Here is a 114,803-nt window from a genome sequence, read left to right as displayed (position 1 = left end):
TTGCCGCCGCCGTAGGAGGAGCCGGCGTCGCCCTGGACCGAGACGTCGGTGCGCGGCGCGTCGTCGTTCGCGTCGCCGGTCTGGCGGGCGCGGGCCCGGGTCCAGAAGGTGGCGACCAGGATCAGCGCGATGGCGACCGCGAGCAGACCCCACGCCTCGGCGCGGCGGTAGTTCAGCGAGTCGATGCGGTCCTCGAGGAGCGTGTCCATCTCCTTGAGCACGACGCCGGAGAGCGCGTTGAGCGCGGTCTGCAGGGTGCTCTGGGCGGTCACCATGGCGGAGACGTTCGGCGCGCCGCCGAAGTTGGCGCCACGGTTGGCGTCCTCGATACCGCGCTTGAACGAGTTCAGGTTGGAGACCAGGTTGCCGGCGAGCGTCGGGCTCTCGGTGTCCTCGACCGCGGCCTGCAGGTTGTCGGTGAGGTCGTCACCGGCGTCCTGGACGGTCAGGACCTCGTAGCCGAAGCTGACGTTCAGCGCGGCCCGCTGCTTGGCCTTGGCGGCGGCGACCATGTTGGCCGTGTCGCCCATCCGGCTCACCGCGGTGACGGCCTCCGGCATGTTGACGGCGGCGGCCTCCTGGAGGAACCACATGTCGCTGTTCTCGTCGCGGTTCAGCGTGGAGGTCTCGCGCACCGTGTCGTAGAGCGCCAGCGTCAGGTCGGAGACCTCGACGTGGGCCTCGTAGATGGTGGCCGAGTCGCCGGTGACCGCGGGCAGCTTGGCGATCTTGTCCTTCAGGCTGGCCCAGCGCTCCGAGGTGTCGAGGTCCTCACCGAGGCGCTCGTCGACACCCTGCACGCGGGCCACGGCCGCGGTGAGCGAGGCCGGCTCCGCGGCGACGCCCTGCAGTGCCGAGGACTGGGACTCTGCCAGCGCGCTGACCAGCGGCGAGAGCGCCTGCAGGTACTCGACGCCGTTCCGTTCGAGCTGCAGCCGGTCCCGGTGCTCGGTGTTGTCGTCCAGAACACGCAGGAACAGGGCTGCGGCAGGCAGCAGGACGAGGACCGTCAGCACCACCGCGAGGGCGGAGCGTAAACGGGCTCGCCGGCTGTTCACCGAGACTGACATTGCTTTAGTCCTCCGCCATGCACACGCGATGGGCCATCTTTTGACTACGGAAAGTAGTCATGCGGGCGCACCGATCTGGGTCAATCTATCCGAGAAAACCTCGTAAAACCCCTTTCCAAGGGTCAGAGTTGTCTCGGCTGATCGGGGGATACGCGACGCTGCCGGCTCGGCTGTACGGGGGCGTCCTGCTCGGCCGTTGCGCCGCGCGAATCGTATCCGCACCCCGGGTGGCACGTGAATATGAGTTCTACTTCGGATTTGTTACGTCTTCCCGGACTGTCATTCACGGAAAGTGTCGGTGCAATGGCTTTCGGCTAACATTTAACCGAGCGTGATCGAGCCTTCACGAAAAGAAGGGTCTCTCCGTCCCGATTTCGGTGCGGAGAGACCCTAATGACTTAAATCCTTGCCAGTGCTTTTCGCAGTGGATCGAGGCCGAGCGACCCCAGATTCAGGGCGTCCCGGTGGAAGGCCTTGAGGTCGAAATCACTGCCTTTGCGGAGCTTTGCTTCGTCACGTGCCTGTAACCAGATCCGCTCGCCGACCTTGTACGACGGCGCCTGCCCGGGCCAGCCCAGGTACCGCTTCCACTCGAAGCGCAGCACCTCCTCGGGCATCCGGGTGTGCGCCCGCAGGAACTCCCAGCCCAGCTCCGGCGTCCACCGCTCACCGGGGTGGAAGCCGAACGGGTTGTCGCGGGGGATCTCCAGTTCCAGGTGCATGCCGATGTCCACGATCACCCGGGCCGCGCGCAGGGCCTGGCCGTCGAGCATGCCGAGCCGGTCGCCCGGGTCGGTCAGGTAACCGAGGTCGTCCATGAGACGTTCGGCGTACAGGGCCCAGCCCTCGCCGTGGCCGGAGCACCAGCAGAGCAGCCGCTGCCAGCGGTTCAGCGAGTCGGCCCGGAGCAGGGTCTGGCTCACCTGGAGATGGTGACCCGGGACGCCCTCGTGGTAGACGGTGGTGACCTCGCGCCAGGTGGAGAAGGTGCCCTGGGTCTCCGGCACGGCCCACCACATCCGGCCGGGACGGGAGAAGTCCTCGCTCGGGCCGGTGTAGTAGATGCCGCCGTCGCTGGTCGGGGTGAGGCAGCACTCCAGCTTCTGGGCGGGCGGCTCGATGTCGAAGTGCGTGCCGTTCAGCTCGCTGATGGCGCGGTCGGAGAGAGCCTGCATCCAGTCCCGGAACTCCTCCTTGCTGCCGATGTTGCGGGCCGGGTCGGCGTCCAGGATCGCGACCGCCTCGTCGACCGTGGCGGGCCGCCCGGCGATCGCCGCGGACACCGTACGCATCTCCTGCTCCAGGCGGTGCAGCTCCTCGAATCCCCAGAGGTACGTCTCCTCGTGGTCCACCCGGGCGCCCAGGAAGTACTGCGAGGCCAGCTCGTAGCGCTCCGGCCCGGCCGCCTCCTTCGCCCGTCCGCGCGGCGCCATCTCGTCCCGGAGGAAGAGGCCGAAGTCGGCGGTGGCCCGGGTCGCCGCCTCGGCGCCCCGGCGCAGCTCGGTCGCGAGCGCCCCGGACGCCTGCAGCCGGCGGGTCAGGCCGTGGAAGAAGTCGTCCCGGTCCGGGTCGGTCCAGGCCTCGCACTGCTCGGCGACCGCGAGGTACTGCGCGCGGGCGCTGACCTGGCCGGCGCCGGCGCCCTCCAGCAGGGTGCGGCGGTACTGGTCGAGGGCCCTCGGCATGGCCTGGAGCCGGGTGGCGATGTTCGACAGCGCCTCCTCGCCCTCGGTCGGCATCATGTCGAAGACCATGCGCAGCCCGTGCAGGCCGCTGGTGATGACGCTGACCTCGGTGGTGGCGAAGCCGGCGTCGTACCGCGCGACCTCCAGCCCGAGGCGTTCCATCATGGCGTCCTTCGCGACCTGCTCCGACTCGTGCTCGGGCTCGATCACGTCGAGGTCGTTGATGGTGCGGCGGGTCAGCTCGGCCTGTGCGGCGAAGCCCTCCGGCGAGAGGTCGTCGGTCTTGTCGTCGTACCCGGAGATGCCGACCGCGGTCGCCCCGGTGGGGTTGAGCGCGGCCCACTCGTCGACGTAGCGGTTGGCGAGTTCGTCAATTCGTCCCACCTCGCCGACCCTACGGGACCGAGGCGTGCCCACGGGTCCACTCGAGCAGGCGATCGGCCGGCCAGGTGTTGACCACCCGCTCGGCCGGCACGTCGCAGAGCGCGGCCCGCTCGCAGCCGAAGCCGAGCCAGTCCAGCTGGCCGGGGGCGTGCGCGTCGGTGTCGATGCTGAACAGGCAGCCGGCCTCGACCGCGACGGTGAGCATCCGCTTCGGCGGGTCGAGCCGGTCCGGCCGTGAGTTGATCTCGATGGCCTTGCCGTGCTCGACCGCGGCGGCCAGCACCTTCTCCAGGTCGAACGTGCTCGGCGGCCGGGTACGGGCGGTCCGGTGCGCGGCGTCGCCCTCGCCTTTTGCCGACACCTTGCGGCCGGTCATGTGCCCGAGGATGTCGAGGTGCGGGTTGGCCAGCGCGGTCACCATCCGCCGGGTCATCCGGGGCGACTCGTCGCGCAGCTTGCTATGCACCGAGCCGACCACCACGTCGAGCCGGGCCAGCAGCTCGTCCTCCTGGTCCAGCGAGCCATCCTCGAGGATGTCCACCTCGATGCCGGTGAGGATGCGGAAGCCCTCGGGCAGCGCCGCGTTGAGCTTCGCCACGTGGTCGAGCTGGCGGCGCAGCCGGGCCGGGGTCAGGCCGCGGGCCACGGTGAGCCGCGGCGAGTGGTCGGTGAGCACGAAGTACTCGTGGCCGAGGTCGGCCGCGGCCAGCGCCATCTCCTCGATCGGCGAGCCGCCGTCGGACCAGTCCGAGTGCACGTGGCAGTCGCCGCGCAGCGCGGACCGCAGCGCCGTGGCGGCGCCCGGGACGTCGGTCCCCTCGGTGCTCTCCATCCGGCGCAGATAGACCGGCTCCTCGCCGGCCAGCGACTCGGCGATGCAGCGGGCGGTCACCTCGCCGATCCCGGTCAGCTTCGCCAGGGTGCCGGCCGCGGCGCGCTCGGCCAGCTCGTCCGGCGGGGTCTTCGCGACGGTCGCGGCCGCGGACCGGAACGCCTTCACCCGGTACGTCGCCTCGTTCGCCCTCTCCAGCAGGAACGCGATGCGCCGCAGATCGGCGGCCGGATTCCGGGATGCCATCAGGCCAGACTAGGGCCTGGGCACCTATTCTCATCGGAATGCGGACGATCGATTGGGTGGACGGGGCCGTCGAGATCATCGATCAGACGGCCCTCCCCGGTGAGCTGCGCGTTCTCCGGCTGCACACGGTGGGCGAGCTGATCGCGGCGATCCAGTCGCTGGCGGTCCGGGGCGCTCCGGCGCTCGGGGTGGCGGGCGCCTTCGGGGTGGCGCTGGCAGCCCGGGTCCACCATGACGATCCCACGGCGCTCGAGGTCGCCGTACGCAAGATCGAGACCGCACGCCCGACGGCGGTGAACCTGGCCCGCGGTGCCGGGCGCACCGCCCGGCTGCTGCCCCTCGGCCCGGAGGCGGTGCTCGCCGAGGCCTGCGCGATCCGGGACGAGGAAATGGCGGCCTCGCAGGCGATGGCGGCGCTCGGCGCCGACCTGGTCGTCGAGCTCTGCGGGGAGCGGCCCCGGCTGCTCACCCACTGCAACACCGGCGGGCTTGCGGCGGTCACCGTCGGCACCGCGCTCGGCGTGGTCGGCGAGCTGCACCGCCGCGACCGGCTGGCCGGGGTGATCGCCAGCGAGACCCGCCCGCTCCTCCAGGGCGCCCGGCTCACCTCCTGGGAGCTGGCGCAGTGGGGCATCGAGCACCGGGTCGCGGTGGACTCGGCCGGCCCGTTCCTGATGGCCCGCGGCGAGGTCGACGCGGTGATCCTGGGCGCCGACCGGATCTGCGCGAACGGCGACGTGATCAACAAGATCGGCAGCTACGCGCACGCGCTCGGCGCCCGCCGGGCCGGCATCCCGTTCCTCGTGGTGGCGCCGGAGTCGACGGTCGACCTGGACACGCCGGGCGGCGACCAGGTGGAGATCGAGGACCGGGGCGCGGCCGAGGTCACCGCGTTCGGCGACGCGGTGAACCCGGCCTTCGACGTGACCCCGCACGACCTGGTCACCGCGATCGTCACCGACCGCCGGGTGATCCGGATCGACCGGGGCGACAAGCTTTAGGCCTTCCTCCAGGGCTTCAGCCAGGCGGTCTCCGGCCAGCCCTCGGCCGCGGCCATCAGCGGGTACGCCGTCCCGCCGTCCACGCTCTCCCGGATGATGTCGGCGTGCCCGGCGTGCCGCGCGGTCTCCTGGATCAGGTGCAGCAGGACCCAGCGCAGCGTCCAGTTGTCGACGTCCTTCGGGTTCCACGGCACCGACTTGTCGACCGGGACCTCATGGTCGAGGTTCGCGAGGTCCTTCACGGTCTTCTCGGTGGCGGCCGCGACGGCGTCGTAGCGGGCCAGGACGTCGTCGATGGTCTCCCCCTCGGCCAGGGCGAAGTCCGCCTCGTAGGCGCCGTAGTCGACCGGCCTCCTCTCGCCGCGGACCGTGGCCATCCAGGACTCCTCGGTCGAGGCGCAGTGCTTGATCAGGCCGCCGACGGTGAGCGGGCTCGCGCTCGCGGCGGACCGGAGCTGCTCGTCGGTGAGACCGTAGGCGGTCAGCCTGATGACGTAGCGCATCTGGGCGAGGTAGGCGAGCAGGCCCTCCTGCTCGTCGGCGATGGGTCCGACCTGACCGGGCATGGCGACTCCTTCTTGTTCGGCGTCACCCACGCTAGGGGTCGTTGCGGTCACTTTCCGGCCGCAATCCGACGACTTCGGTGTCGCCTACCGACATCACCCAGCCGCCGGACCGTCCCAGCGCCAGCAGGGACTCCCGATCCGCCGCCATTGTGAAGCCCGTGCCGGGCGTCGCAGGCCAGGACCGTCGTGCCCGCGCGCCGGGTTCGAGGTGGGGAGCCAGCGTGTCGAGCGATTCCGACATTTCGCCTAATCTGGCGATAAGTCGTTTCAGTTCGCGTCGCACCATCTCGTGGTTGCCGCCGCACATCGCCGCCGTCAGCTCCGGCCTGGTCGCGGCCACCCTGGTGCCGTCCCGGAAGGACCCGGCGCCGAGCGCTCCGGCCAGCGGATCGGTCAGGATCTGCTCGGCGAGCACGGCCGCGAACAGGTGCGGCACATGACTGATCTTCGCGACCGCGGCGTCGTGCTCGTCCGCGCCGGCGGGCACCACCCGGGCGCCGAGACCGGTGAAGAGCCGGGCCAGAACCAGCCAGTCGGCCAGGGAGGTGCCGTCCTCGAGGCAGAGCACCCACGCGCACCCGTCGAAGAGATCCTTCTCGGCCGCCGCGAATCCCGAGGTCTCCCGGCCGGCCATCGGGTGCCCGCCCACGAAGCGCCGCACGCCGTGCGCCGCCATCAGGTCCCTGACGGGACCCTTCACCGAGGTCACGTCGGTCACCAGGCAGTCGGTTGCGGCAAGCTGGGCGATCACTTGCGGCAGGACCGTCATGGGTACGGCGGAAACGACCAGCTCGGCGCCGGAGATCGCCTCGGCCACCGAGTCACCGGCCAGGAAGCCCGCGTCCCGGGCCGCCGCACGGGTGGCCGGGTCGGCGTCGAAACCGGTCACCTCGTGTCCGGCGGCGTCGAGCGCGCGCAGCAGGGAGCCGCCGATCAGCCCCAGTCCGACGATCGCGATTCTCACGTTCCTACGGCCTCATGCCTTGCAGTCGTTCTTCTTCTCCCAGGCCTCGACCGTCGCGACCGGGCTCTTCTGGCCACCCTTGCGCCACGACTTCAGGAACGTCGCCGGCCAGATCACGCCGCGCCGCACCTTCCAGTCGCCGGTCTTCGCGCACGGCGGCGAGATGCCGTAGTGCACGTGGCAGACGTCGTTGGCGTTGCCGGTCTTCCCGGTCCTCCCGAGCAGCCGGCCCGCCTCGACCCGGACGCCGGCCTCGATGCCGGACTGCACCTTGCTGAGGTGCGAGCCGTAGTACCGCACGCCGTCGTCGCCGAGCAGCGACACCGACAGCCCGCCGTTCTTCGGCCCGTCCGGCTTCCCCTTCACGTACTCGTCCTCGAGACTGATCTCCAGGATGACGCCGCTGGTCGTGGCGACGAACCGCTCGCCGCAGTCGACGAAGAGGTCGGTCGCCGGATATTTCGAGTGGGTCGTGTGGAAGTCGACGTTCGAGGCGTCCACCGGGAAGACGTACTTCACCTCGGTCTTCTCGGCCGGCGTGGGCGCCGCGCTCGTCGCTCCGCCGGTCGTCTCGCCGGTCGTCTCGGTCGTCGTCCCGGTCGTGGGCGCCGGCGCCGCGGAAGCCCCGGTCGTCGCGGCCGCCGAGGGCGCGCCGAACTGCGGCGTCGCGTTCGGCTCGACGAAGTGCGGCGTCGTCGCGGGAGACCCCGCGCCGGCTGCGCCGCCGCATCCGGCCAGCAGGGCCAGGAGGGTCAGACCCGAGAGGGTACGGAGGAAGCGCACCGAGCCATCCTGACAGAAGCCGGCGAGGGTCGCCCGCCGACGCGTACGGCCGGCGCGGGTATCGCTGGCTAGGCTGGGGGCGACGGACCGCGGAGAGGAGACACCGTGACGGCTGACCGGCAGGGCACCTGGGCCGCGTCCCCGCCGCCCGGATACCTCCCTCCGCCGGAGCGGCCGCCGCTCGCGTCCCGCCCGGTCTACCGCGAACCGCACCCGATCAGGTCCGGCGCGGTGCTCAGTGGCCTGGCCGCCGCGACGGTCTGGCTGATCCTGTTCGGCAGCCTCGGCGACGGTCTCGCGTCGTACGCGTGGTGGACGATCGCGGCGACGGTGAGCGCCTGGCTCGTGTCGCTGCTGCTCGCCGTGCTCGGCGACCGGGGCGTGGCGGTCGGCGTGGCGGTGGCGAGCGGCCTCGGGCTGTCGATCGCGATGACCTTCGTGGCGCTGCGGTGGATCTCCACGTACGACTGGCCGCTGTGGTGATCCACGCGGTCTGATTCGTCCCGGTTCCGACGCTCGGGACGACCACCTTTCGTGCCCGATTCGTCGCGCTCGGAAGCCGCTCTGCCGAAGTGCCGATCGACCCTTGACGAACGTCGGAACGGCGGTCACTCTCGGCTTCATGGCCCCCTCGCCAGAACGGCTCGACCCCGAGCGCTGCCGCCGCCGCCAGGAGCTGCTCGCGGCCCTCGCGCAGGCGAAAACGGTCCGCGAGTCGGACCCGTCACAACGCATGCGCGGCGTGCGGCTGCGTGAGCTGATCGCCACGCGCCGTCGTCCCGCGAACTGACTTCGTCATACCGCAAGGCGTGGCGCGATGCGCCCGCCGAGCTACCCGCTACCGTCAGGCGCTGAGGATAAGAACCGCGTTGGGGGAATCGTGTCGATTTTCGCTGCCGCCGTCGGCCGGACGAAGAGCGGGTGGACGGCGTCGGAGCTGGACCTTACGGGCCTGGCCGACATCGACGAGGTGGTGGACGCGCTGCGCGATGCGGAGCCGGACGCCGACCTCGCTGTGTTGTTCGTCGAGAGCGACGACGAGTACCTCGCGATCCTGCGCCTGGACGAGGGCGAGGACCTGAGGGTCTTCAGTTCCGACTCGGCCTTCGCCGAGGAGTCCAGGATCGGATCGGTGCTGCTCGGTGAGGTGGAGGCGCCCGCGGTCGGGCTGGACGACCTGGCCGCCCGCGACGACGACGACGAGGACCGTCCGGCCGCCACGCCGGACGCCGACCCGATCGGCGACGCGGAGCTGCTGGGCGACCTGGGTGTGAGCGCGAAACGGCTGCTCGCGCTCTGCGGGATGGACGGGATGCTGCCGTCCGACGTGACCGCCGAGATCTGTCAGAAGATCGGGTGCGGTGACGAGATGGAGGAGCTGCGCGAGGCGTGAACCGCCGCGAACAGCACGAGGAGTGGATGCGGCGGGCTCTCGCCGTCGCATCCGCCTCACCCGACGACGTCCCGGTCGGCGCGCTGCTGCTCGGGCCGGACGGCGCCGAGCTCGCGGCGGCCGGCAACGAGCGCGAGCTCACCGGCGACCCGACCGCGCACGCCGAGATCCTGGTCCTGCGGAAGGCCGCCGCGGCGCTCGGCGAGTGGCGGCTGGAGGGCTGCACCCTGGTGGTGACGCTGGAGCCGTGCACGATGTGCGCGGGGGCGCTGGTCCTCGCGCGGGTCGCCACCGTGGTCTTCGGCGCCTGGGAACCGAAGACCGGAGCGGCCGGCTCACTCTGGGACGTGATCCGGGATCGCCGCCTCAACCATCGTCCCGAGGTCTACTCGGGGGTTCTGGAAGAGGAGTGCGCCGAAGCGCTGCGCGACTTCTTCAGGGATTAGACCGCAAAACGCCGCCTCCTCACCGGTTACAAGGCGTTTTGCCCGCGGAGCGAAGCGGAGCCAGCAGGTTCAGCTGATCGCGGTGTCCAGGCCGATCTTGACCATGTTGCTGAAGCCCTGCTCGCGCTGGGCGGAGTCCATCGCCTCGCCGCGCTTGATGTGGTCGCTGACCGTGAGGATGGTCAGGGCCTTGGCGCCGTAGCGGGCCGCGATCGTGTAGATGGCGGCCGACTCCATCTCGACCGCGAGCACGCCGTACTCGGCGAGGCGGTCGTAGAGCTCGGGGCGGTCGTTGTAGAAGGTGTCGCCGGCCAGGATCTGACCAACCCGGATCGGGATGCCCGCCGCCTCGGCCTTCTCCACGGCGGTGCGCAGCAGCCCGAAGTCCGCCACCGGCGCGTAGTCGACGACGCCTTCGAAGCGGTAGCGGTTCATGTTCGAGTCGGTCGAGGAGCCGATCGCGGCGATCACGTCACCGAGGTTCAGGTCCATCGCGAGCGCGCCGCAGGAGCCGATCCGGATCACGGACTTCACGCCGTACTCATTGATCAGCTCGTGGGTGTAGATCGAGGCCGACGGCATGCCCATGCCGGAGCCCTGTACCGACACCCGCTCGCCCTTGTAGGTGCCCGTGAAGCCGAGCATCCCGCGGACCTGGGTGTAGCAGACCGCGTCCTCGAGGAACGTCTCGGCGATCCACTTGGCCCGCATCGGGTCACCGGGGAGCAGCACCCGCTCGGCGATGTCTCCCGGCTTGCCGCCGATGTGCACGCTCATGAGTTCTCTCCGCTTCGCTTGTCCATGACACCGATCTTGCCAGTTCAGGGCGGTGCCGCAGGGTTATGGGTGACCCGGCTACGAGTGCTCTCACGCGTCCCGTAAAGTACTTCCCGGTGGTGTGTCCGAGTGGCCTAAGGAGCACGCCTCGAAAGCGTGTGAGGGTTTACGCCCTCCGCGGGTTCAAATCCCGCCGCCACCGCCACGGGGAAGCCCGGCTCGACAGAGCCGGGCTTCCTGTCTTTATGGGCCGGATCCTGCTACGCTCCGTGGCCTTCGCCGGGATCGCCCATCCATGCGAGTGGTGGCTCGTCCGTTCGGTCGTTCTCGATGATCAGCGCTGTTTCGTGTTACGGCGGGATTTCACCGCACGTCAGGGCCATGATTACTCCGTGTAGTGAATCTTGGACGACCCTCAGATGTCCGGAGTAGCGCAAGTCACGCAGCCCAAATACACCGGATCAGACAATGCGGTTCCGACCGGGCGGCGTCCAACTTTCAGAGGATCGCCCTACGCAGATCCGTCGATGCCTGTCGTAGATTTGACACGTGAGAGTTGAGAATCACTGGTGGAATGGCGATCTCCGTCTCCAGCGCCGCGACGTCTTCATCCGTACGGACGGCGAGGTGTGGGAGGTGGAGGCGCAACTGGGCGGCCCTGAGGGCAAGTCCAAGGTGCAGCAGTGTCCCGGCCGGGCGTCAGCGATGATCCTGGCCGACGCGTGGCGTGGTCCGCGCTGGCAGTGGCGCGAGCTCTAAGGAGCGCCAGGAGCCTGGGCTGTGCCGCCATCGCTCGACTGTCTACGGCTCAGCCTTTCGCAACGGGCCGGACCCTGTGGGGTCCGGCCCGTTCGTGTTGTCACCGGTGGGTAGTCAGACGCACGTCCTGTCCGATCTGTCGGGAACATGTGGATCTAGCGTGGGTGCCATGCGGGCCATTGTCATTGAGCACCGATCCGACGTCGTGGTACTCCAGCTGTGCGGCGAACTGGACGCCGACACGGCGGGGCAGCTGTACGCCGTGCTCGCCGGCCTGCTGGAGCGCCCGGTGCCGAGGATCGTCGTCGACCTCACCCAGCTGAAGTTCTGCGACTCGGTGGGCCTGAGCGCGTTCGTCACCAGCAAGCAGGTGATCGCGGCGCGGGGCGGGTGGCTGAGCTTCGCCGGCGCCGACCAGTTCCTCGCTCAGTTGTTGGAGACGGTCGGCTTGGGCCGATATTTCGCGATTTTTCCTGAGGTTGAGGACGCGATAGCGGCCGCCCGGCTGTAGGGCGGTACGGTCCCGTACAGACGGCGAGGGCCGGCTCCGATCGGGAGCCGGCCCTCGCCTGCACTGTTTTCAGCCCGAACGATACGAGACGTCGCGACGTGGCCACGCAGCGGGGCCTTCGTGTGAACCGGACGCGAACCAGGCGCGAACCAGAAAGGCCGGACCCGATGGGTCCGGCCTTCGCTGTGGCGGAGGATACGAGATTCGAACTCGTGAGGGTGTTAACCCAACACGCTTTCCAAGCGTGCGCCCTAGGCCTCTAGGCGAATCCTCCGTGCGCCAGGATACAGAGGTTTCCGGACACGTCGCGGGAGGGGGTGCCGCCGCTTCCCGGCGAGCGACCGGTAGGGTGTGAGCCAGCCCCTCGTGCGGCGTGTATCTCGTGAACCTCCCCAGGGCCGGAAGGCAGCAAGGATAAGCGGGCTCTGACGGGTGCACGGGGGGTCCTTTCATTCCCTGGGGCACGTTGTTTTGTTCTTGTCAGACCCTCGACGGACAATGGCGCGGTCGTCAGGAGGTGGCAGGAGTGGCGCTCGCCCTCTATCGGAAATACCGTCCGCGGACGTTCGCGGAGGTCATCGGCCAGGAGCACGTCACCGAGCCGTTGTCGCAGGCGTTGCGGAGCGGCCGGCTCAACCACGCATACCTCTTCTCCGGTCCGCGTGGCTGCGGCAAGACGTCGAGCGCCCGCATCCTGGCCCGCTCGCTCAACTGCGAGCAGGGGCCGACCCCCGATCCGTGCGGCGTCTGCGCCTCCTGCAAGTCGCTCGCCAACGACGGCGCCGGCTCGATCGACGTCATCGAGATCGACGCGGCCAGCCACGGTGGTGTCGACGACGCCCGTGAGCTGCGCGAGAAGGCGTTCTTCGCGCCCGCCAACAGCCGCTACAAGATCTATGTGATCGACGAGGCCCACATGGTCTCGTCGGCCGGCTTCAACGCGCTGCTCAAGCTCGTCGAGGAGCCGCCCGACTTCGTGAAGTTCATCTTCGCGACCACTGAGCCCGACAAGGTCCTCGGCACGATCCGCTCGCGGACCCACCACTACCCGTTCCGGCTCATCCCTCCGGCGACGCTGCGGCCGTACCTCCAGCAGCTCTGCGACGCCGAGGGCGTGAAGATCGACCCGGCGGTGTTCCCGCTGGTCGTCCGCGCCGGCGGCGGCAGCGCCCGAGACACCCTGTCGATTCTCGACCAGCTGATCGCCGGCGCCGGCCCCGACGGCGTCTCCTACTCGCGGGCCGTCGCCCTGCTCGGCGTCACCGACGTCGCCCTGATCGACGAGATGTGCGAGGCGATCGCCTCCGCCGACGGCGCCGCGGCCTACTCGACGATCGACCGGGTCGCCGAGGCCGGCCACGACCCCCGGCGCTTCGCCTCCGACCTGCTCGAGCGCTTCCGCGACCTGATCGTCCTCCAGCAGGTGCCCGACGCCGTCTCCAAGGGCCTGATCGACGGCCCGGCCGACCAGCTCGACGCGATGGCCGCCCAGGTGACAAGGCTCGGCCCGGCGACCCTCTCCCGCTGCGCCGACATCGTGCACAACGGCCTGGTCGAGATGCGCGGCACGACCGCTCCGCGGCTTCTCCTTGAGCTGATCGCCGCCCGGATGCTGCTGCCCGGCGCCGACGACTCCTCGAACGCCCTGCTCCAGCGCTTGGAACGGCTCGAGCGAGGCGGTTTCGCCGCCGGTCCTGCGCAGCTCACTCCACAGCCTCTCGCCCCGGTCGCTCCGCACCGTCCCTCCCCGGTCGAGGAGGACGGCGACGCCACCCGTGGGCTGGGCGCGCCTCAGGCTCCGGCCGGCGGGATGCCGTCGGGTCCGGTGGTCGCCGGTTCCGCCGACGCGGCTCCGGGCGGCGGTGGCAAGGCGGCGGCCATGGAGGCTGCTCGCGCGGCGGCGCGCCGGGCTGCCGCGGGACCGCCCGGCCGTGCGGCTGTTCCGGTTTCTCCGGCGGCGCCGGCTGCTGCTCCGGTTTCTCCGGGGGTGCCGGCTGCTGCTCCGGCTGCTCCGGCTGCTCCGGCGGCGCCGGCCGCTGCTCCGGCTGCTCCGGCAGCGCCGGCCGTTGCTCCGGTCTCGGCTGCTCCTGACGCTGCTTCGCCGGTGTCGGGCGTTCCCGCGTCTGCCGAGTCCGTCTCCACGGCTCCGGCTCCGGGCGGGGGAGCGCCTGATTGGAACGCGGTGGCCGATGGCGGCTATGACGAGGAACCGCCCTGGGACGACGAGCCCGAGACCGAGGTCGCGGCCGCTGCGGAGCCGGCGCCGGATCCCGCGGTGGTCGCTGCCGAGCGGCTGGAGAGGGTCCGAGGGGTCTGGCTCGACCTCGGGCGTGCCGACGAGACGGTCGGAAAGATGCAGAAGGCGGGCATCGTTCTCGGGGCGGTCGACGGCGACACGGTGGTGTTCGGGGCGCCGAGGCCCAACTATGCGGAACGGTTCATGACCTTCCGCGAACTGATCTCGGGGGCGTTCACCGAGGCGCTCGGCGGGGAGTGGCAGGTCCGCTGCGAGGTGGGCGACCTGGCTCCGGCTCACGGCGGGTCCGCCGGTGGCCGTGACCAGCAGGCCGCGCACCGCGCTCAGGCGAACGCTCCGGTCCGCGCCAACCAGGCGGCCCCGGCTTCGGCGGCGCCCGAGCGGAACACCGGACGCACCGAGTCCCGCCCCTCCCGTCCGTCCCGGGCCCCGGCCGGCGATGCCGACGACGACAGCCACGCAGCGGGCCGACCCGCACCGCCGAGCGAGGCCGCGCCGGCTTTCTCGCCTTCGAGTAGCCCCGCGGCCGCCGGCCAGGGCCGCGGCGATCAGGGTGAGCCCGCTTCGACCCGGCCGGAACCGGCTCGGCCCGAACCGACCCGGGCTCCGCAGGCCGCCTCGGACAGCGATTGGCCCGAGCCCGCCCGTCCTGGTGGTGGCTCGGGGGCGCGATCGGCTGCGCCCGCTGCCTCGGCGGAGGACGACTGGCCCGAGCCTGCCAAGCCGGGCGGTGGACTGAGTGCTGGGCAGGCGTCCGGCGAGCGTCCGGTGACGGCGGGCCAGCCTGCCGAAGACTCGACCACCCAGGTCACGCAGGCTTCGGTGGCGAGTCCTGTCCCCCCGCCTCCGGTGTCTGTGCCGCCGGCTCCTTCGGCTGCGATGGCCCCTGCGGCTCCCGTTGCCCCGGCTCCCGTTGCCCCGGCTCCCGTGCCAGCTGCACCCGCTGCCGCGCCGGTGTCGACGGCACACGCCTCGGCGCCGGCACCCTCGTCTGCCGGCAAGGCTGCTCCTGCGCGGTCGGCTGCGATGGAGGCTGCTCGGGCTGCGGCACGTGGTGGTGTGCCGGGCGCTGGTGGTGGGATCGCTGCTGCGCGGGCTGCGGCGGCCAATGCGCGTAATGCGGCGCCTGCGGTGGGGCCCGGCGCGCCTGGTGGCGGTGGTGCCGGTGGTGCGGCTGCCGGCGGCGCTGGCGGTGGTGGCTTCGGCGGGCCAGGGGGCGGTGGGTCCGGTGGTGGCTTCGGCGGGGCGGCTGGTGCCCGTGCCGGAGGCGGTGGCGGGGCTGGTGGCCGGGCTGCGAGCGGGGCTGGTGGCCGGACTGCCGGCGGGGCTGCCTGGTCGGATGGGACGCCTACTGAGGAGGCGCCCTATGACCCCGAATATGACGGTCCGCCTTCGGGTGGGGCTGTCATCGAAGGGTTCGATCCCGGGGACGAGCCGCTCGACGACGTGCTCGATGAGAAGACGGCCCGGCAGAGTGGTGAGGAGCTCGCCATGCAGCTGCTGCGGGACGCGTTCGGGGCGGAGAAGATCGGGGAGCTCTGAGCGGGCGGGGACCGCCCGGTCCCTCGTACCCATGAAGGGGTGTGTCCGTTGGTGTGTCGGCGGGCATGAAAGCGGTGACGGCTACGCTGGCGGCGAGACTTCCGACCGCCGCGGGTCATCGATGGTGGTTACGAACAAATGATGAGGAGCGGTGCCATGCGCCCCGGTGGACAGCCCAACATGCAGCAGATCATGAAGCAGGCGCAGAAGATGCAGCAGCAGGTCGCGCAGGCGCAGGCCGAGCTGGCCGAGGCCGAGCTGACCGGCACCGCCGGCGGCGGCCTGGTGACCGTCGTGATCACCGGTCTGGGCGAGTTCAAGTCGGTCAAGATCGACCCGAAGGCGGTGGACGCCGACGACGTCGAGACGCTGGAGGACCTGGTGCTCGCCGCGATCCACAACGCGGCCGAGGCGCAGCGTGAGCTGGCCGAGTCGAAGATGGGTCCGGCGACCGGTGGCTTCTCCCTGCCGGGGTTCTGATCCGTGTACGAAGGTGCCATCCAGGACCTGATCGATGAGCTGGGCCGGCTGCCGGGCGTCGGCCCGAAGTCGGCCCAGCGCATCGCTTTCCACGTCCTCTCCGCCGACCCGGCGGACGTGAAGCGGCTCTCCGACGCGCTCCGCAAGGTCAAGGAGCTCGTCCGCTTCTGCACGACCTGTTTCAACGTGGCCGAGTCCGATCAGTGCCGGGTCTGCCGCGACACCCGCCGCACCAACGAGGTGCTGTGCGTGGTGGAGGAGCCGAAGGACGTCGTCGCGATCGAGCGGACCGGTGAGTTCCGGGGGCGGTACCACGTCCTCGGCGGCGCCATCAATCCGCTGGAGGGTGTCGGCCCCGACAACCTGAAGATCCGTGAGCTGCTGATCCGGCTCGGCACCGGTGAGGTCAAGGAGCTGATCCTGGCCACCGATCCGAACACGGAGGGTGAGGCCACCGCGACCTATCTCGGCCTGCTCGTGAAGCCGATGGGCATCGCCGTGACCCGCCTCGCGAGCGGTCTCCCGGTCGGCGGCGATCTCGAATACGCGGACGAGATCACCCTGGGGCGGGCCTTCGAGGGCCGTCGAGCCATCTAGATCTACGTCTCGTAACGTGGATGTAACGCAATGCGACCGGTTGCGCCCGATTCGCCACTTACTCGCCGTCCACGAGGTAATTTCCGTTTGTTCGGCGTTCTAGGTCACGGCGACATCACGAGGGAGACACGGAAGCGTCCGCGTGCGGTCAGCGAACTTGACCCAGAGCACTCACTAGGTGAATGTTCCTCTCGATGGCGGCCACACCCGCCGTCGAGTGCCTTCGTGGCGTCGATCAAATCTGGGTCGGCGACAACGAGGGTCGGCACTCGAGGCATGCGATAACCGATCGGTTGCCGTTCGCTACGTGGGCCATCGCCACCGCTCGGGGGATCTTCCGTGTGCCCTCGACCGTGGCTGTGGACTCCCGTCGCGCGGCGACTGGGAGAGGACCGGCGAATAGATGTCGCTTGGCCCAGAAGCGTCGATCGTCGACGAGACGGCGACGCCGACAGCCGACGCGGCTGAGGTGCGAAGCCCCGGCGAGTCAGCGATCGCGGGTCGATCGCTGAAGCAGATCGCCTGGCGGCGCCTGAAGAAGGACAAGGTCGCCATCGGTGGTGGCTTCGTCGTGCTCTTCCTCATCCTCATCGCGATTCTCGCCCCGCTGCTGACCAGGCTTTTCGGTCACCCGATCGACGAGTGGCACCCGGATCAGGTCGATCCGACGTTCGCCACCCCGATCCACCCGTGGGGCGGCATCACGTCCGACTTCATCCTGGGCGTCGAGCCGACGACCGGGCGGGACATCTTCAGCCGGATCGTCTACGGCGCGCAGACGTCGCTGACGGTGGCGTTCCTGTCGGCGTTCCTCTCGACGATCCTGGGCGTGCTGTTCGGCACGGCGGCCGGCTTCCTCGGCGGCTGGGTCGACTCGGTGATCAGCCGGGTCATGGACTTCCTGCTGGCCTTCCCGCAGCTTCTCTTCTCGATCGCCCTGGTCTCGGTGCTCCCGCAGGAGTTCCTCGGACTGGGCAGCCGCTGGTCGCGCGTGAGCGTGCTGATCCTGGTGATCGGATTCTTCGGCTGGCCGTACATCGGTCGCATCGTGCGAGGCCAGACGCTCTCCCTGCGCGAGCGGGAGTTCGTCGAGGCCGCCCGCAGCCTGGGCGCCCGCTCGCCGCGCATCCTGTTCCGGGAGCTGCTGCCGAACCTGGCCGCGCCGATCCTCGTCTACACGACGCTGATCATCCCGACGAACATCCTCACCGAGGCCGCTCTGAGCTTCCTCGGCGTCGGTATCCCGCCGCCCAACCCCTCGTGGGGCGGCATGCTCTCGGACGCCGTGACCTTCTACCAGATCGACCCCATGTTCATGATCATCCCGGGCGGAATGATCTTCATTACGGTGCTGGCCTTCAACCTCTTCGGTGACGGCCTGCGCGACGCGCTCGACCCGAAGGCCCGCTGACACAGGGGTGCGTTCGACCCGAAAGCCCGCTGACACAGGGGTTAGCGAAGAACATCGCATGTTTGGCGGACCAGCTCGGCTCCGCTGTTCGAGGAGGTAGGAGAAACGGTGTCTCGAAAGACAAGGGCGGCAGCGGCAGCCGGTGTCGCTGTCGTGCTGGGCCTGACCACCGCCGCGTGCGGTGGTGGCTCGGACAGCGACGACAAGGGCAGCAGCAGCTCGGGCGGCAAGGCCGCATACAACGCCGCGATCACCGACGTCGTCAACCCGTCGACGACCAAGGGCGGCACCCTCAACCTGTGGACCTCGCAGGATGCGGACTCGTGGGACCCGGCGCGTGGCTACTACGCGTTCGTCTGGAACCTGAACCGCCTCTACACCCGCAAGCTGGTCGAGTACGCGGCCGTCCCGGGCAAGGCCGGCCTCGAGCTGCAGGCCGACCTCGCCGAGGCCCTGCCGACCATCAGCGACGACAAGCTGACCTACACCTTCAAGCTGCGCAGCGGCCTGAAGTGGGACGACGGCGCCCCGATCACGTCGAAGGACGTCAAGTACGGCATCGAGCGGGTCTGGGCCGCGGACGCCATCAACGGCGGTCCGGTCTACCTGCCGGGTCTGCTGGACCAGGGCCAGAACTACCCCGGCCCGTACAAGGACACCGACCCCGAGAAGCTGGGTCTGAAGTCGGTCACCACGCCGGACGACTCGACCATCGAGTTCAAGCTGCAGAAGCCCTCCTCGGACTTCATCTACCTGCTGGCGATGCCCGGCTCCGGCCCGGTGCCGCAGAAGCGGGACACCGGCGCGCAGTACGGCTCGGCGCCCGCCGCGTCCGGCCCGTACATGTTCAAAGAGGGCGGCATCCAGCCCGGCAAGAGCGTCGCGTGGGTCCGTAACCCGAACTGGGACCAGGCCACCGACCCGATCCGTAAGGCCCTGCCGGACGCGATCAACCTGACCATCACCACCAACGCCGACGACCTCGACAGCCGGCTCATCTCCGGCACCGCGGACCTCGACGTCGGTCAGACCGGTGTGCAGGCCGCGGCCCGTACCAAGGTCCTCACCGACCCGAACCTGAAGGCGAACGCCGACACCCCGACCACCGGCTTCCTCCGGTACGCGGGTCTCGCGACCTCGGTGGCGCCGCTCGACAACATCGAGTGCCGCAAGGCGGTCATCTACGCCGCCGACCCGACCACGCTGCAGTCCGCGCGTGGTGGCCCGATCGCGGGTGGCGACATCGGCACCAGCATGCTGCCGCCGAACATCGCCGGCTCGGACGCCAAGTACGACCCGTTCAACCGCCTGCAGGGCAAGTCGCAGCCGGAGGAGGCCAAGAAGGCCCTCGCCGCCTGTGGCAAGCCGAACGGCTTCGACACGATCATCGCGGTTCGCAACAACCGTGAGGCCGAGGTCAAGACCGCCGAGGCCCTCCAGGCCGCGCTGAAGGTGTCCGGCATCAACGCCAAGATCGAGCAGTACGACGGCGCCCAGCAGCCGTCCATCACCGGTGCGCCCGACAACGTGAAGAAGAAGGGCTACGGCATCATCATCGGCGGTTGGGGTGCTGACTACCCGACCGGTTCCGGTTACATGCAGCCGCTCGCCGACAGCCGGTTCATCCCGGACAACGGCAACTACAACCTGGCTGAGATCAAGGACCCGGCGATCGACAAGCTGTTCGACGACGCCGCCGCCGAGACCGACGCGACCAAGGCCGCCGACATCTACAGCCAGATCAACCACAAGATCATGGAGGGCGCGTACTACCTGCCGTTCGTGGTCGACAAGGCGCTCAACTACCGCAACCCGCGGCTGACGAACGTCTACATCCACGACGCGTTCGGCATGGTCGACTTCCAGGCCGTCGGCGTCAGCGACGGCAAGTAAGCCTCGGCAAACAGCCCTAGCGGCAACGGGTAATTCGAAGGGTTGGTGAAGGCCGCCCGCGGCGGGCGGGTATCGGTTCGCAAGACCGGTACCCGCCCGTCCTTCGGCCGAACGACGTGCTGGCTTACATCATTCGACGGGTTATCAACGCCGTCATCACGCTGTTGGTGGTCACGCTCGTGACCTTCGGGATCTTCTTCGGCGTCCCGAAGATCACCGGTAGCGACCCCGCTCTGCTCTACATCGGCAAGACTGCCGACGCGGCGTCGATCGAGGGCATCCGTACGAAGATGGGTCTCGCCGACCCGATCCTGGTGCAGTACGGCAAGTTCCTGAAGGGCCTGGTCGTCGGCCGGGACTACGCGAACGGGCCGGACGTCACGCACTGCCCCGCGCCCTGCCTCGGATACTCGTTCAAGACCGACCAGGAAGTCACGCCGCTGCTGCTGAGCGACCTGCCGGTCACGCTCTCGCTGGCGATCGGCGCGGCCGTCCTCTGGCTCATCATGGGCATCTCGACGGGCGTCATCTCGGCGCTCCGAAGAGGTACCTTCGTCGATCGGGCGGTGATGACGGGAGCCCTGGCCGGCGTCTCACTGCCCATCTACTTCACCGGCCTGCTGTCCTCGGCGATCTTCGTGTACTGGCTGGGCTGGCTGCCACAGGGCCAGTACGTGCCGTTCACCGAGAGTCCCGCCGACTGGTTCGTGCAGATGCTGCTGCCCTGGATCACGCTGGCGTTCCTCTTCGCGGCCACCTACGCCCGCCTCACCCGGGCGAACATGCTCGAGACGCTGGGCGAGGACTACATCCGTACGGCCCGGGCCAAGGGCCTCAAGGAGCGGACCGTCATCGGCAAGCACGGCCTGCGCTCCGGCCTCACCCCGATCGTCACGGTCTTCGGCCTCGACCTGGGCGCGCTGCTCGGCGGCGCGGTCCTCACCGAGACCGTCTTCAACCTGCGCGGCCTCGGATATCAGGCGCTCACCGCGATCCGCGGCAACGACCTGCCGATCATCCTCGGCGTGACCCTGATCGCCGCGTTCTTCATCGTCTTCGCCAACCTGCTCGTGGACCTCGTCTACGGCGTCATCGACCCGCGCGTGCGGCTGAGCTGAGGGAGAGGAACATGTCCGTCAACTCGGCCATCGAACGTCCGTTCCTCGAGGTCAAGGACCTCACCGTCCGCTTCGAGACGGACGACGGCATCGTCCAGGCCGTCTCCGGCTCCAACTTCTCGCTCAAGGCCGGCCAGACGCTCGGCATCGTGGGCGAGTCCGGCTCCGGCAAGAGCGTGACCTCGCTCGCCGTGCTGGGTCTGCACCGCACCCGCAGCAACGCGAAGGTCAGCGGCGAGATCTGGCTGGACGACCAGGAGCTGGTCACCGCCACCGACGAGCAGGTCCGCGAGCTCCGCGGCGGCAAGATGGCGATGATCTTCCAGGACCCGCTGAGCGCGATGCACCCGTACTTCACGGTCGGGTCGCAGATCGTCGAGGCGTACCGGGTGCACCACCCCGGGGTCAGCAAGAAGGCCGCCCGCGAGCGCGCCATCGACATGCTGGCGCGGGTCGGCATCCCGCAGCCGGAGCGGCGTTTCCACGACTACGCCCACCAGTTCTCCGGCGGTATGCGTCAGCGCGCGATGATCGCGATGGCGCTGGTGAACGACCCCAAGCTGCTGATCGCCGACGAGCCGACCACGGCCCTCGACGTGACGGTGCAGGCGCAGATCCTGGACCTGATCCGGGACCTCCAGGAGGAGTTCGGCTCGGCCGTCATCATGATCACCCACGACCTGGGTGTGGTGGCCGAGCTCGCCGACGAGGTGCTGGTCATGTACGGCGGCAAGGTGATCGAGCGGGGCCCGGCGGTTGATCTGTTCCAGCGGCCGCAGCACCCGTACACCTGGGGTCTTCTCGGAAGCATGCCCCGCCTCGACCGTGAGGTGCGCGACCGGCTCAACCCGGTCAAGGGCTCGCCGCCCAGCCTGATCAACCTGCCGGACGGGTGCGCGTTCCACCCGCGCTGCCCCTACGCGGGCCGCAACGGCGACCGTTCCTTCAAAGAGGTGCCGGTCCTCAGCGGCGGGACCCACGGGGTCGCCTGCCACCTGCCGCCCGACCTGCGCACGAAGATCTTCCAGGAAGAAGTCCTTCCGAACCTCTGAGCGGGGAGTAATAGAACGATGAGCGAGAACCTGCTCGAGGCGACCGGGGTGCAGAAGCACTTCCCGATCACGAAGGGTCTGTTCAAGCGTCAGGTCGGCGCCGTGCGCGCCGTCGACGGCATCGACCTGGAGGTCCGCTCCGGCGAGACGCTGGGTCTGGTCGGCGAGTCCGGCTGCGGCAAGTCGACGCTGGGCCGGCTCTTCACCCGGATCCTGGAGCCGACCGGTGGCAAGATCGTCTTCGAGGGTGAGGACATCACCCACAAGTCGGTCACCCAGATGCGGCCGCTGCGCCGCGACGTCCAGATGATCTTCCAGGACCCGTACTCGTCGCTGAACCCGCGGCACACGGTCGGCTCGATCATCTCGGCGCCGCTGCAGATCCAGAACATCCCGACCCCGCAGGGCCTCAAGAAGGCCGTGCAGGAGCTGCTGGAGCTCGTCGGCCTGAACCCGGAGCACTACAACCGGTACCCGCACGAGTTCTCCGGCGGTCAGCGTCAGCGCATCGGCATCGCCCGGGCGCTGGCCCTCAAGCCGAAGCTGATCGTCGCGGACGAGCCGGTGTCGGCCCTCGACGTGTCGATCCAGGCCCAGGTCGTGAACCTGCTGGAGGACCTGCAGAACGAGTTCGACCTGACCTACGTCTTCATCGCGCACGACCTCTCGGTGGTCAGGCACATCTCCGATCGGGTCGCCGTGATGTACCTCGGCAAGGTCGTCGAGATCGCGGATCGGGACGAGCTCTACAAGAACCCGCGTCATCCGTACACGGTCGCCCTCATGTCGGCGGTCCCGGTGCCCGACCCGGTCCGGCGTGATCGCGCGCAGCGCGAGCGCGTGCTGCTCACCGGCGACGTGCCGAGCCCGATCAACCCGCCGTCCGGCTGCCGTTTCCGCACCCGTTGCTGGAAGGCGCAGGACATCTGCGCGACGGAGGAGCCGCCGCTGGTGACGCGGCTCGACGACCCGCAGTCGCACCTCACGGCGTGCCACTTCCCGGTGGTCTCCGACGAGATCGTGGCGGGTCGCCGGCCGGCTGCCACGCCTGCTTGATCGTCAGCCTCACCTCGCCGCGGGTTCCCTACGACCAGGGGATCCGCGGCGAGCTGTAGTAGCGCACGCCCTGCCTGGTCCATCGTGGACCGTAGGTGCCGAGCCGCCTCCGGAACGAATCCCAGTCGGATCGCGGTGACCAGCCGAGCTCGGCGATCGCGACGAGCCGCGGGAACGCCAGGAATTCGATGTCGCCCAGATCCCGCAGCGTCTCCGACCAGAGCGGCGCTTCAACCCCCAAGACCCTTTCTTCGGGTACGTGGGGAAGCAGGCGCCCGGGATCCCAGGAGTACGCGTCGTCCACCTCCGTCGTTCCAGCCCAGTGCAGCCCTCCCGGGGTGAGGAGGTCGTACTGCATGTCGAGGTAGGTTTTGTCGGCGGGCGACAGGATGAATCTCCCTGCGTGCTCGGGGAGATCGACTTCGCGGTTCCAGTACTGGACGACGGTGCCCGGCTCGCCGGCCGCGGCGATCTCCTGCCAGCCGATCGGGATCTTCCCGTACTTCCGCACCAGCGGCAGGACCCGCTTCTGGAACGTCAGGTAGTCGGCGTGCGGTGTCGAGTGCGCCTCGTCGCCGCCGATGTGCAGGTAGGGCCCCGGCGTCATGGCGGCCAGCTCCCGGATGACGTCCTCGGCGAACCGGTAGGTGACCTCCTTGCCGGCGCAGAGCGAGCTGTAGCCCACCCGGATGTCGATCCGCGGACGCGGCGCCACGCCGTCGCAGGTCAGCTCGGGGTAGGCGACCTGGGCCGCGTTCACGTGCCCCGGCATGTCGATCTCCGGGACGATCGTGACGTTGCGCTCGGCGGCGAAGGCCGTGATGTCGCGGTAGTCGGCCTCGGTGAGGTAGCCGCCGCCGATGCCCCGTACCCCGGTGCCCTCCGCGCCGCCGACCTCGGTGAGCCGGGGCCAGCCGTCGATCCGGATCCGCCAGCCCTGGTCGTCGGAGAGGTGCAGGTGCAGATGATTGATCTTGAAGCGGCTGATCTGGTCGATGTAGCGCTTCACCTCGTCCGGCGTGTGGAAGTGGCGGGCCAGGTCGAGCATGGCGCCGCGGTAGGCGAAGCGCGGCCGGTCCTCGATCAGGCCGCCCGGGACGGTCCACTGTCGGTTCTGGACCGTGCTGCTCTCGATCTCGGGTGGCAGGAGCTGGCGGAGGGTCTGCACGCCGTTGACGAGGCCGGCGGTGGTGCTGGCGCGCAGGTCGATGACTTCCTCGGTGATCTCGAGCCGGTAGGCCTCGCTGTCCACGGGCTCGCCGAGACCGATCCTGATCGTGTTGGTGTCCGTGGTGGTGGATATCGGGAGCGGGAAGCCGGTCGCGGGCCTCCATGCGGCGGCGAGCAGGTCGGCCACCGGCAGCGCCCCGGCGCCCGCGGCGATCGTCGTGGCCTCGTTCAGGCGGAACCGGGCACTCGTCGGCGTCGCCGAGGCGACCGCCGGGAGCACGCTGGTCAGCGAGATCGGCAGCGGCTCGGGGCCCGGTCCGGCGTCGGCCGCCGTGGCGGCCAGCGGAAGGGCCAGGAACGCGGCAACGGCCAGGTGGGTGACTCGCACCCGCCTGACCGTAGCCGTGCCGATCTAGTTGGCCGGCGGTTCGCCGGTGTTGCGGTTGATGACCGTCCCGCAGTTGTTCGCGACGTCCTGGAAGTAGATGTAGCAGTACTTGCCGTCGTTCAGCTCGTTCTTGCCGCCGGGGCCGTCGTCCCCGCCGTCCAGCCAGTAGCCGGTGTAGAGCTTGTCCCGGCCGTACTCGCCCCAGAGCCAGGCGTTCGGGCCGTCGCCCCGGAGCACGTCGTCGCCGTCTTGGCCGTGGGCGCTGCCGAATCCGATCAGGGTGTCGTCGAACTGCGAGCCGTAGACGCTCTCGGTGTTCACCACGGCGGACTTGCCGGCCTCGGCGACGACCGGGCCACCCACGTTCCAGTAGTAGACGACGTCGCCGTCGCCGGCGCCCCCGTCGACGTGGTCGTTCCAGACCTCGCCCCGATCGGCGGACGGGCCGGAGCCCTCGTTCGGGTAGAGCTGGTCGTCGTCCGGGCCACCGGCGAGGCGGTCGGCGCCGGCACCCCCGATGAGGGTGTCGCGGTCACCGTTCCCGATCAGGATGTCGTTGCCCGGCCCGCCGGTCAGGTGATCGCTTCCGCTTCCGCCTTCGAGCCCTTCGACATCGGTGGAGACGACGTCGCCGGCGCTGTTCACCTTGCCGTCGTTGCTGAGGATCAGGCCGTCCGTCCAGGCCGCGTAGCTCGCCAGGTCCGTTCCGGCGCCGCCGACGAAGAGGTCCGCGTCGTCACCGGGGACGCGCTGCTGGGTGAACGTGTCGTTGCCGGCGTCGCCGTACTCCTTGTCGTTGCCGCTCGCGCCGATCAGGTTGTCCCGGCCGTCGCCGCCGCGGAGCGTGTCGTTGCCGGTGTTGCCGTTCAGGGTGTCGTCGCCGGTGCCGCCGTACAGGGTGTCGTCGCCGTTCCACCCGTCCAGCCGGTCGTTGCCGGACTGGCCGTCGAGGTGGTCGTTGCCGTTGCCGCCCTGCAGCCTGTCGTTCCCGGAGCCGCCGTAGATCTTCAGGCCGGCGCCGCCGCCCTGGATGACGTCGTTGCCGGCGTCGCCGTAGAGCCGGTCGGCGCCGCGGGGGTCGAGGATGGTGTCGTTGCCGTCGCCACCGTGGACCCGGTCGTTGCCGGCGTAGCCGAGCAGGCGGTCGTTGCCGCGGCCACCCCAGACGACGTCGTTGCCGGTCCAGCCGTGTACGTGGTCGTCGCCGTCGTCGCCGTACAGGGTGTTGGTGCCGGTCTGGCCCTCGATCCGGTCGTTGCCGGAGCCACCCCAGACCTTGTCGTTGCCGTCGCCGGCCTGGATCGCGTCGTTGCCGGATCCGCCGTCGATGCTGTCGTGACCGCCGACGCCCCAGATCTTGTCGTTGCCGGAGTCGCCGACCAGCCGGTCGTTGCCGGACCCGCCGGTGATCCGGTCGTTGCCCGAGCCGCCGTAGACCTTCAGCGGGGTGCTCGTCGCGCTGCTGAAGTTGTCGTTCTTGTCGCCCAGGTACGCGGTGAGCAGCGTCGGTGTCTTCTTCGTGGTGCAGCGGACCCTGGTCTTGTCGCCCTTGACCTGCTTGCACCCCTTACCCGCCTTGAGGGTGACGCGGTCGTCGATCGTGATGGTCCGGCCGGAGCGGGTGATCTTCAGGTAGTTGGCCTTGCCGGACCCGGCCTTCAGCGTGACCTTCGTGCCGGAGGCGGTGGCCGTGCCGGTGCTCGCCGCGAAGGCGGGCGCGCCGACGGCGCCGACCGCGATCGTGGTGAAGAGGGCGACGCCGATGCGCGTCAGCCATTGCGTACGTGACATGTGATCTCCCCGTGTGGTCGAGCCGGTCAGTCGAGCTCGCAGTAGAACTTCCCGGATTGGTGCTCTCCCCGGCAGAGATCGATGCCGTCACCGCCGTCGAGGATGAACGACCCGTAGAGGCGGTCGTTGGCGCCGCCCCCGGAGATGTCGTCGAGGCCGTAGGTGCCGCGCAACACGTTGGGGTCGTAGTTGCCCTTGATCGCGTCGCCGCCCCGGCCGCCGGTCAGGTCCTCGACGTCCGCCGAGATCGTGTCCTTCTCGTAGGAGACGAACCGGTAGCCGGTGTCCGGCTCGTCCGCGTTCGGGTACCAGTTGGACGCGCCGTCGTCGCCGGTCCGCCCGTCGTTGCTGATGTAGAGGTTCTCGGTCCGCTTCTCGTAGGTGACCAGGTCCTGGCCGGCGCCGCCGACGAAGAGGTCCGAGTCGGTGCCGATGCGCACGTTCTGGTCGAACGTGTCGTTGCCGGTGCCGCCGTACTCCCTGTCGTTGCCGCGGTCGCCGACGAGCCGGTCGTTGCCGGCCTCGCCGTAGAGCCCGTCGTCGCCGGCGCCGCCGTCGAGGTGGTCGTTGCCGTCGGCGGCGTAGAGCAGGTCGTTGCCGTCGTTGCCGAAGAGGCGGTCGTTGCCGCTGCCGCCCCACAGCTTGTCGTTGCCGGTGCCCGCGACGAGCCGGTCGTGGCCCGCGCCGCCGTCGAGGGAGTCGTTACCGGAGTCGGCGTTCAAAGTGTCGTTGCCGTCGCCGCCGACGACCCGGTCGTCGCCGGAGCCGCCGCTGAGGGTGTCGTTGCCGGAACCGCCGTAGACCTTGTCGTTGCCGGTCTGGGCGCCGATCCGGTCGTTACCCGAGCCGCCGTCGACGATGTCGTGGCCGGAGCCGCCGTCGAGGCTGTCGTGGCCGGCGCCGCCCCAGATCCGGTCGTTGCCGGAGTCGCCGACGAGCCGGTCGTTGCCGCTGCCGCCGGTGATCCGGTCGTTGCCGGGGCCGGCCGAGACGGTGGTCCTGATGCTCGTCCTGTTGACCAGGGTGTCGTTGCCGTCGTACAGGTAGGCGGCGACCTCGGCCGGGTTCTTCTTCGTGGTGCAGCGGACCTTGGTCCGGTCGCCCTTGACGGCCTTGCAGCCCTTACCCGGCTTGATCTTGACGCGGTCGTCGATGGTGACCGTGCGGCCGGAGCGGGTGATCGTGACGCTGTTGCCGCGCTCGACCGCCGCCTTGAAGGTGATCCTGCTGCCGGACACCGAGGCGGTGCCGGTGCTCGCGGCGAGCGCCGGAGCGCCAACGGCGCCGACCGCGACCGTGGTGAAGAGGACGACGCCTGCACGCGTCAGCCGCTGTGGACGAGACAAAGAATTCTCCCCGTGGATCGAAGTGTGGAGGGGCGGGCGTCAGCTCTCGGATACCTGACGGCACCCGGTGGCCGTGTCGCCCGGGAACAGGACGCAGAAGCTGCCGTCTTTCAGCACATCCGGGTCGTCGTCGTCGCCGCCGTTGAGGGTGGCGTAGCCCTGGAGCTGGTCGGCGCCGTCGTCGCCGAAGAGAGTCATGTAACCGAAGCCGGCGTCCTCCGCCAGGGACAGGCGGTCGTCTCCGCCGCCGCCGTGGATCTCGCTGCCGTTCCAGTAGTCGTTCGTCCGGCCGACCAGCACGTCGTCGTAGCGCGACCCGTCGATGCTGTTCACACCGGTGACGTGATCGCCTTCGCCCTTCTGGCCGTCCTGGCCGTACCCGTTCTCCGGGTCGACCGTGACCGGGCCGTCGGCGTACTCGTAGGAGACGTAGGAGGAGATGCCATATCCGTCGTTGCCGACGATGACGTCGGCGCCGACCGGCCGGGGCGTGCTCGACGCGGTGTCGTAGTCGCCGTAGAAGGCATTGTGGCCGATGCCGGCCTCGAGCCGGTCGTTGCCCGGGCCGCCGACCAGCCGGTTCCGGGTGACCATATCGCCATCGCGGTATTCGCCCTCGTCCCCGGGGCCGCCGCCGTCGATCAGGTCGTCGCCGGCGCCACCGTAGAGCCGGTCACTGCCCGCGCTGCCGAAGAGGCGGTCGTCGTTCGGCCCGCCGGTGATGGTGTCGTCGCCGCGGCCGCCGACCAGGCCCTCGACGTCGGTGGCGATGGTGTCGTGCTCCACCGGTGCCCAGGCCTTGCCGTTCCAGCCGAGCGCGCCGTCGTTGCGGGCGACGCCGTCGTTGCTCAACGCGAGAGGAGCCTGCCGCCCGACGTAGCTGACCTCGTCCGTGCCGGCGTTCCCGGCGAGCAGGTCGGCGTCGGTCCCGGTGACGTGAATCTGCTGGAACCGGTCGTCGCCCGCGCCGCCGTACTCCCGGTCGTCGCCACGGTCACCGGTCAGGGTGTCGTTCCCGTTGTCGCCGTAGAGGGTGTCGTTGCCGGCACCGCCGTCGAGCAGGTCGTTGTGGTCGCCGCCGTAGAGTCTGTCGTGGCCGTCGTTGGCGTAGAGGCGGTCGTTGCCGGTGCTGCCGTAAAGCTTGTCGTTGCCGGCGCCGCCGAGGATGCGGTCGTTGCCGGTGCCGCCGTCGAGGCTGTCGTCGCCGGCGTCGCCGTTGATGGTGTCGTTGCCGGCGTAGCCGACGATCCGGTCGTTGCCGGTGCCGCCGGTCAGGGTTTCGTGGCCGCTGCCGCCGTGGATGGAATCGTTGCCGTCCTCGCCGGCCAGGGTGTTGGTGCCGGTGCTGCCGTAGATCTTGTCGTGGCCGGATCCGCCCTTGACGCGGTCGTTGCCAGTGCCGCCGTCGAGGCTGTCGTCGCCGGCGGCGCCCCAGATCTGGTCGTTGCCGGAGTCGCCGACGAGGCGGTCCGCGGCCGAACCGCCGGTGATCCGGTCGTCGCCGCTGCCGCCGTACGCATAGATCTTGATGTTGGTCTTGTTGGCGAGGGCGTCGTTCCGGTCGCCGAGCGAAACCTTGAGCGAGGTCGGATTCTTCTTGGTGGTGCAGCGGACCTTGGTCTTGTCACCCTTGACGGGCTTGCACCCCTTGCCGGCCTTGACGGCGACCCGGTCGTTGATCGTGATGGTGCGGCCGGAACGGGTCAGGCCGATCGAGTTGGCCTGACCGGAACCCGCCTTGAACGTGACGATGGTGCCGGAGACCGAGGCGGTGCCGGTCGTCGCGGCGAAGGCCGGCGCTCCCACGGCCCCGGCCGCGATCGTGGTCAGGAGGATGACACCGATCCGCGCTATTGATTTCCCCACATCGATTGAGATGCCGGGAAACGCTCTTCAGTTGTGTGACCTGGATCACCCCTCGGGGCGGTTGAGCAGAGCCACCGCTATCGAGTGCACGGCGTCCAGGCCCGCCGGGTCGGCGAGAGGCGCCTTCCCGCCGGTCACGGCGTACCACTCGTCGGCGTCCTTGTACTGCACGCGCAGCACCACGTCGCCGCCGGCCATCTCGGTGCGCAGCGTCAGGTCGCCGGTCACGACGCCGACCTCGTCGGTCATGACGCCGCCCGGGCCGGGCACGATGTCGGTGGTGCGAGAGGCTGTTTCCTCTGACATCAGCAGGTCTCCAGCATGTCGGTGAGAGCCTCCTTCTCCTTCTCGGTGACGGTCAGCTCCCAGTAGCTCTTCACGGTTACCCAGTCGACGGCGTACTCGCACCAGTTGTCCCGGGCCGGCGGCTTCCAGGTCGACGGGTCCTGGTCGCCCTTCGACCGGTTCGAGGTGGCCGACACGGCGAGCAGCTGCGGCCGGTCCAGGTCGTTGGCGAAGTCGCCGCGCTTGTCGTCGTCCCACTTCGCGGCCCCGGAACGCCAGGCGTTCGCGAGCGGGACCGTGTGGTCGATGTCCACCTTGGTCGGCGAGTCGAGGGTCTTGTCGTCGTAGAGGCTGTGCCAGGTGCCGGCCACGACGTTGCAGCCGGAGAGCTTCACCTTCTCGCCGTCGCGCTCCAGCACCGAGTCGCGGACGTCGCAGTTCGAGCCGGTGTCCCGCCAGTGCGGGAACTTCTCCCGGGAGTAGCCGCGCATGCTGGCGGCCTTGGCGATGGTGAGGGCGTCGAGCTCGGTGCGGGCCTGATCGGCGTTCTGCACCGGAGTGGACGAACCCGGGTCGCCGGCGTCGACGACTTCACAACCGGTGAGAGCGAGGGTGGCGGTCAGAACCAGGGGGGCGATGAAACGTGGCACACCGCCAGCCTAGGTGCGGAACCCGCGTGCCGCCCGGCGGGCGGCACGCGGGGGAGTGAGTGACTACCGCGCGCGGTTGACCGCGCTGGTCACCGCTTTGATGGACGCGCTCACGATGTTGGCGTCGATCCCGACACCCCAGTAGGACTGGTCGCCGACCTGCACCTCGACGTAGGCGGCGGCCTGCGCGTCGCCACCCGAGGTGAGCGCGTGCTCCTGGTAGTCCAGGACCCGGGCGCTGATCCCCAGCGGCTCGACGGCCTGCACGAACGCGGCGATCGGGCCGTTGCCGACACCGGCCAGCGGGCGGCGCACGCCACGGTGGAAGACCTCGACGTCGATCTCGACCTTGCCGTCGACCGTCGCGGTGCTGTAGTTCTCCACCGTGAACGCCGGAGTGGACTGGTGCTCCACCAGGTATTCGCCGGCGAAGATGTCCCACATCTGCTGCGGGCCGACCTCGCCGCCCTCCTCGTCGGTGTGGTGCTGCACGACGCCGGAGAACTCGATCTGCAGCCGGCGCGGCAGGTCGAGCTTGTGCTCCTCCTTCATGATGTACGCCACCCCGCCCTTGCCGGACTGCGAGTTGACCCGGATGACCGCCTCGTAGGTGCGGCCCACGTCCTTCGGGTCGATCGGCAGGTAGGGCACGCCCCACGTGAAGGAGTCGATCTCGACGCCGGCCGCGTCGGCGTCGGCCTGGAGAGCCGTGAAGCCCTTCTTGATCGCGTCCTGGTGCGAGCCGGAGAACGCGGTGTAGACCAGGTCGCCCGCGTACGGATGGCGCTCGTGCACCGGGAGCTGGTTGCAGTACTCGACGGTCCGCTTGATCTCGTCGATGTTGGCGAAGTCCACCTGCGGGTCGATGCCCTGGGAGAACAGGTTCAGCCCCAGGGTGACCAGGTCGACGTTGCCGGTGCGCTCGCCGTTGCCGAACAGGCAGCCCTCGATCCGGTCGGCGCCGGCCAGCAGGCCCAGCTCGGCGGCGGCCACCGCGGTGCCGCGGTCGTTGTGCGGGTGCAGGCTCAGCACCACGCTGTCGCGCCGGGGCAGGTTGCGGTGCATCCACTCGATGGAGTCGGCGTAGACGTTCGGCGTCGCCATCTCGACGGTGGCCGGCAGGTTGATGATCAGCGGCCGGTCCGGGGTCGGGTCGATCACGTCGATCACCGCGGAGCAGATCTCCAGCGCGTAGTCCAGCTCGGTTCCGGTGTAGGACTCCGGCGAGTATTCGTAGAAGATCTCGGTGTCCGGCGTGTGGATCTCGGCGTACTTCTGGCAGAGCCGGGCGCCGGTCGTCGCGATGTCGGTGATGCCGTCCTTGTCCAGGCCGAACACCACGCGCCGCTGCAGCGTCGAGGTCGAGTTGTAGAAGTGCACGATGGCGCGCTTGGCGCCGCGGATCGACTCGAAGGTCCGGTCGATCAGGTGCTCCCGGCACTGCACCAGCACCTGGATGGTGACGTCGTCCGGGATCAGGTCCTGCTCGATGAGCTGGCGTACGAAGTCGTAGTCGGTCTGGCTGGCCGCCGGGAAGCCGACCTCGATCTCCTTGTACCCCATCTTCACCAGCAGCATGAACATGCGCTTCTTGCGTTCCGGGGACATCGGGTCGATCAGCGCCTGGTTGCCGTCGCGCAGGTCGACCGCGCACCAGCGGGGGGCGGTCTCGACCACGCGGGACGGCCACTGGCGGTCGGTCAGCGGGACGCTGAACTGTTTCTGGTATGCCTCGTAGCGCTGGAAGGGCATGGCGCTCGGACGCTGGGTCTTGAAGGCATCGGACATGTGACTGCTCCAGTCAGGACGAAGACGAGCAGGCGGCGCGCGTCACCTCCGCGACGAGGTGCCGGCCTGGAATGGGGCCTCGTCGCGGCAGCGAAGAAGAAGGCTCACCTGCCACATGTCGCCACCGACGTTACGTGATCTGTTTCGAGAGGGCTAATGGAACGACCGGATCGTGGGAAGTGTGACTCAACCCTGCGCCGAGGGTTGCACGGCCGGCGGGGCGTCCATCGTCAGTGGGGCCGCGTTCACGACCGGGCCGGGGAGCTGGACGGTGGCCGGGGCGGCGACCTGCTTCACGAACTTCAGCACCCCGAAGTTCACCCGGGCCGCGGTCAGCAGCCCGTCCGCCGCGTAGCAGTAGATGCCGACGTCGACCGGGGCGTCGAGGGAGGCCGAGACCGAGTCGACCGAGTAGCAGGAGCCCTGCGCGCCCTCCAGCGGGCGGACCGCGGAGACGGCGAGCGCCTCGTGCCGGTCGGTGAACGCGGGCAGCCACTGCCGGAACAGGCGCTGCACCTTCGGGTCGTACCGGCCGGGGACCTTGTCGCCCTTCTCGGCGACCACGACGCAGGAGGCGTTCAGGCCGAGCGAGCACTGGTGCAGCCCGGCGGCGGTCCGCACGATCGCGACGTCGGTCGTCCCGGCCCGCGCGCCGCGCGGGATGTCGACCCGCCAGGTGCCGTCGTTCGCCACCATCGCGATGACGTTGCGCGGCTGGCCGTCGCCGACCTCCCAGGTGTAGAGCGCGGCGTAGCGCCGGTCCAGGGCGAGGGCGGCCAGGCCGGCCAGCGCGTCGCCGGCATCCGTGCCGGGGCCCTGGCTCGCGGCCGGCCGGGACGCCGACGGGCTGGGCGCCGCCTCCGGCTCGTCGCCGGAGCAGCCCGCGGTCAGGCCCAGCGCCAGCAGCGTGACGATAAACGCGAAACGGCGCATCGGGTCATTCTGGCCGGACGCGAGCGGCAGGCCGCGCCAGGGGATCGGCGTGTCGCGCAGACGGTGGCCGGAATCTGGGATCGCATGTCGAGCAGCCGTGGCCCCGCGGCTAGGGTGGTCAGGACTGCCCTGGAAGGAATGGTTTTGCCGTGGCTCTAGTCGTGCAGAAGTACGGTGGCTCCTCGGTCGCGACGGCCGAGCGCATCAAGCGCGTTGCCGAGCGCATCGTGGCCGCTCGCAAGGCCGGCGACGACGTCGTCGTCGTGGTCTCCGCGATGGGTGACACCACCGACGAGCTCGTCGACCTGGCGAACCAGGTGAGCCCCCTGCCGCCGGGCCGCGAGATGGACATGCTGCTCACCGCGGGCGAGCGGATCTCGATGGCGCTGCTCGCCATGGCGATCCACAACCTGGGGTACGAAGCGCGGTCCTACACCGGCTCGCAGGCCGGCGTGCTGACCACCTCGACGCACGGCAAGGCCCGGATCATCGACGTGACGCCCGGCCGGCTCCGGACCGCGCTCGACGAGGGCGCCATCGCGATCGTCGCCGGCTTCCAGGGCGTCTCGCAGGACACCAAGGACATCACCACCCTGGGCCGCGGTGGCTCGGACACCACGGCGGTGGCCCTGGCCGCGGCCCTGCACGCCGACGTCTGCGAGATCTACACCGACGTGGACGGCGTCTTCACGGCCGACCCGCGCATCGTGCCGAACGCCAAACACATCAAGCAGATCACGTACGAGGAGATGCTCGAGCTGGCGGCCGGCGGGGCAAAGGTGCTGATGTTGCGATGCGTGGAGTACGCGCGCCGTTTCAAGGTGCCGATCCACGTACGCTCGTCGTACTCGAACAAAGAAGGCACGCTCGTCACCGGATCGATGGAGGACCCTGACGTGGAGCAAGCATTGATCACCGGGGTCGCGCACGAGCGCAGCGATGCCAAGATCACGATCGTCGGCGTGCCGGACGAGCCGGGCGCGGCCGGCCGGATCTTCGAGACGGTCGCCCAGGCCGAGATCAACATCGACATGATCGTGCAGAACGTGTCGACCGAGGGCACCGGCCGCACCGACATCTCGTTCACCCTGCCGAAGGCCGACGGCCAGAGCGCCATGACCGCCCTTGACAAGATCAAGGACCAGATCAAGTTCAAGAGCCTGCTCTTCGACGACCACGTCGGCAAGGTCTCGCTGATCGGCGCCGGCATGCGCTCGCACCCGGGCGTCGCGGCCGAGTTCTTCGCCTGCATCGGCGCCGCCGGCGTCAACATCGAGATGATCTCCACCTCGGAGATCCGGGTCTCGGTCGTCTGCCGTGACACCGACCTCGACACCGCGGTGCGCGCCGTCCACGACCAGTTCGACCTTGGTGGGTCCGAGGAGGCCGTCGTCTACGCGGGCACCGGCCGGTAAGCCGGCCGATGGCGAAGCCCACGCTCGCCGTCGTCGGAGCCACCGGCTCCGTCGGTTCCGTCATGCTCGAGCTGCTCTCGTCCCGGCGCAACGTCTGGGGCGAGATCCGGCTGCTCGCGTCGGCCCGGTCCGCCGGCAAGGTGCTCACCTGCCGGGGCGAAGACCTCGGCGTACGGGAACTGACCGCCGACTCCTTCGACGGCGTCGACGTGGCGATGTTCGACGTCCCCGACGCCGTGTCGGCGCAGTGGGCGCCCATCGCGGCGGCTAGGGGCGTCACCGTCGTCGACAACTCGTCCGCCTTCCGGATGGAGGCGGACGTGCCGCTCGTGGTGCCCGAGGTGAACCGTGAGGTCCTCCCGTACCGCCCTCGCGGCATCGTGTCGAGCGCCAACTGCACCACCGCTGCGATGATCATGGCGGTCGCGCCGCTGCACCACGAGTTCGGCCTGCGCGAACTCGTCCTGGCGTCCTACCAGTCCGCGTCCGGCGCCGGACAGTACGGCGTGGACACCCTGCACGACCAGCTCACCAAGGTGGCCGGCGACCGGCTGCTCGGCTCCCGCCCGGGCAACGTCCGGCAGGCGGTCGGCGACGATCTGGGCCCGTTCCCGGCGCCGCTCGCGCTCAACGTGGTGCCCTGGTCCGGTGATCTCGCGGCGTCCGGATGGTCCTCCGAGGAGCTGAAGCTCCGCAACGAGTCCCGCAAGATCCTCGGGCTGCCCGCGTTGAAGGTCTCGGCCACATGCGTACGCGTCCCGGTCGTCACCGGCCACTCGATCGCCGTGCACGCGGTCTTCGCGGCCGAGGTGACCGCCGACGCGGCCCGTCAGGTGCTGCGCAACGCGCCCGGCGTCATCGTGGTCGACGACCCCGAATCCGGCGAGTTCCCGATGCCGATCGACGCGGTCGGCACCGACCCGTCCTGGGTGGGCCGGATCCGCCGCGCCATGGACGACCCGCGAGCCCTCTCCTTCTTCGTAACCGGCGACAACATGCGCAAGGGCGCCGCCCTCAATACAGTCCAGATAGCCGAACTCCTGGCCGCCGAGCTCGAAAAGACAGCCGACAAGTAACCCGCCCTCGGCCCAGCGCGCGCCCCGCCCGCCCACCGCGCCCGCCCACCCTCGATCTTGTGAATCCCCGCAGGCCCGTTCCCGCAGAACTCCACAAGATCGCCGAGCTGCTGGCCGCCGAGCCCACCGCCCTCTAGCCGCGCTGCCCAGTGCAGCGCCCTCCGCGTGCCGCGCTGCCCAGCGCCGAGCCCTCCCATCCGCGATCTTGTGAATCTGTGCAGGACCGTTCCTGCAGAGATTCACAAGATCGCCGAATGGCCAGCCGCCAAGCTCACGCCCAGCCGCGATCTTGTGGATTCGCGCAGTGCCGTTGCCGCGGTAATCCACAAGATCGCCGAAGTTTCGGCCGCCGAGCTCGCCGCCCTCTAGCCGCGCTGCCCAGCGCCGTGCCCTTCCAGCGCCGCGCTGCCCAGCGCCGAGCCGTTCTAGCCGCGATCTTGTGAATCTGTGCAGGACCGTTCCTGCAGAGACTCACAAGATTGCCGAATGGCTGGCCGCCAAGCTCACGCCCAGCCGCGATCTTGTGATTCTGTGCAGGAACGGTCCAGCAGGGATTCACAAGATCGCGGGAGCTGGGAGCTGGGAGCTGGGAGCTGGGAGCTGAGGGCTGAGGGCTGGGAACTGGCGGCTGAGGGCTGCGAGTTGGGAGCGGGGAGCCGGGAGCTGCGCGCCGGGAGGGATGGGGCTCAGGCGACCGCGTCGAGGTCGGCTCTGGTCAGCAGGGCACGCAGGGTGATGCCCTCGGCGGCCAGTGCGGCCGCTCCGCCCTCCTGGCGGTCGATCACGCAGACCGCGTGGTCCACGTGCGCGCCGAGGCGTCGCAGGTCGTTCGTGGAGAGGACGACCTGGCCGCCCGACGTCACCACGTCCTCGACGATCAGGACGCGCCGGCCGGCCACTTCGGCGCCCTCGGCGAGGCGAGCGGTGCCGTACTGCTTGGCCTGTTTGCGGACGAAGGCGGTGGGCAGCTTGGCGTGCCGGGCCAGGGCTGTGACGACCGCGATGCCGCCCATCTCCAGGCCGGCGAGGACCTCGGTGCCCTCCGGGATCAGCACGGCCAGCTGTTCGGCCAGCTTGTCGAGGAGCACCGGGTCGGCCTCGAACTGGTACTTGTCGAAGTATTCGGTCGCGGTGCGGCCGGAGCGCAGGGTGAATTCGCCGGTCAGCCGGCTCACGCCGCGAACCTGCCGGGCAAGGTCGGAGTCAGTCACAAGGACTCAGCTTGTCACATCACGTTTCCAGCACGACCGTCACCCGTAGGCGTACTCGCTTGCCGCAATACCGCAAAGTATGTCCTTTTGGGGTACTTTTCGCCTAATTAGTGGCTTGTGCCCGGAAGGAAAGTTCTGTGACACCCTTCGCGATGCTCTTCCTGCTCGCCCTCGCCGGTTCCTCGTGCTTCGCGCTGGGCCGTGCCCTCGGCCGTGGCGAACGATACGAGCGCGGCTACCGCGAGGGCTTCCGCGACGGCGAGACCGGCTCCCTGGCGCGCGCGACCCGTCTCATGCAGCTCGGCGACCGGCCCTCGGTGGCGCCCGCGGTCGAGCAGATGATCGGTCCCTACGCGGTGCCGCAGCAGGTGGCCCCCCGCGGCATGCCGGTCCGCCCGCAGCTGGCCCTTTAGAAGATCTTTTCAGGGGTACGAGGGACGACGCCGTCCCCGCCGCACCGGGAACGAACCCGGTGCGGCGGGAGCGGCGTCGTTCCCGCGTACGCCGAAGGAAGCGCAAGAAATGCGGAAGGCCCGGCCACCGCGAGCGGTGAACCGGGCCTACCAGCAACTACGTGGTCGGGGTGGCGGGATTTGAACCCACGGCCTCTTCGTCCCGAACGAAGCGCGCTACCAAGCTGCGCCACACCCCGAGCTGCGAGAGAAATACTATCCGACTCTCCCGCATCCGCGAAAACGGGTACCCCCTCTTCGCAAAACCGCAGGTCAGCGCGGGATGAGCGTGAGCAGGGAGGCCTCCGGGCGGCAGGAGAAGCGGATCGGGGCGGTGGGGTGCGTGCCCAATCCGGCCGAGACGTGCAGCCAGGAGTCCGAGCCGGGCCAGCGGTGCAGGCCCTTCGCCATCGAGTGCGGCAGGTCGCAGTTCGTGGTGAGCGCGCCGTAGAACGGGACGCAGACCTGGCCGCCGTGGGTGTGACCGGCGAGGAGCAGGTCGAAGCCGTCGGCCGCCATGGCGTCGAGGACCCGGGAGGCGGGGGTGTGCGTGACGCCGAGGTGCAGGTCGGCGCCGGAGCTGATCGGGCCGGCCACCGAGGCGTAGTCGTCCTGCTCGATGTGGGGGTCGTCGACGCCGGCCAGCTCGATCGAGCGGCCGCCCGCCTTCAGCACCGTGCGCGCGTTGTTCAGGTCGGCCCAGCCGGCGTCCACGAGCGCGGCCCGCAGGTCCTCGGTGGGCAGGTCGTTGCCCTGCACGTATTCGCGCTCGCCGGGCAGCACGTAGCGCAGCGGGTTCTTGAAGACCGGGCCCTTGTAGTCGTTCGAGCCGAAGACGAACGCGCCCGGCAGGTCGAGGAACGGCTCCAGGGCGCGCAGCACGCCCGGCACCGCGTGCGGCGAGGACAGGTTGTCACCGGTGTTGATCACCAGGTCGGGGTCGGTGCCGATCAGCGCGGCCACGAAGTCCTGCTTGCGCCGCTGGTCCGGCATCATGTGCAGGTCGGAGATGTGCAGGATGCGCAGCGGCTCGGCATCCGGCTCGAGCACCGGCACGTCGAACCGGCGCAGCGTGAAGAGGTTGCGCTCGATGAGGGAGGCATAGGCGAACGTCGCGCCGCCGGCGGCGGTCAGCGCGGCTGCGGCGGTGATAAAGGAGCGCTTACGCATGACGGCAAGGGTAGTTTCTCCGTCCATGGGAACGCTGAAAGACCGCCTGACCGATGACCTGCACACCGCCATGAAGGCCCGCGACGAGCTGACCACCTCCACGCTGCGGATGGCGCTGTCCGCCGTGCGCACCGCCGAGGTGGCCGGCGACGAGGCCCGCGACCTCTCCGACGACGAGGTGCTGGCGGTGCTCACCAAGGAGGCGAAGAAGCGCCGCGAGGCCGCTGCCGCCTTCTCCGGGGCGGGCCGCGCCGACCAGGCGGCGAAGGAGACCGCCGAGGGCGAGGTGCTCGACCGCTACCTGCCGAAGCAGCTCACCGACGCGGAGATCGCCGAGATCGTGGCGGAGGCGCTGGCGGCCGGCGGGTTCACCGGCAAGGCGCAGATGGGACCGGCCATGAAGGCGGCCCAGGCGGCCGTGGCGGGCCGCGCCGAGGGCGGCCGGGTGGCTGCCGAGGTCCGGCGCCTGCTCGCCTGAGAGGCGAAATGGAACGGGCGGGAGATCATCGCGATCTCCCGCCCGTTTCTCATGCCCTGCCGGTCAGTTGCCGGGGCCGTCGTTGTCGCCCGGCCGATCCGGTTCCTCGCCGTCCTCCGGCTTCTCCGGCTTGTCCTGCTTGCCGTTGCTGATCTCGAGGACGACGACGCCGCCCTTGATCGTCCGGCCGGACGGGTTGGTGCCCGCCACGGTGCCGGCCGGGCACTTCGAGTCGACCGTCGAGCCGGTCGAGACCGAGAAGCCCTGGCCCTCCAGCCGGTCGCGGGCCGCGCCGACCGAGTCACAGGTCACGTCGGCGATCGAGCGCTGGTCGCCGTACGCGATCTTCGTGCTCGACGGCTTCTTGAACTGGACCTTCGGCTTGCCCTTCATGAAGTTCGCGACCGTGTACTGCACCGCCGGGTTGATGATCGGGTGCGACATGTGGTCCTTGTGGTCCGGGTAGTCCGGGTTGACCATGTAGCCCGCCACCACGATCGAGGTGGTGCCGACGATCAGCGACGCGGTCTTGTCGGCGTCGGTGGTGCCGGACTTGCCGAACACCGGGTGGCCGACGATGCCCTTGGTCGGGCCGGCGGTCGCGCCGTTGCAGGCGCCCATCTGCGCCGAGTCGCCGACCGGGCAGCGAGCCGCGTCGAGGGCGGCCCGGGCCACGTCCTTCGTGGTGGCGCGGATGCAGTGCGGCTTGCCGACGTCGATCTTCTCGCCGTCCTTGGTGGTGATCTGCTCGACCGGGGTCGGTTCGCAGTACATGCCGTCACCGGCCAGCGTGGCGTAGGCGTTCGCCATGTCGAGCGGCGTGGACGCGGTCACACCGAGGGAGAAGGCGCCCCACTGCTCGACGCCGCCCTCCTTGGTCGTCATGCGCGCGTCGTTCGGCTCGCGGAACTGCACGCCGAAGCGCTTGGCGACGGCCACCACCTTGTCGGTGCCGACCCGCTCCTGGAGCGGGATGAAGTACGTGTTGATCGACTTCGCGAAGGCGGACCACATCGTGTAGACGCCGGCGCCGCCGCCACCCGAGTTCTTCGGGCAGTAGAAGTGGGTGCCCTTGCAGGCCGCGGACGAGCCGCGCTGCACGATGTAACCCGACTTGTACTGCTTCTCCGCCTTGATCGTGGTGCCGAGCGGGAGACCCGCCTCCAGGCCCGCGATGATCGGGAAGATCTTGAACACCGAGCCGGCCTGGTAGCCGGTGATGTCGCCGCCGCCGGTCAGCAGCGGGTTGGTGGTGTTCGGGTAGGTGCCGCGGATCTTCTTGGCCGCCTTCTTCGGGTCCGAGGAGATCTTGTTCTGCGGGTTGTCCGGGTCGTCGAGCTTGTACTTCCGGTTCGTCGCGAGCAGCCGCACCTTGCCGGTGCCGGGCTGGATGCCGGCCAGCAGCAGGGCGTTCTTGTTGTTGTCCGACTGCCGCTCGGTGATCTCCTTGCGCGCGCCGGCCTGGCCCTTGAGGTCGAGCGTGGTGACGACGCGGTAGCCACCGCTCTTCAGCCGGCGCTCACGGTCGTACTCGGTCGCGCCGAAGGCCTCCTGGCCCAGCCACCAGCGGTAGAAGTAGTCGCAGAAGAAGCCCCAGTTGTTCTTGGCGACCCAGGCGCAGCCGTTGCCGACCGGCTTGACCTTGGTGGGGATCTTCTCCTTCTTCGCCTTGTCGGCGTCGGCCTGCGTGATCATCCCGAGCGTGACCATGCCGGGGATGATGTAGTTGTCGCGGCGGTCGAGGATCTGCTCGTGGCCCGACGGGAGGGTCGGGTTGAAGCTGCTCGGCGCCTTCACCATGCCGGCGAGCATTGCGGACTCGGCGATCGACAGGTCCTTCGGCTTCTTGTTGAAGTAGACCTGGCTCGCGGCGAAGACGCCGTAGGCCTGGTTGCCGAAGGGCGCGATGTTGAGGTAGCGCTCGAGGATCTGCTCCTTGGTGAGCTGCTTCTCCACCTGGAGCGCGTATTTCATCTCGGTGACCTTGCGCTTCGGGCTGTCCTTCGTCGCGTCGATCACCTCCTGCGGGTTCGTCGCCGAGTAGGCCAGCGACATGCGCACGTACTGCATGGTGAGGGTCGACGCGCCCTGCTGGGCGCCGCCCTGACTGTTGCCCACGAATGCCCGGGCGACGCCCTTGAGGTCGACGCCGTTGTGCTCGTAGAACTTCCGGTCCTCGGCAGCGAGGATCGCGTTCTGCATGTTCTTGGAGATGTCCTTCAGCGGAACGTCGCTGCGGAACTCGTCGTAGAACTGCGAGATCTGGGTGCGCCCGTCGGACGCGTAGATCCGGGTGATCTGCGGTGAACTGAAGTCCTTGAGCTCACTGGGCAGGTTCGCGAAGCCCTGACCGCCGGCTTTGGCGGCCAGTCCGGTCATCGCCGCGGCCGGGAAAGCGGCGGCGGCCACGACCACGCCGGCCAGCAGGCCGCATATCAACAGCGAGGTCGCGTTCGTGAAGATGTTGTGATCGCGTCTGCGAAGCCAGGAGGTCACCCGAGCAGGGTACGCGAACAGTGCACGCGACCGCCCGGCGAGAAGGCCCCTCTCGCCCGATATGAGTGTGACCCGTCACCCCGCTCGGCGGAGTGTTTTTCGGCTTCTGCACCAAAGATACCCCCGTTCGGTTACCCGGCCCTGGCCGCTATGCCCGGAACTACCGAGCTATACGTATTTGAGGGACAACGTTGCGTAATCGACCAACTACGGAGCATGATGGTCCGGCGAGACATCGCAGAGGGCGTCCGCGTGGATGGGGGACATCGGCCACGGACGCCGGGGGGAAACAAGGGGGGACGTTTACCGATGGGGATGATCAGCGACTGGCCCAGCATGGCGGCGTGTCAGAGTGGCGACCCTGACGCGTTGTTCGTGCAGGGCGCTGAGCAGAACGTGGCGAAGAGGATCTGCCGCAGCTGCCCGGTCCGCTACGAGTGCCTCGCCGACGCCCTGGACAACCGCATCGAGTTCGGCGTCTGGGGAGGCATGACGGAACGCGAGCGGCGGGCGCTCCTGCGCCGCCACCCGCACGTGGCCAGCTGGCGGAAGACCTTCGAGGCAGCTCTGAAGGAGAAGGGCGCCGACAAGGTGCTCGTCTCCAGCTGATCCGTGACAGCGGTGCTCGCGACTGAAGATCAAGCAGCCGGTCTCGCGAGCAGCGCTCCGATCGTTCGCAGCCCGTCGACGTCGTGGACGTCGGCGGGCTGTGCCGCGACGGCGGTCGCCGGCACCCGGGGGAACGCGTCGGTGAACGTCGCGGCCACCCGGACCTCCCGCTCGGTCTGCCGCAGCAGGCCCGCGTGGATGCGCAGCACGTCGGCGGTCACCGCCTGATCCCCGGCCGCCTCCAGCTCCGCCGCGGCGGCCTCGGCCTGCTCGGCCGTGACCCCGGCCGGCTCGGCCTGGTGCATCCGGTTCAGGACCAGCCCGCTCAGCGGCATCCGCTCGGTCACCAGGCGCTCGGCGAAGTACGCCGCCTCCCGCACGGCGTCCCGCTCGGGCGCCGCGACGAGCAGGAACGCGGTCTGCGGGTCCTGCAGGATCCGGTACGTCTGGTCGGCGCGCTGCCGGAAGCCGCCGAACATCGAGTCGAGCGCCGCCACGAAGCCGGAGAGGTCGGTCAGCAGCTGCGCGCCCAGGATCTTCTGCACGGTCCGGGAGAACAGCCCGAACGACGCGGTGACCAGGCTGAACATGCTCTTGCCGCCGGCCCGCGCCGGGGCCAGCAGCATCCGCAGCATCCGGCCGTCGAGGAACCGGGAGAGGCGGGCCGGCGCGTCCAGGAAGTCGAGCGCCGAGCGCGACGGCGGGGTGTCGACGACGATCAGGTCCCACTCGTCGGCGGCCCGCAGCTGGCCCAGCTTCTCCATCGCCATGTATTCCTGCGTGCCGGCGAAGGTCGAGCTCATGGCCTGGTAGAAGGGGTTCGCGAAGATCTCCGCGGCGCGCTCCGGGCGGGTGTGCTGCTCCACCACCTCGTCGAAGGTGCGCTTCATGTCGAGCATCATGGCGTGCAGCTCGCCGCCGCTCGCCGGGTCGATGCCCTTCACCTGGCGGGGCGTGTTGTCCAGCTCGGTGAGGCCCATCGACTGGGCGAGCCGGCGGGCCGGATCGATGGTGAGCACCACCGTCCGGCGCCCGTGCACCTCCGCGGCGCGCAGCCCGAGGGCGGCGGCGGTGGTGGTCTTGCCGACGCCGCCGGAGCCGCAGCACACCACGATGCGGATGGCCGGATCGGAGAGCAGGCCGTCGACGTCGAGCCGTGGAGCGGTCAGGTCAGCCACCGTTCCAGGGTAGTGCGTCTTGATCCGGGGAAGCCGGGATCACGAGCGGAGAAGCCGTCCGGCCAGATCCTGCAGACCGGCCAGGTCGATCCCGCCGGGCAGCAGCGGCAGCTCCACCATCGGGCGGCCCAGCTCGGCCAGCTCGACCCGCAGCGACTCCTCCAGCTCGCGCCGGGTCAGGTGGGCCTGGGCCTCCGCGGTGAGTTGGCTCACCGTGGCCGCCGAGGACGGCAGGCCGGCCGCCGCGAGACCGCGTTTGACCTCCGCCTTGGTCACCTTGCCGGCCGGCAGCAGGGGCGGCCGGCTGCCGTTCACGACGACCCGGCCGACCGGGATGTGCAGCGCGGTGAGCTCGGCGATCGCGTCGAGGCTCTCCTGCACCGGCATCTCCTCGAGGAGCGTCACCACGTGCACCGCGGTCATCGGCGAGCGCAGCAGCGAGGCGACGCCGTCGCTCTGCGTCTTGATCGGACCGACCTTGGCGAGCCGCGCGGTCTCGGCCGTGACGTTGAGGAACCGGCCGACCCGGCCGGTCGGCGGCGCGTCCAGGATCACCGCGTCGTAGAACCGGCGGCCGTCCTGGCTTCGGGTGGTGGCCTCCTTCACCTTGCCGGTGAGCAGCACGTCACGCAGGCCTGGCGCGATCGTGGTGGCGAAGTCGATGGCGCCGACCTTGCGCAGGGCCCGGCCGGCCGCGCCGAGCTTGTAGAACATGTCGAGGTATTCGAGGAGGGCCTCCTCGGGGTCGACGGCCAGGGCGCGGACCTCGCCGCCGCCGGTCGTCGTGGCGATCCGCTTCTCCGCGTACGGCAGAGGGTCGAGGCCGAACAGCTGCGCGATGCCCTGCCGGCCCTCCACCTCGACGAGCAGGGTGCGGCGGCCGCCGGCGGCCAGGCCGAGGGCGAGGGCCGCCGCGACGCTGGTCTTGCCGGTGCCGCCCTTGCCGGTCACCACGTGCAGTCGTTCCGGCCAGTTGCGGTAGTCGCCCATACGTCTAAGTTACGACTAGCCGGAGACTTCGCAGACCAGCCAGCCGGCCTTGCGGACCACGGTGAACTCCAGGTCCTGCGCCGCGGACTTCTCGTCGGCCGTGGAGAGCACCACCCGGACCGCGACCTTGGCCTCCTCGTCGGTCGTGCTGGACACCGCCGGGTCGTCCCAGCGGAAGACGGCGCCGGTGTAGCCGCCGGCGTACGCGGTGATCTGCTCGACCCGCTCGGCGAGCTTGCGGTCGTCCCGGGACTTGCGGCACACCAGGTTCTCGGCCGTCTTCGCGTCCTGTTGCGTGTAGACGGCGGTGAGGAACCGGTTCACGGCGGTCGCCGGGTCGGCCGAGCCGGGGTTGTCGGCGTCCCGGAAGAGGAAGTACGCCGAGACCGCCCCGCCTCCGCACAGGACCAGCGTCGCGGCGAAGGCCAGCGAGAGGAAGACGGCCGAGCGGCGTCCCGGATCCGGCATCGTCGTCGACTGGGCGGTGGGGGAGCCCACCCAGATCGGCGGCGAGTGCTGGTACGCCAGGTGCTCCGGCGGCGCGTGCTGCCACTCGCCGGGCTTCTCGTGCCGGGCGTGCCAGGGCTCCGAGGCGGGCTGCTGCTGCTGCTGCAAGTCGGGCTGCTGCTGCCAGTCGGCCATCGGGATCACCGCGGTGGCGTCCTGGGCCGGCGGCGTGATCGGATGCTCCGCGGTCGCGTCCGGCAGGGCCCGCGGCGGCGGCGGACTGCCGGCGATCGGGAGCTCCTCGTCGGCACCCTGGGTCATACTCACGCTCCGCATCCAAATTCTGACTCTACGTGCTGTAAGGCTAATGCTCGGCGAGCCGGCAGGGGCCCTAAGCTGTGCCGATATCCGACTGATAGGGAGTGGTCAAGTCATGCAGAAGTGGGAGTACGTGACCGTGCCCCTGCTGGTACACGCGACCAAGCAGATCCTCGACAACTGGGGCGAGGACGGCTGGGAGCTGGTCCAGGTCGTGCCCGGTCCCAACCCCGAGCAGCTCGTGGCCTACCTGAAGCGGCCGAAGGGATGACGACGCCCGCTCCCGTCGCGGGAGAAGGCGCCGTCGACGCGTACGCCAAGCTGGCCGAGCTCGGACTGACGCTGCCCGCCGTGGTGCCGCCGCTGGCGTCCTACGTCCCGGCCGTGCAGACCGGGAACTACGTCTACGTCTCCGGGCAGCTGCCGCTGGTCGAGGGCAAGCTGCCGAAGGCCGGCAAGGTCGGCGCCGAGGTCAGCCCCGAGGAGGCCACCGAGCTGGCGAAGATCTGCGCGATCAACGTGCTCGCGGCGGTCGAGGCGCTGGTCGGCCTCGGCCGGATCGTGAAGATCGTGAAGCTGACCGGGTTCGTCGCGTCGGCGCCGGGCTTCACCGGCCAGCCCGCCGTCGTGAACGGCGCGTCCAACCTTTTCGGCGAGGTCCTCGGTGAGCAGGGCCGGCACGCGCGCAGCGCCGTCGGCGTCTCCGAACTGCCGCTGAACGCGCCCGTCGAGGTGGAAGCGATCGTCGAAGTGGCGTGATCTTGCGGTGATTCGGCCCCTTTTGGTCACCCAAGGTGACCGGAACGGACATCGTGTCTCGGCTACCGCCCACGGTCCGACGTACGATTCGGGTCATGGGGGGTGCTGAGCCCGAGTCGGCAGAGGTCGACCGGCTACCGGGTTGGGTGACGCTGCTGCGAGCGCCCAACCCGGGGCCGATGACACTGGACGGCACCAACACCTGGATCCTGCGCGCCCCGGACGGGGATTTCGCCACCGTGATCGACCCCGGCCCGCTGGACGAGGGACATCTGCGGCGGATCGCCGAGCACGGCCCGTTCCGGTTCATCCTCATCACCCACGGTCATCACGACCACGTCGAGGGCGCGGCCCGGCTCTCCGAGCTGCTCGGCGGCACCCCGGTGCTCGCCGCCGACCCGGCGCACTGCCTGCACGGCGGGCCGCTCGACTCCGAAGAGCATCTCGGTGGGAACGGACTCGAAATACATGTCCTGGACACTCCGGGGCACACGAGTGATTCGGTGTGCTTTCTCGTCGAGTGCGGGGATGAACGCGTGGTCTTCACGGGTGACACGATCCTGGGCCGCGGGACCACGGTGGTGGCCCGGCCCGACGGCGACCTGAGCAGCTATCTCTGGAGCCTGGAGCGGCTCAGCGCGTACGAGAAGGTGTTGATGCTGCCCGGCCACGGACCGGCCCGGAGCGATACCGCCGAGCGCGCCCACTTCTATCTCGGCCACCGCCGCGAGCGGCTGGCGCAGGTCGCGGCCGCCATGGCGGCCGGCGCCGACACCCCGGCCGCCGTCGTCGATCTGGTCTACCCGGACATCGACCCCGGCGTGCGGTTCGCGGCCGAGTGGTCGGCCGCCGCGCAGATCGATCACCTGAGACGGGAATCCGGCACCACCCCCGACGGGTTGGATCGGCCGTGACCTGCCCCGTCTGCGGAACCGTCGCCGTGCCCGGCGCCCGCTTCTGCCACCACTGCGGCGCGGCGCTCCCCGGCGCGGCGTCGGCCGACGCCGCCACCCTGCCCGCCGCCGAGCGGCGCATCGTGACCGTGCTCTTCGGCGACCTCTCCGACTTCACCTCCTGGTCGGAGGACCTCGACCCGGAGCGGGTCGGCGCGGTCACCGACCGGGTGCTGGCGGCGCTGGCCGGCGCGGTGAAGACGTTCGGCGGTCACGTGGACAAGCTGACCGGCGACGGGATCATGGCGGTCTTCGGCGCGCCGGTCGCGCACGAGGACGACGCCGAGCGCGCGGTCCGGGCCGCCCTCAGCATGCAGCGCGCGGTCCGCCGGGTGCTCGACGACGAGCGCGGCGGCGGCGCGCCCCTCGGCCTGCGCGTCGGCCTGAACACCGGTGAGGTGGTCGCCGGCATGCAGGCCGGCATCGAATACACGGTCATCGGCGACACCGTGAACACGGCGGCCCGGCTCGCCGACGCGGCCGCGGTCGGCGCGGTCTACGCCGGCGAGCGGACCAGCGGCGGCACCCGGCACGTGGCGTCCTGGCGGCAGCTGCGGCCGCTGCGGCTCAAGGGCAAGCGCGAGCCGGTGCCCACCTACGAGCTGCTCGGCCTGCACGACGCGCCCGGCACCCGGTCCGGCCTCGGCGACGAGGCGCCGTTCGTGGGCCGCGAGACCGAGCTGGGCCGGGTCTCCGGCCGGCTCGCCGAGGCGATCGACTCCGGCACCCCGCGGATCATGGTGATGACCGCGGAGGCCGGCATCGGCAAGTCACGCTTCGCCGGCGAGGTGAAGCGCCTCGCCGCCGGATACGAGGTGGGCAGCGGGGCCTACTCCGGCCACGGCGCCCGGGTGCTGCGGGTGCGCTGCCGCGCGTTCGGTGAGCGCCGCCGGTTCGCGCCGCTCGCCGACATCGTCCGCAAGGCCGCCGGCCTGCCCAAGGACGTCACCGCCACGGTCGGCCGGGCGGTCGTCGAGGAGCGCCTGCGCAAGCTGGCCGGCCGGCTCGGCGCCCAGTTCGACACCGACCGCCTGCTGGTCCTGCTCGGCTACGGCGAGGCGAAGGCCAACCCGGGCGGCCCGATCGCGCCCGCCGACTGGCCGCCGAGCGCGAAACGGGTCGACGCCGAGGCCATCTCGGTGGCGGTCGGCGGCGTGCTGAACGCGCTGGCCGCCGAGGCGCCGCTCGTCGTGATCGTCGACGACCTGCACGACGCCACCGCCACCACCATCGACGCGCTCGGCGACACCCTCTCCCAGCTCGAGGGCCCGGTCGTGGTGCTGCTGCTGGGCCGCCCCGAGCTGGTCCGCACGGCCGGGGTGATGACCCGGCTCGCCGACGCCGAGGTGCACACCCTGCCCCCGCTGCGCGGCGCGGACGCCTCCCGGCTGCTCACGTCGTACCTGAGCGGCGGCAAGCTGCCCCAGGTCGACAACGACCGGCTGCTCGCCACCGCGCAGGGCAACCCGTTCTACCTGGCCGAGATGGTCACCCTGCTGATGGAGCGGGGCGCGCTGACCCCGGCCGTCGGCGCCCACGCGGCCGGCCGCTGGCAGCTCGCCCCCGGGTCGTTCGACAGCCAGCTGCTCTCCCGCGACCTCGCGGCCGTCCTGGCGGCCCGCATCGACGCGCTCTCGGTCGAGCCGCGGGCGGTGCTGCGGGACGCGTCGGTGGCCGGCACCACCGTGCCGAGCGGCGTGCTCGAAGCGTTGCAGGAGCGCCGGGCGGCCGAGTCGCGTCCCGGCGCGGTCTCCACCGTCGAGCTCGAGCGCACCATCGACGAGCTGCTGCAACGCCGCATGCTGCACCGGTCGCGCGGCGGCTACCAGTTCACCACCCCGCTGATGCGCGAGGCGGCGTACGCGGGCATCGGCAAGGCCGACCTCGCCGAGCGGCACGCCTACCTCGCCACCTGGGCCGCGCCGGAGACGGTGGACCGGCCCGGCCACGACGGCGCGGTCCGGCTCAACCTCAGCGGCAACGAGCGGGACGCGTTCATCGCGACCCACGCCGAGTGCGCGGTCGGCCTGGCCGACGCGGTGCGGCTGCGCCCGGACGCGACGGCCCGCGAGGTGGCGCCGCTCGGCGTCGCGGCGCTCGGCCGGATGGCCCGCCGGGCGCTCGCCAACATCGAGCCGGCCGCCGCCATCGAATACGCGGAACGCGCCGCCGCCCTGACCAAGGACGGCCTGCCGCTGGCCGACCAGCTCGTGCACGCCCGCGCGCTGCTGCGCCTGGGCCGGGCCGAGGAGGCGCTCGCGGCCGGCGAGAACATCACCGAGGCGGCCGCCGACGACCCGCTGTGCCGGGCCGAGGGCATGATCCTGGTGGGCCGCGCGCACGAGGCCCTCGGCGACACCGGCGAGGCCGTCGCGGCCTGGCAGGAGGCGCTCGAGGTGGCGACCGAGGCACAGCTGCTGCCCGAGCGGGCCAACGCGATGCGCCGGCTCGGCATGGCCGACTTCCTGGCCGGCAAGCTGAGCCAGGCGAGCAGCCGGTTCGCCGCGGCCTACCAGGTGACCCTGGCGGCCGGCGACCGGCACGGCCAGGCCTGGGCGCTGCAGAACCTCGCCTGGGTGACCACCACCCGGGGCGACTTCGCCGGCACCGACGCGGTGCTGGGCCGGGCCGCCCGCCTCTTCGCCGAGCTCGGCGACCAGGTCGGCCGGTCCTGGCTGCGCGGCACCACGGCGTTCGCCCGGCTGCTGGCCGGCCGGCTACAGGAGGCACGCCGGCTCGCCCGGATCTTCCTGCCCTTCGGCGACCGGGTCGGCGAGGGCTGGGCGGTCGGCACGCTGCGGGTGGTCGAGGCGTACGCCGCGGCCGAGCTCGGTGACCTGGGCGCGGCCGACGGCCAGGCACGGCGGGCGTTCCGCGAGTTCAACGAGGTCTCCGACGACTGGGGCCGGGGCCTCGCGCTGGTGGTCCGCGGCGCGATCGCCCGCGGCCTCGGCGAGCTCGACCACGCCAGCGACCTGCTGACCGACGCGCTGGAATACGCCGACCGCACCGGTCACCCGCTGCTGCTCGGCATGGCCGGGACGCTGCACGGGTTCGTCGCCCTGCAGCGCGGCGACCTGGCGACCGCCGAGGCGGACGCGCAGCGGGTCATGGTCGCGGTCGAGCCGCACAATCCGCTCGCCCCGGCGCAGGTGGGACCGCGGGTGCTGCTGGCCGAGGCGCGGACCCGGGCGGGTGACGCGCGTACCGCGATCGGGCTCCTCGCGCCGATCGCGAGCGACACCTCCACCCCGTCGTTGTTGTTCTCCCGTCGCCACGCGCTGGCGGCGTACGCATCGGCTCTTCTCGCCGAAGGCCGTGTCGAGTCGGCGCTGACCTGGATCGAGCGCGCCTTCGAGGTCCCGGCCGAGGATGTCCGGAGCGGGGTGCTGGCCGCGATGGTGCGGGCCCGCGTGCTGGCCGCCGCCGAGCGCTTCGAGGAGGCGCGGCAGTCGGCGGACGAGGCGGTGAAGCTCGCCTATGCGACCGAGCAGGTGAGCGAGCGTTCCGCGGCCGAGGAACTGCGGGACACCCTGGCCCTCGCGGGTGTCGAACCGGAAACTGTCGCCTACGCGTCTGACGTGCCGGGATGATCTTCCGGCGGCCTGGCGTATTTTCTATTCCGTGACGGAGACTCCGCCTGGTGCCCTGCCCGTGCCATACGTGCCTGGCATGTCCGGATTGTCGGTCATGGCGCGTGGTGGCTACGCGACCGTGTACCGCGCGACCCAGGACTCGGTGGGCCGCGAGGTCGCCATCAAGATGGAGAACCGCACCCTCGACAACGCCCGTGACCAGGCGCGCTTCCTGCGTGAGGCGCGGGCGGCCGGCCGGATGTCGTCGCACCCGCACGTCGTCGACCTGTTCGACGTCGGGGTGACCGTCGACCAGCACCCCTATCTGATCATGGAGCTGTGCGACGGGTCGTACCTCGACCGCATGCGCGTCTCGCCGCTCACCCCGGCCGAGGCCCGGGACGTCGGCATCAAGATCGCTGACGCGCTGGTGCACTCGCACGCCAACGGGGTGCTGCACCGCGACGTGAAGCCGGCGAACATCCTGTACTCGCACTTCAACCCCGCCGTCCTCGCCGACTTCGGCCTGGCCGTCCTGGGCGAGATGCGCGATTCGGCGGTGACCCTCGAGGTGCTGACGCCCGCCTACGCGCCGCCGGAGATGTTCCGCCACGACAGCCCGTCCGGCGCCGCCGACGTCTACGCCCTCTGCGCCACGCTCTACGCCGTCATGAACGGCCGGCCGCCGCGCTGGGCGACCGACCGGAGTCCGAGTCTGATCACCCTGATGGACCTCTTCACCCAGCCGCTGCCGGAGATCCCGGGGGTGCCGCGGGCGCTCACCGAGATCCTGCGCTACGGCATGGCGAACGACCCGGAGTCGCGGCCGAGCGCCGAGCAGCTGCGCGATCTGCTGAACAACCTCCAGCTCGACCCGAACACGCCGCAGCCGCCGCCGGCCGTCTACCGGTCGACGCAGAACTACGTGCCGCCGCGGCAGCCGCGCCCGATCGTGCCGAACACGCCGACCCGCGAGGACGACACGCCGACCGTGCACCAGAACGGGCGGAAGGGCTTCTTCAGCCGCTGGTTCAGCTGAAGCCGCTGGTTCAGCCGAGCGTCTACTCCGGGTCCAGGACGGCGAGCAGCTCGCCCATGTCGACCTCGGCGCCGGGATGCACCGGCAGCGACGCCACCACCCCCGCCGAGGGGGCGTGCACCGGGTGCTCCAGCTTCATCGCCTCGAGGGTGAGGAGCAGTTCTCCGGCGCGGACGCGCTGACCGGGAACGACCAGGACGCGGCGGACCGCTCCGGGCAGTGGGGCGATCAGCGAGCTCTCGGTGGCCTCCGGGGCCGGCAGCGGGAAGCGGGAGATCTCGCGCAGCGTCACCGAGCCCTCCGGGCTGTCCACGTACGAGACGTCGCCGACCCGATGGACCAGCACCGCGAGCCGGATGCCCTGCACGTTGAGCACCACCCGGTCGGCGTCGGCCTGGACCACGATGATCGGCGGGTGGTCGTCGACGACCGGGGCCTGACCGAGACCGGCCAGGTCCAGCTCCTCCGGGTCCACGGCGCGCACCCACCAGCCGGCCAGGTCGCCCTGCCGGTTCATCCGGTATCCGACCTCCACCGGGCCGGTGGGGCCGTCGTACACCGCGGTCTGGGAGCCGGAGGGCACGTTGCGCCAGCCGGACGGGAGCGAGCCGAGCACCGGGGCCGCGGCGCGGCGGGCGGCCGCCCCGGCGAGGGCGGCGGCGAGGCAGGAGAGCCGGACCGCGTCGACCGAGGAGAGCAGCGGGGCGAAGACCTCGGGGTGCCGGTCCAGGAAGCCGGTGTCGATCGAGCCGGCCCGGAACGAGTGGTGGCGCAGCACCCGGACCAGCAGGTCGCGGTTCGAGACGACGCCGTGCACCTGGGCCCGGGCCAGCGCGGACGCGAGCATCCGGGCGGCCTCCTGCCGGCTCGGCGCCCAGGCGATCAGCTTCGCCGCCATCGGGTCGTGGTGCATGCCGATCACCGAGCCGTCCGCGACGCCGGCGTCCAGGCGCAGGCCGGGCTGGGCGAGCGGGCGGAACGAGCCGGCCACGTCCGGCACGGCGAAGCGGTGCAGGGTGCCGGCCGCCGGCAGCCAGGCGTACGCCGGGTCCTCGGCGCAGATGCGCACCTCGATGGCGTGCCCGCGGATCGGCGGCGGGCCCGGCATCGGCAGGCTGCCGCCCTCGGCCACCAGCAGCTGGAGCCGGACCAGGTCGTACCCGGAGACGCACTCGGTGACCGCGTGGTCGGCCTGCAGCGTCGGGGTCAGCTCGAGGAACCAGAACTTGCCGTCCGCGTCGAGCAGGAACTCGACCGCGCCGGCGCCCACGTAGCCGAGGGCGCGGACCACCACGATCGCGGCCCGGCACAGGTCCTCGCGCAGCGCCGCGTCGACGGCCGGCGACGGCGTCTCCTCGACGATCTTCTGGTAGCGGCGCTGCACCGAGCACTCGCGCTCGCCGAACGGGACGACCGAGCCCTGCGCGTCGGCCAGGATCGGAACCTCGATGTGGCGGACGTTGCTGACGTACGGCTCGCAGAAGACGTCCCCGCCGACCTCGCGGCGGGTGGAGGCGACCGCCTCGGCGAGCGTGGACGCGTCGCGGACCACGCGCATCCCGGCGCCGCCGGTCCCGGTCGCCGGCTTGATCAGGACCGGGAACCCGGGAACGGTCTCCGGGTCGGTGAAGGTCGGCAGCACCGGGACCCGGGCCTCGGCGACCAGGTTCTTCATCTCGGTCTTGACGCTCAGCGCGCGCAGGGTGGCCGGGGTCGGGCCCACCCAGATCATCCCGGCGTCCACCACGGCGGCCGCGAAATCGGGGTCCTCGGCGAGCATGCCGACACCCGGGTGCACGGCGTTGGCGCCGGACCGCTGCGCGGCCGCGATCAGGGCATCGGTACGGAGGTAGGTGGTGGCCGGCGTGTTCCCCGGCAGGTGGACCGCGTAGTCGGCCTCGTCGACGTGGGGCGCCTCGGAGTCGATGTCGGAGTAGACGGCGACCGTCTCGATGCCGACCAGCCGGCAGGTGGCGAACACCCGGCGGGCGACCTCTCCACGGTCGGCCACCAGAAGTCGTCGAATCACTGCACTACCTTTCAAGGTCGGAATACACCGACGTGTCCGGCACCTTCAACGGCGGCGCTGTGCACCGCGGAGAGGCAGAGGCCGAGGACCGTACGGGTGTCGCGGGGGTCGATCACGCCGTCGTCGGCGCAGGTGCGGCCCTTCGCGGGCCAGCTGAACGTGAAGCGGGGCTCGCCGATCCGGTCCGGCGAGTGCTCGGCGAGCGGGCCGACGGTGAGCACCAGATGCGGCACGGTCGACCGGGCCACCGCGTGGACCAGCGGGGCGTCGTGCCGGGCGTCCGGGGCCTCGGTGTCGTCGCCGGAGGGCGCGCCGGCGTGCCGGAGGAAGACCAGCGGGGTGGCGGTCGCGTTCGCGAGGTGCAGGAAGTGCACGGCCTTCTGCGCCTCGGCGGCCGAGCAGGGCGCCGCCGGGGTGGACATCACGCCGACCGGGTAGCCGTGCAGCTCACCCCAGCCGGCCAGCAGCGCGACCGCCTGGCCGGGCTTGAACTCGTCGAAGTCGCTGTCGTCGAGGATCCGCGCCAGTACCTCGCGCGGCTCGAACTCGGACGGCTCGTACGCGGCGAGCGTGAGCAGGTCCTCGGGGTCGTGCCGGGGCGGCAGCGGGCGGCGGGTCCGCGGCGCCGGCCCCTGCTTGCGCCAGTTCAGCCGCCGGACGCACTGCCGGGCGAGCCGCAGCCCGTCCCGCTCGTCCTCGGCGAGCTGGTCGGCGGGCCCGGCCGGACCGGCCGGGACGACCGGGGTGGCCCGCACCTCGACACCGTTGGCGGAGCTGCGCACCGGCTGCGGGTGGATGGTGAGCACCTTGGCGTGCCCGCGCACCATGATCGTGTAGTCGGAGAGCGCCGGCAGGTACGCCGCGTCGCCGGTGGTGAGCCCGAACGTCACGCAGACGGTCGGCACCCGATCGGGGGTGAGCCGGCTCAGCTCGCGGGCGATCCCTCCGTCCGGGCTGCCGGCGCCGGCCGACTCGACGAGGGTGACCAGCGGCAGCCGGTTCACCGAGGCGATCCGGGCGGCCCGGCGGATCTTCGCGGCGGTGTACGGGTTGACCGCCCCGCCGTCCACGGTCGGGTCGTTGGCGATCACCACGCACTCGACGCCCTCGATCACGCCGACGCCGGTGACGACGCTCGCGCCGACCGGGTACTCGGAGCCCCAGGCGGCCGACGGCGCCAGCTCCAGGAACGGGCTGTCCTGGTCGAGCAGCATCTCGATGCGCTCCCGGGGGAGCAGCTTCCCGCGCGCGTGATGCCGGGTCACCCACTTCTCGCCGCCGCCCGCACGCGCCTGGTCGAGCGCGTCCTCCAGGTCGGCGAGGAACTGCAGGGTGGTGCTGCGCCCCTCCAGGTAGGCGGGGTCGCGCGGGTCCAGCGTGGTGTCGAGCACGGTCATGCAGACACCCCGATGCCCGCTCCGCCCCTACCTGCGTTCAAAGCCGCGCCCTTCCCTGTCACGCCGGTGCCTCTCGGCCACCTCCGTAACGAGTGGCCAGGCGGGTGCGACACGGATTACGCATGGCGAAGGGGCTGTCCACACGGACAGCCCCGACAGGGAGGGAACGTCAGACGCGGGCGCGCCGCGCGAGCCGCTCCGGGTCCAGGATGATCACGCTCTTGCCGTCGAGACGCAGCCAGGCGCGGGACGCGAAGTCGGCGAGCGCCTTGTTGACCGTCTCCCGGGACGCGCCGACCAGCTGGGCCAGCTCCTCCTGGGTGAGGTCGTGGGTCACCCGCAGCACGCCGCCGTCCCGGGTACCGAACCGGCCGGCCATCTGCAGCAGGTTCTTCGCGACCCGGCCGGGCACGTCCGTGAAGATCAGGTCGGCGAGCGCGTCGTTGGTCCGGCGCAGGCGGCGGGCCAGCACGCGGAGCAGCTGCTCGGCGATCTCCGGACGGTTGTTCAGCCACGGGCGCAGCGACGACTTCTTCAGCCGGGCCAGCCGGCTGTCCGTCACCGCGGTCGCGGTCGCCGTACGCGGACCGGGGTCGAAGAGCGAGAGCTCCCCGAGCATGTCCGACGGTCCCATGATCGAGACGAGGTTCTGCCGGCCGTCCGCGGCCCGGCGTCCGAGCTTGATCTTGCCGGACAGAACGATATACAGGCTGTCGCCGGCCTCGCCCTCGTTGAAGACCACGTCGCCCTTGCGGACTTCGATCGTGTCCATCTCCTTGGCGAGCGCCTCTGCGGCTTCCGGGTCAACGCCCTGGAAGATTCCGCTGCGAGCCAGTACCTCATCCATCGCCGCACCTCCGAAAACGCGCAACGTCTGCGCTCGATCAGTCTAGGCGCACGCGGGCGGGAAACGGGCGGCCACCCCTTGATCCGGATACTGGACGGTAACCAGATTTGCCATTACCGCCGGTGACAAATCAGCGGTCCGGGCAGATCAGGACAGGCCTTTCGTCGGTCGATCCCGCTTGCGACCTGACGGTATCGTCCCGGTCGATGAATTCGCACCCCCGGTCCCACCGCCAGGCACGTTTCGGACATCCTGCCCTGACTGTCACCATTGTCCTGGCTGCTCTGGCCGGAGCCGGCCTGGGCGGAGTCGCCATCGCCAAGCGCGGCGACTCTCCTTCCGCTGCCTGGCAGGCGCCCGCCGCGTCCGGTGCCTCCGCCGCTCCCGCGACGGCCGGCAAGCCGGTGGAGGAGTCCGCCACCGTCGAGTCGATCAGCCTCTCCGCGACCGGCGACATCATCATGGGCAGCGCGCCGAACAAGCTGCCCGCGAACGGCGGCGACGGCTTCTTCGACTCGGTGGCGAAGGGCCTCGCGTCCGACCTCGTGATGGGCAACCTCGAGCAGCCGCTGACCGGGGACACCGGCACCTCCAAGTGCGGCTCGCCGGCGCGGGCCAACTGCTTCGCCTTCCGCTCGCCGCCGTCCTACGCCGAGCACCTCAAGGACGCCGGGTTCCAGCTGCTCAACACGGCGAACAACCACTCCAAGGACTACGGGACCGCCGGATACCGGAACACGGTCGAGGCGCTGGAGGCCGCCGGGCTGGAGCACACCGGCGCCCAGGACCAGATCACCGTGGTGGACGTGAAGGGCGTCAAGGTCGCGGTCGTCGGCTTCTCCCCGTACGCCGGCGCCAACAACCTGAACGACCTGGACGCCGCGGCCGAGGTCGTGGAGAAGGCGAAGTCCGAGGCCGACCTCGTCGTGGTGCAGGTGCACATGGGCGCCGAGGGCTCGGACAAGCAGCACGTGAAGCCGGGCAACGAGCTCTTCTTCGGCGAGAACCGGGGCGACCCGATCAAGTTCAGCCACACCGTGATCGACGCCGGGGCCGACTTGGTGGTCGGGCACGGCCCGCACGTCCTGCGCGGCATGGAGTTCTACAAGGGCAAGCTGATCGCGTACAGCCTCGGCAACTTCGCCGGCGGCGGCAAGACGCTCTCCGGCGCCGGGGTGCTGAAGTACGCCGGCATCCTGCACGTGTCGCTCACCAAGGACGGCTCGTACGCGGGCGGGAAGTTCCTCTCCACCTACATGAGCGCCACCGGGGTGCCGACGCGGGACGCGAAGAACGAGCGCGGGCGCGAGCTCGTGAACGACCTGTCCGCCGCGGACTTCGGCGACACGGCGGTGTCGATCGGCGACGACGGGACGATCAAGCCGTCGGCATGACCGACGATGTCGCACCGCCGACGTACTCTTACCCGGTGACCGCACCCGTCTCTGCATCGCGATACGCGGGTGAGACCCTGCTCGGGCGCAAGCGGCGGGCCCGCAAGATGGGCCGGGTGCTCGCCGAGACCCATCCCGACGCGCACTGCGAGCTGGACTTCACCACCCCGCTCGAGCTGGCCGTCGCGACGATCCTCTCCGCGCAGACCACCGACGTCCGGGTCAACCAGGTGACCCCGGCGCTCTTCAAGCTCTACCGGTCGGCCGCCGACTACGCGGCCGCCGACCGCGCCGAGATGGAGACGCTGCTCCGGCCGACCGGCTTCTTCCGGGCCAAGACCGACTCGCTGATCAAGCTCGGTCAGGCGCTCCTCGACCGGCATGACGGCGAGCTGCCGCGCAAGCTCGACGAGCTGGTCAAGCTGCCGGGCATCGGCCGGAAGACCGCCAACGTGATCCTCGGCAACGCGTTCGGGGTGCCGGGCATCACCGTCGACACCCACTTCCGCCGGCTCACCAACCGGTTCGGCTGGGTCGACGAGGAAGACCCCGTGAAGATCGAGTTCCTGGTCGCCGAGCTGATCGAGAAGCGCGACTGGACCATGCTGTCGCACCGGGTGATCTTCCACGGGCGGCGGGTCTGCCACGCCCGGAAACCCGCCTGCGGGGCGTGCACGCTGGCGAGCGCCTGTCCCTCGTACGGAACAGGCCCGACGGAAGCCGCAGCCGCGGCGAAATTGCTGAAGGGCCCGCGAGCTCGCGATCTCGCAGTCGCCGCAGGCGTCGATCCCGACCTCGTGCCGGCCGCCGCGGTGCTGGCCCCGGAGGAACCGTGAGGCGTGCGCTCGCCGCTCTGACGCTGCTCTCGGCGCTGCTCTCGGGATGCACCGCCAGTGCGCGGTCCGAAACGCCGGACACGCCTTCGCCGTTCGCCGCCTGTGATGCCCTGATCTCGACCGCCAGCACCGATGAGTTGCCGGAATTGTCCCTCCCGTGCTTCACCGGCGGCCGGCAGATCTCGCTCCGCGACCTGCCCCGCCCCGCGGTGATCAACGTGTGGGCGTCCTGGTGCGGGCCCTGCCGCGACGAGCTGCCGGTCATGCAGGGCCTGGCCGACCGCACCGAGGGCGAGTTGACGGTCCTCACCGTCGACACCGGCGATCGGCGGGAGGCCGGCGCCTCCTTCGCGGCCGACAACGGTGTGACCATGCCGACCCTCTACGACTTCGACCGCGGCTTCGCCGCCGCGATCAAGGCGCCCGCGCTGCCCGCCACGGTCTTCGTCGACCCGGACGGCGCGGTCCACGTCCACCGCGACGCGCTCGACGTCGACGAGCTGATCAAGCAGGTCCGGGAGCACACCGGCGTGACGGTGACCCGATGAGCCGGGGGCGGGTCCTCGGCCGGCCGGACGACCTGCCGGACTGGTTCGAGCCGCTGCTGACCCGGGTCGCCGGGAGCCGCACCGAGGACTTCACCCCGCTGCGCAAGCCGGAGGGGAGCAACGGCCGGTCCAGCGCCGTCCTGGTGCTCCTCGCCGAGGGCGCGGACGGCGCCGACCTGCTGGTGCTGCAGCGCGCCGCGACCATGCGCAACCACGCCGGCCAGCCCGCCTTCCCGGGCGGCGCCACCGACCCGGACGACGCCGACGCCGCCGACACCGCGCTGCGGGAGGCGTCCGAAGAGGTCGGCCTCGACCGGTCCAGCGCCGAGGTGCTGGCCCTGCTGCCCGACCTGTGGATCCCGGTGAGCGGCTTCGTCGTCACCCCGGTCCTGGCCTGGTGGCGGCGGCCGCACCACGTGCACGCGCTGCAGGAGGAGGAGGTGGCGCATGTCGCCCGTCTGCCGATCAGTGAACTCGCCGACCCGGCGAACCGTATCCGGGTGCGTCATCCGAGCGGCTGGGTCGGTCCCGCCTTCCAGGTCCGTGGTCTGCTCGTCTGGGGTTTCACGGCAGGGGTGATCTCGTCGTTGCTGGACATGGCAGGCTGGCAGCGGCCCTGGGAACCGGGCCGGCTCGTCGAGCTCCCCGACGCCTCGGCGCCCGTACCGGCGGCTCGCGGTGGTGCGCCCGACGAGGTGGTGCCGTGACGTGGCCTCATACTTCTACGCTGAGTGAGTGCCCGTGGTCGATGTGATTCTGGTCGTGCTGATGCTGCTGTTCGCGGTCAGCGGTTATCGGCAGGGCTTCGTCATCGGCGCCTTCTCCCTCGGCGGGTTCTTCAGCGGCGTGCTGATCGGGCTCCAACTCGGACCGCTGATCGCCCGGCAGTTCGCCGACGGCACGGTGCGCCTGGTCGTGGCGCTGGCCGTCATCCTCACCTTCGCGGTCCTCGGGCAGACGCTCGCCGGCTGGCTCGGGACCAATCTGCGGCGCGGCATCTTCAGCAAGCCGTTGCAGCATCTCGACGACGCCGGCGGCGCCCTCGTCTCGGTGGTGGCGCTCCTGCTCGCCGCGTGGCTGGTCGCCGTTCCGCTCGGCTCGACCCCGTTCCCGGCGATCAACCGGGAGTTCCGCAGCAGCGCCATCCTCAGCGGCATCAACGGGCTCATGCCGGAGCAGGCCCAGGCCCTCTCCTCGGCGCTCCGCGACACCCTCGACACCAGCGGTTTCCCGGACGTGTTCGGCGGGCTGGCCCGTACCCAGGCCAAGGAGGTCGCCGAGCCCGACCCCCGGCTGAAGAACTCCAAGATCGTGCAGGAGTCGAAGAAGTCGGTGCTCAAGGTGCTGGGCGCGGCGCCGAGTTGCTCCCGGCGGATCGAAGGCACAGGCTTCGTGTACGCGAAGGAGCGCGTCATGACGAACGCCCACGTGGTGGCTGGCACGCGGGAGGTCGTCGTGGAGACGTCGCGCGGGCAGCTGGAGGGCACGGTCGTGGTGTACGACCCGAAACGCGACCTCGCCGTGCTGAACGTTCCCGGCCTCGAAGCGCCGGTCATGAAGTTCGTCAGCAAGGAAGCGGCGAGCGGGGCCAGCGCCATCGTGCTGGGCTACCCGCAGGACGGGCCGTACAACGCCCAGTCCGCCCGCGTCCGCGACGTCAGCCGCATCACCGGCCCGGACATCTACGACTCCGGCGACGTGACCCGCGAGATCTACACGATCAAGTCCCTGGTCCGCAGCGGCAACTCGGGCGGCCCCCTCATCGACCCGAACGGCGGCGTCCTGGGCGTCATCTTCGCCGCCGCGGCCGACGACAAGAACGTGGGGTTCGCCCTGACCGCCGACGAGGCCTCCTCAGTGGCCGAAGAGGGCAGGACGAGCACCAAGTCCGTGAAGACGGGCGAGTGCGCCTAGAACTCACCCGGCGTCAGGCAAGAGCCCGGCCGCGCGCTTCCGGGGCGGGCGAACGCGGGCGCTTCCGCGACGACAACACGCTGCGGCCGGCGCTTCCGCGGCGACAACAGGCTGCAGCCGCCGGCAAGAAGAGCGGCCGGCAACCCGCCTAACCAGTAGTGGTAGCGAACCGCCGCACCGTGAAGCCCGCCGCCACCGCCGAGATCAGGAAGAGGGCTATCGCGATCCACCGACCGCGATGACTTTCGGTCACCGGCTCGGCGGGAGCGGCCCAGCCGCCCGCGTTGGTGGCCGGCGAGGTGGCGACGGCGGCCTGCGGCGAGACACTCCACTGCGGGGCGGGCTCGCCGTCGCCGCCGGACGGGGCGGATTGGGCCGAGCCGGCCGCGGGGGCGCTGCCGAAACGGGCCACGCCGGGCGGGGGTGTGGTGTCGAGCGGGTTGTCGGTCACGAACGGCACGTCGGCGGTGAGGGCCGCGGTCGGGTTGACCAGGCCGAACCCGAAGACCGGGTCGCGGCCGGCCTCGCCCCGGTCGTCGGCCGTCTTGATCAGGCGGTTGACCACTTCGCCGGCCGGCATGTCGGGCCAGCGGGAGCGGATCAGCGCGGCGGCGCCGGAGACCATCGGGGCGGCGAAGCTGGTGCCCTGCACGCGCCAGTAGTCGTCGGGGCCGCGGGCGCCGACCAGGTTGGTGGCCGGCGCGGTCAGCACGGTCTCCTTGCCGGTGATCGAGCCGTCCCAGAGGGTGGTGCCGTCGCGTTCCATGCCGGCCACCGCGATCACGCCGGGCTCGCGGGCCGGGTACCACACCCCGGTGTTGTCGGCGCTCGACGAGGCGGAGGCGTTGCCGGTGCAGGCGATCACCACGACGTCCTTGGCGAAGGCGTAGTCGAGGGCCGCCGCCAGGGTGGCGCTGGAACCGCTGCCGCCGAGCGACAGGTTGATCACCTTGGCGCCGTTGTCGACCGCCCAGCGCACGCCTTTCGCCACGATCAGCGCGTCGTCGTAGCGGTTCTCCGCGTCGAGGACCCGGATCGGCAGGATCTTGGACTTGGGGGCGACGCCGACCACGCCGGCCTCGTCGTCGTTGCGGCCGGCGATGAGCGCCGCGACGGTGGTGCCGTGGCCGACCGGATCGGTCACCGTGTCGGCCTTGGTGTCCACCAGATCGCGGCCGGGCAGCACCTGGCCCTCGAGGTCGGGGTGGTGCGCGTCGACACCGGAGTCGATGACCGCGACCGTCACGCCGGCGCCGTCCGCATATGACCATGCGTTGGCGAGGTCGAGCGCCTGCAGCTGCCACTGATCGGTGCGGACCGAGTCGTCGGTGGTGATCACCGGCTCGGCGAGGACCGGGGTGCTGGCGGGCGTCGCGGCCAGCGGCTCGGAGGCGAGGGCCGGAACGGCGGGCACGGCCACGGCGAGGAGCCCGGCGAGTGTGGCGGCGCCCATCCGGTGCGAGAGCAACGAGCACCGCCTTCCGGCTCCGAGGGTGGTCAGTCGATGGAGGGAGATTACTCCCAACGGACGGCGTGTCGCTGCGGTCGACCCGGCCTAATCGCACTGTGAGTCTGCTGATTTCCCCGAATCCCGAAACGGTGGCAGATACGCCAGCTGGATGAGCCGCGTTCCCTCACGGCGGGTGATCAGGTGACCACGCCCTGCTGGTAGCGGTCCGGGTCGGACGGTGCCGAGCAACACACCCTCGTCCGGTGAGCCGGACATCACGAGTCCCGGCGCGGAGAGTTCGCGCAGCCGCTGGATCACCGGTTCGTAGAGGGCCCGTCCCGCGCCGCCGGTGCGCCGGGCGACGATCAGGTGCAGCCCGATGTCACGGGCCTGCGGGAGATGCTCCAGCAGCGGTTCGAGCGGGTTCACCGGTCCGGCCGCCACCAGGTCGTAGTCGTCGACGAGCACGAACAGCTCCGGACCGGTCCACCAGGAGCGGTCGCGCAGCCGGGCCGCGGTGATCCGAGGGCCGGGCAGCCGGCGTTCCATGTAGCCGGCGACCGACCGCAACAGATCACTGGTCTGGGACGCGTTCACGGCGTACCCGATGCGGTGTTCGGTCTCCGGCAGGTCGATCAGGCTGCGGCGGTGGTCGATCAGGATCACCCGGGCCTCACCTGGATCGAATCGGCTGGTCAGCGAGGTGGTGAGGGCGCGCAGGAAGGACGACTTGCCGCACTCCGCGTCGCCGAGCACGAGCAGGTGCGGGTCGGCCGCGAAGTCCAGCTCCACGGTGCGGAGATCGGCCTCGGCGATCCCGATCGGCACCCGCAGGCCCCGGCTTTCGATCAAGAGCCTTCTCGGGTACGGGAGGAAGTCCGGCAACAACCGCACCGGCGCCGTCACCGGGCCACGCCAGCCGTCGGCCACCGCCGCGACCAGCCCGGACGTCCCCTCCGCCGACGCCACCTCGGGCCGCACGGTGAGCAGGTGCAGCCCACGGTCCGGGTCGGCGGGGTGCTCGATCACGCCGCGGCCCGGCCGGCCCTCCGGTACGGCGGCCGCGGCCCGCCGGTGCACGTCCGAGTCGGCCGGGTCGCCGAGGCGCAGCTCCACCCGGGAACCGAAGAGGTCCCGCACGGCCGGCCGGAAGTCGGTCCACCGGGACGCCGACGCGACCAGGTGGATCCCGTACGCCAGCCCGCGCGTGGCGAGGTCGGCCAGCACCGGCTCCAGCTCCTCGAAGTCGGCCCGCAGCGTCGTCCACCCGTCCACCACCAGGAACACGTGCGCCTGGAAGGGCGCGGCCCGCCGTTCCCGCTCGGCGAGCAGCTCCACCATCTCCCCGGCGGTACGGCGGACGCCCCCGGCATCCGGCCGCCCGAAGACACTGCCGACGTGCGGCAGCCCCCGGAGCCCGGCGAGCGCGCCGCCGCCGAAGTCGAGGCAGTGGATCCGTACCTCGTCGGGGGTGTGCGTGAGAGCGAGCGCGCAGACGATCGACGCGAGCGCGGAGGACTTGCCGCTGCGCGGGCCGCCGACCACCGCGGCGTGCCCGGCCGAACCGGCGAGCCGCAGCCAGAGCACGTCCCGGCGCTGCTCGCGGGGCTTGTCGACGAGCGCGATCGGCACCTCCAGCGTCCCACGCCGGGCCGGGTCCACGACGGTGAGGCCACGCCGCGGCTCGATCAGGAGCGGGCCGAGCAGATCGTCCAGGCGGGCGGACCGGTCGAGCGGCGGCAGCCAGACCCGGTGCGCCCGCGGGCCCGGGCCGTCGAGCCGGCCGGTCAGCACGTCGGCGAGGGTCTCCTCGGCGGGGGCCTCGGCCGGGTCCGTGGCGGTGGCCGGCAGCGGAAGGCGCCGGCCGGTCCAGGGCAGCACGCGCGAGAGGCCGCCGTCCGGCCCGCGGGCGCCGCCGCCGATCCGCGTGCCGCCGTCCGGCCCGCGGGCGCCGCCGCCGATCCGGGCGCCGCCGATCCGGTCGATCGGGGAGCCGCCGATCCGGGCGCCGTCGATCGGGGAGATCCGGGGACCGCGGAACGGGCCGGAGACGTACGAGGCCCGGAACCGGATCGGCGCCTCGGTGCCGGACCGCAGGAACCCGTGCCCGGGGGAGCGCGGCAGCTCGAACGCGTCCGGCACGCCGAGCACGACCCGCGACTCCAGTGCCGAGAACGTCCGCAGCCCGATCCGGTACGACAGGTGGGTGTCCAGCCCGCGCAGCCGGCCCTCCTCGAGCCGCTGGCTGGCGAGCAGCAGGTGCACGCCGAGCGACCGGCCGAGCCGTCCGATCTGGAGGAACAGGTCGAGCAGCTCCGGCTTGCGCTGCAGCAGCTCGGCGAACTCGTCGCAGATCACCAGCAGCGACGGCATCGGCGGCAGCGGCGCCCCGGCGGAGCGGGCCCGCTCGTACTCCCGCCGGCCCGGGTGGTTGCCGGACCGGCGCAGCAGCTCCTGCCGGCGGAGCAGTTCGCCGTCGAGGGCGTCGGCCATCCGGTCGACGAGCGGCAGCGCGTCCGCCAGGTTGGTGATCAGCGCGGCGGTGTGCGGCAGCCGGTCCATCGCCGCGAAGGTGGCGCCGCCCTTGAAGTCGACGAGCACGAAGTTGAGCGTCTCCGGCGGGTGGGTGGCCGCGAGCGCCAGCACCAGGGTGCGCAGCAGCTCGGACTTGCCGGAACCGGTCGCGCCGACGAGCAGCCCGTGCGGCCCCATCCCGTCCTGCGCCGACTCCTTGAGATCTAGCTCGACCGGCCGGCCCGCGGCGTCCACCCCGATCGGCACGCGCAGAAGATCACGATCGTCCCGGGGAGCCCAGCGCCAGCCGCCGCGGTCCAGGTCCCGGCCGAGGCCCGCGCCCCGGCCGCGCTCCCCGCCCCGGCCGCGCTCCACGTCCCGGCCGCGCTCCACGTCCCGGCCTCGGTCCAGGTCCAGGTCCAGGTCCAGGCCGAGCAGCTCGAGCAGGCCCGGATCGGCGATCACCGCGGGCCCGGCCGGCTCCGCGCCGGTGGCCAGCCGCAACGGCGCGAGCTGCCGCGCGACCGCCTCGGCCTGCGCCGACTCCAGGCCGTCGGCGACGCCGGCCTCGCCGTCGTGGTCCGCCGTGCACGTCCGGAGGGCGCCGTCCGCGCCGATCGTGAGGACCAGCGTCGCGTCGTCCGGCAGCCGCGGCGGCGCGGTGTCCAGGTCGAGGACGGTCACCCCGTCCAGCCCGGGCTCGACCGCCGGCCGCTCCACCCCGTCCCGGACCACCACCACGTGCGGGACGGTCGTGGTGTATACGCCCGGCGTGGACCGGGACCGGCCGGCCAGCACGTCGTCGAGCGGGTGCCCGGTGTGCGGCAGCCACTTCGCCCACTCCCAGTCGTCGTCCCGGCCCGGCCCGGCGCAGATCGCGACGAGCAGGTCGCCCGGCGGGTGGAAGACGGTGAGCTGGACCAGGACCGCGCGGGCCAGCGCCCGGGCCCGCGCGCCGTCCGGGTCGCCGGAGCGGATCAGCACCCGGGCGAACCCGCGCAGCGACATCGCCACCGGCAGGTCCGGGACGACCGCGTACGCGTCGAGGAATCGCCGCAGCGCGCCTGCGGTCATCGGCTCGAGCTCGTCGAGCGGCGGGGCCTGCGGGGCGGTCAGCGGGGTGGCGAGCGTCTGCGGGCCGAGGCCGATCCGGACCACGCCGAAGTCGGCGTCCTCGGGCCGGCGCTCCCAGAGCCGGTGACTGGCCACCGTGGACCACAGCCGATCCGGGTCGGGATGCCGGTAGAACAGGCCGGCCCGCTGCCGGTGGGCCGTCTCCCGGGCGCGGCGGCGCAGGGCGGCGAGGTGCCGCAGATAGTCCCGCCTCGTGGCGATCATCTCGGCCCGGCGCGGCGAACCCGCCGCCCCGAGCGACATGACGAGCATGGCCAGGGAGGAGATCCCGAACAGGGCGCCCACGACGTACGGAAATGGTCCGCTCTGTCCCTGACCCATCATCATCGCCATCGCGACGGCGCCGCCCAGCATCGGCAGCGCGAGCAGCCACTGCTGCCAGCGGCCGGCCGGGATCGGCGGAATCTCCGGCGGCGGATCCACGGTGAGCTCGCCGGACGGGATCGCGGGCGCCGCACGGCGGGGCGGGCGCCGCACCATGACCGTCCCCATCGGACTCCCATCTCGATGCATTCCGTAGCGGGGCAATCACGATGCTAGGTAGAGTTCGAGACATTCCACAGCATCGATCTCATGCCTGTGGACGAGACTCCTGCACGCACGGGAGGTGCCTGGTGAGCACCGGTCTGGCTCGTGTGACGATCAGCGCCCCGCAGCGCCGGGTGGACGTCTCGCTGCCCGAGCGGGTGCCGCTCGCCGAGCTGCTGCCCGACGTGCTCAGACACGCCGGCGAGGACCTCGCCGACCAGGGCGAGAACCACTGCGGATGGGTGCTGCGGCGAGCCGACGGGATGGCCCTCGCGACCGGTCAGGGACTGGAGACCCAGGGCGTGCGCGACGGCGAGGTGCTGCACCTCGTGCCGGCCCGCGACGAGTGGCCCGAGGTGGAGTACGACGACGTGGCCGAGGCGATCGCCGAGGGCGCCCGCCGGCGGGGCGGCATCTGGACGCCGGCGGCCACCCGGACGGCCTCGCTCGTGGCGGCCGGCGTGCCGCTCGCCCTCGGCCTGCTGGCGCTCTTCCTGGCCGGTCCGGGCCACGGTGGCGCGGGGCTGATCGCGGCGGCCCTGCTCCTGCTGGGCGGTGCGATCGCCGCCCGGGGGTACGGGTCGGCGCCGGCCGGCACGGCGCTCGGCGGCTATGCGCTCGTCTACGCGTTCGCCGGAGGCGCCGGCCTCGCCGCCGCGTTCCCGGCGCCGGGCTGGAACCCGCTCGCCGGCTCGGTGGCGCTGCTGGTGGCGTCGGTGCTCGGCGCGCTCGGGATCGCGGCCGGGATGCGGATCTTCGCGGCCGGCGCGACGGCCGGCCTGCTCGGCGCGCTCACCGCGCTGCTGGCCGCCGGGACCTCGCCGGCGGCGGCCGCGGCCACCCTGATCTCGGTGCTGGTCTGCGGGCTCGGCGCGCTACCGGTGCTCGCCGTCCGGCTGAGCCGGATGCCGCTGCCCCCGCTGGCCCGGCCGTCGCGTGGCCCCGGGAGGCCGGATTCCACGGATGGCGAACCGCCGGACCGGGCCGCCGTCCACGCCGCCGTCGACCGCGCCGACGAACTGCTGACCGGCCTGATGCTCGGTCACGCGCTCGCGGCAGGCGTCGCTCTGGCCCTGCTGGCGTTCGAGGGGACGCTGTCCGCCCGCATCCTGATCGCGGTCTGCGCGACCGCGCTGATCCTGCGGGCCCGCGTCTTCGTGACCGGCCGGCTCCGCATCCCGCTGCTCGTGGCGGGCCTCGGCGGCCTCGCCGCCCTCGGCGCCGATCTGCTGATCAGCACGCCGTGGGACGCCGGGCTGCTGCCCGGCCTCACCGCGGTGGTCCTTCTGATCGCGGCGGTCACCGTCATTCCGGGTACGACGTACGAGCACCGCCGGCCGTCGCCCTACCTGAGCCAGGCCGCCGACCTGCTGGAAGGCGTCGCCGTGATCGCGGTCATCCCGATGGCCTGCGCGGTGGCCGGCCTCTACACGGCGCTCTCCGGCCTGGCCTGAACCTCCCGAAGGGGCACAGAAGCGCTGATACGACCGCACCTGCGAGGCGTGATGCCCCGCAGGTGCGGTCGTCAGCGGTGTCAGGCGGGAGCGTCGGTCAGTGGTGCTCTCCCTCGGCCTCCGCGGCCTCGGCGCGCTTGAACGACGCGCGGATCTCGTTCTCGGCCTCGATGCGGCCGACCCAGGTCGCGCCCTCGACCGACTTGCCCGGCTCCAGGTCCTTGTAGACCGTGAAGAAGTGCTGGATCTCCATCCGGTCGAACTCACCGAGGTGGTGGATGTCGCGGAGGTGCTCCTGACGCGGGTCCTCGTAAGGCACGCAGAGGACCTTGTCGTCGCGGCCCTTCTCGTCGGTCATCCGGTACATGCCGATGGCGCGGGCCCGGACCAGGCAGCCCGGGAAGGTCGGCTCCTGGATGAGCACCAGGGCGTCCAGCGGGTCGCCGTCCTGGCCCAGGGTGCCCTCGATGTAGCCGTAGTCCGCGGGATACTGTGTCGCGGTGAAGAGGGTCCGGTCGAGCCGGATGCGACCCGTCTTGTGGTCCACCTCGTACTTGTTGCGCTGCCCCTTGGGGATCTCAACCAGAACGTCGAAATCCATTATTTCGCTCCCCTTTTGCTTGCCCGCTCGATTGGGCCGGTTCACCGGGCGGGGAAGCGGGGCATGGAGCAGGCCCGCAGGATCCGCGCGCAACGGTGTGCCGGATGTCGCTAGTCTCCCCTAAGTCTGACGCCACGGGCGAGGAGGGGCGTGTGACGAGGCAAGATTCACATGAAGGCGCGGCCAATGACGGCGTGTCGAGTTCGCAATCCGGGGCCGATGAGGGTAAAAGGGCCGCCGGTCGGTCCGGCGTGCCCGCATCCGAGCCGGGCGCGGGTGTGACCCCGCCCACCCCGGGTGACCAGGCATATCGACAGCCGTTCCCCTGGCAGCAGGACGCTCCGCCGCCGAGCGGTCAGCAGGGCCGGCCGCCGGTGTCGCCGCAGTCACCCGGTTCGCCGGGCCGCGCCGCCGTTCCGGGCACCGTGCCGTGGCCCGGTTCGCCGATCTCGGATCCGACGGCCAGCTACAACTGGACCGGCGGCACCCAGCAGATGCCGGGCCGCGCTCCGGTGCCGCCCGCGTCTTCCGTGCCGCCCGCGTCTTCCGTGCCGCCCGCGTCTTCCGTGCCGCCCGCGTCGCCGGGCCGCGCCTCGGTGCCGCCGGTCGACTGGTCGCGCCCACCGGTGAGCGGCCAGGAGCCGCCCGCGCCCTCATCACCTGCGCAGCCTCCATTCGCGCAGCCCGCGTCTCCGGCGCCACACTCGCCGCAGATGCAGCCGCCTATGCCGCAATCGCCGCAGACGCAGCCGCCCACGCCGCAGCCGCCGCAGATGCCGGCGTCGTCGCCCGGGACGCCGCAGCCTCCTCGCGCCGCGCGCTCCTCCACGTCCTTCGTGATGCAGCCGGGTGCCGAGCCGGATTCCGGTCCGTCGAAGGAGAGCACCGAATACCCGCCGAGCGGCCCCGGCCCGGTCGGACCGTGGAACGCCCCGCGCAACCCGTGGAGCGCCGGCCCGCCGCGCGCCACCGACGCCGCGACGCAGCAGCACGCCGCCGTGCCGCCCGCGCCCACCACGCCGAAGGCCGCCCCGCCGAAGGCCGCCCCGCAGAGTCCGGTTCCGCCCGCGAACGACGTCACCGCCCAATTCCCGGGCGTTCGCTCGCCGGGATCCGCCTCGATCCCTGCCAAGCCCGCTGCGGCCTCCGCAGCCGCCGCCGTCCCGGCCGCGCCGGCTCGTGACGGCGACCCGTGGGGACAGCCCGGCGACGCGACCGCGCAGATCCCGAAGATCCCGCCGGCGGCACCGCAGCCTCCGATCACGCCGCCCGGGGATGGCGTGCCGGAGATCAAGCCGACGTCGGGTGGGAGCTACGGCCGGGCCTCGGTGCCTCTCAACACCACCCGCCCCACCTCGCCCGCGCCCGCCGGTCCCGCCGCGGGCACCGGCGCCGCGGCCCCGGCCGACGATGCGCCGCGGCCCGAGGAAGTGAAGACCGGGCGGAAAAAACGTACGAAAATGGTCTCGGTCCTTGCGGCTGTGGTGCTTCTGGCGCTGGTGGCCGCCGTGGGACTGGTGGTCCGCCCCGGACCTGTCGACGGATGGCTGGGCGCCGAGTCGGAGAGCACGCCCTCCGCACCGCCGCGCTCGCCCGACCCCACGCCGACGCCGGTGCTCGCCGCCGCCGAGACGGACGGCGCGACGCCGGACACCGCCGCCGTGCAGGCCGCGCTCGACCCGCTGGTGAACTCGAGCGCGCTCGGCAGCACGGTGCACGTCTCGGTGCTGGACCCGGTCACCTCGACGGTGCTGTACGCGAAGAACGCCGACGTGCCGACCACCCCGGCCTCGACCACGAAGCTGCTGACCGCGGCGACCGCGCTGGCCGCCCGCGGGCCGGCCTACCGGCTGGCCACCCGCGTGGTGGCCGGCGAGAACCCGGGCGAGGTCGTCATCGTCGGCGCCGGCGACCCGACCATGTCGGTGGACGGCAACCAGCTGTTCCCCGGCGCGGCCCGGCTCGACAAGCTCGCCGAGCAGGTCAAGAAGGCGCTCGGGGACACTCCGGCGACGCGGGTCTACGTGGACATGTCGCTCTACGAGGGCCCGGAGACGGCGACCGGCTGGGGTTCCAGCGACATCGGGGACGGCCAGGTCGCCCGGATCCAGCCGTTCATGACGAACGGCGGCCGGATCGACCCGGTGCACAACGAGTTCGGCGGCGACCCGCGGTACTCGAACCCGGCGAACGCGGCGGGCAAGCTCTTCGCGGGGGCCATCGGCGTCTCCGCGGCGGTCCGGGCCGGCAAGGCGCCCGAGCCCGCCGCCGGGGCCGCTAGTGCCGCGCCGGACGCGTCCGCCCCGGCGGCCGGCGCCTGGACCCCGGGCAAGGAGCTCGGCAAGGTCGAGTCGCCGCCGCTCGTGCAGATCGTCGACTGGATGCTCCAGCAGAGCGACAACGTGCTGGCCGAGGCGGTCGCGCGGCAGGTGGCGCTGGCCGCCGGCAAGCCGGCGAGCTTCGAGGGCGCCTCGGAGGCGATGCTGGCGAAGCTGGAGGAGCTGGGCCTGCCGTCGGACGAGGCCAATCTGTACGACGGCAGCGGCCTCTCCCGGAACAACGGCATCAGCCCGACCCTGCTCGTGCGGACGCTCGCGCTCGCCGCGAACGGCTCCGACGCGAAGCTGAGCGCGCTCTTCAACGGCCTGCCGGTGGCCGGCTGGTCGGGGACGCTGCGCACCAGGTTCGTGACGCCGAGCCCGAACCAGGAGGCCCAGGGCATCGTCCGCGCCAAGACCGGGACGCTGAGCGGGGTCAACACGCTGGCCGGCGTGCTGGTCAACAAGGACGGACGGGTCATGGTCTTCGCGATCATGGCGGTCGGCGGCGCGAGCGCCATCTCGGCGAGGGCGGCTCTCGACAAGGTCGCGGCCCGGCTGGTGGAGTGCGGCTGCTGAACCGGGGGTTTCACCGGAGTGCCGGATGGATCGGCCCGGGTACGGTGGGCTGCATGGCGCAGTTCGTTGACTGGGATCTGGCCGCCGCCACCGCGGGCGCCCTCTCCAAGACCGGCCCCGCGGTCACGCTGGAGGAGGCGACGCATGTCGTCGCCGACCTGCGTGCGCTCACCGAGGAGGCCGCCGGGCACGTGGCCGCGTACACCGGGCTGACCCCGCAGGTGGATGTTCCGCCGGTGCGCGTGGTCGACCGGCGCGACTGGGCGAAGGTGAACATCGCGGGACTCCAGCGGGTGATCGGCCCGCTGGTCAGCCGCCTCTCCGGGGACACCCCGCCGGGTCCGTTCGCCGACGCGATCGGGTCCCGGGTGACCGGGGTGCAGGCCGGGACGATCCTGGCCTACCTGTCCGGCCGGGTCCTCGGGCAATACGAGGTGTTCTCCGGCGAGCCCGGCCAGCTGCTGCTGAACGCGCCGAACATCGTCGAGGTGGAGCGCAAGATCGGCGCCGACCCGCGCGACTTCCGGCTCTGGGTCTGCCTGCACGAGGTGACCCACCGGACCCAGTTCACCGCGGTGCCGTGGATGCGCGGCTACTTCCTCGGCGAGGTGCAGGCGTTCGTCGACGCGTCGCAGGGCGGCGAGCACATCCTGGAGCGGATGCGCCGGGGCATCGCCACCCTCTCCGACGCGGTCCGCGACCCGGAGAGCCGCACCTCCATGCTCGACATCGTGCAGACGCCGGCCCAGCGTGCCGTGCTCGACCGGCTCACCGCGCTGATGACGCTGCTCGAGGGGCACGCCGAGTTCGTGATGGACGGCGTCGGACCCGAGGTGATCCCCTCGGTCGACTCGATCCGGGCCAAGTTCAACCGGCGCCGGGAGAGCGGCAACCCGCTGGAGAAGGCGATCCGCCGGGTGCTCGGCGTCGACGTGAAGATGCGGCAGTACGCCGAGGGCCGCAAGTTCGTGCACGGCGTCGTGGACCGGGTCGGCATGGCCGGCTTCAACCGGGCCTTCGAGTCGCCGCTGACCCTGCCGCGGCTGGAGGAGCTGGGCGACCCGGACGCCTACGTCGCCCGGGTGCACGCCTGACATGGCCCGGATTCCGGCGCCGGTCGCCGCGGTCCGGCACGCGGTGCGCCGCAACCTCGCCGGTCTGCCCGCCGACGCCCTGGTGCTGGTGGCCTGCTCGGGCGGCGCCGACTCGCTGGCGCTGGCCTCGGCCACCCGGTTCGCGTTCAAGCGGGTCGGGCTGGTCACCGTGGACCACGGCCTGCAGGAGGGCTCCGACCGGCGGGCCCGGTCGGTGGCGGCCTGGGCCCGGGACGCCGGCTTCGACCCGGTCGGGATCGAGACCGTGTCGGTGAAGGGCCTGCCCGGCGGGCCGGAGGCGGCCGCGCGCACCGCGCGATACTCGGCTCTCGAGGCCGCCGCCCGCCGGCTCGACGCGTCCGCCGTGCTGCTCGGGCACACCCGCGACGACCAGGCCGAGACCGTGCTGCTGGCGCTGGCCCGTGGCGCCGGCCCGCGCGGCCTCTCCGGGATGCCGGGGCAGCGCGGCGTCTTCCGGCGGCCGCTGCTCGACGTGGCCCGGGCCGACACCCGCAAGGCGTGCGCGGCGCTCGGCCTCGCGCCCTGGGAGGACCCGCACAACACCGACCCGGCATACGCTCGTTCCCGGGTCCGCGGCTCGGTCCTGCCGGTGCTCGTCGACGCGCTCGGCCCGGCCGTGGTGAGCAACCTCGCCCGGACCGCCTCGCTCGTCGCCTCGGACAACGAGGCGCTCGACACGTTGGCCGTGGACGCGCTGGATTCGGCCCGCACGCCGGAGGGGCTGTCGGTGCCGGTGCTGGCCGGCCTGCTGCCCGCGATCCGCGGCCGGGTGCTGCACCGCTGGGCCCGTGACCTGGGCGCTCCCGGCGGCGCGCTGGCCTACCGGCACGTCGTCGCGATGGACGCCCTGGTGTCCGAGTGGCGCGGCCAGGGACCGGTCTTCCTGCCCGACGGGATCGTCGTGGCGCGCCGGCAGGAACGACTCGTTCGGGTGGTTCCGGCCCATATCAAGTGAGCGGGCACGACGGAATCCGGCCCCGTTCGACGAACGGTAACCTCGATGGGGCAGGCTTAGCCCCATGGCTGATGGTTCTTGGTACGACGCCGACATCGACCACGTGATCATCTCGGAGGAGCAGATCCGGGAGAAGATCGATGAGCTGGCCAAACAGGTCTCCGCGGACCACGCGGACGCGAAGGACGGCATCCTGCTGGTCTGCGTGCTGAAGGGCGCGGTCATGTTCATGGCCGATTTCGCCCGTGCGCTCGGCCGCAGCGGCCCGCACAGCGAGATGGAGTTCATGGCCGTCTCGTCGTACGGGCAGGGCACGACCTCCTCGGGCGTCGTGCGCATCCTCAAGGACCTGGACCGGGACATCACCGATCGCCACGTGCTGGTGGTCGAGGACATCGTGGACTCCGGGCTCACCCTCTCCTGGCTGATGAAGTACCTCGAGTCGCGCTCGCCGGCGAGCGTCGAGGTGGTCGCCCTGTTCCGCAAGCCGGACGCGGTCAAGGTGCAGGTCCCGGTGAAGTACGTGGGCTTCGACATCCCCAGCGAGTTCGTGGTCGGCTACGGCCTGGACTTCGCGGAGCGTTACCGGGAGATGCCGTACGTCGGCGTTCTCAAGCCCGAGGTGTACGCCCGTAGCTGAACCGCTTTCCCAGCGTGTTCACAGTAAGGGTCATTATGGGCGGTTTTGCACCGAGACCGCCCATCCTTACCGGCGGGTGTCGAGGGTGGGCCCTGCGGCCTCACGGGTTCGCAACCGGCACCTACGGTGTACGGTCGAGTGACCGATGGCGTGGTGTCACATACGCCGGAGGGGCTGGAGCCCGGTTCACATCGCCCCGACAGGGGTACCGGACTTCTGCGGCCGCCGGTGGGCGGCGACGTTGAGGTGACCAGGACGCCGATCAGGAGGGTCCGGGCGCTTGGCGCCCGACAACAGTATGGAACGTACGCGTTTCTTCCGCCGCCCGGTGGTCTGGATCATTCTGGTGATCATCGGCGTAGTCGCGCTGAGCTCTTTCTTCACCAGTGGTCCGAGCTACCAGCGGGTTGACACTTCAGTCGCCCTCGAGCGACTCAACCAGCCCGGCATCGAGAAGGTCGTCCAGAAGGACAAGGAGCAGACGCTCCAGATCGAACTCGCGACCCAGGAACGGTTCGACGGCAAGTCGACCGACAAGATCGAGACCCAATATCCGTACGGGGTCACCGAGCAGATCTGGGACGACGTCCTCGCGGCCAAGCAGGCCGGGCGCATCACCGGCACGGTCGACGCCACGGTCTCCGGTGACAACATCCTGCTGAGCCTGCTGATCAACCTGCTGCCGATCGCGATCCTCGTGATCCTGCTGCTGTTGTTCATGTCGCAGATGCAGGGTGGCGGCTCGCGGGTGCTCAACTTCGGCAAGTCCAAGGCGAAGATGATCACCAAGGACACGCCGAAGACGACGTTCGCCGACGTGGCCGGCGCCGACGAGGCCGTCCAGGAGCTCCACGAGATCAAGGACTTCCTGCAGAACCCGGCGAAATACCAGGCTCTCGGGGCGAAGATCCCGAAGGGCGTGCTGCTCTTCGGCTCCCCGGGTACCGGTAAGACACTGCTGGCCCGCGCCGTGGCCGGCGAGGCCGGGGTGCCGTTCTACTCCATCTCCGGTTCGGACTTCGTCGAGATGTTCGTGGGTGTCGGCGCGAGCCGGGTCCGCGACCTCTTCGAGCAGGCCAAGTCGAACGCCCCGGCGATCGTCTTCGTCGACGAGATCGACGCGGTCGGCCGGCACCGCGGCGCCGGCATGGGCGGCGGTCACGACGAGCGCGAGCAGACGCTCAACCAGCTGCTCGTCGAGATGGACGGCTTCGACACCAAGGGCGGGGTCATCCTGATCGCGGCCACCAACCGGCCCGACATCCTCGACCCGGCCCTGCTCCGCCCCGGCCGCTTCGACCGGCAGATCCCGGTGGACAACCCCGACATGGAGGGCCGCAAGGCGATCCTGCGGGTGCACGCCAAGGGCAAGCCGTTCACGCCCGACGTCGACCTCGACTCGGTGGCCCGCCGGACGCCCGGCTTCTCCGGCGCCGACCTGGCCAACGTGATCAACGAGGCCGCGCTGCTGACCGCCCGCAACGAGAAGCGGGCGATCTCCAACGAGTACCTCGAGGAGGCGATCGACCGCGTCATCGCCGGCCCCGAGCGCCGCACCCGGGCCATGAGCGACAAGGAAAAGAAGATCACCGCGTACCACGAGGGCGGGCACGCCCTGGTGGCCTACGCGCTGCCGCACTCCGCTCCGGTGCACAAGGTGACGATCCTCCCGCGTGGCCGGTCGCTCGGTCACACGCTGGTCCTGCCGACCGAGGACAAGTACACCCAGACCCGCGCCGAGATGATCGACACCCTGGCGTACGCGCTGGGTGGCCGGGCCGCCGAGGAGCTCGTCTTCCACGAGCCCACCACCGGCGCCGGCAACGACATCGAGAAGGCGTCCGGCCTGGCCCGCGCCATGGTCACGCAGTACGGCATGAGCTCGAAGCTGGGCGCCGTGAAGTACGGCACGAGCGGCGACGAGCCCTTCATGGGCCGCAACATGGGCCACGAGAAGGACTACTCGGACGCCGTCGCGGCCGACATCGACGCCGAGGTGCGGGCGCTGATCGAGCTGGCGCACGACGAGGCCTGGGAGATCCTGGTCGAGTACCGCGACGTGCTCGACAACATGGTCCTCGAGCTGATGGAGAAGGAGACCATCACGCAGGAGGACATGAACCGGATCTGCGCCCGGGTGGTGAAGCGCCCGCCGATGTCGCCGTTCAACGGCTTCGGCAAGCGGCTTCCCTCCGAGGCCCCGCCGGTGCTGACTCCCGCCGAGCGGGAGAAGCTGAAGGCGCAGGCCGAGGCGGACGGCCAGATCGCGGTCGGACCCAACCCGAACGCGAACGGCTCGGAAGGCAGTAACTGATCAACTTGCACGACGAAATGGACTACCTCGCCGCCCGTCTGGTCGACGGCAAGCTCACCGGCACGCCGGTCGAGCAGGCCGTCGACCTCGGGCGGATCGAGAAAGCGATCCGGGAGATCCTCATCGCCATCGGTGAGGACCCGGATCGTGACGGTCTCGAGCGCACCCCGGCCCGGGTCGCCCGGGCCTACGCCGAGCTCTTCGCGGGCCTCCGGGTCGACCCGGCGACCGTGCTCACCACCACCTTCGAGGCGGACCACGAGGAGCTCGTCCTGGTCCGCGACATCGAGGTGCAGAGCATGTGCGAGCACCACCTGCTCCCGTTCAAGGGCGTGGCGCACATCGGCTACATCCCGGGCACCGACGGCCGGATCACCGGCCTGTCGAAACTGGCCCGGCTCGTCGAGGTCTACGGCCGCCGCCCGCAGGTCCAGGAGCGGCTCACCTCGCAGATCGCCGACCTGCTGATGGCGAAGCTCGAAGCGCGCGGCGCGATAGTGGTCCTCGAGTGCGAGCACCTCTGCATGGAGATGCGCGGCATCCGCAAGGTCGGCGCCCGGACGGTCACCTCGGCCGTGCGCGGCGCGTTCCAGACCGACGGCAAGGTCCGCGCCGAGGCGATGGCGTTGATAAACGCTAGATGAGGCTTCGGTACGTGTTGGCCGAGTCCATCGCGGACACGGCCAGCGCGACCGCCTCCTCCAGCCTGCTCTTCGCCTGCTCGAGGTTGGCGACGGCGGTGGCGGCGGCCGGGTGGAACGACCCCAGCGCCGTCATCCGCAGCAGCACCAGCGACTGATCGAGCTGATCCGACGCCTGCTGGATGCCCGCGACGGCCCGCTGGCAGCCGTCCACCGACGCAGCGACGTTGACTTTGACCTCTTCGACGTTGGCCACGGTCTCCCCATCCTCAGTTGAACATCGCCTGCAGGCCCTGCCCGGCGCAGGTCAGCAGCACCGGCACGAGACACACGATCACGCCGAGCACGGGGGTGCGGTCGATCTTCGGGCCCTCGTCGCCGTAGACGAAGCCGATCGTGCCCCAGCCCAGCCCGAACGCCAGCAGCGGCATGGTCAGCCCGCACACCAGGGCGTAGGTCGGCGGCGAGCCGACCAGCAGGAACAGGATCACCTGCACGAGCAGCACCACGAACGCGAACGGGCCGTAGATCAGCAGGTTCCGGCCGTAGGGGCGGCCCGGCCCGAGCGGCGCCGGCCCGATGAAGGCGTGGTCCGCGGCGTCCGCGGTGGCGCGCGCATCCCGCAGCGCCGCCAGCACGGCGGCCGGTCCGCCGGCCACCTTCGCCATCGCGACGGCCTGGTCCTCCGGCTGCGGGGTCAATTCCAGTTCGGGTACGCCGAAGTCCCGTGCCAATCGCGCTCGCTGCGGCGCGAGCCTGGCCCGCACGTAGGACAACTCCTCACGAGCGGCCGTGACGGTCTCGGCGTGCTCGCCGGCCACCGAGCTGGCGGCGCGGCGGACCGCGTCGAGCTCACGGGCCGCGGCGAGATAGTCGGCCCACGCCGCGGCCGGGGCGTCGGCGGCCTGTCCCGGCATGCCCTGCGCCGCTTCGCGCCGGCCACCCGGGTCCTGGGCTTCTATGTCCCGGGCCGCCGCGTTCTGGCTGGGGACGACGCCGCGATGGTCGGCCACGGGCTCCGGCCTGGTCACGAGACTCCACCCTCCGGGGCGACGAACGGGACCACTGTCACCGTGCGGTCGGTGTGCCGGTCGTGCAGCAGGGCCCGGTTGGCCCGCGGGTGCCAGTCGACCGGGCGGCTCAGCATCATCATCACGTCCGACTGCGGCACGTTCAGGAAGAGCAGGCCGGCCACGTCCTCACGGCCCATGCTGCCGCCGGTCTCCTCGTTGAACCGGCGCACCCCGCGCCACCAGGAGAGCAGGTGGGCACCCCGGCTCGGGCCCTCGCGCAGCAGCTGCCGCAGCCCGCTGAGGCTGCCCGGCGGGGCCGCGTCCATCCCGAACACCACCCGGTAGCCCGGGCGCTCGGCGTCCAGCTCGGCGGCGAGGCCGGCCGCGCCGACCACCACGACGTCCTGCCGGTGGCCGATCTCGGCGGCCAGCGCGGTCGCCAGGGCGTCGCCCTCGGCCACCAGCGAGGCGATCACGAACCGGGCGGTCCGCGGCGCGTGGCAGGCCGCCACGCTGCGGGCCGCCGCGTCCAGCACCTCGGCGCCGCCGCTCTGCGAGCCCAGGATCGCCAGATGGCGGCCGGGCGAGGAGTCCAGCGGGAACGAGGCCGTCGAGAGGCTCACGTCGATCACCCGGCCGAGCAGGGCGGCCGGGCGCGCCGACCGGCCGGCCAGCGCCGCACGGTACGCCGGGTCGTCGGCGAGGTGCTGCTGCGCGTAGCCGGCGAACACCAGCGGCTGCTGCGCCTCCGGGTCGCGGGCGCCCCAGATCCGGTGCCGCAGGTCGCTGAGCAGCTTCTGGTCGGCGTGCGGGTCGGGAAACCGGACCACCCGCTCGTGGCCGCGGGTGGCGCCGCGCGGGCCGCCGAGCCCGCCGGCCGTGTTCACCACGGCGCTGCCGAGCGGCAGGCCCGCGGCCGAGTCGTTGGTCGGCTCCAGCACGTCGCCGCCACCCGGCAGCGCGATCCGGACCGGGAACTGGCCGAAGATCGAGTCGCGTTTCGCGTACAGCGCCTCGACGCCGAGCACGGTCTGGCTCGCGAGCACCAGGTGGATGCCGTACGACCGGCCCTTGCGCGCCAGCGACTCGAGCAGCGTCACCGCCTCGGAGGCGGTCGGGTCGTTCCCGGCCAGCAGCACCTGGAACTCGTCGATGACGCAGAGCACGCGCGGCAGCGTCCCGCTCCGGCCCTCCTCGGCCGCGACCGCCCGCAGGTCGGTGAAGCGCGACACCCCGGCCCGCTTGTACGCCAGCGAGCGGCGTCCCATCTCGGCGTCCAGCTCGCGGAGCACGGCGAGACCGTATTCCCGGTCGGACTCGACGCCGACCGCGCGCGCATGCGGCAGCCAGGTGCGGTCCCGCTGCGTCGGCACGAACTCGGCGAAGGAGACGCCCTCCTTGAAGTCGAGCAGATAGAGGGCGAGCTCGTCCGGGCTGTACCGGGCGCCGAGGCCGTAGAGCACGTTGATCAGGAAGGCGGTCTTGCCGGCGCCGGAGCGGCCGCCCACCATCCAGTGCGGAGTGAGGTCGTTGAAGCGCAGCACCAGCGGCACCTCGCCGTGGTGGCCCACCACGGTCTCCACCCCGGCCGCCGCGTCCCCGCTCCACAGCTCCTCGCCGGGGTCGGGCAGCAGGTCGGTGAGGGTCACCCGGGACGCCTCGGCCGAGTCGGCCGCCAGCTCCTGGCAGACCGCGTCGATGAGGCGCGGCGGGGGATCCTCGTCGAGGAAGACCGGCGCGTTGAGCCAGAGCGCCTCGGGCACCGACCCGAACGTGCCGCCCGGACCGTCCCCGATGATCGCGAACGGGTTGCGCACCGAGATCGGCGTGGTCCGCGGCAGCGGCGCCTGGGTGGTCTCGGCGGTGAGCGGGGGCGGCGGCCAGCCCGCCACGATCAGGTGCAGGCCGGAGTCGGGGCCCTGCTGAGCCAGCGCGGCGATGCGGCGCAGCTCCTCGCCCTCGGTCATCTCCGGCAGGCTGGCGATCACCACGAGCAGCATCCGGTCGCGCCGGGCCCGGCGGGTGTCGCCGCCGCGCGCCGGGCGCAGCCACTTCTCCGCCTCGGACAGCACGTCGCGCAGGCCCTGGCGGTCGGTGGCCGGCGGCGACATGAGACCGGCGTCGGCCAGCTCCTCGAACGGGGCGAAGACCGCGCCGCCGCCCACCCCGTCGACCGCGCGCACCAGCAGCGAGCCGGCCGGCGTCGAGGCGAACAGCCGGAGCATGAGAGCCCGCAGCAGACCGAACACCCGCGGGTCGGTGGCGGTCGCGTCGATGGTCAGATGCCCGGCGCCGAGCAGCGGGACCACGGCCGGGAATCGCACCCCGTCGAGCGGCTGAGCGAGCCCCACCCGTACGAAATGATGGGTTTTATCGCTGCCCAGGGGACCCACCGGAGTCATCGGGTCGAGGGACACGCCGAGCCAGCCGGGAACCAGCCGCTCGGCCGCCGCGCGCAGCCGCTCGGCCAACCGGTGCTGATCCCGGGGGTCGGCCGCGGCCGGAGCGTATGCCTCCAGCGCCGCGGCGGCCGCGTCCACAGTCGCCACCGCCTGCCGGTGCAAGGCAGCGGCCTGCCGGACCCGCAGAGCCGAATCCGCCACTGCCACCACCTCCTGTCCGCGGATAAAACTTATCCCAGACCCGGCCGGCCGCCGCGTTCCGGCTTCTCCTCGCCGCCCGTGTCCCCATCTCTGTCTTTCCGTGTCCGGTTGAACTCGAAGCGTGTTCCGGTGGTATTCGCCTGCACAGGATCACTTCGGTTCTCTGCGGAGGCACTCATGGACGGGCTCTACGTCGTGGCGGGCGAGGCGGCCGGCGGCTGGATCCGGGTCGAACTGGCCAGCGACGGCCGGTTGTGGGACCTCGTGCTGGATCCCCAGGTCGCGTCGCTGCCGGTGGAGGATCTGCGGGACGAGCTGTTCCGGGCCTTCCTCGATGCGCAGGAGTGCCTGGCGCCGTCCTTCAGTGAGGATTTCGCTCAGCAGGTCGCGGATGCGTCGGCGACGGCCGAGCGGCGGTTCGCCGAGATCTCCACGGCGCTGTACGACATCTCCCGCCGGGCGGTGCGGTCGTCATGAACGTACGCATGCATCTTGATCCTGATGCGGTGGCCGCGACCGGCAGCACTCTGGCCGGGATCGCGCAGCGGATGGCCGAGGACGTCGCGGTGCTCGACGCGACAGTGGCCGGCCCCGGGAATCCCTGGGGAGCGGACGAGAGCGGGAGCGCGTTCGCGGTGGCCTACCAGGCGATTCTCGGGCATGCGCTGGGGGCGCTCGGTTCGTATGTGTCGCAGATGGGCGATGCGGCTCTCGGTCTGACCATGCAGGCTCGGTCGATCGCTGCTGCCGACTCCTCCTCCGCGGTCCTCATCGAGAGCTCGACGTGACCATCGAGCTGCCTCTCGAGCTCACCGAGCCGCTCGGCTGGGTCGGGCTCACCTGGCCGCAGGCCGACGAGGATCGGCTGCACGCCGACGGTCTCGCCTGGATCGAGCACGGCACCCGGCTCCGGCAGCACCTCGCCGAGGCCGACGCCGCCGCCCGCCGGGTGTGGATGGAGAACGAGGGCGCCTCCGTCGAGGCGTTCGAGCAGTGGTGGAACGGCCCGGAAGGCCCCGGCCGGCGCCTCACCGACGCGGCCGTGGCGGTCGAGCTGATCGGCGCCGGGCTCATCGCCATGGCGGGCGTCACCGTCGCGCTGAAGACCGCCTACATCGCCCAGCTGACGCTGCTGTCGTTCCAGGTGGGCCAGGCCGTAGCCACGGCGTTCGTGACCGCCGGGGCCACGCTCGCCGAGGTGCCGGTCTTCGTGGCCGCCACGCGGGTCGCCTGCCGGGAGCTGATCCACCGGTCGCTGCAGGTGGTCGAGGGCGAGATCGCGCAGATGTTCACCCGGGCGGCGGACCTGTTGCGCTTCTCATCGTCCTTCTCCGGGGATGCGTTGCATCTGGCGCGACATTTCGGGCAGAACTCCGAATTCCATCGGCTGATGCGGGAGGTGGAGCGGGCCGACATCCGCAGCCCGGTCAACGGGGCCACGTTCTACTCCGGACGCGCCGGCGACGGGACACCCATGCGGGTGTTCGCCGAGAAGTACACGGACGGCGTCACATCGGTGACACTGGAGAAGACACCCGGTGGTGCGGCCTTCGACGATCTGCGGCTCTTCGAGGACGGTTCACCCGTGCGGCAGACGCAGGCCCGCGACATCTGGAGCCGGCTCTCCGAACGCTACGCCTCCAGCGCGGTCGGCGACGTGACGGCGTGGGCGCACAACCCGCGCGCCGACGGCATCTGGAACGCGGTGGAGCGGCGGGCACTGTTCGAGAACCCGGCGACGACCCGCCTCACCACCATCGACCCGACGGGGGTTTGACGTGGCCGTCCACGAGATCCGCAGTCAGGCCGCCCGCACCGATTCGGGTGTCCTGCTCCGCACAGTCGACCGCGAAACCATGCTCGTCGAGTTCCGGGGCCACGCCATGCACCTCCCGGTCGACAGGGGCCTTCATTCGTACGGGTTCTACCTGCCGCCCGCCCCGATGTGGGATGACGAGTCGGCGGTGTCCGCAGGGGATCTAGTCGTCGTGAAAGAGGCCATTGTGGAGATCCAGCGCCATTGGGGCTTCGGGGTCGACTTCCATGTGCTGAAGGTGGATTAGTGTCCCTTGTATGCGTGCGGTGCCCCCAGACCCAGGTCCGTCCGATCCCGCAGTCCCGCCAGGCCCGTCCGATCCCGCAGCCCAGCCGGATCCGGCAGGTCATCCCGGTCCGTCGCGGGGGTTTGCTCCTTCGGGTTCGTCGGGTCCTTGGGAGGGCGGAGACGTGGTGACGCCTGCCGGTGGCCGTGTCGGTGGCGGTGCGTTGAAGACGGGTGGTCGCTTCAAGACGCGCAGGGCGAGACTGCTGCTGGCGTTTACGGCGGGCATCATGGGCTTGCTGTGCCTTGGAGGAGCAGTAATCATCTTCCTCCTCTACGACGACGCCACAGAAATCAAGCGAACTGAGCCAGCGGCCGTCGTGGATAATTTCTTAGGGGCGTACTTCGCTGACCGAAATAATGAAGAGGCGAGGCTCTATATCTGTTCTTCGGGGAGCTCGTTGAGTTCGCTCGAGGACTTCCGCCGAACCCTTTTCGACCAGGAATCGCGGACAGGAGGAACGATTATGGTCGGATGGAAGGAGCTCTCGATTGCTACTCCAGGAGAAGATAGCCGGACGGCGACGGTGACGATCACGGTAGATAGCATGGTTGACAACCGGCCAATCGGGAAAAGCGAGCACCGGTGGCGTTTGTCGCTGATTGATGACGGTGGTTGGCGGGTGTGTGGGGCGGAACGGTTCTAACAACGCCTACTCGATCCAAAGAAGGTGTGCTGGTACCTCCAACGTGCGAGGTGTGCGGCCGTCCCAGCCCCAGCGGTACCAGTCGAGTTCCTCGGTGATCCTGGCGCAGACTTCGCCGTCTTCGCTTGTGTAGAGCTCTGTCACGGCTCGCAGGTCGCGTTGTTCGCCGCCGTCCTCTAGCAAACGTGCGATCCTGCGACTCGCGAGGAAGTCGGCCTCGGTTGCCGCTACTGGCGGACGCCGGGGTGGCTCGTCCAGCGAAACCAGCTGTGCATCCTTGGGCCTGGACGCGGGTGTTGTGCCGGCGACGCCGTATTCCTCGACCCACACCCGATCGACGGGGACCAGTGCCGCGAAGACTTCGGTCTGTTCGGCCTCGGCGCGATACCACTCCGATTCGGCCATCACCGGGACGAATGTGCGGCTGCCCTGGACGACTTTCTCGTCGGCGCGCAGGTCGCCGCGCCAGCCCAAGCCGGGGGAGCCGATCACGACCCGTCGTCCGCGGAGCTGGCCGCCCATGGTGGCGGGGGTGGGTATGACCGGTCTCGGCGCTTCCAAAGCCCATCCCGAATTCATGGCGAAAGGGTCGGGGAATCCACCGTTCATCCTTCACCGCCCAGCGCTGCTCCCTGCTCACGCATGAACCGCACCGGGTCGATGGCGCCGGCGCTGGAACGGTCGTTGTTGAGGTGCACCTCGAAGTGCAGGTGCGGTCCCGACGAGTTTCCGCTCGAGCCGACCCTGCCGATGACGTCACCGGCCGCGACCTGTTGGTTTTCCCGTACAAATGGCCTTTGCACCATGTGACAGTAACGCGTCATCACATTGCCTGCGTGAATGATTTCGACCATCCACCCGCAGCCGCCCTTGCCGGGATAGCCATCCACATTGCAGCTTTTGCGGCCCTTGAAGTCCTCGTCGCACTTGACCAGCGAGACGACGCCGCTGGAAACCGCCGCGATCGGCGTGTATTTGTCCACGCTCAGGTCGACGCCCTGGTGATTGGGACGCTCCGGGCTGCGGAAACCGGAGCCCACTCCGGCACGCAGTGGAATCGTGTAGCCGGATGCCGCAATCTGCCCGGAGGCGGCGCAAACCATGGTGACCGAACTGCCCGCGGCGCTTGCCGCGCCGTCAGCGAGCATATTGACGATCTGGGTGGCGATGGGTTCATGTTTTGCGTACGCATCGGGATAGGCGCTGATTTGTACGGCCTGCGCCGCCCTCGTCAACGACATGGTCTCCCAGCCGTCAATGGTGTTCAATTTGTTGTAGAACTTCGTACTCGCATAAACCGGATCCCGCACCTGGGCGGGCGTTCCCCAGCCGGAACTGGGTCGCTGCTGGAATAGGCCCTGGGAGTCGTGGTCATTCCGCGCGCCGAGGTGACCGAGATTGACCAGCCGGGACTCCTGCATGGCGGTCGCCACAGCGATTACCCAGGCGCGGGGCGGCATTTGCAATTGCTCGCCGACATTGATGATGACCGCTGCATTTCGGATCTGACTTGCACCGTACGGTCGAATCTTCGGCAGCTTGGAATCGGGGTCGATCGCGCCGCCCTTGCCGCAACCGAGCGCCGCGTTGAGCGTGCTCTGCTCGTCGCTGTCGATGTTGCCGAGCACCAGCATGGTCACGCTGCCGCCACAGCAGAGCAGGGCGAGCGTCACAACCAACGAGATCAGCAGAACCACCTTGCGTGGCCGCGGAACTCTCACGCCGGCTCCCAGTCGATCCCGTCGACCAGCCAATGCCCGTCGGGGGCGACCAGCCGGAGGCTCAATTTCCCGGAATCCATGGTGACGATCGCGTTCACCATCGTCTCGTTGACCGCTACGAGGCTGGGCCGGCCGATGACACGCTCGGCCGGCACGCCGGCGGGGTCGACGCCTTCGAGTTGGTTCGAGAGGTCTTTCGTGGAGTTGGGAAGGAGGCGGTCACGCCACTTCTCCGGGTTCACCGAGTCGTGGTCCACCCATGCCGAAGCGAATGCGTACGCGACGGCCTCAGGCTGGGCGCGTCCGGGGCTGGTCTTGGGCGTCGGCGGTGGGTCGGACGACACCACACTGTCATCCTCAGCAGGATCTGCGCTGATCGCGGGAGCAGGGCTTCCCGCGCTCAGCGGAGGCGTCGCGTCCCCGTCTGAGAACAAGCGTCCGATGCCCACCACCGCCAGGACGATGGCGACCAGCACGATCGCCACCCCCCACCGAGATCGGAAGATCCCGGTGAGGGTGCGCTCGATCAGCCCTGCCACACCACTCACCGAGCCTCGGAACGTATCCGCGGAGTAGTGCTCGCGGGCTCCTGAGTCGTCGAGCCGGTCTCCGGCCGGTAAATGGCATAGGACGCGGGTCGCTCGGACACGTCCGGTTCGGTCCACTCCGCGGCCGCGCGTGAGCGTGTCTGGGAAGGCTTGGTTCGGCGGGCGACTTCGGTAGAAGTGCTGTCGATCTTCTCGCGCTCGGTCCGCACGCTCTCGTTGCCGTCGGGACGCGTTGCGACAGTCGTGGAGGTACTGCCTCCGCCGCTCATGTCGCTGCGCGTGGCTGCCGAATGCGATGGGTCTTCCAGGCGTGCTTCCGGCCGCATGTTCCGCTGTTCGACGTAAACCGGCCGACCGTCCTTGCCGAACATCGGTTCACGAGTGCCGCCGCCTTCGACGACATCGAGTTTCGCGGCCTCACGCATGTCACGGAAGAACCGGCGATGCCAGGAGCCGGCAGAAGCGATCGCGGCGGCGCTGTCCTTGCCACCGAGCTGAGTGATGCGTCGGTATGGCCTAAGAAGGAGCCAGCCGACGATGCCGCACAGCCATACAAGCACAACCTGAAGCCATCCAGGAAGACTGCCAGTATTCATGATCAGATCTACAGCGAAAAGGTAGATTGCTGCGCCTGTGCCGAATATGGCGATGTTGAAGACGGCTGCCACCACCGCATTACCGAGCCGTCTGATCCCTGCGCTCGCTGGTCTTAGGAGGCCGATCGTGCCGAGAATTGGTGCGGCAATCACCGCCCAGCGGAAGATGAGGAACCCTAATAGGACAAGCAGCGAAGCGGTGAGGTCGAACATTGCGAACATGACTGATGCGAGCACGGCGATGAATCCAGCACCGATACGCTCCATGCCGTTGATACCCTGCAGATACTCATAAGCTTCGGGATCTTCACGCTTGATCTGTTCGGCAACCCTTTCCCACTGTGCCTTTTTGCGGTTTAAGGTTCCTTCGCGAGTCTCAGGACTCTCGCGAATGCGCTGAGCCTCATCCCATGTCAATGAGCGAGCGTCGTAGAGGGCGCGGCCGTAGCGCTGCGCAGTCGTGCTATCGGCAGAGCCCAGCAAGCCTCGCAGCCAGTTGCGGTAAAGCATGGTGTCTGTCGCGGTATCACTCGCCCGCACAGCCGGGGGGCGTTTATCCTCACATGCGCCAGGAGTCGGATCCGGGCATTGCTCAGCGGGGATCTCGTCAGCACGCGGTCCCACAGCGCTGTGAACAACGCTTAGGCTGGTAACTAGAGTCTGGTCCGCGATGTTCGCGGATTTCACAGGCCACGCAGCGATGGCGGTAACACCAACCATGACTAGCAGGGCCCAGCCCACAGTGGTCGTTGCGGCGCCCATATCGGCTTGCTGAGACCGCCAGATTAGGTAAATTCCGACGATTGCTAGAGTTATGACGCCAAATACGGTGAAGACCTTCTCGTAAATAGCTTTAGTGGACTGCTCAACCAAATCGTCCGCCCAGCCCCAAAGGGTTTCTGGGCTCCATGCGCGCTCTCGTAGAGCGTTCGAGGCTCCGATGATCGCCGTGGCAATCATGAACTCGCCGTTGGCGATTGTTGTTTCAACTTTGAAATCTGGGTCTACCAGGGTTGAGGCGCAGCCACTATCCAAGTCATAAGTGGTGTAGCTATATCCTGCATACCCGTATCTGCTATAGATGCCTTGTGGTCCGGTTTCATCGGACGACGCTGGGCGTTCCGTAAACCATCCTGCCACGCCAGAATCTGGTGTGCTCGGAGTTGGAGGGGACAGACATTCCGCACGGTCAGCAGTGACCTCAGCCAGGCGGTTAACGCATGCCGAGAAGTTGTTCTTCCATTCCTCGGTGCTGCAGGCACCCCCCGGTGCCTGCGCCGGCACCGCCCAAGCTTCCCGAGGCGCCGCCACAGCCCAAGCTATAGAAGCCACCGCGACGACAATCATCGCCGTTACCAGCGCCAACCCCCGCCGCACCATCTCAGACCTCCAGGTCGGACGGGAGCGGCACCACCGCAGGCGGCGCCGTTCCCGGTGTCGTGTCCAGATGTTCAAGGAGCCCGTCGACGTAGCCCACGTCGACTCTGACCTTCTGGACCCGCCCGTCCACGTCCCGCATCACGAACTCACGGAAGCCCAGGCGGTGCTGGGACGAGGTGTCCACCTGGGAGAGGGAGGCGAGCGTCGCCTCGTATCCGTCGTGTACCGGCACCCGCAGGAGCCGCAGTGCTTCGGAGGCGATCTCCTGGTCTTCGGCGATCCGGCCGACGAAGACGGTGGAGACCAGGTTCTGGACATCGAGGCCGAGGATGTCGCGAGGGTTCTGGGAGGCGACCAGGGCCGCCAGGTTCCATTTGCGGGAGTCGCGGGCGAGGCGGACCAGGAAGGAGCGGCCGGAGCGCCAGCCTTCCATGAAGTGCGCCTCGTCGAGGCCGACCATCTTGCGGGACGACATCGAGCCGCCGTAGCAGCGGCGGACGGCGAGCCGGTGTGCGGTGTGCAGCATCGGCAGGGCCAGGGACTCCTCGGCCGACCAGTACTCCCGCTCGATCTTGAGGTCGGGGAGGCGGAGGCCGGCCATGGTGATGACGGTGAGGGCCGCGTCGGCGCCGAGGAGGTGCTGCGGCGGGTGGCCGAAGAAGAGCAGCGCGAGCGGCATCTCGGCGGTGTCGAGGAGGAGGTTCGCGAGTTCGCGGCCCTCGTTGTCGTCGAGGCCCTGGAGGGTGCGGACGACGTCGTCGAGGGTGGAGGTCTCCTCGGCGGGGACCTGGCGGACGGCGTGCCGCAGCAGGGTGGCCGTGGAGGCCTCCTTGGCGACCTGCGGCGGCACCAGCATCGAGCAGATGTCCTGGACCAGCATGCGGCGCTCGGCCCGGGCGTTGGAGACCGCGATCTCGAACTCGCGGTCGCCGGCCGGCCCGGTCGCGAACTCGGAGCGCACCGGGGTGGGGATGAGCGCGTACGGCGCCAGCGTCCCCTGTTCGGAACCGGTCAGGTTCAGCACCCGGGAGTAGGGCCGCAGTTCCGGCATCTGGCACAGGCGGGCCAGCGGCCCGGACGGGTCGAGCAGGGTGACCTGGACGCCGCGGCGGGCGTTCAGGTAGCCGAGCGCGCCCATCAGCGTCGACTTGCCACCGCCGGGCTCGGCCACGAAGACGCCGAGGCCGGAGCGTTCCCGCACCTCCATGGGGAAGTGCAGGTCGAGGAAGACCGGCCGGCGGCAGGTCCCCGCGGTACGCCCGATCAGGTCGCCACGCCGGTCACCGACCGTCGACGCGGCCTGGGGCAGCGCCGCCGCGAGCAGCTTCACCGGCATGCGTCGGACGTAGCCGGTGTTGGCGATCGGCTCGCCCGGGATGAACTCGCGGGCCAGCTGGTCCTGGTTCTTCGGGTGCTGCAGGGAGATGCGCAGCTCGCGGGAGTAGAGCTGGATGAGCCGCCGGGCGCGTTCCAGGCACTCCTCGCGGGTGGCGCCGCCGACCGCGATCCGGTGCCAGCCGTGTGCGCGCGCCGACTCGACGGGCAGGCCGGTGGTCATCTCGTCGCCGATGACGAGGGCCCGCTTGGCGAGGCGCTCGAGTTCCGGCGGGGCGTCGATGCCGTGCTCGGCGTAATCCAGCTGCTGCGAGCGGATCATGCGGAGCCGGTGTTCGAGGTTCTTGAAGGAGCTGTTGGACCCGAGGATGTCGATCCGCGAGGAGAGCTCCATCGGCCACGGCAGGCGCTCGTGGAAGTGCATCCACGGCTCGTGCTTCTCCGGGATCTCCAGCGGCTCCATCCGGCCGACGGAGAGGACGGCGACGTGCCGCTCCTCGCCGGTCATCCGGTTCACCAGCTTGACCGTGGAACCGTACGGGGTCCGGTAACGCTCGACCTGCTCGGTGAGCGCGAGCAGGTCGCCGGTCTCCCAGTGGCCGTTCGTGACCGGGGAGAGCAGTCCGGGCGGGGCCATGGCGAGCGCCACCGAGCGGTAGAGCAGCCATTCCAGCTCCTGCGGGGTGACCCGGCGGCCGCGCATGCCGAACGCGTTGAGCACCTCGTCGAACTGCTCGACGGTCCGGCCCAGCTTGCGCCGCTCACCCTCGGAGGTGCCCTTGCCGAACATCCGCAGGATGCGCTCGGAGAAGGTGTCGCCGAGCGAGCGCCGGGCGAACGTCACCCCGAGGTAGGTCTGCCCCTCGGCGTGGTTGACCGAGAGCAGGTGGCGCTGCGCCGAGACGAGGTGGTCCGACCAGGAGGTGGCGCCGTGCACGTCGGGCAGCGGTTTCGCGGTGAACGAGTCGACAGTGCGGGCCCACTCGTCGGCCGGGAAGGGCCGCGTGGTCCGGCGCAGGTGCAGCCGGAAGCCGGCGAGACCCGCGTACTGCTCGGAGATGGCGCTGAGCAGCGCCTCGCGCTCGGCGTCGGGCCGGAACGCCCAGCGCACCTCGGGCAGGTAGTACCACGCCGTCACGGTGCTCTGGGTGAACGTCAGGTGCCCGGCGATCTCACTGATCGCGAGTTCCATGGCCGGGTCGCGGTCGCTGAACTTCAGCTTCTGCGGGCGCAGCGCCGCGGCCTTGGGCTCCTTGCGCGGCCGGATGGGCGCCTCCCGCTTCGCGGGAGCCTTCTCCGGGCGCTTGGCCGGGGACTTCTCCTTGCGCTTGGCGGGTGCCTTTTCGGGTACGGGTACGGGCAGCGCGTTCCCGGCAGGCGTCGGGGCGTCGTCGCCGAGCCGGTGCCGGCGTGCGTGCACCGGTTCGACGGCCGCTGGACGCGGCCCTTCGGGGGCCGGCCCGGCGGGCAGGGGCGCACCGGCCGGGAAGGCGGCCGGCGCGGCCGGGGCCGGCGAGGTCGGCCAGTTGTCGAACTCGCTGAAGTCGAACTCGTCCGGCATCGGCTCGACCGGCGCGGCCGGCTGCGAGGAGAAAGCCTGCTCCGAGGGGAAAGCCTGCTCCGAGGAGAAAGCCGCCGGTTGCGGGGCGAACGACGCCGGCTCGGAATCGGCGTAGTAGTCGGGCTCGGGACCGGCCGGCGCCCGGGTGAAGGGCGCGCCGTTCCACCCGGGGGAGTCCTCGACCACCGGAGGAGGCGGCGACACGGGAGCGACGGGTGACGGCCCGGCAACAGGCGGTGGCCCGGCGACAGGCGGCGCAGAGGCCGGCGCGGAGAAAGGCGGGCTCGAGAGGGGAGCGCCCGAGACGGGCCGGCCTGAGAGGGGAGCGCCCGAGACCGGCGCACCCGAGACCGGGGCAACCGGACCGCTCATCCGGTCGTTGAACCCGAAGCCGTCGTCATCCGGCTCCGGGGCCGGTTCCGCATGAAGATCACTCTGACGGGTACCACCGGTACGCGCCGGAGTGGCCGTCCCGCCGAACAGGTCGAGGAAGGGCGAGTCGATGTCCAAGGTGGTGTCGTCGACCGCGGTGGCGCGTGGACGGACCGGCTGGGGTGCCTGGAAGACACCGACGCCACCGTGTCCGGGAGCCGCGACGAGATCCTCGGCGTTGTCCAGCGGATCAGGCGAAGAGTAGTTGTCCGGGCGCACACCGTTACTCTGCCTGTCTGCGGACGAGGCGTCCGCGCGGGGATGCCCGTGCGGAGGGGTTCCGGTCATGCGCGGACCCCGGCGGTGCGTGCGGCAGCGGCCGGTATCGAACGAACAATCCAACTGGTCATACCAACTCCTCCCGGACGCGGATGCGAGTGGCGACAAGTCTCGGATCGCGTTGCTCCACGGCGGGCTCGCGGGTGCGGCGCCAGTCGGTGAGCGCGGTGCGGATGACGACCCGGGCCGGTCGGTCCGGGTCGACATGCCGGAACACGTACGACGTCGTCACCATGGCGAGGGCGATCTCCCAGGCCGGGAACGGGTCGAAGTCGAGCGTGATCAGGTAGTGGAGGAACATGAAGAGCGGCACCAGCACGACGAACATGCCGTACTGCGCGTACGGCAGGTGCACGGGCAGCGTGTATCCGGGCGGGCCCAGATAGACCAGGCGTGCCCGGTAGATGTCGTCGTCGGTCCTGAGCCGCATCTCAGTTGAAGATCAGGTCGATGATGTTCTCGCCGACGAAGAAGAGCGTGGCCGCGCCGGCGATGAACGCCAGGCCCACGATCGCGATCGCCGAACTGGTGAGCACCTTGGAGATCTCGCCACGGCTGGCCCGGCCGATGAAGATCACGCCGAGGACCGCGAGCAGGATCGGTGCGATGTTGCTCGCGAAGAAAGTGACGATGCCTTCGGTGTTGATGCTGCCGCTTGGTGCCGCCAGGATGGCGAGTTCAGTGGCGATCATCGGTAAACCTCCCCGTGTCCGGTAAGGGGGGTACGGACACGCTGCAGTTGTGAAGCCGTACGGCAACGCCCATATGGTGCTACCTCGCGCTCACCACGTCGAGTGAGCCGTTCGGGCACTGCCATGCTCGTCTGCTCTCTTCGGTCACTTCATGATGCCCAGTTCCGAAGAGTACGGCCCGTACTTGCGAGCAACAAGCGCCCGTTTCGTTACCCAAGGTGAAGGAGCGCGTGAATTTCAGTCACGTGGCATCGTACACCTGTTCGAAAAGCCGCTTGCCCGTACCCTTTGCCTGTGCCGACTTCGCCGCTGGACGCGCAGCTCACGGGCGCTGAACTGCTCCGCCGGGATCACCCGGTCGTGATGGGCGTCCTCAACGTCACGCCGGACTCCTTCTCTGACGGTGGGAGATACACGGATATCGACGCCGCGGTTCAACACGGCGTGTGCCTTTTTCAGGAAGGCGCCCACGTCATCGACGTCGGCGGCGAGTCCACCCGGCCGGGCGCCGAGCGGGTGGACGCGCAGACCGAGATCACCCGGGTGGTTCCGGTGATCCGGCGCTTGTTCGCCGAGGGCGTACCGGTCAGTGTCGACACGACACGCGCGGCGGTCGCCGAGGCGGCGCTGGAGGCCGGCGCCGTGGTCGTGAACGACGTGTCGGGCGGTCTCGCCGACCCCCGGATGGCGTCGGTCGTGGCCGCGGCCGGCTGCCCCTGGATCCTCATGCACTGGCGCGGGCACTCCCGGGACATGCAGAAGCTCGCGGTCTACCGGGACGTCGTCGCCGAGGTCCGCGACGAGCTGCGGCAGCGCGCCGACGAGGCGGTCGCGGCGGGCGTCGACCCGGGCCGGATCGTCCTCGACCCCGGTCTCGGCTTCGCGAAGCTGGCCGAGCACAACTGGGCGCTCTCCGCGCATCTGGGCGAGCTGACCGGGCTCGGGTTCCCGGTCCTCTTCGCGGCGAGCCGCAAGACCTATCTCGGGCGGCTGCTGGCCGGTCCGGACGGCACGCCGCGCCCGGTCGAGGGCCGGGAGGCGGCCACCCTCGCCACCTCTCTCCTGGCGGTCGCCTCCGGAGCCTGGGGCGTCCGGGTCCACGAGGTGCGGGCGACGGCCGACGCGCTCGCCGTCTGGAGAGCCACCGGATCACCGCGTCTCACGAGCGAGAAGAACACCTTCATGGGTACGGGGGAACGATGACGACCGGACGGATCACGCTGACCGGGCTACGCGCGCGCGGCCACCACGGCGTCTTCGACTTCGAGCGGGAACAGGGCCAGGACTTCGTCGTCGACGTCCGGCTCGACCTCGACCTCGGTCCCGCCGCCCGGTCCGACGACGTGGCCGACACCGTCCACTACGGCGAGCTGGCCGGCAGCCTGGTCGAGGTGATCACCGGGGAGCCGGTGAACCTGCTGGAGCGCCTCGCCGAGCGGCTGCTCGACGTCTGCCTGGCCGACCCGCGGGTGACGGCCGCCGAGGTGACGGTGCACAAGCCGCAGGCGCCGATCCCGCACGAGTTCGCCGACGTCGCCGTGACGCTGGGCCGGAGCCGCTCGTGACCACGGCGGTCCTCTCGCTCGGCAGCAACCTCGGCGACCGGGCCGCCCATCTGCGCGCCGCCGTCGAGCTGCTCGGCGCGAGCGTGGTCGCGGTGTCCGGGGTCTACGAGACGCCTCCCTGGGGGGACGCTGCTCAACCTTCGTACCTCAATGCTCTTCTGATCGTGCACGACGGAAGCGCGACCGCGCGGCACTGGCTGGAGCGCTGCCGCGCGTGCGAATCGGCCGCCGGCCGGGTGCGGGATCCGGAGCGCAGATTCGGGCCGCGCACGCTCGACGTCGACGTGATCGCCGTCCGGCGGGCCGACGGCACGCCGGTGATCAGCGACGACCCCGAGCTGACGCTGCCGCATCCGCGCGCCCACCTGCGGGCCTTCGTGCTGCGGCCGTGGCTCGACGTGGAGCCGGACGCGGTCCTGCCCGGACACGGGCCGATCGCCGCGCTGCTGCGGTCGCCGGAACTCGCCGCCGACCTCGCCGAGGTGAGCCCCCGCCCCGATGTGTCGCTAGAGTCGACGAAGTGAGCGCCAACCCGGAAGACGGCCGTCGTCCCGACCCCTCGCTGCGACCGACGAGCATCTCCGTCCTGGTGGTGGCCGGCCTGGCCGCCGCCGCCGTCGGCTGGCTGGTGCTCAGCTTCTCCTACTCCCGCCTGCCGGCGCTGCCGTGGACGCCGGCCCTGGTCCTGGCGGTGCTCGCGGTCGCCGAGGGGATGCTCGCGCAGAACACCGGCGCCCGCATCCAGCGCAAGCCCGGCGCGCTGCCGGTCGAGCCGCTCGCCGTCGCGCGCTACGTCGCCCTCGCGAAAGCGTCCTCTCTGGTCGGCGCGCTCTTCGCCGGCTTCTCCGCGGGCCTGCTCACCTGGCTGCTGCTGGAGCCCACGAAAGCGGCCCGCGACGACATCCCGGCCACCGTCGGCGGTCTGGTCGCGGCGCTCGCCCTGATCGGCGCGGCGCTCTGGCTGGAGCGGGCCTGCCGGGTGCCGGAGCAGCCCGACCGCAAGGACGACGACTCCGACCGGCCGACCGAACGACGTTGACGCCCGTCGACGAAAACCGTGCTCTGAACTGAGGCCACGTCTTGTCCGTATGCTTTGCGGAGGACTCGCGGAGGCGTAAGGAGGCGCGGACATGTCGTACGACGAACCCACCGACCCCGCCGCGTACCGGCGTCGGGTGCAGTACGACGACACCGCCACCAGCACGCTCGACCAGTCGCTGCGCGCGCCGGTCACCGGCACCGGCTCCTTCCCCGCGGCGGACGAGGACGGCCGCGACCGGCTCGGCGTCCACCTCGGCTGGGAAGTGGTCCTCCTCGTCGCCACCGGCGCGATCGCCTTCCTGCTCTTCCGGGAGGACTCGGCCGCCCTCCAGCGCCCCGCCCTCGACTCGCTGCTCGTCCTCGGCGCCGCGATCGGCCTGCTCACCCTCGGCGCCGGGCTCAGCCTCCGGGCCGGCGTGCCGAACCTCGCGATCGGCCCGATCGCGCTGGCGGCCGCGTTCCACTACGCGGAGAACGGCGACCAGGGCCTGGTCCCGGCGCTCACCCCGGCCCTGATCATCGGGGCGGCCGGCGGCCTGGTCACCGCCGTCGTGATCCTCGCGCTGCACGTCCCGGGCTGGGCCGCCACCCTCGCGGCCGGCCTCGGCGTGGTCGTCTACGCACAACTCCGGATCGCGCCGGTCGACGTGCAGGGCGACTGGAACCCGACCGACCAGGCCTTCCCGCTCTTCGGCGGCTTCGCGTTGCTCGCCCTGATCGGCGGCGCGCTCGGCGCGATCGGCCCGGTCCGCCGCTGGGTCGGCGCGTTCCGGCCGGCCGGCGACCCGGCCCGCCGGGGCAGCCCGGCGGCCGCCGTCCCGGTGATCCTCGCGCTGGTGGCCTCCTCGCTCTTCGCGGTCGGCGCCGGCGTGATCCTGGCGGCCGGCCCGAACGACCCGGTCGTCCCCGGCACCGGCCTGGAGTGGACCGGCATCGGCATCGGCCTGGCCCTGCTCGGCGGCACCAGCGCGTACGGGCGCCGCGGCGGCATCTTCGGCACGCTCTTCGCGGTCACCGCGCTGACGCTCTTCCTCGACTACGAGGAGCGCCGCGAACTCGACATCGCCCTCTTCGCGATCGCGGCGAGCGTCTTCGTGGCCGGCCTGATCGTCACCCGGCTGGTCGAGACCTACGGCCGCCCGCTCCCGGCCGGGACCGGCGTCGAGTGGAACGCCGCGCCGAGCAACGGCACCTGGTCGCCGGACCGGCCGGAGACCTGGAACGCGCCGGCCGAGCAGCAGCCGGCCCGCAGCGACCGCTGGGACGACGGCCCCTGGGGCGCCACCCGCTAGCTATGCTTTTGACCATGAGCTCGCCGACCTTCGCCGAACTGGACGCCCTTTCCACCGAGGACCTGCGCGAGCGGGCATTCGCCCGGGCGCGGGAGCGCCACGACGTCAAGTTCTACTGGTCGGTGCTGCGGCACCTGCCGGACGCCGACGAGGCCGCCTCGCTGGACGGCGCGCCGAACTCGATCGGCCCGACCATCGACGAGGCCGTCGCGCTCTGGCGCGAGCTCGAGGGCCGCGATCTCGGCGAGTCGGAGCCGCTCCTCCGTGCCGCGTTCATCGATTACTTGAGCAGATAGCGGGTAATGACGTCCGTCGTTTGAATGCCGGGCCCCGCTGGGAACAACGGGGCCATGGCTCTCGGGAATCGATATAAGACCGCACCGGGTGCGGGCACGCTCGCCGCGCTGATCCTCGTCCTCGTCTTCGGCAGCCCCTGGTACAGCGACTGGGCCGTGGACAACACCGAGCCGGAGACGGCCGGCGGCTGGTGGCTGCGCCTGCTGGCCTGGCCGCACTGGAGCTTCGACACCGACGACTCGCTGCGCGACGTGATCGTCGGTGACCTCAAGGCGATCCTGCTCGTGGTGCTGACCGCGCTCTTCCTCTACCTCCTGCCCGGCTCGCAGCTGGCCCGGGCGCGCGGCACGATCAGCCAGTTCTTCGCGGGCTGGGCCTCGTACATCTTCGCGGGCGGTTTCGCCGCCCTGCTCGCCACCCTCTTCCTCACCGATCCGACGCTGCTCAACGCGTTCCGGGCGGCCGGCGCGGGCGCCGGGTACGGCCTCTTCGTCGGCTGGATCGTCGGTCTCGCCTCGCTCGGCGGCCGGCGCGGAACCAGATAGTCGCTGGGTCCCGCCCATCGGTGTCGGTGCTAGTGGGTCATTTGTGCCGTTCGAGTGCTCGGCCGTTTCGTCCGGGACGCACTCTCGGTAACATCTGCCCCCATGCCGGAACGCGACTCCCAAGCGGGACACAGCGCGAAGCTACTCCGCGGCCTCCTCTGGGGCGGGGTGGTGCTCGCACCGCTGGCAGCCGCCGTCGTGCTGATCGGCGGTGGCACCACCTCGATCCGGTTCGCGGTGCTGCTGCTCGCCGTCAGCGTGGTGCTGATCGGCGCATCGATGCTGATCCGTGCCGATCCGGTGCTGCTCAGGATGGATGTCGAGGACCGCGTCGCGGAAGAGGTGGAGAACCTCCGCCGGCAGATGCGCGCCGAGTTCGCGAACGCCGCGGCGGCCCCGCCGGTCCCGTCGCAGCCCGACCCGGCCCGGCCGCCGCTGACGCCGCGCGTGCCCGGGGGCCGGGCGCAGGTGACAGCCGAGCCCGACTACGCTCCGCAACCGGCATATGACAATTCCGGTTACGACGCCGAGGCCTACGGCGGCTACGAGTCCTATGACGGCCAACCCTATGACGGCCAGGGTTACGAGCAGGCCCAGGACTACGACCAGGGCTATCAGGACGAGTACGAGCAGGAGTACGCCCCCCAGCCCGCCGGCCGCGCCTCGGCCGCGGTGCCGCCGGCGCCGCCCCAGGGTTCCGCCTCGGTGGTGCGCTCGGCCGCGGTGCCCGCGCCCCAGCAGCCGATGAGCCAGCCGCCGATGGGCCAGCAGCCGATGGGCCAGCCGCCGATGGGCCCGCCGCTGAGCGGCAATCCGCTGAGCGCGCCCATGAGCGGCGCTCCCATGAATGGATCTGCTCCCATGACCGGACCCGGGCCCGGCACCATGCCACCCGGCCCGGTCCCACGCCCGCGGGCCGCCGCAGCGGTCCCGCCACCGCCCGGCCCCGGAACCCGCGCCTCCGCGTCCGTTCCGGGAGGGCCGCCGCGAGCGTCCGCCTCGGTCCCGCCCGGCCCGATGACCTCTGGCCCGATCTCCTCCGGCCCCATCCAGTCCGGCCCCATCCAGTCCGGCCCCATCCAGTCCGGCCCCATCCAGTCCGGGCCGATCCCGTCCGGGCCTATCCAGTCAGGGCCGATCCCGCAGTCCGGCGCCCCTCGCGCATCCGCCTCGGTCCGGCCCGGCACTCAGTACGGCGGCCGCCAGGATCCCCCAGCCGACGACTACAACTACGCCACCGGCAACGACAACTACGCGGGCAACGAGAGCTACGCCGGTGCCGGGAACGAGTACGGCGGCACCCAGTACGGCGCCAACGACTACGACTACGGCTACGACGAGCAGGGCTACCAGGAATACCAGGAATACCCGGAGCAGGGCTACCAGGACTACCAGGAGGAGCCGTCCGGGGAGTACAAGGCCCGCCGGCACCGCCCCTCCGCGAACGACACGAACGTCGGCTCCCTGGAGGACTTCGCCGGCTACCCCGGATACCAGCGGGACCGCTGACCCCTACTTGTCGATGTCCCCGACCACGAAGAACATCGAACCGAGGATGGCGATCAGGTCGGGGACCAGGCAGCCGGGGATGAGCGTCGACAGCGCCTGCACGTTCGCATAGGAGGCGGTCCGCAACTTGAGCCGCCACGGCGTCTTCTCGCCCCGGGACACCAGGTAGTAGCCGTTCACGCCGAGCGGGTTCTCGGTCCACGCGTAGGTGTGGCCCTCCGGCGCCTTGACCACCTTGGGCAGCCGCACGTTGACCGGCCCGCCGATCCGCTCCACCCGGTCGAGGCACTGCTCCACCAGGTCGAGTGAGGCGTACACCTGATCCAGCAGGACCTCGAAGCGGGCGTGGCAGTCACCGGTGTCCCTGGTGACGACCGGGAACTCCACCTGGTCGTAGAAGAGGTACGGCTCGTCCCGTCGTACATCGAAATCGAGACCACTCGCTCGCGCGACCGGACCGGAGGCCCCGAATGCGGCGGCGTCAGCCGCCGAGAGGACGCCGACGCCGACCGTGCGCGCCAGGAAGATGTCGTTCTTGCGGATGATCCGGTCGAGGTCGGGCATCCGCCGCCGGACCGCACCGACCGCCTCACGCGCCCGCCGGGTCCAGCCCGCCGGGATCTCCTCCTTCAGGCCGCCGACCCGGTTGAACATGTAGTGGATGCGGCCGCCGGAGACCTCCTCCATGACCGCCTGGAGCGTCTCCCGTTCCCGGAACGCGTAGAACATCGGCGTGATCGCGCCGATCTCCAGCGGGTAGGAGCCGAGGAACATCAGGTGGTTGAGCACCCGGTTCAGCTCGGCGAGCGCCATCCGCAGCCAGGTCGCGCGCTCCGGGACCTCGATGCCCATGAGCCGTTCGACGGCGAGCACGACGCCGAGCTCGTTGGAGAACGCGGAGAGCCAGTCGTGCCGGTTCGCCAGCATGATGATCTGCCGGTAGTCGCGCACCTCGAACAGCTTCTCGGCGCCGCGGTGCATGTAACCGACGATCGGCTCGCACTCGACGACCCGCTCGCCGTCCAGTTTGAGCTTGAGCCGGAGCACGCCGTGCGTCGACGGGTGCTGCGGACCGATGTTGAGGACCATGTCGGCGGTGTCGAGGCCCGCTCCGGTCCCGACAGTCATCTCCTGCAGGGCGTCTGTCACGGCTGCATGGTCCCACGAATGCTGACGCCGATCTCGTGCCACAGCCACCAGTGCGCGCCCAGCCCATTCGGATCGATCAGCTCGGCGGCGCTTCCGGCCGCGGCGAGCGCGCGCAGATAGGCCGCCGGGTCCGTGCGGGCGAGATCCAGCGGTGGCCGGGCGCCGTCGATCCCGAGAGCTTTCAGCGCCTTGCGCTGACTGACCATTTCGTACGGGAGACCCGCCGCCGTGGCGGCGGAGTCCACGGCCACGTGGGCGGTCACGTCGCAGCTGCCGTCGGGGATCGGGGTGACCTGGCGGCCCTCGCGATACCCGGTGAGCGTCCCGAGGACCGGCCGTTCGTCGCGCCGGTGCCCGTAGTCCACGCAGAGCGCCACACCCCGGCGCACCGAACCGGCCGCGTCGGCCCAGGCGGCGTCCCGGGGCCAGCCGACCTCGATCCGCCCCGGGCCCGGCCACCAGCGGTCCAGCCAGAACCGATCGGCGGCGTCGGCCGGCGCCCCGAGCGTCTCCACCCCGGTGTGCCGGTCCACCAGAACCTTGCGCAGCTCGCCGTGCTCGTCGGTCTCCACCACGTCGATCGGCACGTTGTCCAGCCATTCGGTGGCGACCAGCAGCCCGGTGACGTCCTCCGGGATGTCCCGGCGCCAGGAGATCCGCGGGTCGAGGCCGGGCGGGCGGGGCGCGACCTCGACCGCGACCGGCCGCACCCGTTCCGCGAGGCCGGCCGGCAGCATCGCGAGCATGGTGGTGAGCAGTTCGCCCCGCCCGGCGCCGACGTCGACCAGGTCGACGGACTCCGGCCGGCCGAGGGCGTCGTCCACCCGCCCGAGCAGCCGCAGCAGCGCCCCGGCGAAGAGCGGCGAGGCGTGCACGCTGGTGCGGAAGTGCCCGGCCGGCCCGGCGTGGTCGCGCACGAAGAACCCGTCGCTCCCGTAGAGCGCCGCCCGCATGGCCAGCCGCCACCCGATCCCTGCCACGCGCTCACCCTATGCCGCCCCCGGCCGCCCCCTCCCTCCTCGATCTTGTGAATCCGCACAGAAACGGGGCGCCACAAATCAACAAGATCGCGGCCGGGGGAGGCCGTCTCGCTCGCGGGAGCCCTCCTTCTTCGCGATCTTGTTGATCTGTGCGGGAGCGGGGCGTCGTGAATCAACAAGATCGCGGAGGGCGGAGGGCGGAGGGTGGGGCGGTGCGGTTTGCCACAGGTGGTTGTCACGGGCTTGTTAATTCGGCGCATACTGCACCTCACGACCGGTACCCCGACTCGAGGACTGGATCCACAGATGAACGCTTTGACTGTCGGCGTCGTCGGCGCCGGCCGGGTGGGCGCCGTGCTCGGTGCGGCCCTCGCCGCGGCCGGGCACCGCGTGGTCGCCGCCGCGGCCGTCTCCGCCGCCTCCCGTGAACGCGTCGCCCGCCTGCTGCCCGGCGCCGCCGTCCTGCCCGCCGACGAGGTCGCCCGGGCGGCCGACGACCTGTTGCTGCTGGCCGTACCGGACGACGCCCTCGCCGCCGTGGTGGCCGGCCTGGACCGGACCGGCGCGCTGCGCCCCGGCCAGGTGGTGGCGCACACCTCCGGGGCTCACGGGCTCGCCGTTCTGGGCGATGTGAACGGCATGGCCCTGCATCCCGCGATGACCTTCACGGGCGCGGACACCGACCTGGACCGGCTGCCCGGCATCGCCTGGGGCGTGACGACACGGGACCGGGCGTTCGCGACCCGGCTCGTCGCCGACCTGGGCGGCGTCCCGGAGTGGGTGGCCGAGGACTCCCGGCCGCTCTACCACGCGGCCCTGGCGCACGGCGCGAACCACCTGGTCACGCTCGTGAACGAGGCGGCCGGCCTGCTCCGGTCGGCCGGTGTCGAGCAGCCCGGCCGGGTACTGGAGCCGCTGCTGACCGCGGCACTCGACAACGCCCTGCGGATGGGCGACGCCGCGCTGACCGGCCCGGTCTCCCGGGGCGACGCCGGCACGGTCGCGAAACACCTGGACCGGATGCCCGGCGAGGCCGTCCCGGCTTACCTGGCGATGGCCCGCCGCACCGCGGACCGCGCGATCGCCTCCGGCCGCCTGCGCCCGATCGACGCGACCGCCCTGCTGACCGTCCTGACCGCAGCCGAGGACGCCCTGACCACCCACGCCGTAGGGAGCCCGGCATGACCACGCTCGTCCACGTCCGCGAGGAACTCGCTGCTGAGCTGGAACATGCGCCGGGTGAGATCGCCGTCGTGATGACCATGGGCGCGCTGCACGAGGGCCACCGGCGGCTCATGCGGGTGGCGCGGGAGCGGTCCGCCTTCGTGGTCGTCACGATCTTCGTGAATCCGCTGCAGTTCGGGCCGGGCGAGGACTTCGAGAAATACCCGCGCACCCTCGACGAGGATCTGAGGATCTGCGCCGAGGAGGGCGTCGAGCTGGTGTTCGCGCCGGGCCGCGGGGACGTCTATCCGGGCGGCGCCCCCTCGATCACGATGAATCCGGGGCCGCTCGGCGACATCCTGGAGGGCGCGAGCCGCCCCGGGCACTTCTCCGGCATGCTCACCGTCGTCCAGAAGCTCCTGATGCTGACCCGGGCGGACGTCGCCTTCTTCGGCGAGAAGGATTTCCAGCAGCTCGCGCTGATCCGCCGGATGGTGCGTGACCTGGAGCTGGACGTGGAGATCGTGGGCGTTCCGACCGTACGCGAAAGTGATGGTCTGGCGCTCTCCAGCCGCAACCGTTATCTCTCGCCGGACCACCGCCTCGCCGCGGTGGCGCTCTCTCGCGCTCTGCGCGAGGGCGCCGCGCAGAGCGACCCCGAGGTGGTCCTGGCCGTCGCCCGCAAGATCTTGGCGGAGGAGCCATCGGTACGGGTGGACTACCTCGCCCTGACCGGAGCCGATCTCGGGCCCGCTCCCGAGTCCGGCGAAGCACGCCTGCTGGTGGCCGCGAAGGTCGGCACCACCCGGCTCATCGACAACGTCCCGCTGACGCTCCGGAAGGACGCCTGAATGCTCCGCACCATGCTGAAGTCGAAGATCCACCGCGCCACCGTGACCCAGGCCGACCTGCACTACGTCGGCTCGGTCACGATCGACGAGGACCTGCTCGAGGCGGCCGACCTGATCCCCGGCGAGCAGGTGGCGATCGTCGACGTGACGAACGGGGCGCGCCTGGAGACCTACGTGATCCCGGGCGAGCGCGGCAGCGGCGTGATCGGCATCAACGGCGCGGCGGCGCACCTGGTGCACCCGGGCGACCTCGTCATCCTGATCTCCTACGGGCAGATGTCGACGGCCGAGGCCCGCGAGTACCGGCCGCGGATCGTGCACGTGGACGCGTCCAACAGGATCATCGAGCTGGGCGCCGACCCGGCCGGGGCGGCCGCCGGGATGGCCGATGACCTGGTCCGCGGCGACCTGACCCTGGCGCGCGGCTGAGGCCGGTGGTCCCCGTGTGATTTCCCGGGTTCGCCGCCGGTATCCGTACAGATCGTCATACGATCGATAAATCGGACACCGGCGGCGTTCTGGGGAGGGGTCATGCGACACCGGCGGCGTAGCCGGCGCAGGTCCGGCGTGGCCGCGATGGGCGTGGCGGTGCTGCTCGCGGCCGGGTGCGGCGGCAGCGGCGACATCGACGGGGACCTCACCAACGACTGGGGCGCGATGGCCGCCGCCACCAGCTTCCAGCCGGTCGCCGAGACCTGTCACCTGTCGAACTTCGCCGTCTCCGGGCCCCGGGCCACCTATGAGGAGGTGGACTGCACGGTGCTGCACCGCACCGAGACCGTCTTCGTCGGCGAGTACACCGGCACGGCCGCCGAGTCCGAGGCCCCGCCGCAGGGGTCGTCGATGGCCGGCCGCGAGGCGTACCGGACCTGCGACGGCCGGACCACCGAGTACCTCGGCGGGCCGTGGCGCGAGGCCCGGCTCTGGATCGGCGTGACCAATCCGTCGCCGGCCGCCTGGAGCGGCGGCGCCCGCTGGTTCCGCTGCGAGGTGGTCGAGCTCGACTCGATCGAGGACGACGGCGCCCTCGTGCAGCGCAAGGGCACCCTCCGCGGCGCCCTCAACAGCGCGTCGTCCGGCTTGGAGCTCGGCTGCTACGCGATCGGGCTGGGTTCCTCGGGCGCGATCGACACGATGCCGGCCGCCGACTGCGGGGAGCGGCACAACGCCGAGTTCGTCGGGGTCTGGGAGGCGCCGGCGACGGCGTCGTACCCGAAGGCCGGCTCCAACTGGGACGCCTTCCACGACGGCTGCCGGACCCTGGTGGCGGAGTACGCCGGGGTGCCCGACGACGGCGACCTGCGGTACCGGACCGGCGTGGTGTCGCTGCCCGGCAACGCCGAGGTGTGGGCGCAGGGCGATCACAGCGTGCGCTGCTACCTCTGGCTCGACGGCGCGAAGCTGACCGGCTCGCTCAAGGGCAAGGGGACGAAGGCCCTACCCGTCCAGTACAAGTAACCGTGACCACTGAAGGTGCCCCCGCCGCGCCGGAGCCGAGCGGGCGGAGTGTACTGGGACACATGTCACCTCTCGCGGATCTTCCGGCGCTGCCCCGCCGGCTCGCCGCTGCCGAGCCGGGCTGGACCGAGACCACCGACGTCGTGGTGGTCGGTTCCGGGATCGCCGGTCTGACCGCCGCCCTGCACCTGCGCGAGCAGGGTCTGCACGTCACCGTCGTGACCAAGGTGAACATCGACGACGGCTCCACCCGCTGGGCCCAGGGCGGGATCGCCGCCGTGCTCGACCCGCTGGACACCCCGCAGGCGCACGCGTACGACACCGAGATCGCCGGCGTCGGCCTCTGCGACCCGGAGGCGGTCCGGGTCCTGGTCGAGGAGGGCCCGGCCCGGATCCGGGAGCTGATCCGCCGGGGCGCCGAGTTCGACCGCAACCCGGACGGCTCGCTCATGCTGACCCGGGAGGGCGGCCACCGCGCCGACCGGATCGTGCACGCCGGCGGCGACGCCACCGGCGCCGAGGTGCAGCGTGCCCTGCACGAGGCGGTGCACCGGGACCCGTGGATCCGGCTGGTCGAGCACGCGCTCGTGCTGGACCTGCTGCGCGACGCCGGCGGCCGGGCCTGCGGGCTCACCCTGCACGTGCTCGGCGAGGGCAGCGAGGACGGCGTCGGGGCGATCCTGGCCCGCGCGGTCGTGCTCGCCACCGGCGGGATGGGCCAGATCTACTCGTCCACCACGAACCCGTCGGTCTCCACCGGCGACGGCGTGGCGCTCGCGCTGCGGGCCGGCGCCGAGGTCACCGACATCGAGTTCGTGCAGTTCCACCCCACGTCGTTCGTCTCCGGGGAGGTCAACTCGGTCCAGCGCCCGCTGATCTCGGAGGCGCTTCGCGGCGAGGGCGCCCACCTCGTCGACGAGTCCGGCGAGCGGTTCATGGTCGGGCAGCACGAGCTCGCCGAGCTGGCGCCGCGGGACGTGGTCGCGAAGGGCATCCACCGGGTGCTGCGCGCGACCGGTGCGGACCACGTCTACCTGGACGCCCGGCACCTCGGCGGGAAGTTCCTGGAGCACCGGTTCCCGACCATCATGGCGTCCACCCGGGCCGCCGGCGTGGACCCGGCCACCGAGCTGATCCCGGTCGCCCCGGCCGCCCACTACGCCTCCGGCGGCGTCCGCACCGACCTCGCCGGCCGCACCAGCATCCCGGGCCTGTACGCCTGCGGCGAGGTGGCCTGCACCGGCGTGCACGGCGCCAACCGGCTGGCCAGCAACTCGTTGCTGGAGGGCCTGGTCTTCGCGAAGCGGATCGCCGACGACATCGCCCGCGAGCTGCCCGAGCGGTCCGAGCCGGTGGCCGCCGACGCCGGCCCGGCCTGGGTGGCCGACCCGGCGATCCGCGGCGAGCTGCAGCGGGCCATGACCCGGGGCGCCGGCGTGCTGCGCTCGGCCGACTCGCTCGCCGGCGCCGCCAAGGAGCTGAGCCGGCTCGCCGGCCAGCGGTCCCGGCCGAACACCGCGGCCTGGGAGGCGACGAACCTGCTCACCGTCGCGTCGGTGCTGGTCGCCAACGCGCAGTCGCGCCGGGAGACCCGCGGCTGCCACTGGCGTGAGGACTTCCCGACCGCTGCCGACGAGTGGCGCGGTCACCTGCTGGACGCCGTCGGCCCCGACGGTGACCTGACCCAGAAGTTCGAGGAGATGGCGTGAACCCCGGGATCGATTTCTCCGAGCTGCAGCGGATCGTGCTCACCGCGCTCCTGGAGGACCTCGGCGACCCGCCGCGCGACGTGACCAGCGAGGCCACCATCCCGGCCGACCAGGTGGACACCGCCGAGCTGGTCGCCCGGGCCGACGGCGTGGTGGCCGGGCTGCTCGTGGCGGCCGAGGTCTTCGCGGTCACCTCGCAGGGGCACGCCACGTTCGAGCAGGTCGCGAACGACGGCGACCGGGTGCGCCGGGGCGACGTGCTGGCCCGGATCACCGGACCGACCCGCTCGCTGCTCACCGCCGAGCGCACCGCGCTGAACCTGATCAGCCGGATGTCCGGGGTGGCCACCCACACCCGCCGGTGGGCCGACCGGCTGGAGGGCACCAAGGCGACCGTGCTCGACACCCGCAAGACCACCCCGGGCCTGCGGGTGCTGGAGAAGTACGCGGTCCGGGTCGGCGGCGGCACCAACAAGCGCATGGGCCTCTACGACGTCGCGATGATCAAGGACAACCACAAGCTCGCGGCCGGCAGCATCACGGCGGCGTACCGGCTGGTGCGGGAGACCTTCCCGGACGTGGCGGTGCAGGTCGAGGTGACCACGCTGGAGGAGGCCCGGGAGGCGGTCGCGGCCGGCGCCACGTTCCTGCTCTGCGACAACATGCGCCCGGAGCTGCTCACCGAGGTGGTCGCGGCGGTCGGCGAGCAGACCGAGCTCGAGGCCACCGGGAACCTGACGCTGGAGACGGCGGCGGCGTACGCGGCGACCGGGGTGGACTACCTGTCGGTCGGCGGGCTCACGCACTCGTCGCCGATCCTCGACATCGCGCTGGACCTGCGTCCGCGGTGAGATTCCCACCCCGTACAAATAGGGGTCTTGATTTTGATTCTTAGGGGCCATCGTGCTGCTTTGCATTGACATCGGTAACACCAACACCGTGCTGGCCACCTTCGACGGGGACAAGCTGGTGCACAACTGGCGGATCAAGACCGACGCCGCGTCGACCGCCGACGAGCTGGGGCTGATGTTCCGCGGGCTGCTCGCCGGGGACGCCGTGGAGATCACCGGGGTGGCCGCCTGCTCGACCGTGCCGGCCGCGCTGCGCAACCTGCGCACCATGCTGAAGCGGTACTACGGCGAGGTGCCCAGCGTGATCGTCGAGCCCGGGGTGAAGACCGGTGTGCAGCTCGCGATCGACAACCCCAAGGAGGTCGGCGCCGACCGGGTGGTCAACACGCTCGCGGCGCACGCGCTGTACGGCGGCCCCTCGATCGTCGTCGACTTCGGCACCACCACGAACTTCGACCTGATCAGCGCGAAGGGCGAGTTCCTCGGCGGCGCCTTCGCGCCGGGCATCGAGATCTCCTTCGACGCGCTCGCGGCCCGCGCCGCCCAGCTGCGCAAGGTCGAGCCCACCAAGCCCCGGTCGGTGATCGGCAAGAACACCGTCGAGTGTCTCCAGGCCGGCCTCTACTTCGGGTTCGCCGGGCAGGTCGACCGGATCGTCGAGCGGATGGTCGAGGAGATCGGCCCGGTGAACGCCGTGATCGCCACCGGCGGGCTGGCCTGGCTGGTCAAGGACGAGTGCCGGACGATCACCGCGCACGAGCCGATGATCACGCTGATCGGGCTGCGGATGGTATATGAGCGGAACGTCTGAAGCCCCCTGAGTACGCTTTCCAGGTCTCTCACCCGCACCCACCAGGAAGTCGAGCCGTGACCGAGCAGAACACGCCAGCAGTCGACCCCGCCGAGGACCTTCCCGAGCAGATGCGGGTCCGCCGGGCGAAGCGGGACCGCCTGCTGGCCGATGGCGTGCCGCCGTACCCGGTGACCGTTCCCCGGACCGCCGAGCTCGCGGACATCCGCGCGAAGTACGCCGATCTGCCCACCGACACCGCCAGCGGCGACACCGTCTCGATCACCGGCCGGGTGATCTTCGTGCGCAACGGCGGCAAGCTCTGCTTCGCCACGCTGCGCGCCGGCGACGGCACCGAACTGCAGGCCATGCTCTCGCTCGACAAGGTCGGCGCCGACGCCCTGGACGGCTGGAAGCGCGCCGTCGACCTCGGCGACCTGGTCGGGGTGACCGGTGAGGTGATCACGAGCCGCCGCGGTGAGCTGTCCGTTCTCGCCGACTCCTGGACGATGAGCGCGAAGGCCCTGCGTCCGCTTCCGGTCGCGCACAAGCCGCTCTCCGAGGAGACCCGGGTCCGGCAGCGCTATGTCGATCTCATCGTCCGGCCGCAGGCGCGCGACGTCGTGCGCACTCGTGCCACGGTGGTCCGCAGCCTGCGCGAGTCGCTGTTCAACCGCAATTTCCTCGAGGTCGAAACTCCGATGTTGCAGTTGCTCCACGGCGGCGCCGCGGCCCGTCCGTTTGTGACGCACAGCAACGCACTCGATACCGATCTTTATCTGCGGATCGCCCCGGAACTGTTTTTGAAGCGCGCCGTCGTCGGTGGCATCGAGCGGGTCTTCGAGATCAACCGCAACTTCCGGAATGAGGGCATGGACTCCACGCACTCGCCGGAGTTCGCCATGCTCGAGGCGTATCAGGCGTATGCCGACTACAACGTGATGCAGCAGCAGGTGCGCCAGTGGATTCAGGAGGCCGCGGTCGCCGTCTCCGGTTCGCACGTGGTCACCCACGCCGACGGCACCGAGCTCGACCTGGGCGGCGAGTGGGCCGAGATCACCCTCTTCGGGGCGATCTCCGAGGCGCTCGGCGAGGAGGTCACCATCTCCACCGGCCTGGAGGCGCTCCGGGCGTACGCGGAGAAGGTGCAGCTCGGCGTGGACCCCAAGTGGAGCGCCGGCAAGCTGGCCGAGGAGCTGTTCGAGCACCTCGTGCAGGACAAGCTCCAGGCGCCCACGTTCGTCCGGGACTACCCGGAGGAGACCGCGCCGCTGACCGCCCCGCACCGGACCATTCGCGGCCTGACCGAGAAGTGGGACCTCTACGTCGGCGGATTCGAGCTGGCCACCGCGTACTCCGAGCTCGTCGACCCGGTCATCCAGCGGGAACGGCTCGTCGCGCAGTCGCTGCTCGCAGCCGGCGGCGACGCCGAGGCCATGCAGCTCGACGAGGATTTCCTGCGGGCCATGGAGTACGGAATGCCGCCGTCCGGTGGCATGGGAATGGGAATCGACCGGCTGTTGATGGCGCTCACCGGCCTTGGCATTCGGGAAACGATCCTCTTCCCCCTGGTTCGACCGGAGTAGTCCCGGCATTTATTGCCCCCGCCATTGACGGCCGATACGCCCCTGGCGTTATTGTCTTCCCATTGCTGGGGAGAGAACCTGTGTTCGGGAGGATAACGGCGCGTGGCCAAGCAGATCATTCACAAGCTGGTCGATGACCTCGACAACGGTGACGCCGACGAGACCGTGAAGTTTGCGCTCGACGGCATTCAGTATGAGATCGACCTCTCCGAGAAGAACGCCGCGAAATTGCGGGAGGTCTTCGAGCCCTACCTCAAAGCCGGCAACCGGGTCGCCCGTGGCGGCGTCGTGGTCGGTGGCCGGGCCGCCCGTGGCCGTGGCGGCGCGACCGCCGACCGCGAGCAGAACAAGGCGATCCGCGAGTGGGCCAAGAAGGCGGGGAAGGACATCTCCGACCGGGGCCGGATCCCGCAGGAGATCGTGGACGAGTTCCACGCGAAGGGTCCCGGTCGGGCCTGACGGCCCGATCGGGACCTGGCCTCCGCCTTCGGCTCCGGTCGTGGCTGGGCTCCGGTTGTGGCTGGGCTTCCCGGCTGAAGAGGGCGCGCTGATCATTGATCAGTGCGCCCTCTCGGCGTTCTGTCCCCAAGTTATCCACAGGCGGGTGGCTAGTTGTCCACAGCCTGTGGATCGCCGCGATTTCGCTGTACGCGTACACGTTCGGGTGGGGGAACAGCCGTTGAGCGTGCGAAGTTGGCTAAATCAACGTCGCGGATCGTTTCGAAGGGTCACGAGGACCCAGCGGAGCGCGCAAGCGGCGATAGAGTTAGAGCACGGGCATCACCGATGCCCAGTGCGCTGGCCCCGCCAGTTCATGGGCGCACGGCACGTGAGGAGCACGAGGGCATGTTCGAGCGGTTCACCGACCGAGCGCGACGGGTTGTCGTCCTGGCCCAAGAAGAGGCCCGGATGCTCAACCACAACTACATCGGCACAGAGCACATCCTCCTTGGTCTGATCCACGAAGGAGAGGGCGTCGCCGCGAAGGCTCTCGAGAGCCTCGGCATCTCCCTCGAAGGTGTGCGGCAGCAGGTTGAAGAGATCATCGGCCAGGGCCAGCAGGCGCCGAGCGGGCACATCCCGTTCACGCCGCGGGCCAAGAAGGTTCTGGAGCTCTCGCTGCGCGAGGCGCTCCAGCTCGGCCACAACTACATCGGCACGGAGCACATCCTGCTCGGCCTGATCCGCGAGGGCGAGGGCGTCGCCGCCCAGGTGCTGGTCAAGCTCGGCGCCGACCTCAACCGGGTCCGCCAGCAGGTCATCCAGCTCCTCTCCGGCTACCAGGGCAAGGAGCCGGCCGCCGCCGGCGCCGCCACCGGTGAGGCCGCGCCGTCCACGTCGCTGGTCCTCGACCAGTTCGGCCGCAACCTGACGCAGGCCGCCCGCGAGGGCAAGCTCGACCCGGTCATCGGCCGGGAGAAGGAAATCGAGCGGGTCATGCAGGTGCTGTCCCGGCGCACCAAGAACAATCCGGTCCTGATCGGCGAGCCCGGCGTCGGCAAGACCGCCGTCGTCGAGGGCCTGTCCCAGTCCATCGTCAAGGGCGAGGTGCCCGAGACGCTGAAGGACAAGCAGCTCTACACGCTCGACCTCGGTGCCCTCGTGGCCGGCTCCCGCTACCGCGGTGACTTCGAGGAGCGCCTCAAGAAGGTGCTCAAGGAGATCCGCACCCGGGGCGACATCATCCTGTTCATCGACGAGATCCACACCCTGGTCGGCGCCGGCGCCGCCGAGGGCGCGATCGACGCCGCATCGATCCTCAAGCCGATGCTGGCCCGCGGTGAGCTCCAGACCATCGGTGCGACCACTCTCGACGAATACCGCAAGCACCTGGAGAAGGACGCCGCCCTCGAGCGCCGCTTCCAGCCCATCCAGGTCGGCGAGCCGTCGCTGGCGCACACCATCGAGATCCTCAAGGGCCTGCGGGACCGCTACGAGGCCCACCACCGGATCAGCATCACCGACGCGGCCCTGGTCGCGGCCGCGACGCTGGCCGACCGCTACATCTCGGACCGCTTCCTCCCGGACAAGGCGATCGACCTGATCGACGAGGCCGGCGCACGGATGCGCATCCGCCGGATGACCGCGCCGCCGGACCTCCGCGACTTCGACGAGCGCATCGCCCAGGTGCGGCGCGACAAGGAGTCCGCGATCGACGCGCAGGACTTCGAGCGGGCCGCCCAGCTGCGCGACAAGGAGAAGCAGCTCCTCAACCAGAAGGCGCAGCGGGAGAAGGAGTGGAAGGCCGGCGACCTCGACGTCGTGTCCGAGGTCGACGACGAGCAGATCGCCGAGGTCCTCGGCAACTGGACCGGCATCCCGGTCTACAAGCTGACCGAGGAGGAGACCTCGCGTCTGCTCCGCATGGAGGATGAGCTGCACAAGCGGGTCATCGGCCAGGAAGACGCGGTGCAGGCGGTCTCCAAGGCGATCCGGCGTACCCGGGCCGGCCTGAAGGACCCGAAGCGTCCGAGCGGCTCGTTCATCTTCGCCGGCCCGTCCGGCGTCGGTAAGACCGAGCTCTCCAAGGCGCTCGCCGAGTTCCTCTTCGGCTCCGAGGACGCGCTGATCCAGCTCGACATGTCGGAGTTCCACGACCGCTACACGGTGTCCCGCCTCGTCGGTGCCCCTCCCGGCTACGTCGGCTACGACGAGGGTGGCCAGCTGACCGAGAAGGTCCGCCGCAAGCCGTTCTCCGTGGTCCTCTTCGACGAGATCGAGAAGGCCCACCCGGACGTCTTCAACACGCTGCTGCAGATCCTGGAAGACGGTCGCCTGACCGACGGCCAGGGCCGCATCGTCGACTTCAAGAACACGGTCATCATCCTCACCACCAACCTCGGCACGCGCGACGTGGCGAAGGCGGTGTCGCTGGGCTTCCAGGCCTCCGAGGCCGAGGAGTCGTCCTACGAGCGGATGAAGATCAAGGTCAACGACGAGCTGAAGCAGCACTTCCGCCCGGAGTTCCTGAACCGTATCGACGACACCATCGTCTTCCACCAGCTGCGGGAGAAGGAGATCCTGCAGATCGTGGACATCTTCACGGCCCGCATCGAGGGTCAGCTGAAGAACAAGGACATGGGTCTCGAGCTGACCGACAACGCGAAGAAGTACCTCGCGGCCAAGGGCTTCGACCCGGTCCTCGGCGCCCGCCCGCTGCGCCGGACCATCCAGCGCGAGCTGGAGGACCACCTGTCCGAGCAGATCCTCTTCAACGAGCTGCGCCCCGGCCAGATCGTGGTGGTGGACTGCGAGGGTGACCCGGCGCAGGTCGAGAAGTCGAAGCTGGTCTTCCGTGGGGCTGACCGTGGAGTGTCGGTTCCGGACGCTGTTCCGGCTGACCTCGGGGCTGCTACCACCGAGGAGTAAGCGTCGTCCTTGAGCGGCCCGGTTGCCTTTTGGCAGCCGGGCCGTTTCGTTTGCGCGCTATGTGGGGCGGTTTTGGGCGGGGGATGGCCCACTCCGGGCGGTCAGGCTTGATCCCTGCGTGGGCCATCCCCCGCCCAAAACCTTGCGGCCTTGCGCTTACCGGGGCGGCTGCGGGGGAGGTGACCGGGCCGCTCAAGGTGAGTGGGTCGGGCGCACGGCTGCGATCTCTGCCGGCAGGGGATAGGGAGTTTCCTGCGGCAGGAGGGCGGCTGCCTTCTCCCTTTCGCCGGCGGTCAGGAGGGCTCGGATCTCACGGGCCAGGGGTGTTGCGTCGCTCATCGATGTCGTCCATTCGGACACATAGCGCGGGACTGCCTGAGGGCCCAGGCCCAGCTGCAGGGAACGGTAAGGGAGCTCCCGCAGGTCGAGGTCTCGCTCGGGGTCCCATTGGACTCGGGTGGGAGCCGCTTTCAGATGGGATCGCCACGCCTCCCGGGAATTGTGGAATCGGGAGTTGTAGCTGCTCAGGGCGGCCTGGGAGAGGGCCCATTCGAAGCCTTCGCGGGTGATGGTGATGGCGAGGACTCGCTCCTGGCCGGGCTTCGTGGCCCAGCCGGAGCGGTACATCATCCACAGGAACGACGGTTTGATCCAGGTCATCCGGTCCGGTTTGAAGGGCGGCACGAAACGGCCGGCCGCCAGCGCGGGTTCGGCAATGGACGGGGAGTACGCCTGGTAGACGGTGATCGTCCGGTCGTCGAATCGGGCCCTTACTTGTCGCACGGTGCACATGGTGGCCTGGACGGCCGGGAAATGCGACTGGATATGGGTCAGAGCTGTTGCGGCTCGGGGCGGGCGGTGGCGTCGCCGGGGAGGACGAAATCGTCGGATCCGAAGCGTTCCACCAGGCCGTCCTCGACGAGGCCGGAGAGGGCTCGGGCGCGCTGCACCTCGTCGGACCAGACCAGGTCGAGGCGCCGGCGGGGGACCGGGCCGGTGGCGTGGCGCAGCACCTCGAGGATGAGGCCGCGGACCTGGCGGTCGGTGCCGGCGTACCGCTGCGGCTTGCGGCTCGGCCCCTCGGGCAGGGCCAGGCCGGTCGCCCGCCAGGCGCAGACCGCCTCGAAGGGGCAGTCGGCGCACTTCGGGGAACGCGCGGTGCAGACGATCGCGCCGAGCTCCATGAAGGCGATGCTGGCGCGGGCCGCGGTCGGCACGTCGGCCGGGAGCAGCTCCTCCATCGCCGTCAGGTCGGCCGCCGTGGTGGCCGGGCCGGCGTCCGGCTTGCCCTCGACGGCGCGGCAGACCACCCGGCGGACGTTGGTGTCCACGACCGGGTGACGCTGCCCGTACGCGAAGGTCGCCACGGCGCGGGCCGTGTACGTCCCCACGCCCGGCAGCGCCAGCAGCTGATCGAGGTCGTCGGGGACTCGGCCGCCGTGACGCTCCACGATCGCGGCGGCGCAGGCGTGCAGGCGCATGGCGCGGCGGGGGTATCCGAGCCGGCCCCACATGCGGATCGCCTCGGAGACCGGGTCGGCGGCGAGGGCGGCCGGGGTGGGCCAGCGGGTCATCCAGGAACGCCAGGCCGGTTCGACCCGGACCACCGGGGTCTGCTGGAGCATCACCTCACTGACCAGCACACCCCACGGGGTGGTGTCGGGCTGGCGCCAGGGGAGATCTCGGGCATTCGTGTCGTACCAGGCGATGGCTGCGTCGGCGAGAGTCATAGCCGTTTTACTGTAGGCGGGTGCACGAGCTTGCCATCACCGTCATCGGCCCCGACCGGCCCGGCATCGTCGCCGATGTGGCCGAGGCGCTCGCCGAGGCCGGCGCGAACCTGACCGACTCGACGATGACCCGCCTGCGCGGGCACTTCGCGATGACCCTGATCTGCAACGGGCCGTCGGCTGACGAAGCAGCACACTCACTGGAGCAAATCGGACTTGTCACAACAGTCCACGAGATTTCGCCGGAGAGTGCGGACGCTGCCGCTGGGGAGCCCTACCTCGTCAGCGTGCACGGCGCCGACCGGCTCGGCATCGTCGCCGCGGTCACCCGGGTGGTCGCCGCCGCCGGGGGCAACATCACCGACCTGACGACCCGGCTCACCGGCCCGCTCTACGTGCTGGTGGCCGAGGTGGACCTGCCCGCCGGCAGCGCCGACACGCTCGCCGAGCAGCTCGCCGTGGCGGGCGCCGAGCTGGGCGTCGACGTGACGCTGCGGCGCGCCGAGTCGGAGCTGCTGTGAGCGTGCTGCCGGTCGTCACCGCGCCGGCGGCCGTGCTGGCGACCGCCGCCGAGGAGGTCGACCCGACCGACCCGGCGACCGTCCGGCTCGCCGCCGACCTGGTCGAGACCATGCGGGTCTCACCCGGGTGTGTCGGGCTGGCCGCCCCGCAGGTGGGCGTCGCGGCCCGGGTCTTCTGCGTGGACGTGACCGGCCACCCGAAGGCGGTCACGACGCACGGCACGTTCGTCCTCTGCAACGCGAAGATCGTCGAGGCGAGCCGGTGGCGGCTCGGCCGGGAGGGCTGCATGTCGGTGCCGTCGCTGACCGGCGACGTGAAGCGGGCCACCCGCATCGTCGTGGAGGCGCTCGTCCCCGGTACGGGTGAACCCGTGACGATCACGACCGACGCGTTCGAGGCCCGTGCCCTGCAACACGAGATCGACCACTGTGGAGGCAAGATCTTTCTGGATCGTGTCGCCGGGGCGCACGCCGTCTACCAGCGCAAGATTTATCTCTAACGACTGTTTCGCGAGTTGGTGTCGCATAACCGGCGCGTCGCGTGCGTGCCGTCGGCCGAGCGGGTCTACCGTTGGCGGCATCATGCGTGCGACGGTTGGTCCCCTCTCACCCGGCGTCTACTGGCGTCGGCGTGCTGTCGTGCTGGGCGCGGTGCTGCTCGGCGTCATCGTGTTGTTCTTCTCCTGCTCCGGCGAGGACGACAACGACCCGAAGACCAAGAACGCGTCCTCGCAATATCCGACCCCGGCGCCGGGGACCGAGCCGCCGTCGCCGACGCCCTCCTTCCTGGACAGCGCCCCGGCCGGTGGTGGTCCCGCGCTGCCCGACCCGGCCGACCTGCTCACCACCGACCCGGTCGACCCGGCCGAGCAGCTGCTGCCGACCACCACGCCTCCGGCCGCCGCGACCACGGCCGCCGTGCCGCCCGCCGGGACCGACGGCGGTGACGGTGGCGCCTGCGCCGACGCCGAGATGTCGGTGACGCCGATCCCGGCGCAGACCACCGTGAAGCGCGGCGTGCCGCTCGAGATCCGATTGAAGATCAAGAACATCGGTACGCGTACCTGCACCCGT

At 70.8% G+C, this 114,803-nt stretch carries 105 protein-coding genes, 3 tRNA genes and 1 other RNA gene (2 of these 109 cut by a window edge); 65 read left to right on the top strand and 44 right to left on the bottom strand.

All coding sequences use genetic code 11. The features are described from left to right. The 3 genes from AB0G10_RS23575 to AB0G10_RS23565 form a co-directional block, all read right to left on the bottom strand. Positions 1-1,019, bottom strand: the 5' portion of a protein-coding gene (locus AB0G10_RS23575) for a hypothetical protein (protein ID WP_360925459.1). Its footprint begins 91 nt before the window's first position; only the first 1,019 of its 1,110 coding nucleotides appear in the window; its start codon is at positions 1,017-1,019; its stop codon lies off the left edge, out of view. 449 nt (positions 1,020-1,468) lie between these two features. After that, positions 1,469-3,139, bottom strand: coding sequence for a DUF885 domain-containing protein (locus tag AB0G10_RS23570; RefSeq protein ID WP_360925456.1), 1,671 nt, complete (start codon positions 3,137-3,139; stop codon positions 1,469-1,471). 10 nt (positions 3,140-3,149) lie between these two features. Further along, on the bottom strand, positions 3,150-4,217 hold the full coding sequence (locus AB0G10_RS23565; protein ID WP_360925453.1) for a PHP domain-containing protein: 1,068 nt from the start codon (positions 4,215-4,217) through the stop codon (positions 3,150-3,152). 38 nt (positions 4,218-4,255) lie between these two features. On the opposite strand from AB0G10_RS23565, the gene mtnA reads away from it, so the two are divergent. Further along, positions 4,256-5,218, top strand: a complete 963-nt coding sequence (gene mtnA / locus AB0G10_RS23560; protein WP_360925450.1) for an S-methyl-5-thioribose-1-phosphate isomerase — start codon at positions 4,256-4,258, stop codon at positions 5,216-5,218. On the opposite strand, the gene AB0G10_RS23555 is transcribed toward mtnA, so the two are convergent. From AB0G10_RS23555 to AB0G10_RS23545, 3 genes are read right to left on the bottom strand one after another with little or no spacing between them, the layout of a single operon-like run. Then, a complete protein-coding gene (locus AB0G10_RS23555; RefSeq protein WP_360925447.1) occupies positions 5,215-5,784 on the bottom strand; it encodes a DinB family protein in 570 nt (189 codons plus the stop codon). The two genes, mtnA and AB0G10_RS23555, sit on opposite strands and share 4 nt — an antisense overlap. Positions 5,785-5,815: 31 nt before the next feature. After that, positions 5,816-6,748 carry a prephenate dehydrogenase/arogenate dehydrogenase family protein gene (locus tag AB0G10_RS23550; RefSeq protein ID WP_360925444.1) on the bottom strand — a complete coding sequence of 311 codons (933 nt, stop codon included), beginning with the start codon at positions 6,746-6,748 and terminating at the stop codon, positions 5,816-5,818. Positions 6,749-6,760: 12 nt separating this feature from the next. Next, positions 6,761-7,531 carry a peptidoglycan DD-metalloendopeptidase family protein gene (locus tag AB0G10_RS23545; RefSeq protein WP_360925441.1) on the bottom strand — a complete coding sequence of 257 codons (771 nt, stop codon included), beginning with the start codon at positions 7,529-7,531 and terminating at the stop codon, positions 6,761-6,763. Between the two features lie 105 nt (positions 7,532-7,636). On the opposite strand from AB0G10_RS23545, the gene AB0G10_RS23540 reads away from it, so the two are divergent. The 4 genes from AB0G10_RS23540 to tadA all read left to right on the top strand — a co-directional run bounded on the left by AB0G10_RS23540 (position 7,637) and on the right by tadA (position 9,370). After that, complete coding sequence (locus tag AB0G10_RS23540) at positions 7,637-8,014, top strand: hypothetical protein (protein WP_360925438.1); 378 nt, start codon at positions 7,637-7,639, stop codon at positions 8,012-8,014. Between the two features lie 139 nt (positions 8,015-8,153). Then, positions 8,154-8,321: a hypothetical protein gene (locus AB0G10_RS23535; RefSeq protein WP_360925435.1), complete on the top strand. Its 168-nt coding sequence runs from the start codon at positions 8,154-8,156 to the stop codon at positions 8,319-8,321. 90 nt (positions 8,322-8,411) lie between these two features. Beyond that, a complete protein-coding gene (locus tag AB0G10_RS23530) occupies positions 8,412-8,924 on the top strand; it encodes a tRNA adenosine deaminase-associated protein (protein WP_360925432.1) in 513 nt (170 codons plus the stop codon). After that, positions 8,921-9,370, top strand: a complete 450-nt coding sequence (gene tadA / locus AB0G10_RS23525) for a tRNA adenosine(34) deaminase TadA (protein ID WP_360925429.1) — start codon at positions 8,921-8,923, stop codon at positions 9,368-9,370. The genes AB0G10_RS23530 and tadA overlap by 4 nt, the downstream gene beginning before the upstream one ends. A 69-nt stretch (positions 9,371-9,439) precedes the next feature. On the opposite strand, the gene deoD is transcribed toward tadA, so the two are convergent. Beyond that, a complete protein-coding gene (deoD, locus tag AB0G10_RS23520; protein WP_360925426.1) occupies positions 9,440-10,147 on the bottom strand; it encodes a purine-nucleoside phosphorylase in 708 nt (235 codons plus the stop codon). A gap of 115 nt (positions 10,148-10,262) precedes the next feature. Here deoD and AB0G10_RS23515 point away from each other — a divergent pair. From AB0G10_RS23515 to AB0G10_RS23505, 3 genes are all read left to right on the top strand, one after another. Further along, positions 10,263-10,352, top strand: a tRNA-Ser gene (locus AB0G10_RS23515). A 344-nt stretch (positions 10,353-10,696) separates the two neighbouring features. Then, positions 10,697-10,906 carry a hypothetical protein gene (locus AB0G10_RS23510; RefSeq protein WP_360925423.1) on the top strand — a complete coding sequence of 70 codons (210 nt, stop codon included), beginning with the start codon at positions 10,697-10,699 and terminating at the stop codon, positions 10,904-10,906. Between the two features lie 169 nt (positions 10,907-11,075). Next, on the top strand, positions 11,076-11,417 hold the full coding sequence (locus tag AB0G10_RS23505; RefSeq protein ID WP_360925420.1) for an STAS domain-containing protein: 342 nt from the start codon (positions 11,076-11,078) through the stop codon (positions 11,415-11,417). A 186-nt stretch (positions 11,418-11,603) separates the two neighbouring features. On the opposite strand, the gene AB0G10_RS23500 is transcribed toward AB0G10_RS23505, so the two are convergent. Beyond that, positions 11,604-11,691: transfer RNA gene (locus AB0G10_RS23500), tRNA-Ser, on the bottom strand. A gap of 81 nt (positions 11,692-11,772) precedes the next feature. Between AB0G10_RS23500 and ffs the strand changes: the two genes are divergently transcribed. The 9 genes from ffs to AB0G10_RS23455 all read left to right on the top strand — a co-directional run bounded on the left by ffs (position 11,773) and on the right by AB0G10_RS23455 (position 22,823). Further along, positions 11,773-11,869, top strand: an RNA gene (ffs, locus tag AB0G10_RS23495) — signal recognition particle sRNA small type. Between the two features lie 74 nt (positions 11,870-11,943). Continuing rightward, complete coding sequence (locus tag AB0G10_RS23490; RefSeq protein WP_360925417.1) at positions 11,944-15,216, top strand: DNA polymerase III subunit gamma and tau; 3,273 nt, start codon at positions 11,944-11,946, stop codon at positions 15,214-15,216. Between the two features lie 156 nt (positions 15,217-15,372). Beyond that, positions 15,373-15,696: a YbaB/EbfC family nucleoid-associated protein gene (locus tag AB0G10_RS23485; RefSeq protein ID WP_360925414.1), complete on the top strand. Its 324-nt coding sequence runs from the start codon at positions 15,373-15,375 to the stop codon at positions 15,694-15,696. Positions 15,697-15,699: 3 nt separating this feature from the next. Next, positions 15,700-16,293, top strand: coding sequence for a recombination mediator RecR (gene recR, locus AB0G10_RS23480; protein ID WP_127543906.1), 594 nt, complete (start codon positions 15,700-15,702; stop codon positions 16,291-16,293). A 403-nt stretch (positions 16,294-16,696) separates the two neighbouring features. After that, complete coding sequence (locus AB0G10_RS23475; protein WP_360925410.1) at positions 16,697-17,704, top strand: ABC transporter permease; 1,008 nt, start codon at positions 16,697-16,699, stop codon at positions 17,702-17,704. 108 nt (positions 17,705-17,812) lie between these two features. Continuing rightward, entirely contained in the window at positions 17,813-19,597 is a 1,785-nt protein-coding gene (locus AB0G10_RS23470; protein ID WP_360925407.1) for an ABC transporter substrate-binding protein, read from the top strand. 116 nt (positions 19,598-19,713) lie between these two features. Continuing rightward, positions 19,714-20,715 (top strand): ABC transporter permease, encoded by a 1,002-nt coding sequence (locus AB0G10_RS23465; RefSeq protein ID WP_360925404.1) that lies wholly within the window; start codon positions 19,714-19,716, stop codon positions 20,713-20,715. 11 nt (positions 20,716-20,726) lie between these two features. Then, the gene (locus AB0G10_RS23460; protein ID WP_360925401.1) at positions 20,727-21,767 is read left to right on the top strand and encodes an ABC transporter ATP-binding protein; all 1,041 of its coding nucleotides are present in this window, start codon (positions 20,727-20,729) and stop codon (positions 21,765-21,767) included. 18 nt (positions 21,768-21,785) lie between these two features. Continuing rightward, on the top strand, positions 21,786-22,823 hold the full coding sequence (locus AB0G10_RS23455) for a dipeptide ABC transporter ATP-binding protein (protein WP_360925398.1): 1,038 nt from the start codon (positions 21,786-21,788) through the stop codon (positions 22,821-22,823). A 28-nt stretch (positions 22,824-22,851) separates the two neighbouring features. Here AB0G10_RS23455 and AB0G10_RS23450 read toward each other — a convergent pair whose 3' ends face one another. The 8 genes from AB0G10_RS23450 to AB0G10_RS23415 all read right to left on the bottom strand — a co-directional run bounded on the left by AB0G10_RS23450 (position 22,852) and on the right by AB0G10_RS23415 (position 33,040). Beyond that, complete coding sequence (locus AB0G10_RS23450; protein ID WP_360925395.1) at positions 22,852-24,381, bottom strand: beta-N-acetylhexosaminidase; 1,530 nt, start codon at positions 24,379-24,381, stop codon at positions 22,852-22,854. 24 nt (positions 24,382-24,405) lie between these two features. Then, a complete protein-coding gene (locus tag AB0G10_RS23445; protein WP_360925392.1) occupies positions 24,406-26,172 on the bottom strand; it encodes a calcium-binding protein in 1,767 nt (588 codons plus the stop codon). A gap of 26 nt (positions 26,173-26,198) precedes the next feature. After that, the gene (locus AB0G10_RS23440; protein ID WP_360925389.1) at positions 26,199-27,518 is read right to left on the bottom strand and encodes a calcium-binding protein; all 1,320 of its coding nucleotides are present in this window, start codon (positions 27,516-27,518) and stop codon (positions 26,199-26,201) included. Between the two features lie 39 nt (positions 27,519-27,557). Further along, positions 27,558-29,384: a calcium-binding protein gene (locus tag AB0G10_RS23435; protein WP_360925386.1), complete on the bottom strand. Its 1,827-nt coding sequence runs from the start codon at positions 29,382-29,384 to the stop codon at positions 27,558-27,560. A 45-nt stretch (positions 29,385-29,429) separates the two neighbouring features. Next, the gene (locus AB0G10_RS23430; protein ID WP_360926436.1) at positions 29,430-29,753 is read right to left on the bottom strand and encodes a hypothetical protein; all 324 of its coding nucleotides are present in this window, start codon (positions 29,751-29,753) and stop codon (positions 29,430-29,432) included. Continuing rightward, on the bottom strand, positions 29,690-30,319 hold the full coding sequence (locus AB0G10_RS23425; protein ID WP_360925383.1) for an HNH endonuclease family protein: 630 nt from the start codon (positions 30,317-30,319) through the stop codon (positions 29,690-29,692). The genes AB0G10_RS23430 and AB0G10_RS23425 overlap by 64 nt, the downstream gene beginning before the upstream one ends. A 63-nt stretch (positions 30,320-30,382) precedes the next feature. Further along, entirely contained in the window at positions 30,383-32,107 is a 1,725-nt protein-coding gene (gene leuA / locus AB0G10_RS23420) for a 2-isopropylmalate synthase (RefSeq protein WP_360925380.1), read from the bottom strand. A gap of 186 nt (positions 32,108-32,293) precedes the next feature. Then, positions 32,294-33,040, bottom strand: coding sequence for a hypothetical protein (locus AB0G10_RS23415; RefSeq protein WP_360925377.1), 747 nt, complete (start codon positions 33,038-33,040; stop codon positions 32,294-32,296). A 149-nt stretch (positions 33,041-33,189) separates the two neighbouring features. On the opposite strand from AB0G10_RS23415, the gene AB0G10_RS23410 reads away from it, so the two are divergent. Next, entirely contained in the window at positions 33,190-34,455 is a 1,266-nt protein-coding gene (locus tag AB0G10_RS23410; protein ID WP_360925374.1) for an aspartate kinase, read from the top strand. Positions 34,456-34,463: 8 nt separating this feature from the next. After that, entirely contained in the window at positions 34,464-35,531 is a 1,068-nt protein-coding gene (locus tag AB0G10_RS23405) for an aspartate-semialdehyde dehydrogenase (protein ID WP_360925371.1), read from the top strand. A 686-nt stretch (positions 35,532-36,217) separates the two neighbouring features. Here the strand turns inward: AB0G10_RS23405 and pyrE are convergent. After that, positions 36,218-36,742 (bottom strand): orotate phosphoribosyltransferase, encoded by a 525-nt coding sequence (pyrE, locus tag AB0G10_RS23400; protein ID WP_360925368.1) that lies wholly within the window; start codon positions 36,740-36,742, stop codon positions 36,218-36,220. Between the two features lie 137 nt (positions 36,743-36,879). Between pyrE and AB0G10_RS23395 the strand changes: the two genes are divergently transcribed. After that, positions 36,880-37,155 carry a hypothetical protein gene (locus AB0G10_RS23395; protein WP_360925365.1) on the top strand — a complete coding sequence of 92 codons (276 nt, stop codon included), beginning with the start codon at positions 36,880-36,882 and terminating at the stop codon, positions 37,153-37,155. Between the two features lie 162 nt (positions 37,156-37,317). Here the strand turns inward: AB0G10_RS23395 and AB0G10_RS23390 are convergent. Both AB0G10_RS23390 and AB0G10_RS23385 read right to left on the bottom strand, forming a co-directional pair. Beyond that, positions 37,318-37,394: transfer RNA gene (locus AB0G10_RS23390), tRNA-Pro, on the bottom strand. 73 nt (positions 37,395-37,467) lie between these two features. Further along, positions 37,468-38,364 carry a metallophosphoesterase gene (locus AB0G10_RS23385; RefSeq protein ID WP_360925362.1) on the bottom strand — a complete coding sequence of 299 codons (897 nt, stop codon included), beginning with the start codon at positions 38,362-38,364 and terminating at the stop codon, positions 37,468-37,470. Positions 38,365-38,389: 25 nt separating this feature from the next. Between AB0G10_RS23385 and AB0G10_RS23380 the strand changes: the two genes are divergently transcribed. Further along, positions 38,390-38,842 carry a GatB/YqeY domain-containing protein gene (locus AB0G10_RS23380; protein WP_360925359.1) on the top strand — a complete coding sequence of 151 codons (453 nt, stop codon included), beginning with the start codon at positions 38,390-38,392 and terminating at the stop codon, positions 38,840-38,842. Positions 38,843-38,905: 63 nt separating this feature from the next. On the opposite strand, the gene AB0G10_RS23375 is transcribed toward AB0G10_RS23380, so the two are convergent. Then, the gene (locus tag AB0G10_RS23375; RefSeq protein WP_360925356.1) at positions 38,906-41,338 is read right to left on the bottom strand and encodes a transglycosylase domain-containing protein; all 2,433 of its coding nucleotides are present in this window, start codon (positions 41,336-41,338) and stop codon (positions 38,906-38,908) included. Positions 41,339-41,647: 309 nt separating this feature from the next. Here AB0G10_RS23375 and AB0G10_RS23370 point away from each other — a divergent pair, with 309 nt between their 5' ends. Continuing rightward, positions 41,648-41,947 carry a WhiB family transcriptional regulator gene (locus tag AB0G10_RS23370; protein WP_111654190.1) on the top strand — a complete coding sequence of 100 codons (300 nt, stop codon included), beginning with the start codon at positions 41,648-41,650 and terminating at the stop codon, positions 41,945-41,947. A gap of 29 nt (positions 41,948-41,976) precedes the next feature. On the opposite strand, the gene AB0G10_RS23365 is transcribed toward AB0G10_RS23370, so the two are convergent. From AB0G10_RS23365 to AB0G10_RS23355, 3 genes are read right to left on the bottom strand one after another with little or no spacing between them, the layout of a single operon-like run. Next, on the bottom strand, positions 41,977-43,125 hold the full coding sequence (locus AB0G10_RS23365) for an ArsA family ATPase (RefSeq protein ID WP_360925352.1): 1,149 nt from the start codon (positions 43,123-43,125) through the stop codon (positions 41,977-41,979). A gap of 39 nt (positions 43,126-43,164) precedes the next feature. Further along, complete coding sequence (locus AB0G10_RS23360) at positions 43,165-44,115, bottom strand: ArsA-related P-loop ATPase (RefSeq protein ID WP_360925349.1); 951 nt, start codon at positions 44,113-44,115, stop codon at positions 43,165-43,167. 15 nt (positions 44,116-44,130) lie between these two features. Further along, positions 44,131-44,889: a hypothetical protein gene (locus AB0G10_RS23355; protein ID WP_360925346.1), complete on the bottom strand. Its 759-nt coding sequence runs from the start codon at positions 44,887-44,889 to the stop codon at positions 44,131-44,133. Between the two features lie 106 nt (positions 44,890-44,995). Between AB0G10_RS23355 and AB0G10_RS23350 the strand changes: the two genes are divergently transcribed. The 5 genes from AB0G10_RS23350 to AB0G10_RS23330 all read left to right on the top strand — a co-directional run bounded on the left by AB0G10_RS23350 (position 44,996) and on the right by AB0G10_RS23330 (position 51,206). Further along, positions 44,996-45,151 carry a DUF4177 domain-containing protein gene (locus AB0G10_RS23350; RefSeq protein WP_360925343.1) on the top strand — a complete coding sequence of 52 codons (156 nt, stop codon included), beginning with the start codon at positions 44,996-44,998 and terminating at the stop codon, positions 45,149-45,151. Continuing rightward, positions 45,148-45,639: a RidA family protein gene (locus AB0G10_RS23345; protein ID WP_360925340.1), complete on the top strand. Its 492-nt coding sequence runs from the start codon at positions 45,148-45,150 to the stop codon at positions 45,637-45,639. The genes AB0G10_RS23350 and AB0G10_RS23345 overlap by 4 nt, the downstream gene beginning before the upstream one ends. A gap of 95 nt (positions 45,640-45,734) precedes the next feature. Then, a complete protein-coding gene (locus AB0G10_RS23340) occupies positions 45,735-46,553 on the top strand; it encodes an MBL fold metallo-hydrolase (protein ID WP_360925337.1) in 819 nt (272 codons plus the stop codon). Beyond that, on the top strand, positions 46,550-50,185 hold the full coding sequence (locus AB0G10_RS23335) for an adenylate/guanylate cyclase domain-containing protein (protein ID WP_360925334.1): 3,636 nt from the start codon (positions 46,550-46,552) through the stop codon (positions 50,183-50,185). Before AB0G10_RS23340 ends, AB0G10_RS23335 begins: the two co-directional genes overlap by 4 nt. A gap of 31 nt (positions 50,186-50,216) precedes the next feature. After that, positions 50,217-51,206, top strand: coding sequence for a serine/threonine-protein kinase (locus tag AB0G10_RS23330; RefSeq protein WP_360925331.1), 990 nt, complete (start codon positions 50,217-50,219; stop codon positions 51,204-51,206). Between the two features lie 22 nt (positions 51,207-51,228). On the opposite strand, the gene AB0G10_RS23325 is transcribed toward AB0G10_RS23330, so the two are convergent. The 3 genes from AB0G10_RS23325 to AB0G10_RS23315 all read right to left on the bottom strand — a co-directional run bounded on the left by AB0G10_RS23325 (position 51,229) and on the right by AB0G10_RS23315 (position 55,479). Then, a complete protein-coding gene (locus AB0G10_RS23325) occupies positions 51,229-53,235 on the bottom strand; it encodes a biotin carboxylase N-terminal domain-containing protein (protein WP_360925328.1) in 2,007 nt (668 codons plus the stop codon). 11 nt (positions 53,236-53,246) lie between these two features. Continuing rightward, the gene (locus tag AB0G10_RS23320) at positions 53,247-54,632 is read right to left on the bottom strand and encodes a carboxyl transferase domain-containing protein (RefSeq protein ID WP_360925325.1); all 1,386 of its coding nucleotides are present in this window, start codon (positions 54,630-54,632) and stop codon (positions 53,247-53,249) included. A 169-nt stretch (positions 54,633-54,801) separates the two neighbouring features. After that, entirely contained in the window at positions 54,802-55,479 is a 678-nt protein-coding gene (locus AB0G10_RS23315; RefSeq protein ID WP_014447921.1) for a Crp/Fnr family transcriptional regulator, read from the bottom strand. A gap of 206 nt (positions 55,480-55,685) precedes the next feature. Between AB0G10_RS23315 and AB0G10_RS23310 the strand changes: the two genes are divergently transcribed. Genes AB0G10_RS23310 through AB0G10_RS23290 form a run of 5 tightly spaced genes read left to right on the top strand, consistent with a single transcriptional unit; the run spans position 55,686 to position 60,171 of the window. After that, entirely contained in the window at positions 55,686-56,873 is a 1,188-nt protein-coding gene (locus AB0G10_RS23310) for a CapA family protein (RefSeq protein ID WP_360925323.1), read from the top strand. Then, positions 56,870-57,709, top strand: coding sequence for an endonuclease III (gene nth / locus AB0G10_RS23305; protein ID WP_360925320.1), 840 nt, complete (start codon positions 56,870-56,872; stop codon positions 57,707-57,709). The genes AB0G10_RS23310 and nth overlap by 4 nt, the downstream gene beginning before the upstream one ends. Beyond that, a complete protein-coding gene (locus AB0G10_RS23300) occupies positions 57,706-58,257 on the top strand; it encodes a TlpA disulfide reductase family protein (RefSeq protein ID WP_360925317.1) in 552 nt (183 codons plus the stop codon). The genes nth and AB0G10_RS23300 overlap by 4 nt, the downstream gene beginning before the upstream one ends. Next, a complete protein-coding gene (locus AB0G10_RS23295; RefSeq protein WP_360925314.1) occupies positions 58,254-58,964 on the top strand; it encodes a CoA pyrophosphatase in 711 nt (236 codons plus the stop codon). Before AB0G10_RS23300 ends, AB0G10_RS23295 begins: the two co-directional genes overlap by 4 nt. 28 nt (positions 58,965-58,992) lie before the next feature. Next, the gene (locus tag AB0G10_RS23290) at positions 58,993-60,171 is read left to right on the top strand and encodes a MarP family serine protease (RefSeq protein WP_360925311.1); all 1,179 of its coding nucleotides are present in this window, start codon (positions 58,993-58,995) and stop codon (positions 60,169-60,171) included. Between the two features lie 148 nt (positions 60,172-60,319). Here the strand turns inward: AB0G10_RS23290 and mycP are convergent, their stop codons facing one another. Continuing rightward, positions 60,320-61,624, bottom strand: coding sequence for a type VII secretion-associated serine protease mycosin (mycP, locus tag AB0G10_RS23285; RefSeq protein WP_360925308.1), 1,305 nt, complete (start codon positions 61,622-61,624; stop codon positions 60,320-60,322). 102 nt (positions 61,625-61,726) lie between these two features. Continuing rightward, on the bottom strand, positions 61,727-65,761 hold the full coding sequence (eccCb, locus tag AB0G10_RS23280) for a type VII secretion protein EccCb (RefSeq protein WP_360925305.1): 4,035 nt from the start codon (positions 65,759-65,761) through the stop codon (positions 61,727-61,729). Between the two features lie 122 nt (positions 65,762-65,883). On the opposite strand from eccCb, the gene eccD reads away from it, so the two are divergent. After that, positions 65,884-67,251 carry a type VII secretion integral membrane protein EccD gene (eccD, locus tag AB0G10_RS23275; protein WP_360925302.1) on the top strand — a complete coding sequence of 456 codons (1,368 nt, stop codon included), beginning with the start codon at positions 65,884-65,886 and terminating at the stop codon, positions 67,249-67,251. 97 nt (positions 67,252-67,348) lie between these two features. Here eccD and AB0G10_RS23270 read toward each other — a convergent pair whose 3' ends face one another. Then, positions 67,349-67,852, bottom strand: a complete 504-nt coding sequence (locus AB0G10_RS23270; RefSeq protein ID WP_360925299.1) for an inorganic diphosphatase — start codon at positions 67,850-67,852, stop codon at positions 67,349-67,351. A gap of 466 nt (positions 67,853-68,318) precedes the next feature. Next, positions 68,319-68,681: a hypothetical protein gene (locus AB0G10_RS23265; RefSeq protein WP_360925296.1), complete on the bottom strand. Its 363-nt coding sequence runs from the start codon at positions 68,679-68,681 to the stop codon at positions 68,319-68,321. A gap of 10 nt (positions 68,682-68,691) precedes the next feature. On the opposite strand from AB0G10_RS23265, the gene dacB reads away from it, so the two are divergent. The 6 genes from dacB to folE all read left to right on the top strand — a co-directional run bounded on the left by dacB (position 68,692) and on the right by folE (position 76,417). Continuing rightward, positions 68,692-70,749, top strand: a complete 2,058-nt coding sequence (gene dacB / locus AB0G10_RS23260; protein WP_360926434.1) for a D-alanyl-D-alanine carboxypeptidase/D-alanyl-D-alanine-endopeptidase — start codon at positions 68,692-68,694, stop codon at positions 70,747-70,749. 53 nt (positions 70,750-70,802) lie between these two features. Next, positions 70,803-71,843 carry a zinc-dependent metalloprotease gene (locus AB0G10_RS23255; protein WP_360925293.1) on the top strand — a complete coding sequence of 347 codons (1,041 nt, stop codon included), beginning with the start codon at positions 70,803-70,805 and terminating at the stop codon, positions 71,841-71,843. A 1-nt stretch (position 71,844) separates the two neighbouring features. After that, positions 71,845-72,819, top strand: a complete 975-nt coding sequence (tilS, locus tag AB0G10_RS23250; protein ID WP_360925290.1) for a tRNA lysidine(34) synthetase TilS — start codon at positions 71,845-71,847, stop codon at positions 72,817-72,819. Positions 72,820-72,883: 64 nt separating this feature from the next. Beyond that, positions 72,884-73,459 carry a hypoxanthine phosphoribosyltransferase gene (gene hpt / locus AB0G10_RS23245; RefSeq protein ID WP_360925287.1) on the top strand — a complete coding sequence of 192 codons (576 nt, stop codon included), beginning with the start codon at positions 72,884-72,886 and terminating at the stop codon, positions 73,457-73,459. 298 nt (positions 73,460-73,757) lie between these two features. Then, on the top strand, positions 73,758-75,773 hold the full coding sequence (gene ftsH, locus AB0G10_RS23240) for an ATP-dependent zinc metalloprotease FtsH (protein ID WP_360925284.1): 2,016 nt from the start codon (positions 73,758-73,760) through the stop codon (positions 75,771-75,773). A 17-nt stretch (positions 75,774-75,790) separates the two neighbouring features. Further along, positions 75,791-76,417, top strand: a complete 627-nt coding sequence (gene folE / locus AB0G10_RS23235; RefSeq protein ID WP_360926431.1) for a GTP cyclohydrolase I FolE — start codon at positions 75,791-75,793, stop codon at positions 76,415-76,417. Here folE and AB0G10_RS23230 read toward each other — a convergent pair. From AB0G10_RS23230 to AB0G10_RS23220, 3 genes are read right to left on the bottom strand one after another with little or no spacing between them, the layout of a single operon-like run. Next, positions 76,410-76,670 (bottom strand): hypothetical protein, encoded by a 261-nt coding sequence (locus tag AB0G10_RS23230; protein ID WP_360925281.1) that lies wholly within the window; start codon positions 76,668-76,670, stop codon positions 76,410-76,412. The two genes, folE and AB0G10_RS23230, sit on opposite strands and share 8 nt — an antisense overlap. 13 nt (positions 76,671-76,683) lie before the next feature. Then, positions 76,684-77,445, bottom strand: coding sequence for a hypothetical protein (locus AB0G10_RS23225; RefSeq protein WP_360925278.1), 762 nt, complete (start codon positions 77,443-77,445; stop codon positions 76,684-76,686). After that, positions 77,442-80,039, bottom strand: a complete 2,598-nt coding sequence (locus AB0G10_RS23220; RefSeq protein ID WP_360925275.1) for an FtsK/SpoIIIE domain-containing protein — start codon at positions 80,037-80,039, stop codon at positions 77,442-77,444. The genes AB0G10_RS23225 and AB0G10_RS23220 overlap by 4 nt, the downstream gene beginning before the upstream one ends. Before the next feature lie 168 nt (positions 80,040-80,207). Here AB0G10_RS23220 and AB0G10_RS23215 point away from each other — a divergent pair, with 168 nt between their 5' ends. The 5 genes from AB0G10_RS23215 (at position 80,208) to AB0G10_RS23195 (ending at position 82,778) form a co-directional block, all read left to right on the top strand. Then, a complete protein-coding gene (locus AB0G10_RS23215; protein WP_360925272.1) occupies positions 80,208-80,507 on the top strand; it encodes a hypothetical protein in 300 nt (99 codons plus the stop codon). After that, on the top strand, positions 80,504-80,818 hold the full coding sequence (locus AB0G10_RS23210) for a hypothetical protein (RefSeq protein WP_360925269.1): 315 nt from the start codon (positions 80,504-80,506) through the stop codon (positions 80,816-80,818). The genes AB0G10_RS23215 and AB0G10_RS23210 overlap by 4 nt, the downstream gene beginning before the upstream one ends. Beyond that, positions 80,815-81,807 (top strand): hypothetical protein, encoded by a 993-nt coding sequence (locus AB0G10_RS23205; protein WP_360925266.1) that lies wholly within the window; start codon positions 80,815-80,817, stop codon positions 81,805-81,807. Before AB0G10_RS23210 ends, AB0G10_RS23205 begins: the two co-directional genes overlap by 4 nt. 1 nt (position 81,808) lies before the next feature. Then, positions 81,809-82,093, top strand: a complete 285-nt coding sequence (locus AB0G10_RS23200) for a hypothetical protein (RefSeq protein WP_360925263.1) — start codon at positions 81,809-81,811, stop codon at positions 82,091-82,093. A 163-nt stretch (positions 82,094-82,256) separates the two neighbouring features. Next, the gene (locus AB0G10_RS23195; RefSeq protein WP_360925260.1) at positions 82,257-82,778 is read left to right on the top strand and encodes a hypothetical protein; all 522 of its coding nucleotides are present in this window, start codon (positions 82,257-82,259) and stop codon (positions 82,776-82,778) included. A 6-nt stretch (positions 82,779-82,784) separates the two neighbouring features. Here AB0G10_RS23195 and AB0G10_RS23190 read toward each other — a convergent pair whose 3' ends face one another. From AB0G10_RS23190 to AB0G10_RS23160, 7 genes are read right to left on the bottom strand one after another with little or no spacing between them, the layout of a single operon-like run. Continuing rightward, positions 82,785-83,387 carry a hypothetical protein gene (locus AB0G10_RS23190; RefSeq protein ID WP_360925257.1) on the bottom strand — a complete coding sequence of 201 codons (603 nt, stop codon included), beginning with the start codon at positions 83,385-83,387 and terminating at the stop codon, positions 82,785-82,787. Beyond that, a complete protein-coding gene (locus tag AB0G10_RS23185; protein WP_360925255.1) occupies positions 83,384-84,499 on the bottom strand; it encodes a M23 family metallopeptidase in 1,116 nt (371 codons plus the stop codon). Before AB0G10_RS23185 ends, AB0G10_RS23190 begins: the two co-directional genes overlap by 4 nt. Then, positions 84,496-85,038, bottom strand: a complete 543-nt coding sequence (locus AB0G10_RS23180; protein WP_360925252.1) for a hypothetical protein — start codon at positions 85,036-85,038, stop codon at positions 84,496-84,498. Before AB0G10_RS23180 ends, AB0G10_RS23185 begins: the two co-directional genes overlap by 4 nt. 5 nt (positions 85,039-85,043) lie before the next feature. Continuing rightward, on the bottom strand, positions 85,044-87,023 hold the full coding sequence (locus AB0G10_RS23175) for an MFS transporter (RefSeq protein WP_360925249.1): 1,980 nt from the start codon (positions 87,021-87,023) through the stop codon (positions 85,044-85,046). 1 nt (position 87,024) lies between these two features. Next, positions 87,025-90,639: an ATP-binding protein gene (locus AB0G10_RS23170; protein ID WP_360925246.1), complete on the bottom strand. Its 3,615-nt coding sequence runs from the start codon at positions 90,637-90,639 to the stop codon at positions 87,025-87,027. Between the two features lie 58 nt (positions 90,640-90,697). Beyond that, positions 90,698-91,060, bottom strand: coding sequence for a hypothetical protein (locus AB0G10_RS23165; RefSeq protein WP_127543820.1), 363 nt, complete (start codon positions 91,058-91,060; stop codon positions 90,698-90,700). 1 nt (position 91,061) lies between these two features. Then, a complete protein-coding gene (locus AB0G10_RS23160) occupies positions 91,062-91,322 on the bottom strand; it encodes a hypothetical protein (RefSeq protein ID WP_360925243.1) in 261 nt (86 codons plus the stop codon). 363 nt (positions 91,323-91,685) lie between these two features. On the opposite strand from AB0G10_RS23160, the gene folP reads away from it, so the two are divergent. From folP to AB0G10_RS23120, 8 genes are all read left to right on the top strand, one after another. After that, positions 91,686-92,525, top strand: a complete 840-nt coding sequence (folP, locus tag AB0G10_RS23155; RefSeq protein WP_360926428.1) for a dihydropteroate synthase — start codon at positions 91,686-91,688, stop codon at positions 92,523-92,525. Next, positions 92,522-92,887 carry a dihydroneopterin aldolase gene (gene folB / locus AB0G10_RS23150; protein WP_360925240.1) on the top strand — a complete coding sequence of 122 codons (366 nt, stop codon included), beginning with the start codon at positions 92,522-92,524 and terminating at the stop codon, positions 92,885-92,887. Before folP ends, folB begins: the two co-directional genes overlap by 4 nt. After that, positions 92,884-93,411, top strand: a complete 528-nt coding sequence (folK, locus tag AB0G10_RS23145) for a 2-amino-4-hydroxy-6-hydroxymethyldihydropteridine diphosphokinase (RefSeq protein ID WP_360925239.1) — start codon at positions 92,884-92,886, stop codon at positions 93,409-93,411. The genes folB and folK overlap by 4 nt, the downstream gene beginning before the upstream one ends. Continuing rightward, entirely contained in the window at positions 93,408-93,926 is a 519-nt protein-coding gene (locus tag AB0G10_RS23140; protein ID WP_360925236.1) for a DUF3180 domain-containing protein, read from the top strand. Before folK ends, AB0G10_RS23140 begins: the two co-directional genes overlap by 4 nt. Before the next feature lie 91 nt (positions 93,927-94,017). Next, the gene (locus AB0G10_RS23135) at positions 94,018-95,220 is read left to right on the top strand and encodes an ABC transporter permease (RefSeq protein WP_360925233.1); all 1,203 of its coding nucleotides are present in this window, start codon (positions 94,018-94,020) and stop codon (positions 95,218-95,220) included. A 2-nt stretch (positions 95,221-95,222) separates the two neighbouring features. Next, positions 95,223-95,516, top strand: a complete 294-nt coding sequence (locus AB0G10_RS23130; protein WP_360925230.1) for a hypothetical protein — start codon at positions 95,223-95,225, stop codon at positions 95,514-95,516. Positions 95,517-95,570: 54 nt separating this feature from the next. Further along, a complete protein-coding gene (locus AB0G10_RS23125) occupies positions 95,571-96,062 on the top strand; it encodes a hypothetical protein (protein WP_360925227.1) in 492 nt (163 codons plus the stop codon). Positions 96,063-96,164: 102 nt separating this feature from the next. Continuing rightward, complete coding sequence (locus tag AB0G10_RS23120; protein ID WP_360925224.1) at positions 96,165-97,571, top strand: hypothetical protein; 1,407 nt, start codon at positions 96,165-96,167, stop codon at positions 97,569-97,571. A gap of 3 nt (positions 97,572-97,574) precedes the next feature. Here the strand turns inward: AB0G10_RS23120 and AB0G10_RS23115 are convergent, their stop codons facing one another. Both AB0G10_RS23115 and AB0G10_RS23110 read right to left on the bottom strand, forming a co-directional pair. Beyond that, entirely contained in the window at positions 97,575-98,699 is a 1,125-nt protein-coding gene (locus tag AB0G10_RS23115; RefSeq protein ID WP_360926426.1) for an NADH-quinone oxidoreductase subunit D, read from the bottom strand. A 17-nt stretch (positions 98,700-98,716) separates the two neighbouring features. Continuing rightward, complete coding sequence (locus AB0G10_RS23110) at positions 98,717-99,673, bottom strand: SAM-dependent methyltransferase (RefSeq protein ID WP_360926423.1); 957 nt, start codon at positions 99,671-99,673, stop codon at positions 98,717-98,719. Between the two features lie 333 nt (positions 99,674-100,006). On the opposite strand from AB0G10_RS23110, the gene AB0G10_RS23105 reads away from it, so the two are divergent. The 10 genes from AB0G10_RS23105 (at position 100,007) to AB0G10_RS23060 (ending at position 111,478) form a co-directional block, all read left to right on the top strand. Beyond that, positions 100,007-100,885, top strand: coding sequence for a Rossmann-like and DUF2520 domain-containing protein (locus AB0G10_RS23105; protein WP_360925221.1), 879 nt, complete (start codon positions 100,007-100,009; stop codon positions 100,883-100,885). Then, complete coding sequence (gene panC, locus AB0G10_RS23100) at positions 100,882-101,715, top strand: pantoate--beta-alanine ligase (RefSeq protein WP_360925219.1); 834 nt, start codon at positions 100,882-100,884, stop codon at positions 101,713-101,715. Before AB0G10_RS23105 ends, panC begins: the two co-directional genes overlap by 4 nt. Continuing rightward, positions 101,716-102,144, top strand: a complete 429-nt coding sequence (panD, locus tag AB0G10_RS23095) for an aspartate 1-decarboxylase (RefSeq protein ID WP_360925216.1) — start codon at positions 101,716-101,718, stop codon at positions 102,142-102,144. 102 nt (positions 102,145-102,246) lie between these two features. After that, positions 102,247-103,173, top strand: coding sequence for a septum formation family protein (locus AB0G10_RS23090; protein WP_360925214.1), 927 nt, complete (start codon positions 102,247-102,249; stop codon positions 103,171-103,173). A gap of 62 nt (positions 103,174-103,235) precedes the next feature. Further along, the gene (locus tag AB0G10_RS23085; RefSeq protein WP_360925211.1) at positions 103,236-104,882 is read left to right on the top strand and encodes an L-aspartate oxidase; all 1,647 of its coding nucleotides are present in this window, start codon (positions 103,236-103,238) and stop codon (positions 104,880-104,882) included. Beyond that, positions 104,879-105,733, top strand: a complete 855-nt coding sequence (gene nadC, locus AB0G10_RS23080) for a carboxylating nicotinate-nucleotide diphosphorylase (protein ID WP_360925208.1) — start codon at positions 104,879-104,881, stop codon at positions 105,731-105,733. The genes AB0G10_RS23085 and nadC overlap by 4 nt, the downstream gene beginning before the upstream one ends. Positions 105,734-105,785: 52 nt before the next feature. Then, positions 105,786-106,544 (top strand): type III pantothenate kinase, encoded by a 759-nt coding sequence (locus tag AB0G10_RS23075; protein WP_360925206.1) that lies wholly within the window; start codon positions 105,786-105,788, stop codon positions 106,542-106,544. A gap of 56 nt (positions 106,545-106,600) precedes the next feature. After that, a complete protein-coding gene (gene lysS, locus AB0G10_RS23070; protein WP_360925203.1) occupies positions 106,601-108,109 on the top strand; it encodes a lysine--tRNA ligase in 1,509 nt (502 codons plus the stop codon). Positions 108,110-108,211: 102 nt separating this feature from the next. After that, on the top strand, positions 108,212-108,568 hold the full coding sequence (locus tag AB0G10_RS23065; RefSeq protein ID WP_127543788.1) for an Lsr2 family protein: 357 nt from the start codon (positions 108,212-108,214) through the stop codon (positions 108,566-108,568). A 387-nt stretch (positions 108,569-108,955) separates the two neighbouring features. Next, positions 108,956-111,478, top strand: coding sequence for an ATP-dependent Clp protease ATP-binding subunit (locus tag AB0G10_RS23060; RefSeq protein ID WP_360925200.1), 2,523 nt, complete (start codon positions 108,956-108,958; stop codon positions 111,476-111,478). Between the two features lie 192 nt (positions 111,479-111,670). Here the strand turns inward: AB0G10_RS23060 and AB0G10_RS23055 are convergent, their stop codons facing one another. Then, the gene (locus AB0G10_RS23055; RefSeq protein ID WP_360925197.1) at positions 111,671-112,270 is read right to left on the bottom strand and encodes a DUF4291 domain-containing protein; all 600 of its coding nucleotides are present in this window, start codon (positions 112,268-112,270) and stop codon (positions 111,671-111,673) included. A gap of 38 nt (positions 112,271-112,308) precedes the next feature. Then, positions 112,309-113,208: an A/G-specific adenine glycosylase gene (locus AB0G10_RS23050; protein ID WP_360925194.1), complete on the bottom strand. Its 900-nt coding sequence runs from the start codon at positions 113,206-113,208 to the stop codon at positions 112,309-112,311. Between the two features lie 20 nt (positions 113,209-113,228). Between AB0G10_RS23050 and AB0G10_RS23045 the strand changes: the two genes are divergently transcribed. From AB0G10_RS23045 to AB0G10_RS23035, 3 genes are all read left to right on the top strand, one after another. Further along, positions 113,229-113,729, top strand: coding sequence for an ACT domain-containing protein (locus AB0G10_RS23045; RefSeq protein WP_360925191.1), 501 nt, complete (start codon positions 113,229-113,231; stop codon positions 113,727-113,729). After that, a complete protein-coding gene (gene def, locus AB0G10_RS23040) occupies positions 113,726-114,229 on the top strand; it encodes a peptide deformylase (protein ID WP_360925188.1) in 504 nt (167 codons plus the stop codon). The genes AB0G10_RS23045 and def overlap by 4 nt, the downstream gene beginning before the upstream one ends. Before the next feature lie 82 nt (positions 114,230-114,311). Beyond that, a protein-coding gene (locus tag AB0G10_RS23035; RefSeq protein WP_360925185.1) for an adhesin crosses the window boundary here: on the top strand, positions 114,312-114,803 show its 5' portion. It continues 273 nt past the right edge of the window; only the first 492 of its 765 coding nucleotides appear in the window; it begins with the start codon at positions 114,312-114,314; the stop codon falls past the right edge of the window.

Source organism: Actinoplanes sp. NPDC023714 (genome assembly GCF_040639855.1).
Lineage (GTDB): Bacteria > Actinomycetota > Actinomycetes > Mycobacteriales > Micromonosporaceae > Actinoplanes.
Note: the sequence above shows the minus strand (reverse complement) of the source record. Positions and strands in the feature narration are given on the sequence as shown.

Coding starts and splice junctions, on each gene's coding strand:
- AB0G10_RS23565 (WP_360925453.1), bottom strand. CDS start 4,217: ATGGCATCCCGGAATCCGGCCGCCGATCTGCGGCGCATCGCGTTCCTG.
- mtnA (WP_360925450.1), top strand. CDS start 4,256: ATGCGGACGATCGATTGGGTGGACGGGGCCGTCGAGATCATCGATCAG.
- AB0G10_RS23555 (WP_360925447.1), bottom strand. CDS start 5,784: ATGCCCGGTCAGGTCGGACCCATCGCCGACGAGCAGGAGGGCCTGCTC.
- AB0G10_RS23535 (WP_360925435.1), top strand. CDS start 8,154: ATGGCCCCCTCGCCAGAACGGCTCGACCCCGAGCGCTGCCGCCGCCGC.
- deoD (WP_360925426.1), bottom strand. CDS start 10,147: ATGAGCGTGCACATCGGCGGCAAGCCGGGAGACATCGCCGAGCGGGTG.
- AB0G10_RS23505 (WP_360925420.1), top strand. CDS start 11,076: ATGCGGGCCATTGTCATTGAGCACCGATCCGACGTCGTGGTACTCCAG.
- AB0G10_RS23485 (WP_360925414.1), top strand. CDS start 15,373: ATGCGCCCCGGTGGACAGCCCAACATGCAGCAGATCATGAAGCAGGCG.
- AB0G10_RS23475 (WP_360925410.1), top strand. CDS start 16,697: ATGTCGCTTGGCCCAGAAGCGTCGATCGTCGACGAGACGGCGACGCCG.
- AB0G10_RS23460 (WP_360925401.1), top strand. CDS start 20,727: ATGTCCGTCAACTCGGCCATCGAACGTCCGTTCCTCGAGGTCAAGGAC.
- AB0G10_RS23455 (WP_360925398.1), top strand. CDS start 21,786: ATGAGCGAGAACCTGCTCGAGGCGACCGGGGTGCAGAAGCACTTCCCG.
- AB0G10_RS23445 (WP_360925392.1), bottom strand. CDS start 26,172: ATGTCACGTACGCAATGGCTGACGCGCATCGGCGTCGCCCTCTTCACC.
- leuA (WP_360925380.1), bottom strand. CDS start 32,107: ATGTCCGATGCCTTCAAGACCCAGCGTCCGAGCGCCATGCCCTTCCAG.
- AB0G10_RS23415 (WP_360925377.1), bottom strand. CDS start 33,040: ATGCGCCGTTTCGCGTTTATCGTCACGCTGCTGGCGCTGGGCCTGACC.
- AB0G10_RS23405 (WP_360925371.1), top strand. CDS start 34,464: ATGGCGAAGCCCACGCTCGCCGTCGTCGGAGCCACCGGCTCCGTCGGT.
- AB0G10_RS23385 (WP_360925362.1), bottom strand. CDS start 38,364: ATGCGTAAGCGCTCCTTTATCACCGCCGCAGCCGCGCTGACCGCCGCC.
- AB0G10_RS23380 (WP_360925359.1), top strand. CDS start 38,390: ATGGGAACGCTGAAAGACCGCCTGACCGATGACCTGCACACCGCCATG.
- AB0G10_RS23370 (WP_111654190.1), top strand. CDS start 41,648: ATGGGGATGATCAGCGACTGGCCCAGCATGGCGGCGTGTCAGAGTGGC.
- AB0G10_RS23360 (WP_360925349.1), bottom strand. CDS start 44,115: ATGGGCGACTACCGCAACTGGCCGGAACGACTGCACGTGGTGACCGGC.
- AB0G10_RS23350 (WP_360925343.1), top strand. CDS start 44,996: ATGCAGAAGTGGGAGTACGTGACCGTGCCCCTGCTGGTACACGCGACC.
- AB0G10_RS23345 (WP_360925340.1), top strand. CDS start 45,148: ATGACGACGCCCGCTCCCGTCGCGGGAGAAGGCGCCGTCGACGCGTAC.
- AB0G10_RS23340 (WP_360925337.1), top strand. CDS start 45,735: ATGGGGGGTGCTGAGCCCGAGTCGGCAGAGGTCGACCGGCTACCGGGT.
- AB0G10_RS23320 (WP_360925325.1), bottom strand. CDS start 54,632: ATGACCGTGCTCGACACCACGCTGGACCCGCGCGACCCCGCCTACCTG.
- AB0G10_RS23315 (WP_014447921.1), bottom strand. CDS start 55,479: ATGGATGAGGTACTGGCTCGCAGCGGAATCTTCCAGGGCGTTGACCCG.
- AB0G10_RS23310 (WP_360925323.1), top strand. CDS start 55,686: ATGAATTCGCACCCCCGGTCCCACCGCCAGGCACGTTTCGGACATCCT.
- nth (WP_360925320.1), top strand. CDS start 56,870: ATGACCGACGATGTCGCACCGCCGACGTACTCTTACCCGGTGACCGCA.
- AB0G10_RS23295 (WP_360925314.1), top strand. CDS start 58,254: ATGAGCCGGGGGCGGGTCCTCGGCCGGCCGGACGACCTGCCGGACTGG.
- mycP (WP_360925308.1), bottom strand. CDS start 61,624: ATGGGCGCCGCCACACTCGCCGGGCTCCTCGCCGTGGCCGTGCCCGCC.
- eccCb (WP_360925305.1), bottom strand. CDS start 65,761: ATGGGGACGGTCATGGTGCGGCGCCCGCCCCGCCGTGCGGCGCCCGCG.
- AB0G10_RS23270 (WP_360925299.1), bottom strand. CDS start 67,852: ATGGATTTCGACGTTCTGGTTGAGATCCCCAAGGGGCAGCGCAACAAG.
- dacB (WP_360926434.1), top strand. CDS start 68,692: ATGCAGCCGGGTGCCGAGCCGGATTCCGGTCCGTCGAAGGAGAGCACC.
- AB0G10_RS23255 (WP_360925293.1), top strand. CDS start 70,803: ATGGCGCAGTTCGTTGACTGGGATCTGGCCGCCGCCACCGCGGGCGCC.
- tilS (WP_360925290.1), top strand. CDS start 71,845: ATGGCCCGGATTCCGGCGCCGGTCGCCGCGGTCCGGCACGCGGTGCGC.
- hpt (WP_360925287.1), top strand. CDS start 72,884: ATGGCTGATGGTTCTTGGTACGACGCCGACATCGACCACGTGATCATC.
- ftsH (WP_360925284.1), top strand. CDS start 73,758: ATGGAACGTACGCGTTTCTTCCGCCGCCCGGTGGTCTGGATCATTCTG.
- folE (WP_360926431.1), top strand. CDS start 75,791: ATGGACTACCTCGCCGCCCGTCTGGTCGACGGCAAGCTCACCGGCACG.
- AB0G10_RS23215 (WP_360925272.1), top strand. CDS start 80,208: ATGGACGGGCTCTACGTCGTGGCGGGCGAGGCGGCCGGCGGCTGGATC.
- AB0G10_RS23210 (WP_360925269.1), top strand. CDS start 80,504: ATGAACGTACGCATGCATCTTGATCCTGATGCGGTGGCCGCGACCGGC.
- AB0G10_RS23190 (WP_360925257.1), bottom strand. CDS start 83,387: ATGAACGGTGGATTCCCCGACCCTTTCGCCATGAATTCGGGATGGGCT.
- AB0G10_RS23175 (WP_360925249.1), bottom strand. CDS start 87,023: ATGGTGCGGCGGGGGTTGGCGCTGGTAACGGCGATGATTGTCGTCGCG.
- AB0G10_RS23170 (WP_360925246.1), bottom strand. CDS start 90,639: ATGACCGGAACCCCTCCGCACGGGCATCCCCGCGCGGACGCCTCGTCC.
- AB0G10_RS23165 (WP_127543820.1), bottom strand. CDS start 91,060: ATGCGGCTCAGGACCGACGACGACATCTACCGGGCACGCCTGGTCTAT.
- AB0G10_RS23160 (WP_360925243.1), bottom strand. CDS start 91,322: ATGATCGCCACTGAACTCGCCATCCTGGCGGCACCAAGCGGCAGCATC.
- folP (WP_360926428.1), top strand. CDS start 91,686: ATGGGCGTCCTCAACGTCACGCCGGACTCCTTCTCTGACGGTGGGAGA.
- folB (WP_360925240.1), top strand. CDS start 92,522: ATGACGACCGGACGGATCACGCTGACCGGGCTACGCGCGCGCGGCCAC.
- AB0G10_RS23135 (WP_360925233.1), top strand. CDS start 94,018: ATGTCGTACGACGAACCCACCGACCCCGCCGCGTACCGGCGTCGGGTG.
- AB0G10_RS23130 (WP_360925230.1), top strand. CDS start 95,223: ATGCTTTTGACCATGAGCTCGCCGACCTTCGCCGAACTGGACGCCCTT.
- AB0G10_RS23125 (WP_360925227.1), top strand. CDS start 95,571: ATGGCTCTCGGGAATCGATATAAGACCGCACCGGGTGCGGGCACGCTC.
- AB0G10_RS23120 (WP_360925224.1), top strand. CDS start 96,165: ATGCCGGAACGCGACTCCCAAGCGGGACACAGCGCGAAGCTACTCCGC.
- AB0G10_RS23115 (WP_360926426.1), bottom strand. CDS start 98,699: ATGACTGTCGGGACCGGAGCGGGCCTCGACACCGCCGACATGGTCCTC.
- AB0G10_RS23110 (WP_360926423.1), bottom strand. CDS start 99,673: ATGCGGGCGGCGCTCTACGGGAGCGACGGGTTCTTCGTGCGCGACCAC.
- AB0G10_RS23105 (WP_360925221.1), top strand. CDS start 100,007: ATGAACGCTTTGACTGTCGGCGTCGTCGGCGCCGGCCGGGTGGGCGCC.
- panC (WP_360925219.1), top strand. CDS start 100,882: ATGACCACGCTCGTCCACGTCCGCGAGGAACTCGCTGCTGAGCTGGAA.
- panD (WP_360925216.1), top strand. CDS start 101,716: ATGCTCCGCACCATGCTGAAGTCGAAGATCCACCGCGCCACCGTGACC.
- AB0G10_RS23090 (WP_360925214.1), top strand. CDS start 102,247: ATGCGACACCGGCGGCGTAGCCGGCGCAGGTCCGGCGTGGCCGCGATG.
- AB0G10_RS23085 (WP_360925211.1), top strand. CDS start 103,236: ATGTCACCTCTCGCGGATCTTCCGGCGCTGCCCCGCCGGCTCGCCGCT.
- AB0G10_RS23060 (WP_360925200.1), top strand. CDS start 108,956: ATGTTCGAGCGGTTCACCGACCGAGCGCGACGGGTTGTCGTCCTGGCC.
- AB0G10_RS23055 (WP_360925197.1), bottom strand. CDS start 112,270: ATGTGCACCGTGCGACAAGTAAGGGCCCGATTCGACGACCGGACGATC.
- AB0G10_RS23050 (WP_360925194.1), bottom strand. CDS start 113,208: ATGACTCTCGCCGACGCAGCCATCGCCTGGTACGACACGAATGCCCGA.